This is a genomic window from Sphingomonas panaciterrae, assembly GCF_036890205.1.
Taxonomy (GTDB): domain Bacteria; phylum Pseudomonadota; class Alphaproteobacteria; order Sphingomonadales; family Sphingomonadaceae; genus Sphingomonas; species Sphingomonas panaciterrae.
Window position 1 is genome coordinate 1 of the sequence record NZ_JAKNQR010000007.1, and the last position, 113,760, is coordinate 113,760.

The window sequence follows — 113,760 nt, forward strand, 5'->3', positions numbered from 1 at the left end:
CGACAGGCCGCAAAAGGCACCCCAGCCGACAAGGTGCCAGATCGCCCCGTCGCGCCGCGACCGCCACGCCGCCCATAGCAGCAGCGCGGCGACCGCAAGCTCGTCCAGCGCCATCGGAACGAACCGCGCACTGCCCCCGAACCGCGCGACTTCCCCCGCGATCAGCAACGCCGCGACGCAGCAGGCCAAGATGTTCAGCATCATCATTGCCCGGCTGATAGGGGCGGCGAGCGGCGCTCGGCAACATCCGTTGGCGAAACCCGCTCGACGCCGCTGCCGACATGCGGCAGGTGATCTGCCATGAAGAGACTTGCTCCAGCGGTCCTCGCCGCATTGCTCCTCGCGCCGACCGCCGCCGTCGCTGCCGGTCAGACCACCCCCGCCGTCTCCCCGATCCTCACCACGCCGGACGCGCAGGACGTGCTGTCGTACGCCCGGCCAGAGATCGCGCGAGTGACCCATGTCGATCTCGATCTCGCGGCCGATTTCGCCAGCCAGACGATGAGCGGAACCGCCACGCTGGACGTGCTCGCCGCGCGCGGCGCGAAGGAGATCGTGCTCGATACCGACGGGCTGCAGATCGCCTCCGTGACTGACGCGAAGGGCCGCCCGCTGGCGTGGAAGGTGGGCGCTAGCGAGACGTACAAGGGGGCGCCGCTCACCATTCAGCTGAACGGCGCCAGCCGGATCGTCATCACCTATCGCTCCGCGCCCGGCGCACGCGCGCTGCAATGGCTGCCGCCGCAGCTGACCGCCGGCAAGAAGAAGCCGTATCTGTTCAGCCAGGGCCAGTCGATCAACAACCGCAGCTGGATCCCGACGCAGGACAGCCCCGGCATCCGCCAGACGTGGACGGCGAAGATCACCGTGCCGGCGGACCTCGTCGCGGTGATGAGTGGCGAGCGCCTGACCCCTGAGGGCGAACCCGCGGCAGGCGGCAAGCGCAGCTATCGCTTCGCAATGGACAAGCCGGTGCCGCCGTATCTGATCGCGGTGGCGGTGGGCGACCTCGTCTTCAAGCCCCTGGGCAAGCGTACCGGCGTCTGGACCGAGCCGTCGATGCTCGATCGCTCGGCCTATGAACTCGCCGATACCGAGAAGATGGTGGAGGCGGCGGAGGGCCTCTACGGCGCCTATCGCTGGGGACGCTACGACCTCCTCGTCCTGCCGCCGTCCTTCCCGTTCGGGGGGATGGAGAACCCGACGCTGACCTTCCTGACGCCGACGTTCCTGACCGGCGATCGCGCCAATGTCGGCCTGGTTGCGCATGAGCTGGCGCACAGTTGGTCGGGCAACCTGGTTACCAACGCTACCTGGTCGGACAGCTGGCTGAACGAGGGCTTCACCAGCTATTTCGAGAACCGGATCATGGAGCGGCTCTACGGCAAGGAGCGCGCCGATGTGGAAGCGGACCTGACCTGGGACGAGCTGGAGACGAACTTCCGCGCTGCGGGCGGCCGCACGACGCCGGGCACGCGTCTCCACGGCGATCCCGAGGGCGGGCAGGTCGATTATACCAAGGGCGCGATCTTCCTGAAGACGATCGAGGAGACGGTCGGCCGCGATCGGTGGGACGCGTATCTGCGCTCCTATTTCGATCGCCACGCCTTCCAGCCGCAAACCACGGCGGGTTTCCTCAAGGACCTGCGCGCGAACCTGATCCGCGGCGATCAGGCGCTGGAGGCGAAGCTGCAGCTCGATCGCTGGGCTTATGAGCCGGGGATGCCCGACAATGCGGTGCATGTGAAATCGCCGCAGCTGGCGGCAGTGGAGCGCGCCGCGGCGGCCTTTGCGGCGGGCGGGCCTGCCTCGGCGATCGATACGAAGGGCTGGTCGACGCAATTGTGGCAGCGCTTCATTGCCCGGCTGCCGCGCACCCTGGCGGCCGAGCGGCTCGCCGATCTCGACCGCACGTTCCACCTGTCGGAGCAGACGAACGGCTATATCCGCTCGGCTTGGCTCGAGCTGGCCATCGCCAACCGCTACGAGCCCGCGGTGCCCTCGATCGAGCAGTTCCTCACCAGCGTCGGCCGCACGTTGCTGGTCCGCCCGCTGTATCAGGGGCTGAAGGCGCAGGGTGACTGGGGGATGACGATCGCACGGCGCGTCTATGCCAAGGCGCGATCGACCTATCATCCGGTCACCGCCGGCGCGATCGACAAGGTGTTGGGCGAGTGACGGTCTGCCGCTGCGCACCCGCTTTGATATGACGGGTGTGCAGCGGCTCAATAAGGTGGCGTGGCGCGCGCGCGCTGTTCGCGGGCGGCAGCGGCCCACCAGGCGAGATCGTCGGCGAAACGCGGGAAGGCGCGTTCCAGCGAGGCGCCGCCATCGCCGGTCGGCCGGCCATCCGCATCCAGCGCACGGCCGATCGCGCCCACTGCCAAGGTGCTCGACACCACGACCATGCCCATTTCGCTGAGCGTTCCGTGCCAGGCGACGCTGGCGTGCGCGCCCGCGAGGCGCCCGGCCGAATAGCTGGCGATGGCGGCGGGGCGCCAATACCATTCCTCCAGAAAGTGATCGGTCAGGTTCTTGAGGCCGGGCTGCTGGCCCCAATTATATTCGCCCGTGACGAAGACGAAGGCATCGGCCGCGCGGATCTTGCCGGCGAGCTCTTCCATCGCCGCCGGTGCCTCGCCCGCGGGATATTCCTTGTACATGCGGTCGAGCATCGGGAGGCCGATTGCCTTGGCGTCGATCAGCTCGACGTCGGCCCCGCGCGCGGCAAAGGAGCGGACGAGATAGTCGGCGAGCCGGATGCCCTGCCGATCGGAACGGTAGGAGCCGTAGAAGATCAGAATGCGGTCAGCCAAGGCACGTCTCCCGTGAAGCGTGCACTGAATACCAGCGCTGCCCCGCGACGTCTCGATGTTTGCTTGTGACTATTGCAGCCAGGGGGCGATCAGCCCCGGATAGGGGTCGGTCGCGGTGACGCGGCCCATGGCGATCGCCTGGGCCTGCGCGCGCGACACGTCGCCGGTGAAGTTGGGCAGGACGTAAAGGTCCCGTGCCATGACCGCGGCATAGACCTGCTCGACCAGGTCGGCGACCGGCAGGCCGCTATCGACGCCGGCACGCATCACCGCCTCCAGCGCGGCGAGCACGGGATTGCCCTGGCGTGCCTTCAACTCGTCCTGAAGCGCGGCGTGGCCGGTTTTTTCAGGGAACATGATGTTGGACTGCACCACGCCCGGCATCACGATCGTCACCCCGATGTTGGGCACCCGCTGGGTCAGGAGATCAAGGTAGAGCGCCTCGGTCAAAGCGACGACGGCGTGCTTGGTCATCGAATAGGTGCAGAAGCCCGGATTGACCGTGATCCCGGCACCCGACGCGATCGTGACGACATGCGCGTCATGTCCGCCGGCGATCATCCGCGGCACGAACGCCTTGATGCCGTGGATCACCGACCGCTGATTGACGCCGATCACCCAGTCATATTGCTCCAGGCTGACCTCCCACGTCAGCCCGCTGGCGAAGACGCCGGCGTTGTTGATGAGGAGGTTGATCGCGCCAAAGCGGTCATGCGCAGCATCGGCAAGGGCAGAGACATGCGTCCAGTCCGACACGTCGGCCGGCACCACCAGCACCTCGCCATGCTGCCCGAGATCCGCCGCCGCCTCCGTCAACGCGTCGGCACGGATATCGGAGATGACGAGCCGCGCCCCGCGTGCCTGAGCGCCGCGGGCGAGCGCCAGGCCGATCCCACTGGCCGCGCCGGTGATGACCGCAACCTTGCCGTTCAGGTCGCGCATCATGCCGGCACGTCCGCGGCGTGGGCCATGAGCGTCTGGTGGATCGGCAGCAGCGCCTCTGGGTCCCAGCTGATCCGCTGCCCCACGGTGATGCCGCCATCGACCAGCTGATGCGTGCCGGTGACGAAGGCCGCATCGTCGCTGGCGAAATAGAGCGCGGCACCGGCGATATCCTCCGGCCGGCCGGGCCGGCGCAAAGGCTGCATCCGTTCGGCCGCGTCGACCAGTTCGCCCGCCATCTGGTCGGCGGCGGCGCGGCTGAGGCCGACCGACATGCCGAAGATCGGCGTGACGATGACGCCGGGGCAGATCGCATTGATGCGGATGTTGGCAGCGGCAAGTTGCGGCGCGCTGAGCTTGGTGAGGTGGATCACGCCGGCCTTGGCGACGCCATAAGCCAGCCCCCAGCCAGCCTCGAGCCCCGCAATCGAGGCGATGTTGATCACCGATCCCCCGCCGCGCGCCTGCATCAGCGGGGCGGCGTGTTTCGTGCCGAGCATGGGCGCGCGCAGCAGCAGCGCCATGGTGGAATCCCATCCCTCCACCGTCATGTCCATCGGGCCGAGCGGCGTGCCGCCGGCGCCGGCATTGTTGACCAATATGTCGAGCCCGCCGAACGCGGTGGCGGTGGCCGTCGCCGCAGCGGCAATGTCCTCCTCTCGCGTGACGTCGCAATGCTGGTAGGCCACGGCGTCGGGAAAGCGACGGGCGAGCATAGCGCCCTTTTCATCCTGGACGTCGGCGACGAGGACGCGCGCGCCCTCTGCGATGAACCGCTCGACGATCCCCAGACCGATGCCAGAACAGCCGCCGGTCACCAGCGCGACCTTTCCGGCGAGCCGCGCGGTGCCGGTAGCAACGCTCATCGGGCGGCGACTTCGGACAAGAGGGGACAGGCGGTCCCACCGCACAGCTCGAGCAGCGTCCTCATCGGCTTCCTCCCCTGCACGGCCCGGCCGGCAATTAAGTCATTCGACCTATTTTGCCGAGGGGTATGTCACGGCCCGGAGCCAAGTCAATGGCGTGCGGTGGCGAGCCATGCAGTGCCTGATCCAGTTTGGCGTCGGGAACGCGGCGGCGCCTGATGTATTCGAAAACCATGGCAGCAGCGCAAGGAAGCAGCAGCGCGGCGTTCCGGACGGGCGTCGACGATCGGGAAACAGGCGCGGGCGCGGCGGGCGATCGGCCGCTTCGGGTGGTCATTCTGGGCGGCGGGTTCGGCGGGCTGGAGGCGGCCAAGGCATTGGCAAGGGCGCCGGTGGAGGTCGTGCTGATCGACCGGCAGAACCATCATTGCTTCCAGCCGCTGCTCTACCAGGTGGCGACCGCCACGCTGACCCCGTCCGATATCGCCTGGCCGATCCGCGCGATCCTGACGGGGCAGCGCAACCTGACGGTGCTGATGGCGGAGGTGGAGGATGTGGATCCCGGCCACCGTGTCGTGCGCACCAGCGGTGGCGAATTTGCGTATGACCGGCTGATCGTCGCGACCGGCGCAACGCATGGCTATTTCGGCAACGAACATTGGGCGCCGCACGCCCCGGGGCTGAAGCGGATCGAGGATGCGACCGAAATCCGGCGCCGTATCCTGCTGGCGTTCGAACGCGCCGAACTGACGGGCGGGCGGACGGCAACGGCGGGAACCTGCACCTTCGTGGTGGTGGGTGGCGGCCCAACCGGCGTGGAGATGGCGGGAGCGATCGCCGACATGGCGCGCGAGGCCCTGCCGCGCGATTTCCGCCATGTCGACCCTGCCTTGTCGCGGGTCATCCTGGTCGAGGCGGGCGAGCGGCCGCTGGCGAGCCTGCCCGAGGAATTGAGCGAATATGCGCGCTGCGAGCTGGAGCGCCGCGGGGTCGAGGTGCTGACCGGCGAGCCCGTCAGTGACATCGGGCCGGATCATGTGACGGTGGGCGATCGGCGCATCGCGGTGGACGCGGTGATCTGGGCCGCAGGCGTGGCTGCGTCGGACGCGGCGGACTGGCTGGGAGCGGACAAGGACAAGGCGGGCCGGGTGAAGGTGGAAGCCGACCTGACCGTGCCGGGCCGGCCGGAGATCTTCGTCGTCGGCGATACCGCCGCAGCGATCACGCCGGATGGCGAGCCGGTGCCAGGGATCGCGCCCGCGGCCAAGCAGATGGGCCGCTATGCCGCGGAGGCGATCGCTGCTGAGGCGGCGGGGCGGCGCGCACCTGCGCCGTTCGCATACCGGCACCAGGGCGACCTGGCGACGATCGGGCGGAAGGCGGCGGTGGTGCATTTCCCGCGGCTGACGCTGAAGGGCTTCCCCGCCTGGGCCGTATGGGGGGTGGCGCACGTCTATTTCCTGATCGGGATGCGCAATCGGCTGGCCGTCGGGTTCAACTGGCTATGGGATTACCTGACCTTTGGCCGGCGCGCCCGGCTGATCACCGAACCCGCCGAAAGCGCGCGGCACTGGAAGGCCGAAGATCTGGACGGCGCAAGCGCGTCACCGCGCGCGGCTGTGGCGAGCCGTTAGTCGATCCAAAGCGTGTGCGCGTCGATGCGCAGCTTCAGGATCAGGCGGGCGGCGGCGGCGCGGGCGGTGAGTTCCTGCGCGCGTGCCTCGTTGGCCTGACGCTCCGCATAGAGCCGGTCGGCGAGGTCGATCGCGCCGAGCTGCTGCCCACGGGCCGCCAGCGCGGCACTGCGCTCGGCACGCTCCACCGCCGCGCCGGCCGCAAGCCAGGCGGTCTGCCGCGCGCGGAATTCGGCCACGTCGGCGGCGGCATTGCCGCTGACTTCGCGTTCCACCACCACGCGGTCGGCCTGCGCGGCCCCAGCCTCTGCTGCGGCCTGATCCGACAGCGCGCGGCGGTAGCCGCCGCCCAGCGGGAGCGAGGCGAAGAGGCCGGCCCCCTGTTCCTCGCCGCCGCGCTCGCTGAACAGGCGCACGCCGAGCGAGGGATCGGCAACGCGGTCGGCGCGGGCGCGGCGCGCCAAGATCGACTGGCGTTCGGCGGTGCCGGCGGCGGCGGCGATTTCGTGACTGCGCGCGACGATCAGCCGTTGCAGCTCCAGCAGCCCCTCCGGCGGGATGGTGGGGGCAGCCAAGGACGGGGCCTCGGTGGGCAGCGGCAGGTCGGGGAAGCGCGTTTCGAGCAACGCGCGGGCGCGATCGCGGACAGCGGCGGCCTCCGCCACTTGCGCTTCGGCCAGCGCGAGCGCGGCACTGGCCTGTTGCAGGTCAAGTTCGGCCGCGTCGCGCACCTGAACCCGGCGCTCGGTCGCTGCGACCAGCGCGCGCTGGTTCTCGACCAGTTTCGCCGCGTTGCGATGAAGGTCGGCGGCGAGCAGCCAATCGTACCAGAGCGTCGCGAGCGCCAGCGCGGCCTGATGCCGGGCATCCTCCATCCGGTTCTGCGCCACGTCGATGCCGAGCGCGCCGGCGCGGCGATCGAGCGCGGCCTTGCCGGGCAGGCGAAAGGCGCGGCTGATCGTCGCGTCATATTCGACGAAATTGCCCTCGCGATCGACGCGGCGGCGCGACAGGGTACCTTGCGCGGTGATTTCGTGCGGGCCGCGGCGAAGCGCATCGGCCTCCGCCTCCGCCGCGCCGACCCGCGCGGTCGCCGCCTCCACCCCAGGTGCATTGTCGAGCACGCGGATGACGAGATCGGAGGGCGGCAGATCGGTGGTTTGTGCGGTCGCAGGCAGCGCGGCGCCCGCCAGCAATAGCAATGCCCAATTCATGCGATCCGCCCCCCATCCAGGATAGCGACCGTATGCCAGCGGAACGGCAGGCGGCGGCGAGTGGTGGTGGCGATGTCCAGCGCCCGGGCTACCTGGTCCGCCGGGATATCGAGCGTGATGGCGACGCGCGCGAGCGCGCCGGCGACCCGCTCCACCGTGCCGGCGTCATCGAAGTCACGGCCGAGCACCGTTTCCGCGCGCTGGTGCACCGGCACATGAAGCGTATCGCGCAGGCCGGCGGCGATCGCCTCGGCATCCGCGACACCACAGGTCAGGGTAAGCAGCACCCGGCTCATGCGGACAGCTCCTGTTGGCGTTCGCCAAATCGTTCAAAGAGGATGGGAAGAAGGACGAGCGTCAGCAACGTCGAGGTGACGAGGCCGCCGATCACGACGATCGCCAGCGGGCGCTGGATCTCCGAGCCCGGCCCGGTCGCGAAGAGCAGGGGCACGAGGCCGAAGCCGGTGATGCTGGCGGTCATCATCACCGGGCGCAGCCGGCGTTCGGCGCCGGTCCGCACCGCCTGCGCCATCGGCATGCCATCGGCGCGCAGCTGGCGGAAATAGGCGACCAGGACGAGGCCGTTCAGCACCGCAATACCAAGCAGGGCGATGAAGCCAACCGAGGCGGGGACCGAGAGGTACTCGCCCGTCAGCCACAAAGCGACGATCCCTCCGACGGCGGCGAAGGGGATGTTGGCGAGGATCAGCAGCGACCCGCGCACCGATTTCAGCGTCACGAACAGGACGAGGAAGATCAGCAGCAGCGCGATCGGGATCACCGTCGCCAGCCGGGCGGAGGCGCGCTGCTGGTTTTCGAACTGCCCACCCCATTCGAGGCGATAGCCCTGCGGCAGCGGAACCTCCGCGGCGACGCGGGCACGGGCATCATCGACATAGCCGACGAGATCGCGGCCCGAGACGAACGCCTGCACCAAAGCATAGCGCGAGCCGCTTTCGTGATCGATGCGGATCGGCCCCTCGGTCTTCTCCACGCGCGCCAGATCGCTGAGCCGGGCAAGCTCGCCGCTCGGGGTCGTCACCTGCAGATCGGCGAAGCGGGTGGCGTCGTCGCGCGTGCCGTCGTTGCTGCGGATCATCACCGGAACGCGCTTCTGCCCCTCGGCGACGATGCCCGCGGGCAGCCCCTCGAGCTGAGCGCGAAGCGTGTCCTGCAGCTGGTCGATCGGCATGCCGGCGCGCCCCGCAGCGGTGCGATCGATATCGAGCTGGAGATAGTCGATATTCTCGTTGGCGACGGTCAGCACCTCGGCCGCGCCGGGGGTGGATTGCAGGACGTGCTGGATCCTTCCCGCCAGGCCGGCAAGCGTCTTCAGGTCCGGGCCGAAGATCTTGACCGCGAGGTCACCGCGCGCGCCGGTGAGCATTTCAGCGACGCGCATCTCGATCGGCTGGGTGAAGCTGGGGTCGAAGCCCGGCATCCCTTCCAGCGCGCGCCGCATTTCGGCGACGACGAACTCGCGATCGCCGCGCCATTCGCTGGCGGGCTTCAGCGTCACGAACAGGTCGGTTTCGTTGAGTCCCATCGGATCAAGGCCGATCTCGTCGGTGCCGGTGCGCGAGATGACGCCGGTGACTTCGGGTACCTTGCTGATCAGCTCACGCTCGACGCGCGAGGTGAGATCCAGCGAGCGGTCGAGGCCGACGGTCGGCAGCTTGGTGATCTGGATCACCACCGATCCTTCGTCCATCGTCGGCATGAACGTCTTGCCGACCGCGCCATAGGCAAGGCCCGCGATGACCAACCCGACGCCCGCCAAGGCATAGACCAGCTTCTTGCGCGCGAACGCGCCCGTCAGCAGGCGATGGTAGCGCGGCGCGAGCATCCGCATCACCCAAGGCTCGCCATGATGGCCGCTCTTCAGGCCGTAGGAAGCGAGCACGGGCACCAGCGTCAGCGCGAGCAGCAGCGAGCCGGCGAGCGCAAACATGATGGTGAGCGCGACGGGGGCGAAGAGCTTGCCCTCCAGCCCCTGGAGCGAGAGCAACGGGAGGAAGACGAGCGCGATGATGACGAGGCCGGCGGTCACCGGCACGACAACCTCCGCCGTCGCGCGATAGACGATGTTGAGCCGGGGGGCGTTTTCCTCGCCCCGGCGGTTCAGCCGCTCGACGATATTCTCGACCACCACGACCGCGCCATCGACCAACAGGCCGATCGCGATGGCGAGGCCGCCGAGGCTCATCAGATTGGCCGACAGCCCCATGCCGCGCATGAACAGGAAGGTGGTGAGCGCGGCCATCGGCAGCGTCGTCGCGACGATCGCCGCCGCGCGCCAGTCGCCCAGGAACAGGATGAGGAGCACGATGACCAGGATCGTCGCCTCGATCAGCGCCTTTTGCACGGTTTGCACCGCGCGACCGACAAGGTCGGAGCGATCGTAGAAGATCGTGATCTTCGTGCCCTTGGGGAAGCTGCGTTCCAGCTCCGCCAGCCGTTCGCGCGCGCCATCGACGACCTTGCGCGAATCGGCGCCGCGCAGTGCCATGACGAGGCCCTGCACCGCTTCGCCCTTGCCGTGCGCGGTCACGCCGCCGTAGCGGGTGAGCGATCCGGTGCCGACGGTGGCGACATCGCCGATCCGCACCACCCGGCCGTCGCGGGCGACGACCGCCATCTGCTCGACATCCTCGACACTCTGGATCGCGCCCACCGCGCGGACGATCAGCGCCTCCTCGCCCGCCGCGATCCGGCCGGCGCCGTCATTGCGGTTCCCGCGCATGATCGCGTTGCGCAGGTCGTCGACCGACAGGCGCGCGGCGGCGAGTGCGGCGGCATCGGGGCGGATCTCATAGGTGCGCACGAAGCCGCCGAGCGCGTTGACGTCGGCAACGCCCGGCACGGTGCGCAGCGCGGGACGGATCGTCCAGTCGAGCAGCTCCCGCTTCTCGGCCAGCGACAGCGGACCGTCGATGGTGAACATCAGCACGTCCGACAGCGGCGTGGAGATCGGCGCCATGCCGCCGGTCACGCCTTCTGGCATGTCGGCCATGACGTTGGCCAGCCGCTCGCCGACCTGCTGGCGCGCCCAATAGATGTCCGTGCCGTCGGTGAAGTCGATCGTGATGTCGGCGATGGCATATTTGGCGGTGGAGCGAAGCGTCGCCTGATTGGGCAGGCCGAGCGTTTCAAGCTCGATCGGGGCGATGACGCGGGTTTCCACCTCCTCGGGCGTCATGCCCGGCGCCTTCAGGATGATCTTGACCTGGGTCTGCGCGATATTGGGATAGGCGTCGACCGGCAGCGAGGCGTAGGCAAGCGCGCCGAGCACGCCGACCACCAGAGTCAGGCCGATGACGACCAGCCGATAGGACAGCGACCAGGCGACGAGCGATCGAAGCATCAGTTCTGCCCTGCGATCGACTTGAGCTCACTCACCCCGGCGACGGCGATCTGCTCCCCGGCGCGAAGGCCCGAGCGGACAACGATCATGCCATCGGCGCGATCGCCGGTCGCGACCGTGCGAACCACCGCGCCCTGCGGCGTGCGGACGAATACGCTGGGCTTGCCGTCGACATCGGTGACGGCAGCGGCGGGAACGGCGATCGCGCCGTCGGCCGCGGGCGCATAGAGGGTGGCGGAGACCGCACGGCCGGAAACCACCCCGGCGGTGGCGGGGACGCGCGCGCGCAACGTGGCGGAGCGGGTTTGCGGGTCGATCACGCTGCCGACGCTGGTCACCTCGCCGCGCACGTCATCGCCGCTCGCGGCGGGCACGCGCACCGACATGCCCGGGCGCACTTGGCCCAGCAGCCGTTCAGGCAGCTGCGCGGTCAACTCGTACCGCCCCTGCGCATCGATGACATAGGCGGAGGTCGCCTCGCTCACCGGGCTACCGGTGGTGATGCTGGCCGAGGTGATCTTGCCCGAGATCGGCGCGGTCAGCGTGTAGCTGCCGCGGTTGGGCGATCCGTTGACGAGGCGGACGATGCGGCGCTGTTCGTTCAGCTCCGCCTCTGCCTCGCGCAGCGCGGCGCGCGCCTCGTCAGCCCGCGATCCGGCGATGACGCCTTCACGGGCGAGCTGACCCAGGCGGCGGTCGTTGGCGCGGGCGACGGCGACGCGGGCCGACGCCTGGTCGATCCCGGCGGCAAGCGTGAACATCTCGCGCGCAGCGACGGTCGCCAGCGGCTGGCCGGCGCGCACGCTGTCGCCCTCCACCACCATCGTCCGGGTGACGACCCCCGGGATCACCGCAGCGACCGCGACGCGGGCGTTGGGCGGGGGGGCAAGCGTGGCGGGGACGGTGGCGACAGGCAGTTCGCTGACGCTTTCGACCGGGGCAAACGTGACACCAATCCGGGACAATTCGGCCGCCGACAGGGCGAGGGGGGACTTGCCAGCGGCCGCGGCGTTGCTGCTGGCGGCCTCATTGTCGCCGGCAGGTGCGGCGTCATTGCCGCCACACGCCGTAAGCGCGCCAAGCAATGCGAGAAGCAGCGGCTGTCGCCAGTTGCCGACCATGAATGACGCCCCGATGTTGTTAGCCTGGGGGCGCCGTTAGCTTCGCAACCTGACAGGAACCTGTCAGAATGGGCCATGCGAATCCTTCTGGTCGAAGATGAAGCCGCGCTGGCCGAGCGCGTCGTCGCGAACCTCGCGCGGCACGGCATGACGTGCGAATGGCTGGCCCAGGGCGAGGATGCGCTGGATTTCGCCAGCGACGGCTTCACCGTGCTGGTGGTCGACGTCGGTTTGCCCGGCATGTCGGGGATCGAGCTGGTGCGGGCGCTGCGGGGCAAGGGCATCGCCACGCCGATCCTGATCCTGACCGCACGCAGCGGGTGGGAGGAAAAGGTCGAGGGGCTGAACGCGGGCGCCGATGATTTTATCGTCAAGCCGGTGCGAACGGAGGAGCTGGTCGCCCGGATCCACGCGCTGGCGCGGCGTGCGGCGGGGCATAGCGCGACCCGGATCACCGCCGGGCGGATCGCGATCGACACCGCATCGGGCGAGGCATGGCTGGACGACCAGCCGGTGCCGCTGACCGCGCGCGAATTCCACCTGCTGCAGCTGCTGGTCTACAATGCCGGGCGCACGCTGACTCGGCAGAGCATCATCGACAGCCTGTATCCGCTGAGCGAGGAGCGGGACGAGAATGCGATCGAGGTGCTGGTCGGCCGATTGCGGCGCAAGATCGGCCGCGAGCATGTCGTGACGGTGCGCGGCCTCGGCTATCGGTTCGCGGCATGAGCCAGCCACTGCACAACAGCCTGCGGCTGCGGCTGATCGTCGGGTCGGCGCTGGGCGTGATTCTGGCGGTGCTGCTGGCCGGGCTGTTCATCGGATATTTGTATCGCAGCCACACCACCGACCGTTTCCAAACCGAGCTGGATCACCATCTGGGCGAGTTGGTGGCGCTGATCGACTTCGATCCGCAAGGGCGCCCGGTGGTGCGACAGCCGCTGTCGGATCCGCAGTTCAACGTCGGGCGATCGGGACTGTACTGGCAGGTTGACGGGCCGCGGGGGAGCGCGCTGTCGCCCTCGCTCTCCGACGGGCTGCGGCTGATCCCTGCCGCGGATGAGGCGTGGCATCGCGGGCGGGCGGGCGCGGAGGAGGAGGTGCTCCAGCGCAGCGCGCGCGTGTTGCGGGACGGGCAGCCATTGACCGTCACCATCGCCTCGGCGCAGCACCTGCTGGAGGAACAGGTGGACCATTTCCGGTTCGACCTGACGCTGTCGATGACGGTGGTCGGCCTGTTGCTGCTGGGCGGGGCGGCGCTGCTGGTGCGGTTCGGCCTGACGCCGGTTCGCCGGCTGGGTGAGGAGGTGGACCGGTTGCGCAACGGCGAGATTGAGCGGCTGGACCCGCACGTCCCGGCCGAGTTCGAGCCGGTCGTCACCCGCTTCAACGCGCTGCTGGAGGGACAGGCGCAGCTGATCGCGCGGGCAAGGACGGAATCGGGCAATCTCGCGCACAATCTGCGCACCCCGCTGGCGTTGATCACCGCGGAGGCCGAGCAACTGGAAAACGCCGGCCAGACGCAGAGCGCGGCGTTCCTGCTTGAACGCTGCCGCATGATGCAGCGGCAGATCGACTATCACCTTGCCCGTGCAGCCGCGGCGGGCACGCGCGGGGCGGGGACGCGGACCGCGGTCGCGCCGCTGCTGGTGCGGATCGTGGAGGCGATGCAGCGCCTCCATGCCGATCGCGGGATCAGGGTCGTGATCGACCTTCCCGACGGGCTGCGCCTGCCGTGCGACAGCGGTGATCTGGCCGAGATCCTGTCCAACCTGATCGACAATGCCTTCAAATGGGCGCGCAGCACGATCACCGTGGCGGGCGGGGATGACCGGATCACGATCAGCGATGACGGGCCCGGCATTCCCGCGGCGCAGCGCGCGCTGGTGACCAACATCGGTATCCGGCTGGACCCGGCGACGCCGGGGACCGGCCTTGGCCTGGCGGCGACGGCGGACCTGCTGCGTTTTTATGATGCGACGCTGACGCTGGACGATGCGCCGCACGGGGGGCTGAGCGTTACCGTCCGCTTTTGAACGTCTGCGTCGCGCGTCGGTGCTGCGCCGCGCTTCAGTGTTGCTCCTTTGTGACAGCAGGTAGCAAATCGCGTCGTGCCGCCGGAACCCATGCTCCCGCAATCGCGGTCGCGGCGTTTTCCCCGCCACACGGACAAAAGAAGCCAGAACGACAGAAAGCCAGCACGACAAAAGGGAGGAAGCCATGCAACGGTTCGCTCTTTTCGCAGGTAGTTCGACGGCGGCGCTCGGCGCCCTGATGCTTCCCGCCATCGCGGTAGCGCAGACCACCCCAGACACGACCCCCCAGACAGACCAAACGGCCACGGCCCAAGCGCCCACCCCCCGGACGGTCGCGGCGACAACCGAAGAAGACCCGGGCGACATCATCATCACCGGGTCGCGCATCGCGCGGCCCGCGGTGGACAATCCGCAACCGACCACCACCGTCGACGCCGCGACGATCAACAACCGCGGCTACCCGGACATCGCCCGCGCGCTGAACGAGCTTCCCGGCTTTGGCGTGCCCGACAGTTCGCTGGTCGGTGACCAGGGCAACGGCTTTGGCGTCGGGCAGAGCTTCGTCAACCTGTACGGGCTGGGATCGCAGCGGACACTGACGCTGGTCAACGCGCGGCGGTTCGTGGGTGCGAACCCGGCGACGATCTTCTCATCCGGCGGCGCGGGCACGCAGGTCGACCTCAACACCATCCCGACCAAGCTGATCCAGCGGATCGAGACGATCTCCATTGGTGGCGCGCCGATCTATGGCGCCGATGCCATCGCGGGCACGGTGAACATCATCCTGCGCAACGATTACGAAGGGTTGGATGTCGACGGGCAGGTCGGGATCAGCCAGCGCGGCGATCTGGGCAACCAGCGCGTGCGCCTGCTCGCGGGGAAGAACTTTGCCGACGGGCGCGGCAACATCACGGTCAATGTTGAATACAATCACGATGACGGCCTGTTAGGCAACAAGCGCGAGATCATCCGGCGGCAGCTGGGCTTTATTGCGCCTGCGCCGGGCACGTCGCCCTTCAACCAGATACTCGTGGAAAACACGCGCACCTATCTGGGCACGCCGGCGGGCATTCCGTTCATCCGCGATGCCGCGCGCCTGGTCCCGGCCACCGCGGGCGGCACGACGTCCGTTGTCCGCAATGCGGCGGGGCAGATCCTGGGTTTCGATCGCAACAGCAATCTGGTGCCGTTCAACATCGGAACTCCGACGCAGGACCCCACCACGTTTCTGGGTGGTGACAACCTGAACTTCGCCGACATCACCAACGCCCGCGTGAAGGATGACCGGTTCAACGCGGTGGCGCTGGCGAAATTTGACTTTTCGGACCGGATCACCGCCTTCGGCGAGGCGTGGTATTCCCGGAACAAGGCCACCAATCTCGCCGGTCAGCCGGTTTATAACACGGCCTTCTTCAGCGCGAGCGACCCAGGCGCCTTTGACGTCAACGGCAATTTCATCATCCCGCTGAACAATCCATTCCTGACGCCGCAGGCGCGGGCATTGATCGTCCAGAACCTGACCGCGGCGGGGCTGCCCGCGGGCGACACGGACGTTTTCTACCTTGGGCGCGCCAATACCGATCTCGTGTCGGGCGTGGCGCGGCTGGACCAGGAGATGTACCGCTTCGTCGGCGGGCTGCGCGGCGATTTCTCGCTCGGCGAGCGGGTGTTCAACTGGGAAGTGTCGGCCAATTACGGCCGTACCAACAGCCGGTCGAGCCAGCCCTCGCTGGTCGAGCCGAACCTGCGCCGCGCGTTGAACGCAGGCTTCGATGCCAATGGCAAATTCGTCTGCCTGCCGTTCAACCCGGACCCGACCAACCCGGCGTCGCCGCCCAATGTGCCGCAATATAACGGCACCATCTCCACCAGCTGCGCGCCGCTGAACCTGTTCGGTAGCGGCGCACCGAGCCAGGCGGCGCGCGATTATGTGACCACCAACGCGCGGACGGAGGCGATCACCTCGCAACGCGATTTCCTGGCGACGCTGACCGGGCCGGTGTTCAAGCTGCCGGGCGGCGATTTCGCGATTTCCGTCGGCTATGAGAACCGCCGCGAATTTTCCCGCTTCTCGCCCGATGAATTCTACACCGAGGCGCTGGGCCGCTCGATCCCGATCCTTCCGGTGCGCGGGTCGTACACCACCAACGAAGTGTTCGGGGAGTTCCGCGCCCCGCTGATCGGGCCTGATCAGAACATCCCGCTGATCTACCAGCTGGAGATCAACGCCGCAGGCCGGTATGTCGACAATTCGGTCGCTGGCGGTGATTTCACCTGGACGGCGGGCGGCCGCTGGGCCCCCGTTGACGGCTTTGCGGTGCGCGGCAATTACACCCGCGCGATCCGCGCGCCGGCGGTGACGGAATTGTTCGCCGCCGACCAGCCGGCGTTCGATGGCGGGTTCGATCCGTGCGATTCCCAGAACCTGACCAGCGGGCCCAACCCGGCGGTGCGCCAGGCCAATTGCGCGGCGGCCGGGCTGCCAACGGATTTCTCGTCGCTGATCAACTCGGTCACCGTGCCGATCACCGTGCTGGGCAATCGCGGACTGCAGAATGAGAAGGCCAATTCCTGGACCGTCGGCGGAGTCCTGACGCCCCGCTTCCTGCCCGGGTTTGCGCTGTCGGCCGATTATGTGAACATCAACCTCAAGAACACCATCGTATCGTCCAGTGCGACCGACGTGCTGAGCGGCTGCTACGACGCAACTGATTATCCGGACAATTTCTATTGCAGCCTGATCACCCGCGATACGACGCCGGGCGAGAGTTTCGGCCAGGTGCTGACGCTGGATGAGCCATTCATCAACCAGGGCGGGCGTCGGTTTGAGGCAGTGATTGTCGAGGCGAGCTATCGCCGCACATTTGGCGAGATCGGGGTCAATGCCACGGTCAATTACCAGCATCTGATAAAGCAGGAGAACCAGATCAACTCGGCGACCCCTTGGGTTAGCGATCGAGGGGAGATCGGCCAGAGCATCGACCGTTTCAACGTCAATCTGACGCTGGATCGCGGGCCGATCAGCTGGTTCAACCAGGTGCAATATACCGGCCCGGCGGTGTTTAACGCGACCGATACGCCAACCACGCGCGAGTTCCGCGGGATCGGCAGCTACGCGATCTGGAATACCGCGATCATCATCCGTGCGAGCGACAATTTCGATTTCCGCTTCAACATCGACAATGTGACCGACCGGGGCGTCCCTTTCCCGGCGACGGCAGGAGCGGGGACGCTCAACACCTATTACCAGGGGCTGGTGGGCCGGGCGTTCCTGATGGGGGCGAACGTCCATTTCTGATGGGACGGGAGAGGGGCGGGAAAGCCGCCGCTCTCCCCCGCCCTGTGCGTCAGAACAGCGGCGCTGCCATCGTCAGCAGATTATCGAAGAAGCGGCGCGGCAGCGATCGGGCGGTGACGCCGCCGGGGGAGATCTCGATCGCATCCGCCAGCCAGCGGCGCTGGTGCGCGCTGACCGCCTCGGCCAGTTCGGGCGACTGGATTAGCATGTTGTTCTCGAAATTGAGGTCCAGGCTGCGGCGATCCATGTTGGCGGACCCGACCAGCACCAATGCCCCGTCCACCACCAGTGTCTTCGCGTGGAGCAGCCCGCCGCGAAATTCGAAGATGCGGGCACCGGCCCGGGCAAGGACGGGGTAATAGGCCCGGCTGATCGCGCCGGTGATGAAGCTGTCGTTGCGATTGGGGAAGATGATGCTGAGGTCCACTCCGCGGCGCGCGGCGGCGACAATCGCGTCGAGCAGCGGGGGATCGGGCGCAAAATAGGGTGTGGTGATCACCACGTGATGCGCGGCGGCCGCGAGCACAGCGGCGAAAATGTTGGTCATGGTGGAGGCGGGGGACAGGGGGCCGGTGCCGACCGCGATGGCGGGATAGCCGTGACGCGGCGTGAGTGGCGGCTGGTCCGCGAACACGGCGGCCATGTCCTCCCCCTTTTCAACCATCCAGGCCGAAGCGAAGATCAGTTCCGCCTGGCGGACCACCGGTCCTTCGAAGCGGAAGAGGATATCGACCCAGGGAGCAAAGCGGCGCTTGGGCAGGAAGGCGGCGTCGGCGCAATTCTGACTGCCGCACCACCCAATGCGGCCGTCGATGACCGCGATCTTGCGATGGTTGCGAAGATCGGTGCGGTGGCCGGCGAGGAAGCCGATCCCCCAGGGGACCGTGAGCGAGGCGCATAGCCGCGCGCCCGCCGCGCGCATCGCCGCCCATTGGGGCGAGCGGATCAGCGAGCGCGAGCCGATCGCGTCCGCGACGATGCGGCAGGTGACGCCGCGCTGCGCCGCGCGGCAGATCGCATCGGCGACGCGCGAGCCGTTATGGTCGGTCAGCCAGATGTAGAAGGACAGATGCACGCTCGACCGGGCGGCATCGATATCGGCGACGACACGGTCGATCGCTCTGTCGGCATCAGGCGCGACCCAGGGCGCGGTGGCGGTCGACAATGGCCAGCCGCTCGCCGTCTCACAGGTGCGAAAAGCGTTGCGTGCCACCGCGGAGGGCGGGTCCGGGGCTGGCGGCGGGGCGTGCTCAACCAGCGCGCGGTGGACGAGCCGCGTACGGCGACGAAGGCGCGGCGACACCCATGGCTCGCCAAACAACAGGTAGAGTATGGTTCCGATCGTCGGCAACGCGACCAGCAGCAGCAGCCACGCGGCGCGGGCATAAGGCTCCCGCCGCTCCAGCAGCACGGCGCGCGCCACCACTGCGGTATAGACCGCGACCAGGATCAGCCATGGCGCCCAGCCGAGATGGTTCATCCGCCCTTCGCCGCGTCGGCCGAACGCCAACCGCGCCAGCCTACGCCTGTTTGCGAGGCGGGCGCCATCCCGTGTTGATGCGGATGGTCACTGTGCCGGGTCCGCCGAACGACCACGCCGGCGCCGCCAGCGCAACAGGCCGGTGACGAACAGCGCGGTGGGCGCCAGGCCGATCAGAACCGCGAGAATGCGGCCGACGACCCCGCCGGCTGATCCATCATGCAGCGGGCGCACCCAGGCATTGATCGCGGTGCCGAGACCGCCATCACGCACATTGTGCAACGCGACGATGCGCGCGCTGCGCTGATCGACGAAGACATAGCTGCCGGGAAAGCGGCGGTGCGGGTCGCCCGGCACCTGAATGCGGACGCGGTACGGCACGGCGGGATCGCCCGGCACGTCGATGAAGGCGAGCCGGGCATCGGGCACTGCCGAACGGACGCTGGCCAGCGCGCGGGTAATCGGCAGCGCCGGTCCGCTGCCGGCGATCGCTGGCGGCTCCGGCACCGTTGCGGGCGACAGCAGCGCCGCCTTAACCGCCGGCAGTGCGAGGATGACGCCAGACGCCACAAGGATCAGCAGCAAGCCGCCGCTTCCCACCCCGACGAGCCGGTGGATGTCGTTGAGCCGGCGGATCGGCGGTGCGTTGCGACGGAACGCCAGCGCCTTGCGCCAAGACCCGCGCGGCCACCAGGCGATCAAGCCGCTCAACAGCAGCACCAGCATGATGACGCCCGACCAACCCACGACCTGTGCGCCCACGTCCCCCGCGAGGAGATGCATGTGCAGTTCGTAGAGCCAGCTCATCAGATAGCCGCCCCACGGTGCGACGCGCAGGATGCGGCTGCCATCGGCGGAGAACCACACCATTAGCCGTGGTGGGTGGCGCACCGTACCGGAAGCAGGCGGATAGTAGCGCGCGGGGATCGCGCCGCCGATGTCCGTCACTTCGAACGACCATTTGCCCGCCGGATCAAACCGCGCGGCGCGCCCCGTCGCCAGCGCGCGGTCCCACACCGGCGACGTCCATCCCGGCGCGGGTGCCCGGTGCTCCACCTGCGTTTCGGGATGCAGTACCGCGTCGATGCCGACATAGAAGACCAGCGCCGATCCGGTGAGGCTGATCACGGCGAACAGCAATCCGATCGTCAGCCCCAGCCACAGGTGGATACGGCGCGCGGCCGACCGCCAGGGCTGCCGTCCCGCCGTTACGGTCTGCGTTCCTGTGCGGGACACGGTCAGAACCGCGCGCGGATCGCGCCGAACAGGCTGCGCGGATCGGCCGGCGCGTGCAGCCGCTGGGTGCCGTCGTACCAGACATATTCGTAGTGATCATTGGCGAGGTTGCGCACCTGCGCGGACAGCTCCAGCGCGTCGTTCAGCCGATAGGCGAGTTCCGCGGTAAGGTGGAAATAGCCGCCATAGCGCCCCTGGTCGTTGGCGGTGGTGAGTTCATAGGAGGATTGCCCATTGCCCCACAGCGAGGCGCGCCACGGCAGGCTCGTTGGGGCCCATTCAACGCCTGCGGTGACGACGTTCTGGGGAACGTGATCGATCGCATTGCCCGCGGTGAGCGGTGCGACGGGATCGGGCACGCGAATGACCGCCCTTTGATGCGACCAGCTGGCCCAGGCGGACAGGCCGGGCAGCGGGCGGACTTGTGCCTCCAGGTCTAGACCCCGGCGGCGGGTTGCGCCGAGATTGTCGAATTCACCGGAGGGATCGTTGAGCCGCCGGCGCAGCTCGCCACTTGCCGTCTGCTGCCAGATCGCGGCGCGCGCGGTCAGCCAGCGGCCGTGCGACAGCTTGATGCCGCCCTCCCACCCTTCGTTGATCGAAGGCGCCACATCGCGCACGCGCGGCGGCACGACAAAGGCACCGGAGCCCGCGCCGACCTGAAAGGTGCGACCGTAATTGGCGTAAGCGGTCAGCCCGCGGGTGGGCGTCACCGCGACCGACAGCTTCGGCTGGCTGATCGTGCCATAATCGTTGACCGGCGCGCGCGCGTCGTTCAGCCGGTTCAGGAAGTCACCGTCGACCCGGTCAATCCGCCACGCCGGGGTGATCGTCAGCCACGGCGCCGGGGTGACGATCGCCTGAACATAAGCGCCGCCCACCGTGAGGTCGAAATCCTGGTCGCGCGTCGGTGCGGTGATGATCCGCCGGTCGGTCGTCCAGCGCAGGCTGCGATTGTGTTGCCATTGCACGTCGCCCCCGGCCTCCGCCATCAGCCAGCCCGCGGCATGCCAGTGCACGCCGGCGACCACGCCATAATGCTGTTCCTGCGTCAGCCGGCGCTGCTGCGCGACATTGGCGGAGAAGCGCACGTAGCGATCGTCATCGTTGGTCGTCGCATAGCCGACCGCGGTCAGTGACAGGTCGCGCGCCAGATCGGCGTCGAGGTGCAGGCTGTACTGGCTGAGATTGCGGGTGCCGCCGTCGGTCTCAGACACGGCATAGGATCGCCGCCGGTCGGTATAGGCGTCGGCATCCGTGAGGTAGCCGGGCTCCTCGGCCGTGCTGCGGCTGTGCCGAGCGATCAGGCCGACCCGCGCGCCGCCCAGATCGTAGAACCACTTGCCCGCCAGCGTCAGCCGGTCGAGGTCGGCGTGATCCCGGTAACCGCCCGTCCGGCGATAGGAGAGCGCGACATTCTGGCTGAGGCGGCCGGTTTCGACGCCGGCGGCGAGCTGCGCGTCATAGGTGCCGAACGCGCCGGCGATGCCGCGCATGTCGAGGTAATTGCCGCCGGTGCGCGTCTTGATATTGGCGCTGCCGGCGATGGCATGGAGGCCCCAGCGCGGGTCGGACGTGCCACGCACCAGCTCCACCGCGGCGATATCGAGCGGGGCCACCAGGTCGATGAAGTCGATCCGGCCGGCATTGTCGTTGGACGGGACGCCGTCGATCAGCAGCTTGACGGCGTTGATCTCGCCCTCACCGTTGAAGCCGCGGATCGAGAAGCGGCCCGATGTCGTGCCCTGGTTGAAATCGGTCAGCACCACCCCGGGCAGGCGGGCGAACAATTCCCACGCGTTGTCGACATTCTGCCGCTGGGCAAGATCGCCGCCGAGGACATCGACCGAGGTGAGCACATTGGCGGTGGAGCGCGCCATATCGCGCGCGGTGACGACGATGGCATCGTCGCCGATCGCAATATGGGTGTCGCCGCGCTGGGCCGGAGCGGCATCGGGAAGGGCAAGGACGGGGGAGGGAGCGGCGACGCACAGGGCGGCGCCGCCGAGCAACAGGCTGCGGACCATGACAGGACTTTCTTGCTGACGAGGGCCTGCCGGGCACGCGACGCGGCAGGGACGCCGCCGCGCGAAAGCGAGGCGGCAGTGTCGCCGGCCGGTCGATCCGGTCGGCGCGTCAGATCAGCAGCGGTGGTCCGCGCAACGGAGGGCGCAGGTAGAGGGCGGCGCGCGGCAGGCGCCGCACCATCGGGCGAAGCGCCTGGCCCGCCACGATCGCCAGCGCGGCGACCAGCAGCACGGCATCGACCGCACCCAGGAACTGCGTCGAAAGCCCGGCAAAGGCGCAGGGCATGTCGCCCGCGCCACCATCCTTGGACGAGTCACTGCCGGGCGTGGCATGACCCATACCCGGGATGACGATCTCCATCGTCTGCGGGCCGAAGCCCGAACAGACCGCGACGGTGATGCGCCCGTCGTCGGGAACGATCATGTAGCCGCTGGGGACCAGCACCTTCAGCAGCAACGCCGCGGCACAGATCAGCACCGGAAATAGGCGTTGCGCCAACAGATTCCGGATCGCCCCCACGACACCGTGGGTATCGCTTGCGTGCGGCGGTGTCACTGGGACATTTTGTCGCGGGGGGATAATCAGGTTGGGAAACGGGCGTCGCCGGGTTCAGCCAGTGAGTTCCTGCCGGACGATCTGCGCGCCAGCGCCCAGCGCCTTCAGCTTGCCCTGCGCCACGGCACGCGGCAGCGGGGCCATGCCGCAATTTGTGGCCGGATAAAGCTTGTCCGCATCGACGAAGCGCAGCGCCTGGCGCAGCGTGTCGGCAACCTCCTGCGCGGTTTCGACCTGTTCGGTCGCGACGTCGATCGCACCGACCATCACCTTCTTGCCCCGGATCAGTTCCATCAGATCCATCGGTACCCGCGAATTGCGGCATTCGAGCGAGATGATGTCGATGCTCGATTGCTGCAGGCGAGGGAAGGTTTGCTCATATTGCCGCCATTCGGAGCCGAGCGTCTTTTTCCAGTCGGTATTGGCCTTGATGCCATAGCCGTAGCAGATATGCACCGCCGTCTCGGCGGTCAGCCCCTCGGCGGCGCGTTCCAGCGCAGCGATGCCCCAGTCGTTCGCCTCGTCGAAGAAGACGTTGAACGCCGGTTCGTCGAACTGGATGATGTCGACTCCAGCCGCCTCCAGCTCACGCGCCTCCTGGTTGAGGATGCCGGCAAATTCCCACGCCAGCTTCTCCCGGCTGCGGTAATGCGCGTCGTACAAGGTATCGATCATCGTCATCGGGCCGGGGAGGGTCCATTTGATCGGTTGATCGGTCTGCGCACGCAGATAGCGGGCATCATCGACGAACACAGGACGGGGGCGCGACACGGGACCGGTTACCGTGGGCACGCTGGCATCGTAGCGATCGCGGATGCGCACGGTCTCCCGACGATCGAAGTCGACGCCGTTCAGATGCTCGATGAAGGTGGTGACGAAATGCTGGCGGGTCTGCTCGCCGTCGCCGATGATGGTGATCCCGGCCTGGCGCTGGTCATCCACCGCAAGCCGAAGGGCGTCGCGCTGCGCGTCCGCCAGTTCGGCATTGGCGAGCTTCCACGGCGACCAGAGCGTCTCCGGCGTGGCGAGCCACGCGGGCTTGGGCAGACTGCCGGCGGTGGTGGTCGGCAACAGGGTCGTCATCATTGTGTTCCTTGGGTGAATGGGGGTCACAGGCCGCACGTCGCCGACCATTGTTCGAGCATCGCGCCATGCGGGCGGATGACATGTTCCTCGGCAAAGCGGCCCTGCGCGACGGCGAGGCGGCTGCGTTCCTCGCGGTCGTAGGCGATGCGCGTCAGCGAATAGTCCTGCCGCGTCAGGCTGGGCCGATAGTCATGCGCGGCGACCGAATTGGCGTTGTAGATTTCCGGCCGGTAGATCTTCTGGAAGGTCTCCATCGTCGCGACGGTGCTGGCCAGTTCGAGATGGGTATAATCGTCGAGCAGCCGGCCCTGATGGTAGAAGGCGAGCGGGGCGGCGGCGTGCGGCGGCATGAAATAGCGCACCGCGAGGCCCATCTTGGCGAAATAGCTGTCAGTCGCGGAGTGATGCTCGCAGCGATACTCCACGCCCAGGACTGGGTGGGAGTTGGTGGTGCGATGATAGACCTCGCGGCTGGAGACGCTGAGGCAGAACACCGGCGGCTTGCCGAACTGGTCGCGATAGGCGCTGGAGGCGAGGAAATGGCGGAACAGCTTGCCATGTAACTCGCCGAACCCCTCCGGCGCACCGCCGCACGAGCTGCGCCGCTGGTAATCGGGCAGGCGGATGCTGAAATCATAGTCGCGGATGTAGGAGGACAGGCTGTTGCCGGTCATGGCGTCGGTCCACGCGCCGCTCTGCCGGTCGAGCACCGTAGTCGCCAGCATCTCGATCAGCGGCAGGCCGACCGGGTCGCCATCGGTGATCGCCAGGTGTGCGGAGACGATGCGCAGCGCGAGGGCGTAGCGATCACCGCCGGAATTGTCCCAATGCATCAGTGCGTTGAAGCGATTGTCGATCATCCGCAGCGTGTTGCGCAGGTTCTCTGCCCGCGCCTCGCCCCGCGCCAGATTGGCGAAGTTGGTGGTCAGCCGCGTGCTGTCGCCGGGCTGATAATCCTCGTCAAAGGGGATGCTGCTGGTCGTGAACGTGAAACCGCTGTTCGTCATGACTCACCTGCTGTTGTACGAACAGGGGAGCCAGAGGGAGCGCGCACGTCATCGATGGTCCGGGATGGCAGTCACCATCCACGGTTCTCCGGCGCGATCCACCGGAGGAACCCCCGTCCGAGGAACGTTATCGCGTCGGAGGCAGGTCTCCTGGCTTGCGGGTCATCACGGCAGTTCCGGCCTTCCCGGGCCCGTTGCAGGGCCCAGTGACACAAGATGGAACTGCCGCTCTCCGCTCACAGTTGCGGGGGCAGCGCCGGAATCCGCCCTTCTGGAACGTCACCGGCTTCCCGTCTTAGCCCCATCGCCACGCCTGGGATGGGGAACCTCGACAGGGCCGGTTGAACATCATCCAACCAGCCCTGTCAATACCGATATAAAGATATCTTTATATCGTGATGTCTGTCGCAGGCTGAGCCCGCGGCTTCATCAGAAACGAAGGCCGATGCCCGCCACGAGCTGATGCCGCTGGGGACGGAATTTGGCATAGGTGATGCCGTCGTCGAACTTGTCGCTCGAATAATTGGTGAAGACGTATTCGAGCTTTCCATAGACGTTGTTGGTGACCATCACCTCGCCGCCGGCACCCAGATGGAAGCCGCCGTGATTGTCCTTAAACCGCACCCGTTCGTCATCTACGAAATCCTCGGCCTCGAACTTCAGCTGGCCGTTGGAATAGCCGCCCTTGAGATAGACGACGCCCTGGTCCGTGACGTAGCCGGCCCGTGCGCCGACGGTGAAATTGCGTCCGCCCTTCAGACAGTCACGCTCGCCGAACGGGGTGGTGGCGCAGTCCTTGATGGACGATCCCTCGACCCCGACATAGCCGCCAACCAGGAACCGGCTGTCAGTGACATAGTCATAGCCGGCTTCGATGCCGTAAGTGACACCGCTCTTTCCGTTCTTCTCGGAAATATCGATCAGAGGGTCGCGCAATCCGGTCTTGAACTCACCCCGGTCCCAGCCGAACCGGGCTTCGACGCGACCGCTGGATTGGATCGCCCCGGCGGATTGCGCCGCAGCGGGCGCAGCGATGAGGATCGCAAGCGCGGTCCCGATGAGATACTTCATATCGCCTCACTCTCTTTGGCCGGATCACTCTTTACCGACACCCGCGACATAAGCGCGGCCCAAGTCACGGGGTATCGGGAGAAGCACGTATCGCGCGGCGCAAGTTCGGCATCGCGCCGCCGAAACCGATCAGAAGCGAAAGCCGAGTGTCGCCATGACGTTGCGCGGCGCGGCCATGAAGCAGTCGCCACGCGCCAGGCAGGAGGCGAAGGCGCGTTCGTCGAACAGATTGGTCGCGTTGACCGCGAGACGCCACTGGTCCCAGCTGACCTCCGCCAGCGCGTCGACGGTAGTACGTGCGGGCGTCACGATCGTGTAGAGCGTGCCGGGCGCAATCGCGGGGTTGAGGGCATAAGGATCGAGCGGGCCGGTCGACTTGCTGTTGCCGCTGTAGACGATGCCGGCACCGAGCCGCAGCTGCGGACCGTCCGCGCTGGTCGCAAAGGTCTTCGTCGACCACAAGGATGCGGTGTGCCGCGGCATGTAATCGAGGCTGGTGTTCACTTCCGAATCCAGCTCGCTGTAGCCGTAGTTCAGCAGCAGTTCGAAATTGCCCGGCAGCGTGTGGCTGGCCTCGAATTCGAACCCCTTGGTCGTGAGCTCGCCGGACTGAGTGGTCACGTTGTTGGCGAGGTAGAGGACGCGGTTACGCTCCTTGATGTGGAATCCGGTGACGGTGACGAGCGTGGTGGGCGCGGGCTGCCACTTTACGCCGGCCTCATATTGCGTGCCGGTCTGCGGTCTGAACGGATTGCCCGGAACACCGCCCGGTCCGGACAGGCGGCCGGCGATCGGCAGGAAGCTTTCGGTATAGCTGAAGAAGGGCGAAATGCCGGCGCCGATCTCCCCGATGATGCCGGCACGGAAGGTGGTCGCGTTGTCCTCCTGCCCCGACGAATTGGTGACATGGTCCCGGCGGGCGCCGACGATCACGGAGACGCGGTCGAACAGGCGGATCTGGTCCTGCACGTACACGCCAAGCTGCTTTTGCGATTCATTGACGAACGGACCGGTCGGGTCGTAGGTCAGCAGTGCATCGTAATCGATGTCATAGAGGTCGACGACCTCCAGCGCAGGCGACAGCGCCACGCCCCGCTTCCCGACCTTGTTCCAGCTATAGTCCAGCCCGACAAGCAACGTGTGTTCGACATTGGCGCCGGTGTTGAAAGTGAACTGCAGATTGTTGTCGGTCGAGAAGACGTTCATCCGCGCGTCGCTGGCATCAGCGGTGAGGCCGATGTGGCGACCGTCGGTGCCATACACCGAAAAGGGATCGGTCGGGTTGGTGTAGCTGTCGGCATAATGGGTGAAATATTCGAGGTCGCTGTCGATGTAGCGCGCCTTGAGGCTGAGCCGGACATTGTCCGAGAAACGGTGCACCAGCTGCCCGCCGCCCTGCAGTGAGCGTCCGTTGTAGCGATCCCACCCCGCCTTGCCGACGAACGTATAGGGATCGAGCCGCGCGCCCGGATTGGCCGGATTGGGGCGGAAGGTGCCGACGATCGGCAGGAACTGCGAGGTCGAGCCGGTATCGTCCTCCTGGTACAGACCGGTCAGAATGATGTCGGTCGCGGCGGTCGGCTGCCAGCGGATCGATGGCGCGATCATCACGCGGTCATCGGGGACGTTGTCGACGTAGGTGTCGGCATCGCGCACGCGGCCCACCAGGCGCACCGCCAGCGTATCGGTGACGGCAAGGTTGACGTCGCCCAGCGCTTCCTTGCGGTTGTAATTGCCATAGACGAGGTTGAGTTCGCCGCCGGTGCGAAATTCCGGCACCTTGGACACCAGATTGACGAGGCCGCCGATCGACCCTTGGCCGAACAGCACCGAGGCAGGCCCGCGCACGATTTCCACACGGGAGAAATTATACGGGTCCGAGGTGATGCTGGCGTAATAAGAGAAGATGTCGCGCATGCCGTCGCGGAACTGCAGCGCATTGATGCCGCGCACGTTGAACCCGTCGACGCGGGTGTCACGGCCATAGGGGTTGGCGAGCACGCCGGCGGCGTATTTCACCGTGTCGCTGATGTTGATCGCGCCCTGCGACAGATAGGTGCCCGAATCGATGATCGTCAGCGGCTGGGGCACCTGCGTCAGCGGGGTTTCGGTCTTGGTACCGGCATTGCTGCCCACGACGACGATTTCGTCCTCCGGCGTCGTGGCCGCGTCGTTCGCCTGGGTAGCGGCGGGGGCGGGGGCGGCGGACGGGGTGAGCTCAGCCTCCTGCGCCAGAGCGGCCTGGCTCAGCAGCGCGCTTGCTACCCCCGCCGCTACGATCAGTTTCGCCATGTCCGCCCTTTCGAGAAATGTAATCATTCGTTGCCGGCGCCCTCTAAATGCGTGCGAAAGATTATCAATAGCATTTTTCTTGCCATCGGCGGATCGTGTTTCTATTCGCTGCGCCATGGCCGAGCCGACCCCTTCAGCGCAGCCGAGCGACCGCCAGCGATGGGCGCGAATCCTGCTCGCCGGGCCGGGCGCCATCATCGTGACGCTCGCGCTGCTGGCCGGCATGCCGCTGTGGCTGCCGGGCGGCGCAGCGGGGATCGACAACCTGGCGATTCCGCTGGTGATGGCGCCGCTGATCTGGGCGCTGCTGTTCTTTCACGCCTGCCTTGATCGTAACCTGACGCGAGTCGCGCTGGTCGCTGGCGCATTGCTGCTGGTCCATGGCGGACTGGTCGCCACCCGCATGATGGCCGGGCCCCCTGCCGCGGAGAGGAACCCATGATTCAACTGAGGAAGGATCAGACCAAGGCGATGGTCGCAGTCCACGGCTGGTCGGGCATCCTGCTCGGCCTGCTGTTGTATGCGGTGGTGCTGACCGGCACGGCGGCGGTGTTCGCGCACGAGATCGGCGCCTGGTCGGCGGGCCATGTGGCGACCAAATCCTCCTTCGCGCAGCCGGTTGACGCCACGCTGCGCCGCCTGACCGCGCAGACGCCGCGGCAGTATCAGGAAGCGGTCAACATCTGGGAGACCGGCGACCATGGCCTGGGCGTGTTCTTCCACCGGCATGAGACGGGCGCTGACGGAGTTCCGACCGAGGCCGGCGTCTTCTACCAGCTCGACCATCAGGGGCGGGTGCTGAACGCCACCACCGGCAATATCGACGACCTGTTCGGGCCGCGCAACGACGATGCGCTCAGCACCTTCCTGGTCGACACGCACGTCCGGTTGCATGTGCCCAACCCATGGGGGCTGGTGCTGACCGGCATCCTGGGGCTGGCGATGCTGGTCGCCGCCATTTCCGGCCTGCTGATCCACCGCCATTTGTTCAAGGACATCTTCACCCTGCGCCGCGGTGCCAAGCCGGTGCTGGCGACGCGCGACCGCCATAGCGTAGCGGGCACGTGGAGCCTGCCATTCGCCTTCGTGCTGGCGTTTACCGGCAGCTTCTTCTCCTTCTACGGCACGGTCGGGCTTCCGGTCGTCGCGACGGCGGCGTTCAGCGGCGATGTCGAGGCGCTGCAGCATGCCGTCTTCGGCAATCCGGGCACGCCCGATCCGCGCCCGGCGGCGAGCGGCAACCTCGACCGGATCACCAGCGATGCGATCCGGCGCACGGGCGAAGTGCCGACCTTTGTCGCGATCGAGAATTTCGGCCGCAGCGACGCCACGGTGACCAGCTATCACAATCCGCGGGAAGGCGACCTGGAGCCGGTCGCGCTGCTCTACAATGGTGCCACGGCCGAGTTCATCCGCGCCAAGCCGCAGGTCGGCGCGGGCCCCTCCGCCGGGGGGACTCTGGTCGGCATCATGGGGCCGCTCCATTTCGGCAATTTCGCGGGGCTGTTGTCCAAGGCGATCTGGTTCGGGCTGGGGTTTGCCATGTGCTACGTCACCTATACCGGGATGCGGCTGTGGGTGGTGCGGCGGCATGAGGATGCGCGGTCGCTTGCGTGGCTTGAACGGACGCTGACCGTGGTGGGATTTGGCCTGCCGCTGGGGCTGGCGGTGGCCGCGGCCGGCTTCCTCGTGACGATGCCGCACGGCGGCGCGGTCTATTGGACGACGACCGTCTTCCTGATCGCGTCGGCAGTGGCGATCATCGCTGGCGTGGTGGCGCGCAGCAACGATGCGTTGATGCTCATGCTGAAGGGTGCGACCGGCCTCGTGATGCTGATGCTGCCGCTGCTGCGGCTTGTCGCTGCGGGCGGGCCGGGCTGGACCGCGGCGATCGCATCGGGCCAGGCGGTGATCCCCGCACTTGACCTGGCCTTTGTCGTTGCTGGCGGCTGGCTGCTGCGGGGGTGCTGGCAGGCGCGCCCGCTGACGCTGCCCGAGCGGCCGCGGCGGATGGAGGCGGTGGAGGCGTGAGCACGCTGGCGCTTGCCCTCGTCGCACTGGCGCTGTCGGCGCCCGCCGTCCTTCTGTTGTGCCGCGACGATCCCAAGCGCCGCCGCGCCGCGGGGCAGGGCGGGGGCGCGACCCGGCGGGCACGATCATTGCTCGCGGCCTGGGCCTGTGCGCCGGCGCTTGGCTGTATCGCGCTGGGCAACAGCGCGGCGTTCATGCTGTGGCTTGGCGGCGCGGCGCTGCTCGGCTGGCTGGCGGCAGGGAGCTTTGCGCGGTCAGCAAGGTGAAGGCGCCGGGCACCTGCACTTAACGGCAGGTTAGCGGCAATACTCTCAAACAAGTCCATTGGTTTCCGTCACTTGCGGCACAGTTCTGCAGAGAACAGTGAAGTCAGGCCATGGAAACCACTGCGCATCTGCGGCACCAGGCACGTCGGCGCCGGCCCCTTTGCGGGGGTCTGCCCTGCGCTCCCTCGACCACCGGCCGCGGCATCAACGGTGCGGCCAATAACTGACGTAGCTTGAGCAACCTCCCTGTGTGTCCTCCTTACCTGCGACGGTGCCGCTGCCCCGGCACCAACGCAGCGCGCTGTTTTGGCGCGGCACGATACTGTCGTCGACACGGCCAGCCACTGGACCTTCCACCCGCCTGCCGGGTTCTCCTCGGGCCGAACAAGGGAGTGATTGATGAAAACGCGCAATGCCGTGATCGCCGCAGGGCTGCTGGCCGGGGTCGTGACGACGGCCGCGATGTTCGCCGGGCGAAAGACGGGCGTGCTGGACAAGACACTGGATCGTGACGCGGTCGACTGGATCGACGAGACAACCGGCGCGCGTGAGGCGATCGGCGACACGGGAACCAGCCTCGTCGAATTCACCAACCATCTTGGCGCGTCGGTGAGCTTTGCCGCGCTCTACCCACCGCTGCGCCGTGCCTTTCCGACGGTGCCGCCGGTGATCCTCGGAACACTGTATGGCACCGGGCTTTATGTGGTGAACATCGCCGGGATCGCGCCATTGCTCGGCATCACCGAGGGCGAATTCGCTGCCGGCCCGAAGAAGGCGGCGGAACGGTGGTCGCTGCATGTCCTCCAATCGGTCACCACCGCGCTGGCGATTGAACGGCTGGCCGACGATCTGCCCTGAGGCTGCCGTTCAGCTCCGGGCGCTTATGCCGCTGGGAACAACAGGTGACAGGTGGCGATGAAGATCATGATCTGCGCCGGGATCGCGGCGCTCGTATCGCTGGGCGGCTGCGCCTCCACACGTCCGGTGGAGGGGCCGGTGCGCCTGGGGCAAATGGCCTATGTCGACGGGCCGCGCGTCCGCGTGGACGAGGTGATTGAGGACAGTCGCTGCCCCAGCGACGTGCTGTGCGTATGGGCGGGGCGACTGATCGTGCGGGCGACCGTGTTCGGCGGCGGATGGGAGAAACAGATCAGGATGACGCTGGGCGAACCGGTCCAGGTGGCGGATGGCGCGCTGACGCTCGTCGCCGCCACGCCCGTGCCGACGCGGCGCAACCCCACCGAGAGCCCGGAGCCTTACCGCTTTACCTTCGCCTTTCAGGGCGGCTTCTGAGGCGAGTTGCCGGCCGCGACGTCATCTGGCGGGGAGCGGCTTAGCGGCGGCAAGCTTTTGGGTGCGATCGCGCAGCTGTGAATAGATCGGCTTTCCGCCGAGCCAGTACACGGCCAAATTCGCGGCGAGGCAGGTGGTGAGCAAGGGCAGCGTGAGCGTGTAGGCGTCCGTCAGTTCCAGCGTCAGCACCACGCCGACCAGCGGGAAGCGGACCGAGGCGGTGAACAATGCGCCCATCCCGCGCATCATCGCCGTCGAAGCACGGCGGCCAGGATGACGGCCATATAAGTGTCGGTCCGCCCGGCGAACTGGCGCCGCGTTTCCTCGATCACGAACAGCACGCCGGCGACCGGCGCGTCGAAGGCGCAGGTGAGGACTGCCGCCGCCCCGGCCGCGATTGTGTTGTTTGCCGACCAGCCCCAGTGTTGTAGGAGCGCCTGTCAGTAATCACATCAGCGGAGTCGTCCCGTCATGTCGCTGCGACTTCCCCAGGGACTTGGGCCTTCCGCGGCGCCGGACCGGCTGAACCAAGCGTTCCAGCACGAGATCGCAGCGGAAAAGGCAGCGTCGCTCGGTCGGTCGGGGAAAAAGCTGGCCGCCACGCTGGCGCAGCTACGCAGTGCCGCCGACGAGGGTGATCGCGCGACGCTGATCAAGAACGCTGCCGAGGCGCGCATCACTATTTCATCCAGCGCGAATTGTGTGGCTTGTTCGTCCACCAGTCCATCATCGACGACTACGATATCCCGCGAGAAGTATTGGCGCAGATGGGTGCTCGCTAAGGTCAGGCTATAACTTGCCGACGACCTTGGCAGCGGCATTTGACTCGACGGCGAGCGCCTGGGCGTAGCGCGCCGGTTGGGCGGGGGATTTCCAGCGCAGCGCCTGCATGATCCCGGCGAGGTCCTGGCCGCTGGCGAACAGGTCCTGCGTCAGCCCGACACGCGTTGAGTGCGCGGTGAGGCTCGCGCGCCAGATGTCGAAATCGGCGCTGTCGATCATCCCCAGCAGCCCCGCCGCATGGGCCGCGTCCAGCATCGCCCTATATATAAGAGTCACGGATTGCGCGGAGAGGGCGGCGCCGACGCTCCAGATATCGGCGCCGGACTTGTCACGCGTCCGATGGAGGCGGCGAAACAGCGCGCCGTCGCTGCGCCCGCCACATGCCGCGCGCCACTCTCTCAGCGCGGTCATCGTCCGGGCGGAGAGATAAGCATATGCGCCCGCGCCCTCCTGATCTGCCTTGGAGCGCGGCACGAACAAGCGGCCGCCGCCCGCGCCACCGCGCTCCACATGCGGCCAGCGGATCGCGACGATCTCCGAGCGCCGCAGGCCGGTGTCGAACGCAAGGCTGAGCAGCGCGCGATTACGCTGGCCCGGCAGATCGTCGCCGGTCGCCGCCAGCATCGCTTCGACGCAGACGCCGACTGGCCCGGCGGCCGCCAGCGGATCGGCAACCTCGCCGCGGAAACGCAGCCCGCGCGCCTGCCGCTGCCGCACCCCCAGCGCGCGCCGCTGCGCCTTCAGCTCAAGACGGACACGCTCGGTACGGGTGGGATCGGGTTGGTCGGCCAGCGCATGCAGCCGCGCGATCGACGCCGTATAGCGCGCCAGTGTGGCGGCCTTCTTTCCGTGATCGGCCTGATCGGCGAGGAACGTCGCGACGGTCGCCGGCAAGGCGGGCAATGTCATTAGTCCGCGTGCGGAACACCAGCTGGCGAACACGCGAATGTCGGCGCGCAGCGCGCGCCACGAATTGGGGCTCATCGCGCGGCGCGCCGCATCGATCACATCGGCGTCGATCGCAACGATGCCCGATCCGGTCACGTCATCGGCAAATGGCAGCAACGCGTTCATTGCGGTCGATCGTGCGCGACGATGCGCGTCCGGTCAACCGCACTAGCGATAGCGGACATTATCGCTAGTGCGCTGTTGCTGCTTCTCAGCGCTCTCGCACGCGTAACATTACGGATCAAAGATCGGCGACGATCACCCAAAGCTGCGGCGCGAAGGAATCGATCATCTTCCGGGCCGCCGGGCCGCTCGCTCGGGCTTTGTTATATAGGAGTGAAGTCCGTGCGCGCTTATGCCCTTGTCGCTGCCCCGATCCTGCTGTGGAGCGGCGCCGCCGAGGCGCAGCTTGCATCCAACGTGACCGGCGAGTTGCAGGTTAAGCTTCTCGTCACTGCATCGTGCGAGGTTTCGGGATCGTCCAGCGACGGCATCGGCAGTGCGCTTCTCGATTTCGGCTCAACCCAATTGCTGCTGGATGCAATCGATGAGGACGCCGGCACATCGGGCCCGAATGCATTGGAGGTGCTCTGCAACCCCGGCGTCACCTATTCGGTGACCTTTGACGCGGGGCGACATGCCACGGCGATCAGCGATCGCGCGATGCAGCTTGAAGGCGGGACCGAGCTCGTCCGATACCAGATCTATTCGGATGCCGCCCGGGCCAACATCCTGTCGACCCTGTCCGGAACAGGCACCGGGACGCCCGAAGCAATCCAGGTATTCGGCCGTGTGCCGGCACAGGCTGCGCCGACGCCCGGCACCTACCGGGACGTCGTCACGGTTACGGTCTCGTTTTGAAAGGTTGGACGATGCGCCTGCAATCGGCATCCCTGCTCCTTGCACTTGGCGCGACACCGGGGACAGCGCAGACCGCGCTTCGCGTTCAGCCGCTGACGGTGGAGGTGACATCGCCAGCGCAGGCGTCCGCCGTCAGCGTGCAGAATCGTGGCGCTCGTCCCATGAACCTGCAAGTCCGCGTGTTCGATTGGACCCAGGTGAACGGCCAGGATCAGATCGCCCCCACGACCGAGGTTGTCGCGAGCCCCCCGCCATGACGATCCCTCCGGGCGCCAGCTACACCGTCCGGATTGCGCGAACCGCCGGCCCGGTCGCCATGGGTGAAAGGAGCTACCGGCTCTGGATTGACGAGCTTCCGCCGCCTGCCGGGCAGATGCCGTCGGGCGGCGGTGAGGTGGATGTCAGATTGCGCTACGACCTGCCGGCGTTCTTCCGCGACGGTGATCCGCAGCCCGCACTCGCCTGGCGGGCATATCGCTCGGGCGGGCAGTTGGTGATCGAGGCGACCAACTCCGGCCGCAGTCACGCCCGCATCGATAATCTGCGGCTCGAGGGCGCCCAGGGACCGATCAGTTTCGGGAGCGGCCTCAACGGCTATGTTCTCCCCGGCGCCACGCGGCGCTGGGTCGCCCCCGCCGGGGCGGTGCTTCCGACTGCGGATAGCAATGTGACGCTGGTCGCAGGAGTCGGCGGTCGTGAGATCAGGCAAGCGACCACGATCGCCACCCGGTGAGCGGTTCTTTTGTGGGATCAAGGTTGCCGTTGCCACCTGTCTCATCGTGGTATCGGGCGGTGCCGCCGCCGCACAGGAGACCCCGGCGACGCAGGACGTCGAACTTGTTCTGGCGGTGAGGGTGAACGGCAGGGTCTCACCGTTCTTGTGGCAGGTGACCCGCCTTCCGGACGGAGCGCTGGCAATGACGGCGGAGCGTTTGCGACTGCTGGGGTTCGATCTGCGCCGCCTGGGTATCCCGCCGGGCGAGCAGTTGGTGAAGCTGGCCGACCTTCCGGGTGTCAACGTTCAGTACCGAGAGTCCACGCAGTCGCTGTCGTTCGAGGCGGGCGACAAGGCGCTGGTTCCGGTCGTTCTTGACGAGTCCGCGCTTCAGCCACCGCTCAATCCGGACAGCGTCGAGACGAGTACCGGCGCGGTCCTCAACTATAATCTCTTCGTCGATGGCTCGCGCGCGGGGCTCCATGCGACGGGCCAATACGACTTCCGCTTCATCAGCCGGTACGGCGTTGGTCAGACCACCGGCTTTGCCAATTGGCGCCCGCCCAGCAAGGGCGGCTTCGAACATGTCCGGCTCGACACGCAATGGCGCTATGTCGACGTGCGCCGCGTGCTGGCGATGACCGTGGGCGATACGATTGCCGATGGAGGGCAGCTCGCCACCGCCTATCGGATGGCGGGCGTGCAGATCCGCCGCAACTACAATGAGCGGCCCGATCTGGTCGCCACCGCGCTGCCGGTCCTGACCGCCTCCGCCGCTGTCCCCTCGAGCGTCGATTTGTACCTGAACGGCCTGCGCTATTTTTCAGGGCAGGTCGGACGGGGCCCGTTCGAGTTCCGGTCGCTTCCCAATCTGGGCGGCGGTGCGACCGCGACGGTGGTGCTGACCGATGCCAGCGGCCGCGAGACCAAAATTACCAAACCGCTGTTCTTCGTCCCCAACCTCCTGCCGAAGGGTCGGATCGGCTTCTCGCTCGAGGCGGGTTTTCCGCGGCGAAACTACGGGACACGGTCGTTCGATTATTATCCGGATTTCGCCGCGTCGGGCACGGTCGCTTACGGCGTTTCCGACCGGCTGACCGTGCTCGGCCATGTCGAGGGTACGCGCGACCTGTGGAATGCGAGCCTGGGGGGCATCACCCGGCTGGGGGACTGGGGCTCGCTTACCGCCGGGCTCGCCGTCAGCCGCTTCCAGGGCAGGATCGGCATCCGGCGTCGGATCGACGTTCAGGCTCGGGTGGCCGGGATCAACCTGTTCGGTGGCATCGAGGATGCCGGCAGCCGCTACCAGGACATCGCCAGCGCGACGCTGACGCGCGAACAACTGACCAATCGCTCGCCCGACCTGGTCGTCGCACCGGATCCGACGCTCCCGGCGCTTCTGTCATTTTCCCGGCGGGTGGAGCGGTTCGGCGCCAATTTCTCCATCCTGCGCACCGGGGTGAACCTCAACTACGCTCATGCCCGGCTGGGGGATGATGACCTGCGGATCGCGAGCCTGTCGCTGTCCCGCCCCGTGTTCAGGCGCTCGTCGATCTGGATCAACGGGTACAAGGATTTCGGGAGCGGTCGCGACTGGGGCGTCTTTGCCGGCATCACCTTTCCGCTGGGGCGCAGCGGATCAGCCTCCGCCTCCGTCTCGCGGACAGACCGTGGCGCGCGGCTTCAGACGCGGGCTTGGCGCTCCCCGGGGGTCAGGCGTGGATCGTTCGGCTGGACCGTGACCAGCAACCAGGCGCTGTCCGGGCCGAGCGACACCTATCGCGCCGCCAATGTCGCCTACCTTGCCCGCTTCGCCACGCTGGAGGCGGGGATCGAGCAATATGGCGGCGACGTCCACGCCACCGCTTATGCCGAAGGCTCGATCGTGGCCATGAACGGCATTTATGCCGCCCCGCGCATCGACACGAGCTTTGCCGTGGTCACCGGAGCCGGAGCCAACACGCCGGTGTTGTCGAATACCAAGCTGGTGACGCGGACGAACAAGCGCGGCGCGGCGCTGGTGACGGACCTTGATCCGCTGCAGCCCAACACCGTATCGATCGACCCCACCCTGCTGCCGGTGGATGTGCGGCCGGCCCGTACCGACGCGGTGGTGGTGCCCGCGCCACTTGGCGGGGTGGTGATCGATTTCGGCGTGGCGCGCGAAAATAGCGCGGTCGTGGTCCTCGTCGATGCGGCGGGGCGTGTTCTGCCGGTGGGCACAACCGTCACGGTGCGGGGCGGCGGCGAGCCGACGGTCGTCGGCTATGACGGGCGGGTGTATCTCACCGGACTGGGCAGCACAAACGAGCTCGACGTGCAGATCGACGGGGGCGGCACCTGCACCGCGCAGTTCGATTATCAACCCGCCGAGGGCCGGCAGGTAGAGATCGGGCCGGTCACATGCCGCTAGGGTCAGCGAAGCGGCGCCTGACTCCTGCGGCGTGCCGCTGTCTGTGGCTGGCGATCATCGGCGCTATCCTCGCGATCCTTCTCGTCCCGCAGGAAGCGAAGGCCAACGCCTTTTGCCAGGCCGATCAACCGACGCTCGATATCGGCTCGGCCCTTACGGCACGGGGGACGATCAACTGGACCTGCACCAACTTCGACCCCACCCCCGTCGCCTTTACCTTGTGCGCCGCGATCGGCACGCCAAGCTATCCGGGAACACCGCAGCAGCCCAAGATGATCGGCAGCTCTCCCATCTTCCTGGACTTCAACGTCTATGTCGACAGTGCCGGAAACGAGCTGTGGGACAGCAGCACGCTGCTGACGGCGAACGTGGCCATTGCCGCCAATGGCAGGACATCCGGCACCTTCACCTATTACGGGCGAATACCCCCCGGACAGGCCGCGCCCCCGGGCACCTATTCGGCCTTCTTCTACAATACGTTGATCGGCATTCTCACCACCGGCACAAGCATCTGCCAGCGTAACGCGCCCGATTTTTCAGGGATTGACGTGACGCTGAGCGTGCGCGCCACGTTGATCGAGGCATGCACGCTCGGCACGATCGGCGACATCGACTTCGGCGAGCTGGCGGGCTTTCGCGACCAGATCGATGCGGCGGGATCGGTGCAGCTGGTGTGCCCGCCGAACCGCGGCTGGACGCTCAGTTTCGATGGCGGGCGCCATGCCGCGGGGACCGAGCGACGCATGCAGGATGCGGACGGCAACCTTGTTCCCTATCGACTGTACCGTGATGCCGCGCGCACCGACACGATCGCGATCGACGGGTCGGTGACGGGTGCCGGCACGGGCGCGGCGCAGACCGTTCCGGTCTATGGCCGGGTGGAGATCGGCGCGCTGCCGCCGGTGGGGCAATATTCCGATTTCGTGGTGGTCACGCTAGGTTTCTAGCTGGTTGCGACGCCCTCGTGCGAACGCTCCAGCGCGCGGCCATAGGCATCGCGGCCGGTGGTGCGCGTGAGGTAATCCCTAGCCGTCGGGCTGAGCGTGAGGTCGCAATGACGCTGCCCGAGCATGAAGGCGTATGTCACGGAAATATCTGCCGCGGTGAACCTGTCCCCGGCCAGGTAAGGCGCCTCAGCGAGCCGCCGCTCGACCAGCGTCACGCGTTTCCGGAGGGATTGCAGGCACCATCGCGCGGCCCAATTGTCGCGCTCCGCCGGCGGCGCCATGAAGCGGCTGACGATGGCGGGCATCATCAGCGTCGCCAGCCCCGCCTCACCGAGGTGGAGGAACTGCTGATAGGCGGGAAAGCCGGGGTCATGCGGCGCGGGGGCGAGCGGCGTCGGGCCGTGGCGGGCGAGCAGATATTCCATGATCGCGATCGATTCGACCATCGTCACCGGACCGTCCTGCAGCACGGGGATATAGTCGGCCGGGTTGAGGGCCAGGAACCGGGGGTCGCGTTCTTCGGCCAGCATGTCGACCTGCCGCACCTCATAGGGCAGGCCCATTTCCTCCAGCAGCCAGACGACCCGGATCGAGCGCGAAATCTGTCCGCCCCAGATGGTGATCATGCGTCGTCCCTTCCGCCGTTGCTGCGTGCGACCCGATCGTGGCGGGGCGATCATAGGCGTATCCGGGGCGGCGCGGTACCGCTTTAGCTGGCGAGGCGGCGGATGTCGGGGACGTGGTGGCGGTACACACCGGGGGCGGTGCAGGTCGTCAGGTGGTCGATCGCTGCCGCCACGATCGCGGCATCGAGCGCGGCGTAGCGGCCGAGCGGGCCGGCGAGCAGCGGGTCGAGCAAGGGGGCGATACGCTGCGCGAGCCATTCCCCGGGGCGGCGCTCCGCGCGTGGGCCGAGGAGCAGGCTGGGGCGAAGGATGTCGACCCGGTCGAAGCCGAGCGCGGCGACGCCCGCCTCGGCCTCGCCCTTGGTGGCAAGATACAGGCCGCGGCCGCCGGCGCCGACCGAGCTGACCATGATGAAATGATGCGCCCCCGCATCACGGGCGAGGCGGGCGAAGGCGAGGACATAATCATGGTCGACGCGGCGGAAGGCGGCGGCTGATCCGGCGGCGCGGCGAGTGGTGCCGAGGCAGCAGATGGCGACGTCGGCGGGTGCCGTCGGGAGGGCGGCGAGCGCGGTGAAATCCACCTTGCGCTCGCCGGGCTGGCGGGGATTTCGCACGAGGCTGTCGAGCGTGACGTCGGGGTGGCGGCGGAGGCGGGCGGTGAGGAGGCCGCCGATCAGACCCGTGCCGCCGGCCATGATGATGCGGGTGACCATGCGTGCGAGGCTAGGCAATCGGACGCGCGCTGTCGACGGATTGGGCGGGTGCGCGGCGGCCGCCGGCGCAGCGCGAGCGGCCGGGGTGCGGCCTGTTGCCGGCGCAATTTGGCCACGGGGTGTGATGCGCCGGCCAGCACCCTTGCCGCCGGCGCTTCCATCCGGCACGACGCCCGCCCAGGGGGAAAAATGAACCGTACATCCATCGCCGTCAGCGTTCTGTTTGCCATGGTCGCGCCGGTCGCGGCGAGCGCGGCGGATCGCCCCGCCACCCAGCGCCTGCCGGCGGGCGATCCGCGCGGCGGGACCGAGCGGCTGGACGGGTTGCTGCCGGTGCATGTCGATCGCAAGGGCGGGCGCATCCTGCTGGCGCTGCCGGCACCGGGGCGCGACGGAGTGGCGACACGGCTGCTGTATATCAATGCGCTGCGCACCGGGCTTGGCTCCGCCCCGATCGGGCTCGATCGCGCGCAGCCGGGGCCGGCGCAGGAGCTGGTGATCCGGCGGCTGGGCAAGAAGATCGCGTTCGAGCTCGCCAACCCGCGGTTCCGCGCGACCAATGGCTCGGCCGCGGAGCAGGCAGCGGCGAGCGATGCCTTTGCCACCTCCACGCTTTGGCTGGGCGATGCGGTCGATGCCGCCGACGGCACATTGCTGGTCGACATCGCGCCGTTCCTGGCGCGCGACACCAAGGGGATCACCGCGCAGCTCAACAGCGGTGGCGAAAAGGGCTGGAAGCTGGTCGAGGCGCTGAGCGCGGCCGACACCAACAATGTCCGGGCCTTCCCGCTGAACCTCGAGTTCGAGGCGCGGCAGACCTATGCCAGCGAGACGCCGGGCGCGGAGGTGCGCAACATCGCGCCCGACCCGCGGCAAGTGACGATGGTGGTGCGGCACAGCTTCGTCGCGATGCCGACGCCGGGCTATGTCACCCGCGCGTTCGACCCACGCGGCGGCAGCTTCGCGACGCAAGTGCTTGATTTCGGTGCGCCGCTGGCCGGGCAGATCGTGCAGAACCTGTCCAACCGTTTCCGGCTGGAACGGATCGACCCCGCCGCGCCGCGATCGCGCGTGAAGACGCCGATCACCTTCTATATCGACAATGCCGCGCCCGAGCCGATCCGCACCGCGTTGCTGGAAGGGGCATCGTGGTGGAAGGCGGCGTTCGAGGCGGCGGGATATATCGATGCCTATCGCGTCGAGATCCTGCCCGACGGGGCCGACCCGCTCGACATGCGGTACAATGTCGTCAACTGGGTCAATCGCGCGACGCGGGGCTGGTCCTATGGCTATGCTGTGTCCGACCCGCGCACCGGCGAGATCCTGAAGGGATCGGTGCTGCTGGGGTCGCTGCGCGTGCGGCAGGACATGCTGATCTACGAAGGGCTGGTCGGGGCGGACAAGACCGGGACCGGCGGGCCGAACGATCCGGCGCAGGTCGCGCTGGCGCGCATCCGGCAGCTCGCCGCGCATGAGGTGGGCCATGCGCTGGGGTTGCAGCACAATTTCGCCGGCAGCACGCAGGATCGCGCATCGGTGATGGATTATCCCGCACCGCGCATCGGGCTGGTCGATGGTGCGCCGGACCTGAGCGATGCCTATGGCGTCGGGCTGGGCGCATGGGACCATCATGCGATCGACTGGCTGTACGGCGACCCCGCAGGCGGCAATCCCGACGCGGCGGCGCGGGCCAAGGCGGCGGCGGCGGAAGCCAAGGGCCTGCGGTTCGTTTCCGACGAGAATTCGCGCGTCGTGTCCGCGTCGCAGCCATGGGGCAGCCTGTGGGACGACGGCGCGGACCCGGTCGCCGAGCTGGAGCGGATGATGGCGGTGCGCGCCGCGGCGATCGCACGCTTCGGCCCGCGCGCGCTGGCGACGGGCGAGCCGGTCGCGGCGCTGCGGCGCAAGTTCGTGCCGATCTGGCTGCTCCACCGCTACCAGGTGGAAGCGGCGGGCAAGCTGCTGGGCGGCGCGACGTCGACCTATGCCGTGGCGGGGGGCGCGGGTGATCCGGCGGCGGCGACGCCGGTCGACGCCGCGGCGCAGCAGCGCGCGCTGGACGTGCTGCTCGCGACGCTTGATCCTGCCGCGCTCGACGTGCCCGAGCCGCTGATCGCGCCGCTGTCGGCCGGCTGGTCGGGCGATCGTGACCGCCAGACCGATATCGAGGTGATGCGCACGGCCGGCAGCGCGGTGTTCGATCCGCTGGTGGCGGCCGAGGTCGCCGCGGAAGTGAGCCTTGCCGCGCTGCTCGCGCCAGAGCGGCTGGCGCGGCTGACCGACCAGCATCGCCGCGACGCCGCGGTGCCGGGCGCGGGCGAGGTTGCGCGGCGGTTGCTGGCGCTGGCCGATGCGCCGGCGGCGAGCGCGCGGCTGGGCGCGGTGCGGCGCGCGATCGGCACGCGCATCATCCTGAACATGGCGCGCGCCGCGGCCGCGCCGGCGACCGGCAGCGAGGCGTCGGCGGTGATCGACCAGGCGCTGGCCGATTGGGCGGGCGCGCAGGGCAAGCGCCGCTTCGCCAGCGCCGAGGATCGCGCCTGGGCGCTGTCGACCGCGCGGCTGATCGGTGACCGCGAGGCGCTGGCGGCGGCGCTGCGCGACACGGGCAATGATGTGCCGGTGCCGCCGGGGATGCCGATCGGATAGGAGGCGGGACGACAGGCGGCGGGCGGACGGCGGGTGGCGGCCTCGGCCCCCCGCCCCGCCCCACCTGCGCTCAGGGCCGGTCGATCGCGCCGGCGTCGAGCAGCGGCGCGGCGTCGGGATCGCCGCCGCCGAGGAGATCGGCGAGCCGTTCGACCCCGGCGAGGATCATCGCCTGTTCCCATGACGGCAGCGCCGTGAAGCGCGCCGTGAAAACCTCCTGCAGCATGTCGGGCGCGCTGGCGAGGCAGTCATGCCCCTTGCCCGTGACGGCAAGCAGCATCCGCCGCTTGTCCTCCTCGCTGCGCGCGCGCGTCACCAGCCCCAGCGTCACCAGCCGGTCGACGATCGCGGTGATCGCGGCATGGCTGAACTGAAGCGTCTGCGCGATCTTGCCCGGGGTCACCCCCTCGCCGGCGTCGATTTCCCGCAGGACGAGCAATTGCGAGGGCGTGAGCCCGGTGGTGGTGGCCAGCTTTCGCGTGCCCCCTTCCGCCGCGCGAAGCACGCGGCGCAACGCTCTCAAGGTGGCGCTGGCGATCGGCGAATCCATGTCGCCGCGTAGCGCCCGGCGCGCGCGCTGCAAGCGGCATTTTTCACGATATTCATTGCGATATGTTTCACCCGATGAAACATATTTTGCTGAACGGGGTTGTGCTTGCGCCAAAGGGGCTTAGGTTTTTAGCGAGCAGCGCTGCATTGCCGTGCGCTTATAACTTCATGGAGTGAAACATTCTTGAGAGCGAAACGGTCGAAAAGGCAACGCCTTCGACCGCCAACGACCATCATGGCGGCGCCGCAGCCACGCTGCGCCTGCGCCGTCCCCGAGCCACCGACGGCCCTGCCGTCACCGCACTGATCGCGGCCTGCCCGCCGCTCGATCGCAACTCGCCCTATTGCAACCTGCTGCAGTGCGAGCATTTCGCGGACCATTGCGTTATTGCCGAGGAAGTGATCGCCGAGGAGGCGGGCCGGATGATCGGCTGGGTCTCCGGCTATCGCCCGCCGTCCGACCCGACCGCGTTTTTCGTGTGGCAGGTTGCCGTCGCGCCCGAGGGGCGGGGCAGGCAGCTGGCCAGCCGGATGATCAACCATTTGATGCAGCAGCCCGCACAGCAGGGCGTGACGCATCTGATCACCACCATCACCGCGGACAATGAAGCGTCCTGGGGGCTGTTCCAGCGGCTGGCGCGGACCTGGTCCGCGACGCTGGAGCGGCGGACGATGTTCGACCGCGAGACGCATTTCGCCGGCGCGCACGCGACCGAGTTCCTCGCCCGGATCGGGCCGATCGACCACCACAATCTGACAGAACAGAGGGGATAAGACCTTGTTCACGACACCACAGCCGTCCGGCATCCGCCCGGACACTCGCCTGTATGAGCGCCGCGAATCCGCCGTGCGCAGCTACGCCCGCGCGATGCCGCGCCAGTTCAACCGCGCCGAGGGCGTGTGGATGCACGACGACCAGGGCGGGCGGTACCTCGATTTCCTGTCGGGCTGTTCGACGCTGAATTACGGGCACAATCACCCGATCCTGAAACAGGCGCTGCTCGATTATGTCGCGGCCGACGGGATCGCCCACGGCCTCGACCTGCACACCGACGCCAAGCACGAGTTCCTCGACACGTTCGAGCGCGTGATCCTGAAGCCGCGCGGGATGGACCATCGCGTGATGTTCACCGGGCCGACCGGGACGAACGCGGTGGAGGCGGCGATCAAGCTGGCGCGCAAGGTGACCGGGCGGCAGATGGTGATCGCCTTCACCAACGGTTTCCACGGCATGACGCTGGGCGCGCTGGCGTGCACCGGCAATGCCACCAAGCGCGGCGGCGCGGGCGTGCCGCTGTCGCATGTCGCGCACGAGCCCTATGACGGCTATTACGGGCGAGACGTCGACACCGCGGACCTGCTGGAACAGCGGCTGTCCGACCCCTCGAGCGGGCTCGACGCGCCGGCCGCGATCCTGGTCGAGACGGTGCAGGGCGAAGGCGGGCTGAACGCCGCGTCGCCCGAATGGCTGCGGCGGATCGCGGGGATCGCCAGGGCGCATGGCGCGCTGCTGATCGTCGACGACATCCAGGCCGGCTGCGGGCGGACGGGCAGCTTCTTCAGCTTCGAGGACATGGGCTTCACGCCCGACATCGTCACGCTGGCGAAATCGCTGTCGGGCATGGGGCTGCCGTTCGCGCTGACACTGCTGCGCCCCGAGCTCGACCAGTGGCTGCCGGGCGAGCACAACGGCACGTTCCGCGGCAACAACCACGCCTTCGTCACCGCCACCGCGGCGCTGCGCCATTTCTGGCAGGACGACCGCTTTGCCGGTGACGTGCAGCGGCGCGGCGACCTGCTCGCCAGCCGCTTGCAGCGCATGGCCGACCGCCATGGTTTCGAGACGCGCGGGCGCGGCATGATGCGCGGCATCAACGTCGGGTCGGGCGAGCTCGCCAGCCAGGTGACCGCGGCCTGTTTCGACGCCGGGCTCATCATCGAGACGAGCGGCGCGCACGACGAGGTCATCAAGGTGCTGGCGCCGCTGGTGATCGACGACGCCGTGCTGAGCCACGGGCTCGACATGCTGGAGGCGCGGCTGGGCGAGGCCATGCGCGCCGACCACGCCATCGCGGCGGAATAAATACTTCAGACCTAAAGGAGATCATTCATGATCGTTCGCAAACTCGACGACATTCGCGCATCGGACCGCAACGTGGAATCGGACGGCTGGGTCAGTGCCCGGCTGCTGCTGAAGGACGATGGCATGGGCTTTTCCTTCCATGTCACCACCATGTTCGCCGGCAGCGAGCTGAAGATGCATTACCAGAACCACCTGGAGGCGGTGCTGGTGCTGAAGGGCACGGGCACGATCGAGGACCTGGGGACGGGCGAGATCCACCGGCTGGAGCCGGGCGTGATGTACGCGCTGAACAACAATGACCGGCATATCGTGCGGCCGGAGACCGACCTCGTCACCGCCTGCACCTTCAACCCGCCGGTGACCGGCAATGAAGTGCATGACGAGACGGGCGCCTATCCGGCCGATGTCGACGCGCGGGCGCCGGTGGCTGCGACCGGGTGATCCCCGGCGTGCGCGCCCTCGCCCCCATGACATGAACCAATAAAAGGGAGACGCCTGATGCAGGACCTCTACCCCTCTCGCTTTGCCGCGGAGGCCGAACTGCGGCCGCGGCAGGACCCCGTCGTCCGCAGCACCTGGAGCCCCGTCGCGCCGGTCAGCGCGGCACAGGCGGTACAGTTCGAACGCGACGGCTATCTCGTGCTCGAGGATCTGTTCTCGGCCGAGGAGGTCGACTTTCTCCAGCGCGCGGCGGGCGAGCTGCTCGGCAATCCGGCCGCGCTCGACCGCGAGACGATCGTCACCGAGCCGCAGAGCGACGAGATCCGGTCGATCTTCGAGATTCACCAGCAAAGCGCGGTGATGGCGCGGCTGGCGCGTGATGCGCGGCTGGCCGATGTCGCGCGGTTCCTGCTCGGCGACGAGGTGTACATCCACCAGTCGCGGCTGAACTACAAGCCAGGGTTCAAGGGGCGCGAATTCTACTGGCACAGCGATTTCGAGACCTGGCATGTCGAGGACGGGATGCCGCGGATGCGCGCCTTGTCGATGTCGATCCTGCTGGCCGAGAACACGCCGCACAACGGCCCGCTGATGGTGATCCCGGGATCGCACCGCACGTTCCTGACGTGCGTCGGGGAGACGCCCGAGGACCATTATCTCAGCTCGCTCAAGAAGCAGGAATATGGCGTGCCGGACGAGCAGAGCCTCGCCGAAATGGCGCAGCGGCACGGCATCGTCGCGCCGACCGGGAAGCCGGGCACGGTGATCCTGTTCGACTGCAACCTCATGCACGGGTCGAACGGCAACATCACGCCCTTTCCGCGCGCCAATGCGTTCCTGGTCTATAATGCGGTGAGCAACCAGCTGGAGAAGCCGTTCGGGGTCGAGAAGCCGCGCCCCTGGTTCCTGGCGCATCGCGGCAAGGCCGAGCCGCTGGCCGTCGAGCGCGGGCCCCTGTCCGAGCCGTTGGCAGAAATGGTGCCGGCATGAGCGCTGGCCACAGCGTGGAGAAGATCGGCGGCACGTCGATGGCGGCGACGGCGACGCTGTTCGACAATGTCCTGATCGCCGGCCGCTCGGGCGCGGACCTCTACAACCGCATCTTCGTCGTGTCGGCCTATGGCGGGATGACCGACCTGCTGCTGGAGAACAAGAAGACCGGCGAGCCGGGCGTCTATGGCCGGTTCGTCGCGGACGACGATGCCAATGGCTGGCGCGAGGCGATGGCGTGGGTGCAGGCGGCGATGCGCGAGCGCAATGCCGCGATGTTCGCGCGCGCCGAGAGCCGCGCCGAGGCCGACGCCTTTGTCGACCGGCGGATCGCATCGGTCGGTGCGTGCCTGGAGGATCTGGCGCGGCTGCGCAGCCATGGCCGCTTCTGCGTCAAGGAGCAGCTGGTGACGGTGCGCGAGCTGCTGGCCGGGATCGGCGAGGCGCATAGCGCGCACAGCACCGCGCTGCTGCTGCGCGACCGCGACGTGAATGCGCAGTTCGTGGACCTGACGCTCTGGGACCAGGACGACCTGCGCAGCCTGGACCAGAGGATCGGCGACGCCTTTGCGGCGATCGACCTTTCCCGCGTGCTGCCGATCGTCACCGGCTATGCCGGGTGCGAGGGCGGCATGGTGTCGCGCTATGCCCGCGGCTATACCGAGATGACCTTTTCGCGGCTGGCGGTGCTGACCGGCGCGCGCGAGGCGATCATCCACAAGGAATTTCACCTGTCGAGCGCCGACCCCCGGCTGGTCGGCGTCGTCAAGGCGCGCAAGATCGGGCGGACGAACTACGACGTCGCCGACCAGCTCGCGAACCTAGGGATGGAGGCGATCCACCCCGGCGCCGGGCGCGGGCTGCGCCAGAGCGGGATCCCGCTGCGCGTGCGCAACACGTTCGACCGCGAGGACGGCGGCACGCTCGTCACCGGCAATTATTTGTCGGAAAAGCCGCGGATCGAGATCGTCACCGGCATCCGCCAGCTGCAGGCGCTGCAATTCTTCGAACAGGATATGGTCGGGGTGAAGGGCTATGACACCGCGATCCTCGACCTGCTCGCGCGCCATCGTCTGTGGATCGTGAGCAAGGCGTCCAACGCCAATACGATCACCCATTATCTGAACGCCAGCGCCGAGGCGGTGGCGGGCGCGATCGCCGAGTTGCAGGCGATGTATCCCGACGCGGCGGTTTCCGCGCATCCGGTGGCGATGGTTGCCGCGATCGGCAGCGACATCTCGCGCCCCGGGCTGGTCCCGGACGCGCTCGCCGCGCTGGGCGAGGCGGGCGTGACGATGCTGGCGATGCAGCACCAGATCCGCAACGTCGACGTCCAGTTCGTCGTCGATTGCGGTGATTTCGACGTCGCGGTGCGCGCGCTGCACCATGCGCTGATCGAGCGCGAGGCGCCCATCAGCGAGGACCGCCGCGCCGCGTGATGCGGCGGGCGTGACACCGATGCTGGCGACCATCCTGCCCGTGCGAAGCCTGCTCGCCGCCATCTTCATGATGATGGCGGGCAGCGGTTTCCTGTCGACGCTGATCGCGCTCCGGCTGGAACGCGGCGGCAGCAGCACGATGGTCATCGGCCTTGTCGCCACCGCCTATTTCGGCGGGCTGGTGATCGGCGCGCTGCGCGCCGGCGCGATCGTCCGGCGCGTCGGGCATATCCGCGCCTTCGCCACCTTCGTCGCGCTGCTGTCGGTCAGCACGCTGACCTATGCCCTGGTCCAGCAGCCCGCGCTGTGGGCCGCGTTGCGGCTGGTCGACGGCGTCTGCGTGGCGGGCGTCTTCATCTGCATCGAAAGCTGGCTGAACGACCGCGCCGACAGCACGACGCGCGGGTCGGTGCTCGCCTCCTATATGGTGGCGCTCTATTCCGGGCAGGCGCTGGGGCAGCTGCTGCTCAGGTCAGGCAATACCGCGCCGCAGGTGCCCTTCGAGCTGGCGTCGATCCTGATCACGCTGGCGATCATCCCGGTCTGCCTGACGCGCACCCATGCGCCGGTGCTGGAGGATGCCGCCTCGTTGCCGCTGCGCCGGCTGTTCGCCGCCTCCCCGCTGGGCGTGGTCGGTGCCGGCATCACCGGGCTGATGCTGGGCGCCTTTTATGGCCTTGCCGCCATTTATGCCCGGCGCGTCGGGCTGGACCTGAAGGGCACCGCCAGCTTCATGACCATCGTGATCCTGGGCGGCGTGGCGCTGCAATGGCCGCTGGGGCGATTGTCCGACCGGTTCGACCGGCGGCTCGTCATCATCGGCTGCTTTGCCGCGACCCTGCTGGTGAGCCTGGCGCTGGCCACGGCGCCGGGCGGCATCCTGCTGTTCCTGCTGGGCGCAGCGTTCGGTGGCCTCGCCTTTGCACTCTACCCCTTGTGCGTTGCCTATGTGAACGATCGGCTGGCGTCGCACGAGCGGGTCGCGGCGAGCGGCCAGCTGGTGCTGCTGTATTCGGCGGGCGCGGCGCTGGGCCCGATGGGCGCGGCGACGGCGATGAGCCAGGCGGGGACGGGCGGCCTGTTCGGCTTCATCGGGCTAGCCGCGGCGGGAACGCTCGCCTTTGGCCTGTGCCGTCTCGCCATCAGCGCGCCCGTGCCCGCGCCCGAGCAGCAGGATTTCCAGATCTTGCCGCGCACCACGCCGGTCGCCGCGCTGCTCGACCCTGCAGGCCCCGAGCCTGCGCCCCACGACGATACAACAGGTGAACCATGGACACGCACGTGACGGCCGATACCGCCGCGCCGCCCCATCAGGGTGGCGACCGTTCGGAACTGAAGCGCGCGGTCGGCGCGTCGGCGCTGGGCAATGCGGTCGAATGGTTCGACTATGGCATTTACGCCTACGGCCTGACCTTCATCTCGGCCGCCCTGTTCCCCGGCGAGACCGAGGAGGCGGTGCTGTTCGCGCTCGCCACCTTTGCCATCTCCTTCCTGGTCCGGCCGCTCGGCGGGCTGTTCTGGGGGCCGCTCGGCGACCGGATCGGGCGCAAGTCGGTGCTGGCAATGACCATCCTGATGATGGCCGGCGCGACCTTTGCCGTCGGGCTGATCCCCGATTATTCGACGATCGGCGTCTGGGCGCCGACGCTGCTGATCGCGCTCAGGCTGGTGCAGGGATTTTCCACCGGCGGCGAATATGGCGGGGCAGCGACCTTCATGGCCGAATATGCCCCCGACGACCGGCGCGGCTTTTTCGGCAGCTTCCTGGAATTCGGCACGCTCGCCGGCTTTTCCTGCGGCGCGGCGCTGATGCTCGGCTTTTCGCTGTGGCTGGGCGACGCGCAGATGCAGGGCTGGGGCTGGCGCATCCCCTTCCTGATCGCCGGGCCGATCGGGCTGGTCGGCATGTATGTCCGCTCGAAGATGGAGGACACGCCGATCTTCCGCGAGGAAATGGCAGCAATGGAGGAGCGGCGGCCGCCCGGCATCGCCACGCTGGTGCGTGAGCATTGGCGGCCGTTGCTGGTGGTCGGCGGGCTGGTGATCGCGCTCAACGTCGTCAATTATACCCTGCTCAGCTACATGCCGACCTATCTGCAGCGCCGCATCGGCCTCAGCAGCGACGAGGCGTTACTGGTGCCGATCATCGGCATGCTGTTCATGATGGTCTTCATCCCCTTTGCCGGCGCGCTGTCCGACCGGATCGGGCGGCGGGTGATGTGGCGCTGGTCGCTGATCGGCCTCCTGGTGATGGTGGTGCCGCTCTACATGCTGATCGGCACCGGATTTGCCGGCGCGATCGTCGGGTTCATCGTGCTGGGGCTGCTGTACGTGCCGCAGCTGGCGACCATCTCCGCCACCTTCCCGGCGATGTTCCCGACCGCCGTGCGCTTTGCCGGCTTTGCCATCGCCTATAATATCTCTACCTCGATCTTTGGCGGGACGGCGCCGATGGTCGGCAGCGGGCTGATCAGCCTGACGGGCGATCCGATGATGCCGGCCTATTACATGATGCTGGCGTGCGTCGTGGGGCTTGTCGCGCTGCGCTTCATGCCCGAAACGGCGGGGCGATCGCTGCGCGAGGACCCCTTTGCGCGGCGTGACCAAGCGGCGGGCTGAGCCCGCTCACCCGCGCCTTCCCCCCCGCCCCAGCAGGACCCGGATCGTCCGGGCAGGATTGCCATGTATTCGATGACCGCCGCCCCTTCCCTCTCGCTGCGCGGGATACCCGTGCTGGCGCAGCTGCCCGCCTGGGCCGAGACGCTGATCGCGCTGGCGCTGCTGGGGGCGATTGCGTGGGCCGCGAACTTCGTCGTGAAAAGGATCGCGCTGCGCTACATCATGCGGCGGCTGCCGGTGGAGGGCGCGGCGCCGATCGCCGCGCGGCTGGCCAATATCGTGCCGGCGCTGATCGTCGCTTACGGCATCCGTGCGGTGCCCAATCTGCCCGCGCCGCTGGGGGTCGCGATCGGCAATGTCGTGGCGGCGTCGATCATCCTGTTCCTGGCGCTGGCGATCGGCGCGGCGCTGAGCCTTGCCAACCAGATCTACGAGCGGCGGCCGGAGGCGGCGCATCGCCCGATCAAGGGCTATGTCCAGGTGCTGAAGATCGTCCTGTACCTGGGCGCCGCGATCCTGATCGTCGCGGCGCTGATGGAGCAATCGCCGCTGCTGCTATTGTCCGGGCTGGGCGCGATGGCGGCGGTGCTGATGCTGGTGTTCAAGGACACGATCCTGTCGCTGGTCGCGTCGGTGCAGCTCACCTCCAACGACATGCTGCGCGTCGGCGACTGGATCGACATGCCGCAGCTCCATGCCGACGGCGCGGTGATCGACATCGCGCTGCACACGGTGAAGGTGCAGAACTGGGACAAGACGGTCACCACCATCCCGACCCACCGGCTGATCCAGGAAAGCTACAAGAACTGGCGCGGCATGGCGGAATCGGGCGGGCGGCGGATCAAGCGCGCGCTGCTCATCGACCAGAATTGCGTGCGGTTCCTGACCGAGGCGGAGCGCGACCGGATGGCCGACATCGCCCTGGTGCACGACCATATCGATCGCAAGCGCGGGGAGCTGGCCGAATGGAACGCGAGGCTTGGGCCGGCAGCGCAGATCCCCGCCAACCAGCGGCGCGTGACCAACATCGGCACGTTTCGCGCCTATGTGCTCCATTACCTGCGCGCCAACCCAAGGATCGCGCAGGACATGACGCTGATCGTCCGCCAGCTGTCCCCCACGCCGCAGGGGATCCCGATCGAGATCTATTGCTTCACCGCGACGACCATGTGGGTGGATTATGAGGATATCCAGGCGGATATCTTCGACCATCTGATCGCGATCCTGCCCGAATTCGGCCTGCGCGCCTTCCAGGAACCGAGCGGGGTGGATGTGCGGATGATCGGCGCGCGCGCGGAAGCGGCCTGACGAAAGGAGCGCATCCTTTGATACGCCGCTCCCCCGCCCCCATTTTGTCAGGCGGTCAGGCGCCGAAGCCGCCGTCGATCGTGTGCATGGCGCCGGTGACGAACCCGGCCTCCGGGCCGGCGAGCCAGGCGACCATCGCGGCGACCTCGTCCGGGCGGCCGTGGCGCTTGATCGCCATGAAGCTGTGCATCACATCCTTCATCGGGCCGTCGGCGGGATTGGCCTCCGTATCGACCGGGCCGGGCTGCACGATGTTGATCGTGATGCCGCGCGGGCCGAAATCACGCGCGAGGCCGCGGGCCATGCCCTGAAGCGCCGACTTGCTGAGCGCATAGGAGGCCATGCCGGGCATCGGCATGCGATCCCCGTTGACCGAGCCGATGACGATGATCCGCCCGCCGTCGGGCATCTGCCGCGCCGCCTCCACGGAGGCATGATAAGGCGCGTGGACGTTGACGCGCAGCAGATGGTCGATCGCATCGGGATCCTGCGCCAGCGCGTCGCCGAAGATCGCATAGCCGGCGTTCACCACCAACACGTCGAGCGGGCCGCTGTCGCGCACCCGGGCGATCACCGCGTCGCGGTCCGCACTGTCGGTCTGCACCGCGGTGGCGCCGGTTTCCGATGCCAGCCGCTCGGCCGCGTCGCGCGATCCGGCATAGGTGAAGGTCACCGCCGCGCCATCGTTCGCGAAGCGCCGCACGATCGCCGCGCCGATCCCGCGACTGCCACCGAGCACGAGAACCTTCTTTCCTGAAAACGCAGCCATGCGGCCTCTCCTTAAGGTATAATGTACGGGGCGGTACATAATGCGGCTACGGCGTCCGTCAATGTCACGGTATCGTTGCGAGTGCCCCTGTCATCGAACAAAGCGTTGGCAGGGGGAAATAAACATGACTGGTTTTGAAGCTCTTTTCGGATTCTATGGCCTGCTTCTCGGCCTCGCGATCACCACCGTAACATCGAGCTTCGCGGACACGTGGCGTCGCAGGGGCAATTGGAAGATAGGTATCGCCCCGCCGCTGCTTGGGCTGTTCATTCTGCTTGCAACAGCCCAGCAGTGGAGTTCGATGTGGCGCGCGCGTGATGTCCTGACGTTAGGCCCGTGGGAGATCCTGAGGTGCATGGGCATGGCGTTGCCGTATATCTTCGTCAGCCACGCCATGTTTCCTGCCGATTTGGCGAATGGCGGCTCTCTGGAAGATCATTACATGCAGCAAAGGCCCGTTGTTCTGGGCGCCCTGCTGATGCCGCCGCTCGTAAGCCTGGCCGCTAACTTGCCCTTTATACCGCCGGAGGCTGCACTTGGCGACGTGGTCGCGTTTGCCTTGGGGAACTATGGCCCGCCTGTAGCGGTCACGGTGGCGCTGCTGCTGTGGAAAAATCGATTGGCCCATGGGATCGGAATGGCGCTGCTATGCACCTGGATGCTGGTCGGACTTTTTGCCTAAGCTGACCCGACCGCGCTGGTCGGACGGCTGAGCGACTGATCGGGTCACTTGTCGCGGGGTTGTCGGGGCGGGGCTGGAGCGGGCATGATCCCGGCGCGGCAAATCGAGGTGCAGGGCGGCATGACGTTGCCCTGCCGGAACAAAGTCATTGCCCCGGCCCTTGGGGAAGGGTCGCGCGATGGCGACGGCAGGGAGACACAATGAATCATCTGGCCATCGTGCTGACGCTTGTCGGGTTGCTCGGCATCGGCGCACAGTGGATTGCATGGCGCACCGGGCTGCCAGCGATCGCGCTGATGCTGATCGCGGGGCTCATCGCCGGGCCCGCGACGGGGCTGATCCACCCGGAGGAAGATTTCGGCGCGCTGCTGGAACCCGCCATATCGCTGGCGGTGGCGGTGATCCTGTTCGAGGGCGGGCTGAGCCTCAATCTGCGCGAGTTGCGCCATGCCGAGGGCGCGGTGCACCGGCTGGTGCTGGTCGGCGTGCCGGTCGGCTGGGTGCTGGGCGCGCTGGCCTGTTATTATGTCGCGGGGCTGGTGTGGCCGGTCGCGATCCTGTTCGCCGGGATTCTGGTGGTCACCGGGCCCACCGTCGTGCTGCCGCTGCTGCGCCAGTCGAGCGTGGCGGCGCGGCCGCGCGCGATCCTGAAATGGGAAGCGATCGTCAACGACCCGATCGGCGCGCTGTGCGCCGTCGTCACCTATGAGGTGCTGCGCCAGGCCGGCAGCGGCGCGACGATCATCGACAGCCTGGCGAGCCTGGTGCTGGCGGCGATCGTGGCGGGCCTGATGGGCTATGGCGTCGCCCGGCTGCTCGGCTGGGCGCTGCCGCGCGGCTATGTCCCTGAATATCTGAAGGCGCCGGTGATCCTGGTCGCGGTGATCGGCACCTTCGTGGCGTCCAACGCGATCCAGCAGGAAACGGGGCTGCTGGCCGTCACGGTAATGGGCATTGCGCTGGCCAATATGAAGCTGGCGTCGCTGCGCGATTTCCTGAGCTTCAAGGAGAATATCACGATCATCCTCGTCTCGGGGGTGTTCGTGCTGCTGTCCGCGTCGCTCGACCTCAGCGTGCTCCGGCAATTCGAGTGGCGGTTCGGGCTGTTCCTGTTCGCGCTGCTGTTCCTCGTGCGGCCCGCGACGGTGCTGATCAGCCTGGCGTTCAGCCGCATCCCGTGGCGCGAGCGGCTGTTCATCGGCTGGATCGCGCCGCGCGGCGTGGTGGCGATCGCGATCACCGGCCTGTTCGCGCTCAGGCTGGACGAGCTGGGCTATGGCGACGGCAGCACGTTGGTCGCGCTGTCGTTCGCGGTGGTGGTGGCGACGATCGTCGCGCACGGCTTCACCATCGGTTTCTTCGCCCGCGCGCTGGGGCTGACCGCACCGAGCGGGCGCGGCGTGCTGATCGTCGGGTCGACGCGGTGGAGCCTGTCGCTGGCGCGCGCGCTGCGCGGGCTGGGCGTGGGCGTGACGATCAGCGACAACAGCTGGCAGCGGCTGACCGCCGCGCGCGCCGAGGGCGTGCCGACCTATCACGGCGAGATCCTGGCCGAGGCGACCGAGGAACGGCTCGACCTGCTGCAATTCGGGCTGCTCGCCGCGACGGCGGAGAATGAGGCGTATAATGCGCTGGTGTGCAGCGAGTTCGCGCCCGAGCTGGGCCGCGACAATGTGTACCAGCTGGGCGATGCGGCGGGCGACGATCCGCGTAGCCTGCCCGATGCGCTGCGCGGCCGGGCAATGTTCCGGTCGGGGCTGGGCGTCGAGGATGTCGCGTGGCGCGAGCGGATGGGCTGGACCTTCGCCGCCGCGACCGTCGAGGATGTCGCCGGCTTCACCGCCGCTGCCGCGACGCTGCCCGAAGAAGGAGGCCCGCTGCTGCTGCTGCGCAAGGACGGGTCGCTGCGCATGTTCTCGCACGCCTCCGCGCCGACGCCCACGGTCGGCGACACGGTGCTGCTCTACGTGCCGCCCGACCGGGTGGAGGACGATTTCTGGCATGCCATTCCGGCGCCCGAAGAGTCGACAGACGGGGCAACGGACAGCGCCGCAGACAGGGCCGGGCGACCGCAGGAGACCATCGCATGAACAAGACCGCCTTTCTGCTGCTGGGGGCGGTATCGCTCGCCGCCTGCGACAATCGCGCGCCGGCCCCTGCCCCCTCGCCCACGCCGAGCCCGGCCGAGGCGGCGACGGGCAATGAGCAGCGCGCGGCGCAGTCGATCATGCAGCCCAAGGTGATCGCCGAGAGCCAGGCGGTGGCCGAACCCGAGCCGACGCCGCCGGTGCCGACCGAGGCGACGATCCTGTTCGAGCGCGGCGCGGCGATTGACGATGCGGCGCGCGAAGCGCTGGACGCGCTGCTCGCCAACCCGTCGCTGCCGGGCGAGGCACGCTGGGTGCTGCGCGGGAGCAGCGACAATGACGGCAGCCGGGCGGCGAACCTGCGCGTGTCGCGGCTGCGCGCGGAGGCGGTGCGCGATTACCTGACCGACAAGAGGATCGCCGAGGAGCGGATCACCGTCATCGCGCTGGGCGACGGTCGGCCGGCGGCGCCCAACGTCACGCTCGACGGCAGCGACGATCCCGAGGGGCGGCGGCAGAATCGGCGCGTCGATATCGAGATCATCGTGCCGGAGGCAGCGGCGCCGGAGGGCGCGGACACGGCCGCACCGGAGGCGACACCGCCGGCGGCCAAGGCGACGGAATAACCCGCGCCCCGCCCGGCCGCGTCATTCCGGGGCGATCGGATAGCCCTGGAACACCTTGGGCTTGTCCATCACGACATGCGTCACGACGCGGGCGAGCCCGACCTCGCGCGTCATCCGTTCCTTCAGTGCATTCCAGTCGGCCATGCCGCGCACCACGACCTTCAGCATGTAATCCGTCTCACCGCTGACGTGCGATGCCTCGACGATCTGCGGCAAATCGTTGACGAGGCGTTCGAAATGCTGCCGCTCCTCCCGGTGGCGGCCCTCCAGCGTGACCTCGACCAGAAGGACGAGGCCGATGTCGACGCGGAACGGATCGAGGCGGGCGTGATAGCCCTGGATGACCCCGGCCTTTTCCAGGTTGCGGACGCGCGCCAGGCACGCGCTTTCCGACAGGCCGACCCGCTGCGCCAGCGCGGCGTTGCGCAGCCGCCCCTCGGCCTGAAGCGCGCGCAGGATTCGCCGGTCGATCCGGTCGAGCGTACGATCCGTCGTCATGGCGCCATCAAACCGCAGAATCTGCGGCGGCGGTCAAGGTGTTTCGCGCCACCTGCGGCGGCGGCGATGCTAATCCGCGCCGACAGCAACCAGTCCGCCCCCCTGCCCGGCCCCGCCCGGCCGCGGGAAGGGGCGGAGCGGTTGGGCCATGCGCTGGTGAAGAAGGATCGGGCGGTTGAGGAATTGGAAGCTTCGCAAACCGTTCGACCGCGCGTTCGGTGAGGGCAGCGGCGCGCTGGCCCGCACGCTGGGCTGGCCGCACCTGATCGCGATGGGCGTCGGCGCGATCGTCGGCACCGGCATCCTGACGCTGATCGGGGTCGGTGCGGCCAAGGCGGGGCCGGCGGTGCTGGTCGCCTTCGTCATCGCCGGCTTCGTGTGCGCCTGCGCCGCGCTCGCCTATGCCGAGATGGCGACGCTCGTCCCCACATCGGGCGGGGCCTATACCTACAGCTATGTCGCGGTGGGGCAGCTTGCCGCGTGGATGATCGGGTGGAGCCTGATCCTGGAATATAGCCTGGTGGTGAGCGCGGTGTCGGTCGGCTGGTCGGGCTATGCCGCGCCGCTGCTGCACGACTGGCTGGGCGTGCCCTGGGCGTTGATGAATGGGCCGCACGCGGGCGGCATCGTCAACCTGCCGGCGGTGGCGATCATCGGCGGGGTCGCGGCGATGCTGATCTATGGCATGCGCAGCAGCGCCAGCGTCAATGCGGTGCTGGTGCTGGTCAAGGTATCCGCGCTGGTCGCCTTCGTCTGGATGGCCGCGCCGCATTTCGACAGCGCCAACCTTTCCCCGTTCAACCCGTTCGGCTTTGCCAAGTCGACCGGCGCGGACGGGGTCGAGCGTGGCATCATGGCGGCGGCGGCGATCATCTTTTCCGCCTTCTACGGCTTTGACGCGATCGCCACCGCGGCAGAGGAAACGCGCAACCCGCGCCGCGACCTGGCGATCGGCATCATCGGGTCGATGCTGGCGTGCGCCGCAATCTATACCCTGGTGGCGGGCGCGGCACTGGGCGCGGTCGGCTTTCGCGACTTCGCCGACAGTCCCGAGCCGCTGGCGCTGGTGCTGCGCCGGCTGGGCGAGCCGGAGGCGGCGCGGTTCATGGCGCTGTCGGCGGTGGTGGCATTGCCGACGGTGATCCTTGCGTTCTTCTACGGGCAGAGCCGGATCTTCTTCGTGATGGCGCGCGACGGTCTGCTGCCGCGCGGGCTGGCGCGCGTGTCGTCGAGCGGGGCCCCGGTGCGCACCACCCTGTTCACGGTCCTGATCGTCGGAACCATCGCGGCGTTCTTTCCGCTGAACGAGATCGTCGCGCTGGCCAATGCCGGGACGCTGGTCGCCTTTGCCGCGGTGGCGGTCAGCATGCTCGTCCTGCGCCGCCGCGCGCCGGACGCACCGCGCGGCTATCGCGCGCCTGCCGCGTGGCTGGTCGGGCCGGTGGCGATCGCTGGCTGCGTCTATCTGTTCGTCAGCCTGCCGAGCACGACCCATTGGTGGTTCCTGGTTTGGAACGCGCTGGGCGTCGCGCTGTACTGCGCCTATGCCGGCCGGGCGCGGCCTGACACGGATCACGCGGGCGAGGTGCGTCATGGTTGAGGGCGCCGCCGCCGGCGAGCTGCTGGTGACGCTGGTCCGCGTGCTGGACCTTGGCGGAACGTTCGCCTTTGCGCTGAGCGGGGCGACCGCGGGGGTGCGCCGGCGGCTCGACATCTTCGGGATCCTGGTGCTGGCGTTCGCCGCCTCGACCGCCGGCGGGATCACGCGCGACGTGCTGATCGGCGCGACGCCGCCCGCCTCGCTGGTCGACTGGCGGTACCTGGGCGTATCGAGCCTGGCGGGCGTCATCTGTTTCTTCTGGTCGCCGTGGATCGAGCGGCTGAACGCGCCGGTCAGGATGCTCGACGCGGTCGGGCTGGCGTTGTTCGCGGTGGCGGGCGCGCAAAAGGCGCTGGCCTGTGGGTTGAGCCCGGTGATGGCCGCGCTGCTGGGCGTGCTGACCGGGATCGGCGGCGGCATCGCGCGCGACGTGCTGCTGGCCGAGGTGCCGGGCGTGCTGCGGTCGGAGCTTTATGCGGTCGCGGCGCTGGCCGGCGCCGGCGTGGTGGTGGCGGGCAACATGCTCGACCTGCCGATCGTGCCGACCGCGATCGCCGGGGGCGCGCTGTGCTTCGGGTTGCGGATGATGGCGATCCGGCGCGGCTGGCAGCTGCCGGTGGCGAACCGGCCGCCCGTGGCCTGACCGACTAGCGCCGCGCGCGCGCCGGCGCGGCGAGCCGGGCGTCGATCGCCTTGCGCAGTTCCTCCAGCGAGGCGACCTGCTGGATGCCGTAGCGCTCAGCGGTGATATCGACATTGCCCTTGCGCCAGAAACCGGGCGGGCACACCAGGATGACCTTGCCCGACCGCGCGTGCAGCCCGAGTTCGAGCAGGCTGACCGGGCTTTGCGAGCCGGGCGCGAGGTAGAGGACGATGATGTCCGCGCTCTCCAGCGCCTCCAGCTCCCATTCCACCTGGCGGCGGAATTCGGGCTCGCTCGCCTCCGGGCGCCAGGCAGGGTTCCAGTCGGGGCGGCGCGGGTTGAGGATCACCACGTCGCGGTCGGCGAGGGCGGCGATGAGCTGCTTCTGCCAGTCGGGCGCGTTGCCCATGTCGATGCTGCCGCCCAGGAAGATGCGCGGGCGATCGGGCGTCGTCGCGGGCCGTTCGGGCGCGGTGACCACCGTCGCGCGCCCGGTTGGCGCCGCCCGGGTCGTCGCCTGCGGGGTGGGCGCGGTGCTGGCGGCGTCGGGGGCGGCCGCGACGGCGAGCGCGAGCGCAAGGGGATAGAGCATGGCGCGCCCCCTAGCCGACCCGGCGGCGGACGGCCACCATCGACAGCGCGCGCGATTTCCTGCCGTTTGGTGCGCAATTAAGGAGCTTTACTGACTGCGCCCCCACCGCAAAGCGCAGATTACCTTGTCGTCGAGAACCATTCGGCGGGCGGGGACCGATCCATGGTGGAGGATGTGGCACACGCAAGGGACGGCGCGGGCCGGGCGCTGTGGACGAGCACGATCGCCTTCACCGTTTGCTTTGCGGTCTGGACCATCTTTTCCATCGTCGGGCTAGGCGTCAAAGAGGAACTGGGGCTTTCCGACACGCAATTCGGCCTGCTGACCGGCACGCCAATCCTGACCGGGTCGCTGGTGCGGGTGGTCCTGGGCGTGTGGTCGGACCAGATCGGCGGGCGGCGGGTGTTCGCGGCGGTGATGGTGCTGTCGGGCATCGCGACCTACCTGATGTCGTTCGCGCATACCTATACCCAGCTGCTGATCGCAGGGCTTGGCGTCGGGCTGGCGGGCGGGGCCTTTTCGGTCGGCGTCGCCTATGTCTCCAAATTCTATCCCGCCGAGCGGCAGGGCACCGCGCTCGGCATCTTTGGCGCGGGCAATATCGGCGCGGCGGTGACCAAGTTCCTCGCCCCCTTCGTGATGGTTGCGATGGGCTGGCAGGCGGTGGCGCAGATCTGGGCCGCGGCGATCATCGTGATGGGGGTGATCTTCCTGTTCGCGACGCCCGAGGATCCTGACCAGAAAACGCGCCAGCACGGCGGCCAGAAGGCCGAAAGCATGGCCAGCCAGCTTGCCGTGCTGCGCAACGTCCAGGTGTGGCGGTTCTCGCTATATTATTTCTTCGTGTTCGGCGGGTTCGTCGCGCTGGCGATGTGGCTGCCGCGCTACCTGATCGGGGTCTATGGCCTCGACATCCGCACCGCCGGGATGCTCGCGGCCTTTTATTCGGTGCCGGCCAGCCTGTTCCGCATCTATGGCGGCACGCTGTCGGACCGCTACGGCGCGCGCCGGGTTATGTACGCCACGTTCATCGTCTCGGTCGCGTGCACGTTCCTGCTGTCCTACCCGCCGACCAGCTACGTCATCGAGGGGGTGAACGGCCCGATCACCTTCAGCACCTCCATGGGGCTGGTGCCGTTCCTCATCATCATCTTCGTGCTCGGCTTCTTCATGAGCCTGGGCAAGGCGGCGGTCTACAAGCACATTCCGGTCTATTACCCCAATCATGTCGGCGCGGTCGGTGGCCTCGTCGGGATGATCGGCGGCCTCGGCGGCTTCGTCCTGCCGCTGGCCTTTGGCGCGCTGCTCGACCTGACCGGGATCTGGACGAGCAGCTTTGCCCTGCTGTTCCTGATCGTGCTCGTCTCGCTGCTCTGGATGCACGGCGCGATCCAGCACATGGAGCGCGAGGCGTCGGCGGCGGCGCATGTGCCGCAAAGCCCCGAACTGCCCGAGTTTCGCGGCATGGGGGAACCGGAGGCCCGCCGCGCGGCGATGCGCGCGGGGCCGATCGCCGAATGGCGGCCGGAGGACCCCGAATTCTGGGAGGCGACCGGCCGGCCAATCGCCAGGCGCAACCTGTGGATTTCGACCTACTGCCTGCTCCTGTCCTTTGCCGTCTGGATGGTGTGGAGCGTCGTCGTCACGCGGCTGCCCAGCATCGGTTACACCTTCACCACCGACCAATTGTTCTGGCTCGCCGCGGTGCCCGGCATTTCGGGCGCGACCCTGCGCATCTTCTACGCCTTCCTCGTGCCGATCTTCGGCGGGCGGCTGTGGACCACGCTGTCGACCGCGTCGCTGCTGATCCCCGCGTTCGGCATCGGCTATGCCGTGCAGAACCCCGGAACGCCGTTCTTCATCTTCCTCGTGCTGGCGCTGCTGTGCGGCTTTGGCGGCGGCAATTTCGCCTCCTCGGTCGCCAACATCAGTTTCTTCTACCCGGCGGCCGAGAAAGGCCGCGCGCTGGCGATCAATTCCGGCATCGGCAACCTTGGCGTCAGCGTGATGCAGCTCGTCGTCCCGGTGGCGATCACCATGGGGCTGTTCGGCGCGCTTGGCGGGCAGGCGCAGGTGGCGAACGACGGCACGTTGCTGTGGCTGCAGAATGCGGGCTTCATCTGGGTGCCGCCGGTGATGCTGGGCGCGGTGCTCGCCTGGTTCGGGATGAACGACATCCTCAGCGCCAAATCCTCCTTCGCCGACCAGGCCACGATCTTTGGCCGGCGCGACAATTGGATCATGTGCTGGCTCTACACCGGCACGTTCGGGACGTTCATCGGCATGTCGGCGGGCTTCCCGCTGCTGTCGAGGCTGGTGTTCCCGGAGGTCGAGGCGCTGCACTATGCGTTCCTCGGCCCGCTGGTCGGCGCGCTGGCGCGGGCGGGCAGCGGCGGCCTGTCGGACCGGATCGGCGGCGCGAAGGTCAGCTTCTGGGTCTTCCTGGTCCAGGCTGCCTCGATCATCGGCATGATCTGGTCGCTCGACGCGCGCAGCTTCGCCGGCTTTTTCGGCATGGTGCTGCTGCTGTTCTTCGTCAGCGGCGTCGGCAACGCCTCCACCTTCCAGATGGTGCCGGCGATCATGCGCCGCGTGTTCGACGCGGAACATGCCGACCTGCCCGTGGAGGAGCGGCGGCTTCACGCCGATCGTGAATCGGCGGCGATCGTCGGATTCATCTCGGCCATCGCGGCCTATGGCGCCTTCTACATCCCCAAGGGTTACGGCTGGTCGATCAGCAGCACCGGGTCGGCCAACGCCGCCTTGTGGGCGTTCTTCGCCTTTTACCTGAGCTGCGCGGCCCTGACCTGGGTCGCGTACAGCGGCCCGCGCGGCATGTTCGGGTCGCGCCCCCGCCTCGGCGCCCCCCCTTCCGGCGCTGGCAAGCGCGACCTGACCAGCGGAGCCTATTCATGAGCCATTTCCTCGATCGCCTGACGTTCTTCCGCCGCGAGCAGGGCAAGTTTTCCGATGGCCTATGCCTGGAGCGTGCGGACCATCTGGGGGATCAACGGCACCGGCGCGCGCCAGCCCAGCATCGGCGGCGACAATGTGTTCGCCAACCTGTCCTATGCGACGCCGGTCGGCACGCTCACCGGCTTTGCCTATCTGGTCGACCATGACGAGGCGGCGGTGCAGGATTACCGCCTGTCGAGCCAGACCTATGGCGCGCGGCTGGCCGGATCGACGGCCCTGACGTCCGCGGTGAAACTGGCCTGGCAGCTGAGCTATGCGCGGCAGCGCGACTGGCACCGCAACCCCAATCGCTATGGCGCCAATTACTATCTCGCCGATGCGACGCTGTCGGTATCGGGCTGGTCGCTCAACGCGGGCTATGAAGTGCTGGGCGCCGACGACGGCGTGGCGTTCACCAGCTTCCAGACGCCGCTCGGCACCAATTTCAAGTTCCAGGGCTGGGCCGACAAGTTCCTGACCACGCCGCCCAATGGCGTGCGCGACCTGTATGTCGGCGGTGGCTATGGCGTGAAGGACGTGCTGGGCGCGGATGCGATCTCGCTGTCGGGCACGTGGCACCGCTTTCGCAGTGACCGGCTGGGGCAGCGGTACGGGACGGAGATCGACCTCATCGCCAGCGTGAAGGTGCGCCGCGCGCTCTTCTCGCTGCGCCACGCACGCTACCGCGCCGATACGTTCGCGACCGACACCGACAAGACGTGGGTGCAACTCGACTGGACCTATTGAGCCGGCCGCGTTGCGGTGAGCGCCCTAGCGGCGACCGTCGGTGACGCCGCAGCGCAGCCGGTCGCCGGCGCGGCAGGCGGCGACATCCGCCTCCCACCGTTCGCGGTCGGCGCGGGCGGCGGCGAGCTGCGCCGCATAATCCGACATCGCCGCGGCGTGAGCAGCGGCCTCCGTGCGATACCGGGCCAGCCGCTCCTGCTGCGCGGCCTTGTCGGCGGCGATCCGGTCAAGCTGCGCCTGCGCAGCGGAGAGCTGCGCGCTGTTCACCTGGCGCAGCTTCTCCGCCTCGGCCGCAGCGATCGCCTCCATCGCGAGCTGTTCGGCGCTGGGGGCGGGCGGCGGCGGCACGCGCGTGTCCGAAGCACCGGGGCGCGGCAGGTCGAGCACCAGTCCGCCGGCGCGTGGTGTCTCGACCGCGGCGGACGGCGTCTCTGGGGAGGCTTCTGCTTCCAGCGGCGCGGCCTCCGGGGGCGCGATGCGCGAGGGCGGAATGTCGATGGTGCGGATCGCCGGTGGCGCGCCGATCACCTGCGCGGCAGCGGGCAGCGATCCGGCGACAAGAGCAGTGACGAGGCAGAGCGAGAGCGGGGAAAGGCGGATCGGCATGAGGGATCGTAACGCAGGCGTCATGTCGTTTCGCTGAACGACCCCCGTATGGCGAGTTACAGTGGAGGCGCGGGGCGATCTAAGGGCCGGGGAAAGATCGAATGAACACGACGCCCGTGCTCGAAACCGGTGCGCCAGGCTTCACCTCGGCCGCACGCAATTACCTTGCCGGTGCGCTCAGATCGTGATGGCGACGAACACCGCCCCGGTCTCCTCCTTGCGCTGTGCCGTGTCGAATGCCTCGTTGATGCGATCCAGCGGGAAACGGTGGGTGATCATCTTTTTCACGTCGATGCGCCCCTTGGCGATCAGATCCAGCACCATGCCCTGTTCGCGATAGATATCGTGCATGGCGAAGCTGGCGCTGAGGATCAGCTGAATCTCGCTCATCTGCAGCCGCTGCCATTCCAGCGGGATGCTCGTCTCGCCAGCGTCGAAGCCGCCGACGATCACCACCTTTCCCGCGCGGCGCACCATCTTCGTTGCCTGCGGCAAGGTCGTCGGCATCGCCCATCACCGTCTCGATGACGACGCGGTCGCCTGGCTTCACGTTGCTGACGTCCGCGCCCACCTCGACCACTTCACCCGCCAGCTCATGCCCCATGATATGGCATTCCAGCGCGGGATCGTGCTTCTTCCAGTGGCGCAGGTCCGTACCGCAAATTCCTGCCACGCGAACGCGGGCCAGTACGAAGTTGGGCGCCGGGATGATTGGGCGTTCCACCTGAGCTAAAGCAAACGTGCCCTCGGCGGTCTTCAGTGCAGCCTTCATGGCGCGGATGCCTCCCTTGCCCGGTGCGTCTTCTTAAGCCTGAACGCCGGCTTTCACCGCGGCATCTGTCCGGGGAACAAACATTATTGTCCGCGCAGGTTCCCGTATTGCAATCCAAGTTATCAGGTGCGTCTTGCTTGTTTTCCTGTCCCTTCGTTTACTTGGTCAGTCGCCAACCTAGTGCAACATACACTAGTCTCTATGATTTATGTTTCCCCGACCTGCCTGTCTTTCCGTCATGCTGATGGAGATCAGTGTTAATGTACCGGAACGAAGGCGCGCCCGTCCTGTTGGTCCCGAACAGGAAACTTCCGGCCTGAAAACATGAACTTGATCTATGTAAATGAGTCGGCGATCAATGACCAAAGCCACAGCGCGGGTGTTCTTGACGATGCGCCGCGCACCGCGTTGCTTGAACTTCTGGAGCATCTGCGCTCCATCCACTATGACTTCATCGCACCGACACCGGCATCGCAAGCCCGCGTCCTGTCACGGGCCGACCGACAGGTCGGCACCACCGTGGCGGACCTGCTCGGCTGGTCGCTGCCGTGCCGGCGGGACGACCTTCCGCACGCCATCGTCGATGCACTCGACGCGGCCGGGCTGCTGACACGTCGCCGCGACGGACTGCTGGTCGCCAAGGTGCGCGTGTCGAACGTGCTCGGCCGCCTGTTCGTGCATTCCAGCTACCCGACCAGCGAGCGGGATTCGGTCTTCCTCGGCCCCGACAGCTATCGCTTTGCCGACTATATCTCGCGCAACCTCGCCGGCCTGCCCAGCGACGCGCGGATCCTCGATTACGGCGCCGGCGCCGGCGTAGGCGGGATCATCGCCGCATCGCTGCACGGCAATGCCACGTTGACGCTGGCGGACATCAACCCGAAGGCGCTATCGCTCGCGTCGGTGAACGCCACCTTTGCCGCAATCGACCACCGCACCGCACTCGCCGGCACCCCGGCGGAAGTCGACGGCCGCTTCGACCTGATCGTCACCCACTCGCCCTTCATGATCGACCCCGATCGCCGCGCCTATCGCGACGGGGGCGACCTGTACGGCGGCAAACTCTCGCTCGACTGGACGCTGATGGCGATCGAGAAGCTGGCGCCCGGCGGCCGCTTCGTCATGCACACCGGCGTGTCGATCGTGGCCGGGCGCGACGTGGTGCGCGAGGCGCTGCGTGAGGCAATGCCGGCGACGGGCTATCGCTACGATTACCGCCTGCTCGATCCCGACATCTTCGGGGACGAACTCGAAAAGGAACCTTACGCCGGCGTTGATCGCATCGCGGCCATCGGCCTGTGCGTCCAGCGCGATGCCGCCGCCCATGAATGATCCCGCGCCCGCCATCCTCGCCGAGGTGAAGCGCCTCGTCGATGCCGGCCGCCTCGGACCGACGACGCAGGCGCTGGAAGGCCAGCAAGGCCGCCGCCCGCGGCCGGTGCGCTGACATGGCGCGCGCCGCCACCAGCCTGCCATGGTCCGGCTATCTGATCGGCTTCGCGCTGGGCGGGTTCTTCGACGGCATCCTGCTCCACCAGATCCTGCAATGGCATCATCTGCTCAGCCTGGTGGACGGCGTCACCGACCAGATATTGTTCGACGGCCTGTTTCATGCGCTGATGTATGCCGTCGCGGCGATCGGCCTCGTGGCGCTGTTCCGAACGCGCCGCAGCCTCGCTCGCCCGGGAAGCGGCAGGCGCCTGCTCGCGGCGGCGCTGATCGGCGCGGGCGTGTGGCACGTCGCTGACGGCATCGTATCGCACTGGGTTCTCGGCATTCACCGGATCAAGCTGGACAGTGCCAATCCGCTCGCCTGGGACCTGGGCTGGTTCGTCGCCTTCGGGATCATCCCGATCGTCGCGGGGCGGCTGCTGTATCGTGGCGGCGGCGGCAACGACGGTGGCAGCGGGCCGCGCGGCGGCATCGCAGCGCTTGGCCTTACCGCCACGGCGCTGATTTGCGGCGCCTGGGCGGCACGCGCACCGGCGGGCAGCGAGACCATGATCGTGCTGTTCGGACCGGGCACCAGCCAGGGCGCAGCGGTCAACGCCATCCGCGCCGCAAACGGCAGCGTGCTGTGGCAATCGCGCGGCGTGTGGGCGGTGCGTTGGAACGACCCTGCGCGCGTCGACACGCTCTATCCGCGGGGGGCGCTGTTCGTGAGCTCATCGCTGGTTGGTGCCGGCTGTCTCGCCTGGACCACAGCCGAATGAGCCCGGCGCGCAAGAACCGACGAGGCGCCAGGATGCTGTGCAGACAAGGCTGACGGCTGACCGGGCTTTCGCGCGCATGTTTCACCGGCCGCCGGCCGATCCCGTTCTCGTGAATCCGCCGTTTTCCTAACCCACTTCAATTCACTCCCCCTCCGTGTCGTGACAAGGTCGACACGATGTTGAGCCGGCGGATGAGGACACTGTCAGATCTGACGCCGGAGGAAATCGAGGCGGTCGACGCTGTCCACGTCGAACCGGTCACCACTGCGCACGGTGGCGTGATCCTGAAAGACGGCGTCGCGCCTAACCAGCTCTACCTTGTCCTCAACGGGTGGGCGGCCCGGGCGGCTGTACGGATGAACGGATCTCGCCGCATAACCGCTATTCTGCTCCCGGGTGACTTTTGCGGGCTCCACGCGGCTTGTGGATCAACGTTCGAGCATGATCTGATTGCGCTGACCGATTGCAAGATCGGCTGGATCCCGGGGGAAGTGATCGCGGACCTCGCCACGCGTCACCCTGGTATCAACGCGGCATTGTGGCGCGCGTCGCTGATCGAGGCGGCGACCCTGCGCAAGTGGCTTACCATTTCGGATGTCGCCTATCATGCGATGGCGCACCTTCTATGCGAACTGATCACACGCGGCAGGCAGATCGGGCTGGCGACCGACAATGACATGCCCCTGCCGATCACGCAGGAGCACATCGGAGACGCGCTCGGCCTGACCTCGGTACACGTCAACCGCGTGCTCAGGCGGCTGCGACACGAAGGGCTGATCGCGTTGACAAACAAGACTTTGTGGATCGTGGATGAAGGAGGACTGCGCCGGGCCGGACAGTTTGATCCACGCTATTTACGTCCGTGGGAGAAATAGGGCGATGCCCGGGGTAACCAAGCCGCTTGCCGGCCAGCTCATCGTTCAGATCGAGGACGATTCATTCCTTGCCAACTATGTTGGGGAGACCGTCGCAAGCGCAGGCGCGCAGATCATCGGGCCGGCGCGGAACGCTGACGAAGGTGCACGCTTGATCCAGCGGCTCAGGGTGAAACCGAACGCCATATTGGTGAGTGCGACGATATTTGGCGTTGCGGAAACATGCCTGGCGCGGGCGCTGGCCGATCTTGATGCTCCCGTGCTGCTGGTGAGGAAGGACCAGCGTCGTCGTGAGCCCCCATTTCCATATGCAGCCGTTCTGACCCTCCCCTTCGCCGCTCACCAGGTCGTCGACAGCCTGTCAAAGTTGCGGGTGGTCGCGGGCTCCAGACCCGCCTGCCCCAAGGCAATCGGTGGATCGCTCACGCCAGCCTAGTCTGAAGCAGCCTAATCTAAAGCAGCCTAGTCTGAAGCCAGGGCCTTCAGCCGGCTCAAACGATAGCCGCGATGCCAGCTATCCTGCTCCGCGGTTCCGTGTCCAAAAGGACAGGCGGTGAAAGCGCGCCGTCTGCATGGGCGGCGCAACCGGAGAGGAAGGCGTCCATGTTTTGCTGGGTCGTCAGGTCGTCGGCGCTAGCGCCATTTCGATCTGGCATTTCCATCGGCCGACATTCCCCTGCGCCTTTTGGCGCAGGGTCACATCCCTAAGCCCGATGGGATCGTACCACCAAAGCGCCCGGCTGCTTCATCATAAGTGACTGATCGAGGTCATGTATTCGGCAGCAGACTGCGGACTAGACGCGCGGGGAAAGGATCTCCAGCAGGCGCGGTCTGGCACCCTCGAGCGGCGTGAGGTGCGGATATCGCAGGCCCCCGGGGTAGTGGACCTCGACCTCCCTTTCGCAAGTCCCCGACGTCACGCGAAGCCGCACCCTGCCGTTCGATCGCCCTGCCTCCTGAACCGCCGCCCGCAGCGCCTCCACCGAGAAGGGCCGCTCACCCGCTTCCAGGATTTTCGTGCCCGCAGTGATCGCCGCTTCAAAGGCGGGGCCTTCCCAAAGGACCTCTTCCACCTTGCCGTCATGGTCCACGGTCAGGCCAAGCGAGAACATCAGGTTGAGGTTGTCAGCTAGTTTCTCGGTGTTGGTCCAAAACTCGCCTGGATCGTTCCGGAAGACCAGCTGATAGCCCGCTCGCTCAATGCCTTCGAGCGGCGCGCCGGTGTGCTTTCCGTCAATCCGCTCTCGCAGGAACCCGCCCCAGTCGAAGGGGGCGAGATCGGTCAGGGCGGCGATCACATCGTCCAGGGTGTACGTCAGCGTCTGCGCAGGTCCTTGCTGATCCGCCGCAAAGAAGGATCTGGCGAAATCGTCGAGCGAGCGCGTGTCACCCGAAAGCATGCGGATGCGCGTATCGATGTCGAGCCAGACGAGCGATCCTTCGGAATAATAGTCTTCGCTTCGCTGCCAGCTTGGCCAGGGCAGCGGCGCGCGGGCGGCGATGATCGGGTCTCGCGTGGTGTCGCTGATGGGCCGCCATCTACTGCCAGCCCGCACTTGGTGCGTCGCCGCGGTGACAGCGATCGCCTGCAGCGTCTGGTCTGCGGTCCACAGCCCGGAACGCGCGCATAATACCCGGTCCCAATATTGGGTCTGCCCCTCATAGACCCACATCAGGCTGTTCCGGATCGGCGTGTCGAAACTGGGCGTCCAGCTGTCAGCGCCGCGCCGGAACTTGCCGCTCCACGCATGGATGAACTCATGCGGCACGGTCTCGCGCAGAGAGAAGCACCCTTCCCAATCGGTGAAATAGTCGGGAACGGTAACGGCCTCGAAGGAGCGGTGATGCTCGACCCCTATACGGCCAAGCTCGCTGCTGAGCCCCAGGAGCATCTCGAAACGGTCGAAGGGAGCGGGCCCGAACAGCTTCCCCGCCTGTTCCACAACAGCCCGATGGGGCGCGATCTTCTTCTCGGAGATGTCGATCAGTTCTGCCTTGTCGGCAAAGATGCTCAGATGAACCTTCTCCTGGTCATCCAGCGGGACGCGGGCGGCGTACCGGCCGGCAAATACCGGTGAATCGACCAGCACGTCGAGGCTTACGGGCTCGAAACGGATGGTATCATCCTGCCGGTCGACAGCGGCGATTGCACATGAATGCTGCCAACCCGCCGGCACGGTCAAAAAGGCATGAAATTCGATCTGGCGCGCGTAATAGCCGGCCGGGTACAGAAGCACGCTGTTCCACTGAATGGTCAGGATTTCCTTGCCGACCACCACGCGGCCCTGCGACGGATCGGTTTGTGTCAGGAAGTGAAAAGACACCACGATCTGCTCCGCCTCGGCGGGCACCTCCACCTGAAAGGCGTGAACCTGAACCGGGTGCCGCCGCCAAGGCAGCTCCTTCTCACCCGCCTCGATGCGCAGGCCAGCGAACAGCGCAATCGATGCTCGCGGCGCATGATATCCCGGCAGCCACTCTGGAAACAGAAGCGTCAGAGGCCCGCCGGACCTGACAGGTATGACCTGGCGTACCTGCAGGATTCCGCGCAACACATCTTGCGCATCCACGTACAAACGGATGGGAGCGGGATAGGCAATGTCGCAGGGCGCCGGGACCGTGAAGTCCAGGTCCCGAAGGTTTTTGGTCATGAAGCGCCTTCACGTGATCCGCTGGAGGAGATCGGCCAGCAGCAAGCGCGCCACCGGCAGGTTGCTTTCGTCGCGAACATCAAGCCGGGAGCGCAGCTGACATGCCTTACGCCCAACCCGTGAGCGGACCATGGCGAACCCGATCCGGTTTGCCTCGGCCAGGGCCGAGAGACGATCGGGAAATTCAGAGCGCGATGTCTTGATCGGGCGACTTGTTGCGCCCGAACATAGATGGAAAGTATAAACGGGCATGTTGCAGGAATTCGCGGCGCTTTTCCCGGTTCCTGAAGACCAACACCGGTTAATACGATCGCCGCAGGCATCCAGTAACTATGCGTAATCATGCAACGCGCTCGATAACGACGCCTGCTGATATTCTATATTGATCTTTGTCTATATCGGGCAGTCGGCAGCAGTGCTTGGCCAAGCGATCCGGGCAGTCTGTCACGTGCCCGGGGGGTATGGGAGGGGATCACCCCTGCCGCAATGCGGGGACCTGCCGCCTGGCGCGGCACGCGCGCTGGTTGGTCTCCTGGCAACGGTGCGGACGATACCGCACCTTGCGCTCACGCGGCGAAAAAGCGTCATGCGCCGCATTCCGTACACCCGTTCCATCTCGATCAACCCCCGGGTCGCGGCCTCCCGGTGGTTGCTCGCATCACCGCATCACCTTGGTCCTGCCGGTGCGGAGCCGGTCGCGGGGTTGAATGCCGGGTTTGCGAAGTCCAGCGGCGCGGGGGTGATCTGCGCGGGCGGGCGGGCGCTTTCGGTCCACGCGCGCTGGAGCATGTCGCGCAGCATGGCGGCCCCGGCGGCGGTGCGTTCATAGACCAGCGCGCGCACCTCGCGATCGTTGCTGTCGGCAAAGCCGCTGCGTTTCTCCAGCGTGTAGACGTCGCGGACCTTGTCGCCGGATTCGTTCACGTAGCGCAGGACATGGTCGAACAGGTCGCCGCTCTGCCGCCCCGGCGCACCGATGCGGGGGCGGATGTCGGCGGGCGTCAGCGCCATGGCGTCGACGAACCGGCTTTCGAACCGGCCATGAACGCTGCGGGCGGTGGTGAAGCCATCGGGATTGTCGCCGCGCCAGCCATCCGAATGGATCGAATTGTGCATCGGATTGGCCGCGTCGCCGATATAATGGCCGAGCCGCGTCACGTCGAAGGCGCAATTCTGCTCGGCAAAGGTGGGGTCGCGGCGTTCGGCGGTGAGCCGACGAACGTGGCGCATGCACACCACGATCCGGTCATAGGCCTCCATCGCGGCATAGGGCAGCGTACCCGTCCAGCGGACGTTGGTGCGCGCGGCGCGTTCCGGATCGCTCGCCTTGATGCGCAGATGCTCGTCATACAGCGCCAGGACGAACTCGTAGCGGCTGCGCGGGATCGTCTTCATGAAGGTGAATTGTTCGCGGAACCAGCCGTGGTTGGGATCCTCGCTGATCTTGGAAAAGCCCTCGGCATTGCCGCGCCAGCCGTCGGGCTGCGACGCGGAGGCGGCGATATAGTCAACGTGCTTCTTGAGGAAGACGGGCCCGTCCGCCGGGATCGCCGCGATCGCAGCGGTATCGATGACGGCGTGTCCACGCTCGCCCCAGGCGAGGGCGGGCTGGGACGTGAAGGCGAAGAGGCCGAGCGCGGCCGCGAGCAGATGGCGCATGAGGATTTTTCCGTGTTCAGGGGTCGAGCGGGTCGCGCGGGTCGATCCGCGCCGCGGCGGCCGCGGGGCGCCATTCGATCGCGGTCGGGCTGAGCCGCTTACCGGCGGCGCCGGGCGCATAGCCAAGCTCGCGCCTGTTGCGGGCGACGAATTCGGGGCTGCCGATCACGGCGCTCTGGACCGGGTTGGAGATGACCAACGTATCCTGCGTCAGCGGCGCGCCCATCGCCATCAGCAGCCGGGCGGCGTTGCGCATGTTGGTGGTGGTGTGCCGCGCGTGCGGCTCGATCACGATCCGGTCGGCGGGGATGCCATAGCGCTCGATCAGCGCCTGGCGCATTTCGACCGCCTCGACGAACGGCGTATTGAACGGATGTGCGCGGCCACCGGAGACGATGATGAACGCAGCGTCGCCGCGCGCGAACTGCTGCGCTGCGAGCCGCAGATGATATTTGCCGCCGGGGCTGAGCGGCATGTCCTCGAGCTCCGGCCCGATGCCGGTGACGACCAGCGCGCTGTAGCGGAAGGCACGCCAGTCGGTCTGCCGGGCGCGCGCAAAGGCCGCCTCGTTCAGCCCGCTGCCGAGCGGCAGGAAGGCCGCGGCGTCGGTGCGGGTGCTGCCGTCAAGCAGCGCCAGCGCGAAGTCGAACGAGGTGTCGAAGCCCTGCAACGAGCCCGCGCGCGGCGTCTGCGCCATCCACTGCGCGGCGTGCAGCCACGTCCGCCGTTCTTGCGGACTGATGCTGCCGGCGCCGTCGATCGCGGGATAGGCCGCCACCTGGCCAAGGCCATAGGTGCCGAGGATCACGTTGACGCCCTGAAGCTCGCGGGTCGCCTGCGCCGCGATCCCGTCGTCGAACGCGGGCAAGCCGCCCGGCAAGGCCGCGGTGACCGCGGCGATCTCGTCCTCGCGCCACATCAACGCCTGCGCGATGCAGCCCGGCTCCTGCCGGCACGCCGCGACGCGCTCGGCGCGGGCAGCGATCAGCGATGACACCGCGGGCTGGCGCGACAATGCGGCCAGCGCCGTGCCGTCACCGCCAAGCGCGGTGAACAGCGGGAAGAGGCGCTGCGACAAGGCCTGGAGCGCCTTGTCTGCAACGGGCGCCTGCCCAGCGCCAGCCTGCGCACCAGCCGCAACGGTGGGCACGGCCGACGCCGCGCCCAGCGGCACCGCGCAGGCGGCGACGAGCGCCGCCGCCTGCATGGAGAACCGCCAGCGGCTCACCAGTTGAGCCCCACGACGAGGCGGACGTTGCGGCCGAAGATCGGGCGGCCATAGATCGCCTCCGTGCTCCCCTGCCCGGCCAGCGCATCGGTGCGGGTGTTGCCTTCGGTCAGGCCCTTCTGGTTGAACAGATTGTCGCCGACGACCTGCAGCTTCCACTGCCCGCGGACCATCGTCACGCCCGCACCGACCGTGCCGTACGCCGGCAGCGCGGTGTTGTTGTAGAGGTCGACGAACCGCTTCCCCATGTAGGTGTAGCGGCCGTAGATCGAGATGTCCGTCTCCCCGCTGGTGAAGTCGAACGACGGGCGGATGTTGCCGTACACCTTGGGCTGGCGGACGATCTGGTTGCCCTCGACCTGCTCCGGATCGGCGCCTGTCGCGCTGGCGAAGTTCTTGTACTTGGGGTCACTCACCGTCAGCGAGGCATTGAGCGTGAACCATGGGGTGAGCGAAAGCGCACCGTCCAGCTCGACGCCCAGGATCTTCGCCTCGCCGATGAAGGGCACGTTCACGTCGTTGCGGCCCGTCGTCGGGTCATAGGCCAGGAACGAGGCGTTCAGCGGGTCGAAGTTTGAATAGAAGCCGGTTGCGTACAGGTACGAACGGCCGCTCGCGAGCTTCAGCCCGACCTCATATTGGTCGGCGACGGTGGTGATGTAGACCGGGTTGGGGTTCACATCCATCGCCGCCTGGACGTTGGGCGGCGTTTCGAGGTGCGAGGCGCGCGCGTACACGCCGATGTTGCCGTTGAAATCGTAATTGGCGCCGACCGTCCAGTTGGTCGCCTCGGTCTTCAGCTTGCGGTTGAGGATGACGCCGGTGAACCCGCGCGTCGCATCATCGGCCAGCGTGGTCCCATCGCCGAGGTTGACCTGATCGGTGAGCGCGCCCCAGCCGCGATAATCATAGCGCTCGTGCCGGATGCCGGCATCGAGCCGCAGCCCCGGAACGATCTCCCACGTGTCGTTCGCATAGATGGCAAACATCGATGCGTCGGAATCGCCCTGGTTGAGCGTTGCGGCATAATTCAGCACGCCATTGTCGGTGACGCGGCCGATCTCCGTGCCGGTCGGGCCATAGGCCACCAGATCCAGCGTGCGCGGCGTGCCCGCCACTTCGATCAGGTAATTCTGATAGGCGTAGAAGCGATCCTGGCCATAGAGGCTGCCATAGAGACCGGCGGTCAGATCATGGCTGCCGAGCCCGGTTTCGAACCGCTTCGACACCGACAGATTGCCCTGCGCGGAATAGAAATCGGACGCGATGTCGCGATACTGGCCCTGCATAACGAGGCCCGACGCGGCCGACGGATCATAGACGGTATTGGTGCCCGCCAGCGTATAGCCGAACGAGCCGATCGGCCCGAATGCGGCGGTCGCGCGCGCCAGATAGTCGGCGGCGAAGCTGCCGGCATCGGCCGGATTGGTGGTCGAATAGAAAGCGGTGAAGCGGTTCTTCCCCTCGGTGTAGCCGAGCTTGGCGGATAGCAGCCAGCCGTCGAAATCGCCCTCATATTGCGCGCCGATGTTGAACATCCGCATGTGGCGGCCGTCCGACAGGTCGGTGGTGCGGCTTTCCGTCTGCCCCTGGCCGTTGCGGTAGGGGATGGTGACGTTGCGGAACGCCGGCGAGTTCATCGTGCCAGTGAAATAGTCGATATACGGATCAAGGCTGACCGAGGGGTCGCGCGGATCGGCGATCGGGATCGGCAGGTAGAAGACGTTCTTGTCGTTGACGTAATTGGCGCTCAGCTTGACGAAGCCATTGCTGAGATCGTGGCGGATGTTGGCGCGGATCTGGCCGCCGCGATCATTGGGGAAGCCGTTGTCGCGATAGCCGTCATGATGGCGGATGAACCCGCCGACCGCGTAATAAGTGTCCTTGCCGAGCGGTCCCGACTGGAAGGCGTCGAGCCGGTAGAGGCCGGTATCGCCCAGCGTGATCTGCGCCCCGCCCTCGGCGGTGGCGCTGCCCTCGCGGGTGATCGCGTTGATGATCGCGCCCGAATAGCTGGAGAACACCGGCGCCGGGCCGCCGCGCACCACTTCGACCCGCTTGGTCATCAGATCCTGCTTCAGGATCGCGTCGCCGCGGAAGAAGACGCCGTCATTCTCGTGGAACAGCGGCAGGCCGTCCTGCTGGAAGGAAACGAAGCCGCCGTCGTTCGGCAGGCCACGGATGCGATAGATGTTCTGCACTTCGCCGCCGGTGATCTCGGTCTGGAAACCGGGCAGCTGGCCGATCAGGTCGGCGAAATTGACCGGCGCGATCTTCTCGATCGCTGCCTGGTCGAGCGAGTTGATGGCGTAGGACGCATCGAAGCGGCGTTGTGCCCGCGACGTGCCGGTAACGATGATGTCCGACCCCGCGGTGTCATCGGCAGCCGCGGTCGCGGCGGTGCTGGCAACGGCAACCTGCGCCTGTGCAATGCCAGCCGAAAACGAACAAAGAGCGGCAACAGCGCCGCCCATCAAAAGAGCCTTACGCATTATTTCCCCTGTCAGGATCTTGTCTGATTTACCGCGACCGGTGCGCGTGCCTGTCGGGGGGGAAAATGACGCCGTGATGTAGGCTTTGTTTCACATCCGTTAAACGAAACAATGATTACGCGGCGCGGGCGATTTAGGCGGCGAGGAAAGCCAAATCTGTGGCTCGGGCTGCGCCTCCCTCTCAGAAGCCGAGTTGCACGCCGACCCGCACGAAACGCGGCGCGCCGGTTCCCACCGAGCTCAGGGAGTTGAAGGTGGAGGCGTAAACCGCGTCGAACAGGTTATCGACGTTGAGATAGGCGCGGGCGGGAACGCGCAGCCAGCGGTCGAGATCATAGGAGACACCTATGTCGACGATATCATAGGCCGGCGAGAAGAGCGTGTTGGCGGCATCCGCGGCGTAGCGGCCGACGTGGCGCGGACGCCTCCACGCCCGGCGGCGCGTCTTGCCGAAATTGACGGAAACGCCGGCGCCACCGTGCGCAACTGCGCGTCGTTGCGACGGATACTTGCTGCGCGTCGCGGCGCGCCGTACCGGTTGCGTGGAACTGGTTTTCGGAGCCTTCATGCGCGCCATCCTTCTCGCGACGACATTGTCCCTGCTGGCCACCACCGCCGGCGCGCAGACCGCAGCTCCGGCGGCCACCGCTGCTCCCACGATCGCCGCCGACCCGGCCGCGCCCAAGGGGCGGTTGTCGGACGCCGCCATGCCCAAGGCGTACCGGCTCGATTTCACGATCCAGCCGAGCAAGCCGGACTTTTCCGGCCATGGCGAGATCGACGTGATGGTGAAGGCGCCGACCAGCCGGCTCTACCTTCATGGCCGCGACCTGAAGGTAAAGGGGTCGGCGCGCGTCGGCGGGCGGACGATCCCGGCCACCTTCACGCAGGTCGACAAGACCGGCACTGCGCGGCTCGACTTCGCGCAGCCGGTGCCGGCCGGCGCCGTGACGCTGGTGTTCGACTGGACCGGCAGCTTCGGCGACAGCGCGTCGGGCCTCTACCGCGTCAAGGTCGGCGACCAATGGTATAGCTGGACGCAATTCCAGTCGATCGACGCGCGCGCCGCCTTCCCCGGCTTCGACGAGCCCGGGTTCAAGACGCCCTTCACCATCTCGATCACCACCGACCCCGGCTCCAAGGCGATCACCAATGCGCCCGCGCAAGGCGTGACGCGGGTCGGCGGGCTGGAGAAGCACCAGTTCGCCGCCACCCGCCCGCTGCCCACCTATCTGGTCGCGCTGGTCACCGGACCGTTCGCGCACCAGGTCGAGGCGATCGCGCCGACGCCGGAGCGTGCCGAGCCGCTGCCGCTCGGCATCGCGCTGACCCAGCCGCTGAAGGACAAGACGGCCTATGTGCAGGCGGAAACGCCGCGCATCGTGACGCTGCTGGAGCGCTATTTCGGCACCCCCTTCCCCTTCCCCAAGCTGGACCAGATCGGCTCGCCGATCATGCCGGGGGCGATGGAGAATGCCGGCGCCGACATTTACGGCGACGGGATCATCGCGCTCGCGCCCGATGCGCCGGTGTCGCAGAAGAAGGTGTTCGGCATGGTGGTGGCGCATGAGCTGGCCCACCAATGGTTCGGCGATCTCGTCTCCCCCGTCTGGTGGGACGATCTGTGGCTGAACGAAAGCTTCGCCAACTGGATGGGTTTCCGCATTGGTGGCGAATGGCGGCCGGAGCTGAACATCGGCGTCGGCGGGCTGGAGGATGGCTTCTCCGCGATGAACACGGATTCGCTCACCGTCGGGCGGCCGATCCATGAGCCGATCACCGAGAATGCGAACATCGATTCCGCCTTCGACAGCATCACTTATGGCAAGGGCGGCCATGTGATCGCGATGATCGCCGGCTATCTTGGCGACGAGAAGTTCCGCGATGGCGTGCGCCTGCACCTGAAGCGCCATGCCTATGGCAACGCCGCGACCGCCGACTTCTTCAAGAGCCTGGCCGATGCGGCGCAGGACCCGCGCGTGGTGACGGCGATGCAGAGCTTCGTCGACCAGCAGGGCGTGCCGCTGATCACGCTGAAGCGCGACGGCAACCGCCTGGTCGCCAGCCAGTCGCGCTACACCTTCATCGGTCAGGCGCCGCAACCGACCCGCTGGACGGTGCCGTTCTGCTACAGCGTCGCGGCGACGCGGACGTGCACGTTGATCGACGGGCCGTCGGCGGTGATCGACGCGCCGGCGGGCAATGCCGCGCTGAAGCCCAATGCCGGCGGCACCGGCTACTACCGCTTCGATCTGGAGCCTGCCGACTGGGATCGCCTGATCGCGACCTTCCCCACGATGTCGGGCGCGGAGGCGATCGCCGCCAGCGACAGCCTGTGGGCGGCGTTTCGCGCCGGACGGATGGATGCGCCTCGCTTGCTCGCGGGCACGGCGGCGCTGGCTGCCAATGCCGATTCCAACGCCGCGCTCGACGGGGCGCAGCGGCTTGCCGGGCTGAACCGCCGCGGCGTGATCCCTGCCGCCGCGGTGCCGGCGTATCGCGCCTATCTCGATCGTACCTTTGCGCCGCGCCTCGCCGCGCTCGGCTTCGATCCGGCGGCGGGCGCCTATGTCAAGGACGATCCCGACCGGCAGAAGCTGCGCGCCGACCTCGTCTCGCTGCTGGCGCATGAGGCGGAGGACAAGGCGGTGCTGGCGAAGCTGTCCGCCGCGGCGCAGCGCTACATCGCGGGCGACAAGGCCGCGCTCGACCCGACCTATCTTGCCGATGGCTTCGCCGCGATCGTCGGGCAGGGCGGCCTCCCCGCGGCCAAGAAGATCATGGATCTTGGCCTCACCAGCGAGGACCCGGTGGTGCGCAGCGCCGCGCTGAGCGCGGTCGCCGACAGCGGCCAGCCGGAAATCGCCACCTGGGCGCTCGGCTTCGGCGATGCGCGGCTTCGCTCGCTAGAGCGGGCGACGATGCTGCTGCGGCTGGCGCAGGCACGCGGCTCCAGCGCGATGACCGGCGACTGGATCGTCGAGAATATCGATACGCTGCTGGGCAATGCCAACGGCATCTTCGCCGGCCGCCTCGCGCAATCCTTCGCCACGCAATGCGGCGCCGATCGTGCGGCGCGCATCGATGCGGCAGTGGGCGGCAAGATCCGCGAGGCGGGAGCCGGCGTGCTCGATTACGAGCGCACGCTGGAGGGGATCCGCCTGTGCGGCGCGCTGCGCGATGCCAAATCGGCCGAGCTCGGCGCCGCGTTGACCGCGAAGAGCGGCGCGCTGCGCGATGCCAAGTCGGCCGAGCTCGGCGCCGCGTTGACCGCGAAGAAGTGAGCGCCGCCAGCGATCGACTGACCGACCCCAAGCCTTGCCACCCTTGATAGGAGCCATTGTGCAGCCCTTCCTCCTCGCCACTGCGATCGCCTCCCTCGCCACCAGCGGACTGGCCCTGCCGGCTGCCGCGCAGACCCCGGCGGCCACATCCGCCAACGCCGAGGACGCGCGGCTTACCGCCTTCCTCGACGCCGAATTCGCCGAGATGCTGAAGTTCCAGCCGCAGACCGCGACCCGGCTGGGGCTGAAGGACGGCGGGGACCGATGGAACGACATCAGCGATTCCGCCGCCGACGCCTTTGTCGCGTGGCGGCAGGCCAGCGCCGCGCGGCTGAAGGCAGGGTTCGACCGCGCCAAACTCTCCCCGCAGGCGCAGGTCAATTACGACATCTGGCTGCTCGAGGCCGAGCGGGCGGCGATGACCAACGCCAACCGGCGGTTCAAGCCGCCGCTCTACTCGCGCCTTTATTCGACGCACAGCCAGCTGCCCGATTTCCTGATCAACACTCATGCCGTCGCCGATGTGACCGACCTCCGGAACTACATCGCCCGGCTGCGCGGCCTGCCCGCCGTGCTCGATGTCGCGATCGAGCGGACCCGCGCGAGCGAGGCCGCCGGCATCCGCGTGCCGCGTTTCCAGATCGAGACGATCATCGCCGGCAGCGAGAAGCTGACTCAGGGCGCGCCCTTCGGCTCCGGGCCGGACGTCGCGCTATGGGCGGACGTCAAGGCCAAGACGGAAAAGCTGGTCACCGCCGGCAAGCTCGACCGCGCGCAGGCCGACACGCTGCTGGAAGAGGCGCGCACCGCGATCCTCGCGCTGCAGCCCGCCTATGGCCGCGTGATCGCCTGGGCGAAAAGCGCGCTGCCTACCGCGCCCAGCGGCCGCGTCGGCGCGGTCTCGCTGCCCGGTGGTGCGGCCTTCTACGCCGATGAGCTGAAGCTCAACACCACGACCGATTATACCGCCGACCAGATCCACGCGATCGGCCGGTCGGAAGTCGCGCGGATCGAGGCGGAGCAGGACGCGCTGGCGCGCAAGGCCGGGTTGAAGGATCGCCAGGCTTATTATGCCGAACGCGCGCGCCTCTTCCCCTCGCGCCCGTGGACCGACGCCTCGCGCGCGGAATATCTCGCCAACGCCAATGCGTTCGTCGCCCGCACCCGCACGCTGCTGCCCAATTATTTCGGTACCCTGCCGGAATATCGCATCGAGGTGGTGCGCGAGCCGTCGTTCAGCGAAGTACCGGGCGGCGCGGCACATGCCTCGGCGCCCAGCCCGGACGGGTCGCGCCCGGCGCGCACCTATGTGCACATGGTCGGCAACCAGGAAGATCCCGCCGCGATGTACACGCTGATGTGTCACGAGGCGATTCCCGGCCACAACATGCAGGGCGACATCCAGGTCCGGCAGAAGGGCGGGCCCAAGTTCCGCTCGGTCACCGGCTATGTCGCGTTCGGCGAAGGCTGGGGCCTGTATGCCGAGGCGATGTGCAAGGAAATGAACGCCTTCCCCGACATTGCGGCCGATTTCATGCGCCTCGATGCCGAGCTGTTCCGCGCCGCGCGGCTGGTGGTGGACACCGGCATCCACGCGCTCGGCTGGACCGAGGATCAGGCGGTCGACTATCTGCACAAGACGGGCCGGCAGCCGATCGAGAAGGCCCGCTCGGAAGTGCGCCGCTACATCACGCTGCCGGGGCAGGCGACCGGCTATAAGATCGGCATGCTCAAGATCGTCGAGCTGCGCCGCAAGGCGGAGGCCGCGCGGGGGCCGAAGTTCGACATCAAGGGCTTCCACGACCTGCTGATCGCGTCGGGATCGCAGCCTTTGTCGATCCTGGAACGCCGCGTGAACGACTGGATCAAGTCGCGCGCCTAGCCTGAATGCCGTCAGCGTCGTTCCGGGCGTCCACCCGGAACGACCGCGGCTCAGGCAATCGTGGCTGACACGGGCGGCAGCCATGAGATAGGTCGCGGCGGACGAGAGCTGCAAGGCATGACATGACCCGCACGACCAACACTGCCTTCGACACGCGATGGGCAACCAACGCCGACCTGCCGGCGCTCGAAAGGCTGATGAAGCGGGCGATTGACGCCTTGCAGACCGGCCTGCTCACCCCTGAGCAGGTCGCCGCCAGTCACGCTATCATGGGGCTGGACACCCAGCTGATCGAGGATGGCACCTATCTGATCGCAGTGCGTGACGGGATCATCGCGGGCTGCGGCGGGTGGAGCAACAGGGCGACGCTGTACGGTGGCGATCACAGCACCAGCCTGCGCAATCCCGCACTGCTCGATCCCGCGCGCGACCCCGCGAAGATCCGGGCGATGTACACCGACCCCGATTTCGCGCGGCAGGGAATAGGGCGGCTGATCCTGGACGGCTGCGAAAGGGCCGCTGCCCGCCACGGCTTCGCCAGCGTCGAGTTGATGGCGACGTTGAGCGGCGAGCGTCTCTATGCCACCGCCGGCTATGTCCCTGTCGAGAAGGTGGAGGCAGTCGTCGACGGGATCGCGATACCGCTGATCCGGATGCAGAAGCAGCTGTGACACCGGCGGAAAGCCTGTGCCCCGCAATCGGACGTCATTGAACGGTCGATAGGGGGCTGGATCGCAGCGCCGACCCGGTCATTGCGTGATCAGTCGGTCATTCCGTAATTAGGTTGACGACCGACGCCTGTTGCGGCGTGCGGATGCCGGCCCAGCTGCCCCTCCAGCGGCGCTGCGGCGTTTCGATCTCCATCGTCTGAATGGCACCCCCCGCCACGATCCTCGGGTTTCGCTGGAATGTTGGCGAGGCGTAGAGGCAGGGGTCCGCGAGGGCGCGGTCCAGCGCGCGGCCCTCGTCCACCGACAGGTCGCGCTCAAGCGTCAGAGGCGGACGTGGCGCGATCGCCAGAAGCCCCGGCCCCTGTTCACCGATACCGCTCGTCCGCCACCTGCCCTGCGCGTCGCGTACGGCAATGACGCTGAAGTCGAAGCTGGTGTGGTGCGTGCCCGACGACCAGAACAGGATGCGACTGGTGCCTTCCGGCAGCGGTATCTTCATGCGCGTGCGAAGCGCCCGATGCTCGGCGAGGCGGCTGGTCTGCGGCGCCCATGACACGTCCGTCGCGGTCGCCAGCGCGTCCGCGCCCGGACAGCTGGCGAATGTTCGCTTCGCATCGTCCGGCTCGCGAAGATCGCTGCCGCGCCGCACGTTCTCCCCTGCCAGGCAGCCGGTCAGCATGAGAGCAGCGAGCGGGATCAACCGTGCGATCATCCGCCTGTGATAGTTGAACAATTCGCCGTCCGCCATGGCGCGTTTTCAGCCGAAGCAGGCCGGCACGCAACAGGCCCAGCCACTTTCCTCCGGCTCGTGCGTTGTGGGCGCGCAGGAGACCGTTCATGACCACGCCGTCGACCAGACCTTCGCGCCGCCGCGCCGCTGCCCAGCCCCGCCACCCGGGTGCCGGCTCGGTCGGCCGCGACCGCAGTTGACGAGCGGGCGCCGCGGATGAAGGGACGAATGAAGGTCGGTCATATTTGTGATGTTCAGCCGGCGCGGCATAGGCGCGCTGCTGATGATTATTCGGGCGAGATGATGACGGTACGTGCGAACCTTGGCTGGGGATTGCTGGGCGGGATGGCGATCGCGCTGTCGGGCTGTGCGACGGCGCCCGCGCCCGTGCAGCCGCCGGCCGTGGTCCCCACGGTGACTCCGCCGCCCCCCGTCATGCCGGCGGGCGGCTATATCGGGATGAAGATCCCGCCCAAGCGCACCACCGACGGAAAGTATTTCACGCCCAACCTGGACAATACCGATCAGGCCGCGGTCTGGCATTTGCGCAATGCACTGAACGTCGCGGCGCTCGGCTGCGACCAGGCGGGCGGCGGGGTCGCGGAACTGTACAGCGCGTGGGTCACGACCCAGGCGGCCGCGATCGATCGCTATTACAAGGCCTATATCCGCGAATGGCAGGCGCCCGGCTGGTGGGACTGGCAGCGCGTCTATGACGACAACCAGACGCGCATCTACAATTTCTACGCCAGGCCGGCGGTCCGCCAGGCGTTCTGCGCGGTGGCCCGCGAGGAGGTGGCGAAGGTCGGTCAGGTCGCCGAGGCCGATCTGCCCGCCTTTGCGCGTGAATCCCTGCTGCGGCTGGACCGGCCGTTCGTCGAGTTCTTCGCCGCCTACGACAAGTGGCGCGATTATTATAAGGCGTCGCTGCCACCGGAGGAGCCACCCTCTACGGTGGCGGCGGTCGGCGTAGGCGCGCCGGCCGGCGGCGACATGCCGTCCGTCGGCACCGCAACGCCAGAGACCGTCATCGAGGCACCCGCCGGGGGCGCCGCCATGGCGGAAAGCGTGATCGAGGCACCGGCGGCGAGTGCTGTCACGTCGGAGACGGTCATCGAGGCACCCGCCGCGGGCGCGGTCATGCCGGAAACGGTCATCGAGGCACCGGCGGCGAGTGCTTCCACGCCGGAGACGGTCATCGAGGCACCGGCGGCAGGCGCCCCCACGCCGGAAACGGTCATCGAGGCACCGACGGCGGGTGCCGCCACGTCGGAAACCGTCGTCCAAGCGCCGCCGGCGGTCGCCACCGAGAACCCGCCGCCCGACGTTGAGGCGCTCCCGGCGCCTCCTCCCGGCGATGCCCCGGTCGCGGCACCCGCGCCGCCGCGGTGACGGGTCGCCGCCTGCAACCCGACGGGGGAACACCGGAAGACGGCAGGCGACACGGTCCTCGAGGCGCGCGGCGACCATCGCGCGACTCATGCGTCGCTGCAGACTTCGTTGCCGCATGAAGAGGTGCCGATGATCACGACCCTTGCCCTGATGCTCCTCGCCGCACCGGCTCCGCCGCCGCCGCGCTGCTCGTCCTTTGCCACGCTGCCGGCGGCGGATCAGAAGCAATATGGATCGCGCTACCGCTTCCGCGTGCGGACAAAGGGCAAGGCAGTCGCAGAGCAATGGGTCCGCACCCAGGTATGCCCGGAGGCGCGCGCCGCCTTGCGCGCAAAGCGCAATGCACCCCCCACCGACAAATATGGTCGCCCCTGCACCAGGACGCGCACCGAAATGCGCCCCATCACCAGCGATGGCAGCATGACGATGATCCCGCGGCAGGTCTGCGTCCGATAACGCCGGGCAGGCCGGGCGCGACGGCGCCCGGGCTGCCCGATCCGCCGCTTGGCGTCAGCCCCGCTTGGCGCGCGGCTTCGGCGCGGTCGCGCCCTCGGCCGTCTTGCCCGCCTTGCGGCCGAGCCCGATCTTCTTCGCCATCGCACGGCGCGCTTCCGAATAGCTGGCCGCGACCATCGGATAATCTGGCTTCAGCCCGTAACGTGCGCGATATTCCTCCGGCGTCAACCCGTGGCCAGCAAGATGGCGCCGCAGCGTCCGATAGGGTTTGCCGTCAATCATCGACAGGATGTGGTCCGGCGAGGCGAGCGACTTCCTGACCGACACGGCGGGAATATAGTCGAGCGTTGCTTCCGACGGCTCCTCGGTTTCCTTTGGCCCCGAAAGATCATCGACCGCGCGATGCATGTTCTGGAGAAAGGCCAGCACATCATCCTCCGACGCGCGCGTGCTGGGGTTCGACAGCCATGCGGTCGTCAGCTGAACCGCAAAGTCAATCGTGTCGAGCGTCCCGTCATAGGGGGAATTGTCCGTCATTATGTTGTAATCTTTCACAGGGGGAGAAGCAGAAGTGACACCCTAATATAGCCGGCGCAAGTTTAACATATCTTAAAGTATATGCACGCCGGTAATACCGTCACCTCTTCTTGTCGTTCCTGAGCGGCGGGATTTTCGGCGCTGATCCGCGCGGCGCCTTGCTGCCGGAGGTCATCAGATCGGGCCTGGGCGGCGGTTTCCATCCGGGCGGCGGCACGGGGCGCTGCCGGCTGGTGCCGAGGCCCATCGCGCCCGGCTGCTGCCGCGCGAGGCCGGAGGTGTCGGCCCGCGCGGCCTCGTCACCGCTCGCGCCGCCGCGGATCAGGTTGATGCGATCACGCAGACGACGCGCCTCCTCGAAATCGAGCGCGTGCGCTGCCTCCTCCATCCGGCGTTGAAGATCCTCGATCGTCTCGGTCATGCCGGCTCAACGCGCATATGCGCCTTCGGGTGGCACCCTCCCCCCATTCCCCGGCGCCGCCGCACGCGCTGGCTGGCGCCGGGCCGGCGAAGCACCTAGCATCACGCGCGACAACACCGTCCGCAAAGGACGGGTATCGGGAGAGATGCCATGAAGGACCTGCGTGGAAAGACCGCGTTCATCACCGGGGGCGCGAGCGGGCTGGGCTTCGCCATGGCCGAGGCGCTCGGGCGCGACGGCATGAACATCATGATCGCCGACATCGAGGCCGAGGCCGCGCAGCGGAAGGTGGAGGAACTGCGCACACGCCAAATCCGCGCCGAATGGGTGCAGGTCGACGTCACGAGCCGCGATTCGGTGCGCAAGGGCGCGATCGAGACGATCGCCCGCTTCGGCAAGGTCCACCTCGTGGCCAACAACGCCGGCGTCGGCGCGGGCGGCGCGCTGGGCAGCGTGCCGGAGGGCGACTGGGACTGGGTGATCGACGTCAATTTGAAGGGTGTGGTCTATGGCGTCGAGGTGTTCGTGCCGCTGATCGAAAGCCACGGTGAGGGCGGGCACATCGTCAACACCGCCTCGATGGCGGGGCTGATCAGCCCGGCGGGGATGGAGCCCTATTGCGCCAGCAAGTTCGCCGTGGTGGCGATGAGCGAGGGCTGGCGCCAGCAGCTTGCCCCCCGCAACATCGGCGTCTCGGTGCTGTGCCCCGGGCTGGTGAGCACCAACATCTATGCCGGCCGACGCAATCGCCAGCATGCGGTCTATGGCGAGCGGGACAAGGATTACGGCCAGGCGGACATCGAGCGGCAGCGCGAGTGGATGGCGGGCGGCATCGACCCGCTGATCGTCGGCCAGCGCGTGGTCGAGGGGGTCCGCGACAATGACCTCTATATCCTCAGCCACGTCGAATATGAGCGCGTGGTGCGCGACCGGTTCGACCAGATCATGGCCGGGTTCGACAAATCGAAACAAAGCCCCGCGCTGAACACCCTCCCCCGCGACCGCCGGCTGGACGTGGTGAGCATCGACGGCTGAGCGGGTCGGGGCGGTCATCAGGGCGGTCGGGGCGGGCACCATCCTCCGTGCGCCGCGTTGCAGTCGCAGCGAAACGACAGGAGTGAGGTCATGAGTATCTTCGGCTCGATCAAGAAGGCGATCTTTGGCGATCGCGGGCCGCTTGGTGGCCAGTTCTCGGGCAAGCCCGCCCCTGCCCCGCAAGCCGCTCCGGCGCCGCGGGCCGCCCCGGCGCCGCAGACCTCCCCGCAATCCTCCGCGCCGGGCGGTGCGCCGGCCGCTGCCGCCCCCGCGCCTGCCGCCGCCCCGGTCGACGTTGAAAAGGTGCTGAGCGATCTCGCGGCGAAGCACGGCGGCCCCGCGCTCAACTGGCGCACCTCGATCGTCGACCTGATGAAGCTGCTGGGGATCGATTCCAGCCTCGCCAACCGCAAGGAACTGGCGACCGAGCTTGGCTATACCGGCGCGAAGGACGGGTCGGCGGTAATGAACATCTGGCTGCACAAGGCCGTGATGCGCGAGCTGGAGAAGAACGGCGGGATCGTGCCCGCCAGCCTCAAGGACTGAGCCGGAACGGCGGCGGGCGGGGGCCCGCGCCCCGCCCTGCCGCGCCGTTACCGGATCCAGCCAAGGGCGTAGAGTGCCAGCCCCGCCGCGGCGGTTGCAAGCAGCGTCGTGATGACCCCCGCCCGCAGCACGAAGATCGCCGCAGCGGCACCCAGCGATAGCGCCAGCGCCGCGGGGTCGATGCTGGATAGCACCGGCGCGTCGAAGCGCAGCGGGCCCGCCGAAATACTGGCCGTCTCGCGAAACAGCGTGTGGAGCGCGAACCAGATCGCCAGGTTGAGCACGACGCCGACCACCGCGGCGGTGATCGCGGAAAGCGCGCCCGCCACCGCCACATTGCCGCGCAGCCGCTCGATGAACGGTGCGCCGAGGAAGATCCACAGGAAGCACGGCACGAACGTCACCCAGGTCGCGAGCAGCCCGCCGAGCGTACCCGCGAGGAGCGGCGACAGCACGCCGGGATCCCGATAGGCGCCAAGAAAACCGACGAACTGGAGCACCATGATGAGCGGCCCGGGCGTCGTTTCGGCCAGTCCCAACCCGTCCAGCATCTCGCCCGGGGCCAGCCAGCCATAGCTCTCCACCGCCTGCTGCGCGACATAGGCAAGCACCGCATAGGCGCCGCCGAACGTCACCATCGCCATGGTGGAGAAGAAGGTCGCGATGCGGCTGAACACATTGTCGGGGCCAAGCGCCGCGATCAGCGCGGCGACCGGCACCAGCCACAAGGCCAGCCAGAGGATCGCGGTGCGCGCCGCCGCGCGCCAGCCGGGCCGGGCATGGTCGGGCAGCTCCTCGCCCAGCACGGTGTCGGCGTCGACAACGATCGTCCCCGTCGTGCTGCCATGGCCGCCCGCCTGGAACGCCGCGCTGCCGCGTCGCGCCGACCACCATCCGATGATGCCGGCACCCAGAACGATCAGCGGAAAGGGCACGCCGGCGAAGAAGATGAGCGCAAAGGCCGCCGCCGCCAGTGCGCGCGCGGCGCCGCTGCGCAGCGCGCGGCTGCCGATCCGCACCACCGCCTGCACCACCACCGCCAGCACCGCCGCCTTCAACCCGAAGAACAAGGCCGAGACGATGCCGAGCCGGCCGTAGAGGACATAGATCCAGCTCAGCGCCATGATCGAGATCGCGCCGGGCAGGATGAACAGCACGCCGGCGATGATCCCGCCCCTCGTCCGGTGCAGGAGCCAGCCGATATAGGTCGCCAGCTGCTGCGCCTCGGGGCCGGGCAGCATCATGCAGTAATTGAGCGCGTGCAGGAACCGATGCTCGCCGATCCAGCGCTTCTCGTCGACGAGGATGCGGTGCATTACCGCGATCTGCCCGGCCGGCCCGCCAAAGGACAAAAGGGCGATGCGCAGCCACACGCGGGAGGCCTCACCCAGGGTCACCGGCGGCGGCGCTGTCACGATGCGACCGCGGCGCTGCACGACGGAGGCGATGGCCGGTCACGGACAGCAGACATGGCGCCCCCTCCCTCGCATGATCATGCCGGAACGAGCGCGGCCCTGTCCCGAAAGGACGAATGAGCCACGCCGCCCGGCCCGTGTCAATCGGCGGCGCGGCTGCGTGCACGAGGGTTGGCAGGGCGGTGCGCCTGGCGCATGATCGCGGCATGAAGATCACGCCGAGTAGCCGCTGAATCGCGCCCTTCCGTCGATGACGGGAGCGGCCGCGGCAGGGTATCCATGCGATCCCCTGCCCCGTTGCTCTGCCAATTTCCTACGGATCTTCACCCATGCAGCAGGTTTTCGAAAGCCCGTTCAAGGGCATCACGCTCGACCAGCAGGTCACCAATCCCAACATCTCGGTCGGGCGCTACAGCTATTATTCGGGCTATTATCACGGCCACGGCTTCGACGATTGCGCCCGCTATCTCCTGCCCGATCCGGGCGTCGACCGGCTGATCATCGGCTCCTTCTGCTCGATCGGATCGGGCGCGGCGTTCATCATGGCCGGCAACCAGGGGCATCGCAGCGACTGGATCAGCACCTTTCCCTTCTATTGGATGCCCGACGTCCCCAGCTTTGCCGGCGCGGCGAACGGGTTCCGGCCGGCGGGCGACACGGTCATCGGCAATGACGTGTGGATCGGGTCGGAGGCGGTGATCATGCCCGGCATCACCATCGGCGACGGCGCAGTCATCGGCACGCGCAGCCTCGTGACCAGGGACGTCGCGCCCTATGCGATCGTCGGCGGCAACCCGGCGCGCGTGCTGCGCCACCGCTTCGAGCCGGCGGACATCGCGCGCCTCCTGGACATGCGCTGGTGGGACTGGACCGACGAAGCCTTGCAGGAGGCGATGCCGATCCTGACCAGCGGCGACATTGCCGCGCTGTACGACCATTGGCACGCGAGAGTGCGCGGGGCGCCTAGCGGCTGTTGAGCGTCGCCAGCGCCTCGTCGAACCGCCCCTCGCGCTCGGCATTGCGCAGGAAGCCGACCCGCTCGACCAGGATCTCGGGCGGGGTCGGGTCCTGCGCGAACAGCGTCATGACCTCATCGATGAACGCGTCCAGCGGCAGATATCCCTCGCGCGTTTCCTGCCCCGGCGTCAGCCCGGTCTGCACCGCCGGGGGCACAAGCTCGATCACCTCGACGCGGCCGGCAAGCGCATGGCGCAGCGCGACGGTGTAGGAATGGATCGCCGCCTTGGTCGCGTCATAGGTGGGCGTCGCGACCAGCGGGACGAAGGCGAGGCCGGAGCTGACGTTGACGATCGCGGCATCGGGCTGGCCGACCAGATGGTCGATCAGCGCATCGATCAGCCGGATCGGGCCCAGCAGGTTGGTGGTGATCGTCGCCTCCGCATCGCTGAGGTCGCGTGCCCGGTCGAGCGGCTCCATCCGCATGATGCCGGCATTGTTGACGAGAACGTTGACGTCCGGATGCTCGGCCAGCAGGCGCCGCGCGAAATCGGCGATGGCTGGCGCGCTCGTCACGTCGAGCTCGATCGCATGCATGTTGGCGCGGCCAGCGATCGACGCCTCCAGGGCGGGGCGCCGCCGCCCGGCGACGATCACCGTATTGCCGGCATCGTTGAACCGATGCGCCAGAGCCTCCCCGATCCCCGATCCGCCGCCGGTGATGAGGATCGTGTTGCCGCTGTTCTTCATCGTCGCTCCTGTGCGCTGAGGGACAAGGCGTCAGTCCGGCAGGCCGGGCAGCAGCTTGTCGAGCGTCACGGGAAACTCCCGGACGCGAACACCCGTTGCATTGTAGATCGCTTTGGCCACCGCCGCGCCCGATCCGCAGGTGCCAAGCTCCCCCACCCCCTTCAGCAGCAGCGGATTGGCGATGGAATCGCGCTCGTCGAGGAACAGGACGTCGATCGCGGGAATGTCGGCATGCGCGGGGACATGATATTCGCCGAGGTCGCGATTGACGACCTTGCCGGTCCGCGCGTCGTGCACCAGTTCCTCGGTGAGCGCCGCGCCAATGCCGAAGACAATGCCGCCGATCGCCTGCGACGTGGCGGTGCGCGGGTTCAAGATACGGCCCGCAGCGAAGACGCTGTTCCAGCGGGACACTCGCGTCTCGCCGGTCACCGCATTGACGCGCACCTCGCAGAAATGCGCGCCATAGGCCGCCTGGCTGTAGCGCGCATTGTTCTCGCCCGGCTCGGTCGCCCCCTCGACGCTCATCCCCTCACCGGCGAGCCGCGCCAGCGGATGCCGCGCGCCGCGCGCGATCAGCGCATTGTCGGCAAAGCGCGCCTCTGCCAGCGGCACACCGGCCGCCGCCGCCAGCTGCGCACGCAGCGCCTCGCACGCGGCATAGACCGCCGACCCGGCCGTGGCGGCGCCCCAGCTGCCGCCCGACCCGGCGCTGCGCGGGCTGTCGGTATCGCCCAGCCGCACCTCCACCCGGTCGGCCGACACGCCGAGCAGATCGGCGACGATCTGCGTCAGGATCGTATAGGTGCCGGTGCCGATGTCGGTCATCTCGCTGTCGATCGTCACCTGGCCGTTGCCGCCGATCGACACGCGCGCCGCGCTCGGCCCGTACAGATTGCCGCGCACCGATGCGGCCATGCCGTGCCCGATCAGCCATTCGCCATCGCGCATCGCGCCCGGCGTGCGGTTGCGTTTCGACCAGCCAAACCGCTCCGCCCCGCGCTGCAGGCAATCGACCAGCGCGCGGCTGGAAAAGGGCATGCCGTCCTCCGGGTGCCGATCCGGCTCGTTACGCAGGCGCAGATCGACCGGGTCGATACCGAGCTGCTCGGCCAGCTCGTCCATCGCGCATTCCAGCCCAAGCTGCCCCGCTGCCTCGCCGGGCGCGCGCATCGACACCGCCAGCAGCTTGTTCACCCGCACCACCTTGTGATCGATCAGGCGATTGGCTCCGGCATACAGAAGGTGCGTGGCGATGCCGGCGGGCTCGAAGAAGCTCTCGCCGGCCAGCTGGTCGGTGATCGTCTCATGCGCGATCGCGGTAAGACGGCCGTCGGCATCAGCGCCCAGCCGCAGCCGCTGGTGCGTGGCGGGGCGGCGGCCGGTCGTCTCATAGACGTTCTGCCGGGTCATCGCGACCTTGACCGGCCGGCCCAGCTGCTGCGCCGCGATCGCTGCCGCCGCGGCCTCCGGCATCAGGCCCAGCTTGCCGCCGAAACCGCCACCGACGAAGGGCGACCGGACGCGCACGTTCTCGGGCGAGATGCCGAGCACGGTGGCAAGCTGGTCGCGCGAGGTGACGGGCGACTGATAGGATGCGTCCAGCGCCAGACGGTCGCCCTCCCAGGTGGCGACTGCGGCATGCGGCTCCATCGCCGAATGGCTGTGGCTGGGCGTGGTCCAGACCGCGTCGACGCGATGCGCCGCGGCCTCCATCGCCGCCTCCACATCGCCCTGTTCGGTGTGGATCAGAAACAGGCCGAAAATGTCGTCGGTCGGCGGCGCGGCGCGGTCCAGCGCGGCTTCCATGTCGAACACGCCGTCATCGTCGGCGGCGCAGTTGATCGTCACCATGAGCGCGGCGGCGCGCGCCTGCTCGAACGTCTCGGCCACCACCACGCCGACCGGCTGGCCGAAATAGACGACCTCCTCCACCCCCTGCACCGGCGCGGCCGATCCGGCGAAGTCGCCGCCGTTGCGGATCAGCCGCGGGTCGGTGACGACCGCCAATACCCCGGGCATCGCCCGCGCCGCCGTCGCCTCCAGCCGGGTGATCCGCCCCTTGCCGACGGGCGCGCGCAGCAGCACGCCATGCACGAGGCCGTCAGGGAAATGCTCGGCGGCATAGCGCGCCTGCCCGGCGACCTTGCGCGGGCCATCGACGCGCGGCAGCGGCCGCCCCACCTGCTGATCGGCAGCGTCGTCGACCAGGCTGTGGCTGAACGGCGCGTCGAGCTTGATCGTCGCGCTCATCGGGCGTTCTCCTGGACAAGGGACGCAAGGCAGGCGACGAGCGTGCGCCTGAACAGCGGCAGCTTGAAATCGTTCGCGCCGCCGCCCCGCGCCTCGGCGAGCACGGCGTCGGCGACGCGGGCGAACAGCGCGCGATCGGGTGCCTCGCCCACCAGCATCGCCTCGGCTGCGCGATCGCGCCACGGCATCGTCCCGACCCCGCCAAAGGCGAGCGCGGCATGGCTGATCCGCCCCTCAGCAACCGCGACGATCCCCGCCACCGACACCAGCGCAAAGGCATAGGACGCCCGGTCGCGCACCTTGCGATAGCTCTGGCGTCCGGGCGGCGGCGGCGGCAGCGTCACCGCGGTGATGAGCTCACCCGGTGCCAGCGTCGTCTCGCGCTCCGGCGTATCGCCGGGCAGGCGGTACAGCGTTTCGAGGGTCAGCGTGCGCGGGCCATCGTCATGCCCGATCGTCTCCACCCCCGCGTCGAGCGCGCGCATCGCCACGGCCATGTCCGACGGATGCGAGGCGATGCAGGCCGGCGAGGTGCCGAGGGTCGCCATGATCCGGTTGAACCCGCCGATCGCGCTGCACCCGCTGCCTGGCTCGCGCTTGTTGCAGGGCGTCGCCGGGTCATAGAAATAGAAGCAGCGCGTGCGCTGGAGCAGATTGCCCGCGGTCGTCGCCTTGTTGCGCAGCTGCGCCGACGCCCCCGCGAGGATCGCGCGCGACAGCACGGGATAGCGCGCCCGCACGCGGGGGTGCGCGGCAAGATCGGCATTGGTGACGAGCGCGCCGATGCGCAGCCCGCCCTCCGCCGTTTCCTCGATCGCCTTCAGATCAAGGCCGTTGATATCGACCAGCTGGCGCGGACGCTCGATGCCAAGCTTCATCAGGTCGAGGAGGTTGGTCCCCCCTGCGATGAAGCGGCCCTCCCCCCGCGCACCCTGCGCCGCCAGCGCCGCGTCGACGGAGGCGGGGCGGATATAGTCGAACGCGATCATGCCGCCGCCTCCGCCGCCTGCTGGTCGGCAACCTGCGCGATTGCCTCCACGATGCGCGGATAGGCGGCGCAGCGACACAGGTTGCCGCTCATCCGCTCGCGGATCTGCGCGGCGTCGAGCGTCACGGGTGCCTCAAGGTCGTCGCTGACATGGCTCGGCCAGTTCTCCGCCACCTCGCCCAGCATGCCGATCGCGGAGCAGATCTGGCCCGGCGTGCAATAGCCGCACTGGAATCCGTCGGTCGCGACAAACGCCGCCTGCAGCGGGTGAAGCGCCTCGGGCGTGCCGATGCCTTCGATCGTGGTGATCGCATCGCCCTGATGCATCACCGCCAGCGTCAGGCAGCTGTTGATGCGGCGGCCGTCGACCAGCACGGTACAGGCGCCGCACTGGCCATGATCGCAGCCCTTCTTGGTGCCCGTCAGGTGCAGATGCTCGCGCAGCGCATCGAGCAAGGTCACGCGCGCGTCGATCGCCAGCCGGTGCATCGTGCCGTTGATCGTCAGGTCGATATTGGTGGTCGCTTCCGCGTCGATCCAATCCACAGTCACTCCCTCGGCGCCCGCGTTTCCGGGCTCCATTCCTCTGTGCGATGCGATCGTATCGCATGGCCGACGCCCGCCGTTCCGCGCCGATTTGTCGACGCAGCGGGGACAGAATCGTCAGTCGCGGGCGTCGCGCCGCGGCGCTTTGGCGAGCGCGGCCTTGAACGCTGCATTGTCGAGAAAGGCGGTGACGGCCGTCACCCGATCGCCGCGCACGGTCATGATCCACAGATAGGTGTTGCGATAGGTGGAGCCGTCGGCGAGCGGCGCACTCCCATCCCAATGGACCAGCACGTCGTCGCCGTCGGCCCAGATGCGCCGCACCGCCGGGGTAAGCGGCGCGGTGAGCCGCGTGGCGAGCGGCCGCGCCGCTCCCGCGAGCAGAGCCTCACGCGACCGGTAGGTGGTGGCGACCGCGGGATCCTGGCCCGTAATATGCCAGACCACGTCATCGGTGAGCAGGTCGAAGACGTCCGCCTCGCCGCGCGCCCACTGCGCAAAGGCCCGCTCGATCAGCGCGCGGTTGGCGGGTTCGCGGCTGACCGGTTCGCGATTGGCCGGTTCGCGGCTGGGCGCCGCCACCGGATCCTGACGCGGCGAAGCGGCAACGGGGGCGGCAAGCAGAACCGCCGCGAGCGCGGCAGGAATGATGGATGATGGCAACGAGTTGTTCTCCCGGATGATCCTGCAAGAACGGCGCAGCGGGCGCGCGAGTTCGTCGCCGAAATGTCCCCCCTGGCGGGACGGGCCGCGGCGCGGCCAGATCGGGCTAGGCCTGCGCCGCGACGGGATCAGGCGGACAGGCGCCTGCGCACGAACCCCATGAACGCCTCCAGCGCGGGGGAGCGATGCGCGTCGTCGGGGGTGTAGAGATAGGCCGGCCAGCGCAGGCAGTTCCACTCCGGCAGGATCTCGACCAGTTCGCCGGTCCGCAAGGGACCCTCGGCCACCACGTCGAGCAGCCGGACGATGCCATGGTCGCAGCGCGCCGCGGCGATCAGCGAGGCAGCGTCGTTGACGGTCAGGCCGCATTCGGGCGCGATCGTGCGCGTCTCCCCAGCAGCGTCGATGAAATGCCACGCATGCGGGCGCCCGGTCACATCGTCGATCAGGCGGACGCAGCGATGCTCCTCGCCAATATCCTCCGGCACCATCGGCGTGCCATGCCGGGCGAGATAGCCCGGGCTGGCGCAGGTCAGCACCCGGCTCTTCATCAGCAATTGCTTGTCGAGCCCGCGCGCATCGGGATCGCCAAAGCGCAGCGCGACGTCGAACCCGTCGGTCAGAAGATTGTCGATCCGGTCGCGCACCAGCACGTCCAGCCGGACGCGCGGATGCTCAGCCAGGAAATCGGGCAGGATCGGGATCAGCACATCGGGCCCGAACGCCCCGTCGGTCGACACGCGCAGCCGCCCGCGGATCTCGGCCGGCGCCGCTGGCGTGGCGATGCGGCCCAGCGCCTCCAGCATCGGCGTCGCCTCGTCGAGGAACAGGCGTCCCTGGTCGGTAAGCTTCAGCGCGCGGGCATTGCGATCGAACAGCCGCAGCCCGGTACGCTCCTCCAGCCGGCCGATCGCCTTCCCCACCCCCGATCGCGACAGGCCGAGCAACTCGCTGGCGCGCGCATAACTGCCCGTGCGCGCCACGGCGACGAACACGGTGATCCCCGCGATGATCCGGCCGTCGAACAGCAATGGCGCTCCCTTCCGGTGCGAAGGCTATCATAGATGCACCGCGCGCGGCACGGCGCCTTTGCGTCGCGCGAAGCGCGACGGATCGGGCACGATCTCCCCTGACCGCAACGCTAACCACGGGAGCCTAACCTGTGTTCGGGCGTATAACATGGATAGACAAGGGGCAGGGGCGATGATCGAGATGCGATCGACAGGATGTCGTGACCGGCGCTGAGGTCGCGATTGCGGTCCCGGTGCGTGACGAGGCGGACCGGCTTCCCCGGCTTCTCGATGCGCTGGCGCGGCAGGTCGGCGCGCCCCCCTTCACGCTGGCGCTGTTCTTCGACAATTGCGCCGACGACAGCCTTGCCATCGCCCGGCGGCTGGCCCCGACGCTGCCCTATCGCATCATCACCGACTGTTGCGACGCAGGTCGCCCGTCCAATGCCGGGCTCGCGCGCGGGCGGGCGATGGCGCTTGCACTGTCGGTCGCGCCTGACGGACTGCTGCTGACCACCGATGCCGACAGTTGCCCAGCGCACGACTGGGTCGCGGCGACCCTGGCGGGGCTGGCTGAGGCCGATGTGGTCGCCGGGCGGATCGTGCAGCAACCCGGCCACGCCGCCCCACTGCAGGCGCGGCTGGAGGTCTATTACGATCGCCTTCACGCCCTGCGCCGCCGGCTCGATCCCGTCCCGTGGGAGGCGGGCGACACGCATCACTGGACCAGCGCCGCCAGCCTGGCGATGACGAGCGCGGTGTATCGCGCGGCCGGCGGCTTCCCGCCGCTGGGGAATGGCGAGGATGCAACCTTTGCCGATGCCGCGGCGCGGCTGGGCTTCGCGCTGCGCCGCGATGGCGCGGTGCGGGTGGCAACATCGACCCGGCGCGATGGCCGCGCCGGCGGCGGCTTTGCCGCGCATCTCGCGACGCTCGACACCGCGGAGCAGCCGCCGCTGGTGGCGCATCCGGCGGACGAGGCTTGGCGCTATGCGATGCAGGCGGAGGCACGCCAGCGCCACGGCGGCGACCGGCGTTTCCATGCCCGGCTCGCCGCCCCGCTGCGCCTGCCGCTGGCGGAGATCGTCGCGGTGGCCGCCGAATGCGCCAATGGCGAGGCGTTCGCCGCCCGGATCGTCGGCGCCCCGCCGGGCGGGATGCGCACGGTCACCCTCCCCGATGCCGAGCGGCTGATCGCGGGGCTGGAGCAGCACCGGCTGGAGGGCGCGGCATGATCGCCCCGCTGGACCGCGCCGACATTGCCGCGCTCACCCCCCGGCTGGATGGCCTCGCCGACCCTGCTGATCCCGACGCGCTGCTGCGCCTGCTGCGGCTGCTCTACGCGGTCGGCCGCAGCGACCTTCCGCTCGGCCGGTTGTTCGAAGGGCATGTCGATGCGCTGCAGATCATCGCCCGCTACGGCAACGCCGCGCAGCGCGAGGCGGCACAGGCGGCCGCGCAGGCGGGCGGCGCCTTCGGCGTGTGGAACGCCGATCAGCCCGGCGACCCCGCGACGCTCAGCGACGGCCGCATGTCGGGCGCCAAGGCCTTTGCCTCTGGCGCCGGGCTGCTCAGCCACGCGCTGGTCCCGGTCGATGTCGACGGCGGCCGCCAGCTGCTGCTTGTCGACCTGACGGAGACGCCGCCGGCGATCGACCGCTCCTGGTGGCGGGTCAGCGGGATGCAGCGGTCGGAGACGCATCTTGCCCGCTGGGACGGCGCAGTGCTCCCGCCCGAGGCGCTGATCGGCCAGTCGGGCGATTACGTGCGCGAACCATGGTTCAGCGGCGGCGCGATCCGTTTTGCCGCGGTGCAGGCGGGCGGGATCGCGGGCGTGGTCGATCGCACGCGCGACCATCTCGTCACCGCCGGGCGGGACGGCGATCCGCACCAGCGCGCCCGGCTCGCCGATCTCTATCGCGCGGCACAGGGCGCCGCCCACGCGGTCGCGCGCGCGGCCGCCAACTGGCGCGTCAACCGCCCCGACGACACGCTGGCGCATGTCGCCGCGGCGCGCGCGGCGGTCTATGCCGCGGGCGAGGCCGTGCTGACGCTGGCGCAGGCGGCGGTTGGCGTGCAGGCGATGTTCCTCGATCACCCGCTCAATGCCGCGCTCGCCGACCTCACCGTCTATCTGCGCCAGCCCGCCCCCGATCTGCAGCGCGACCGGGCCGGCGCGGCGGTCGCCGCCGGGCTGCTGACCCCGACACTGTGACAAACCTAGGGAAACGCGGCTTCGGCCACGTGCGCCGCCTGCTGGTGATCGCGCCGCACCCCGATGACGAGGCGGTCGCCGCCTGGGCGCTGATGCGGCGGCTTCGCGCGCGCGCCGCGACGGTGGAGGTGCTGGTGGTCAGCGACGGTGGTGCCTCGCATCCCGGCAGCCGGCGCTGGCCCCGCCCCCGGCTGGTGGCGGAGCGGCGGCGCGAAACGCGGCGCGTGCTGCGCCCGATCGGCATCACGCCGCCGGCGATCCGCTTCCTCGGCCTGCCCGACGGTGGGCTCGGCGCGCCGGCATCGCGCCTGCCCCACGCGCTGCGCCGCGCCTTGCTGTCGCGCCGCGCACCCGATCTGATCGTCGCCCCGGTCGCCGATGACGCGCATGAAGATCACGCCGCGGTCGCCCGCGCCCTGCGCGCCGTCCCCCGCCGCGGGGAGGCACGCGCGGTGTATCACGTCTGGCCGGCAGGCGCGGGGCGCCGGCTGCGCGGGCCGCACCTGCCGCTTACCGCCTCGCACGTGCCGATGAAGCGCGCCGCGATCCGCCGCTACCGCACCCAGGCGGGGCTGATCACCGATGCCACCGCGGGCTTCACCATCACCCACCGCCACCTCGCCGCCTTCGCGGCCCCGCGCGAACGGTTCGGATGGGACGCATGAAACCGATCGACCTCGCCGGGTTCGAGGCAAAATTTGCCCAGAGCGATGATCCCTGGTCGACGTGGGACAAGCCCGACGAGGTGGTGAAGCGCCACGCCATTCTCCACGCGCTCGGCCCCGGCCCGCTTGGCCGCGTGCTGGAACTTGGCGCGGGCAATGGCTCCAACAGCCGCTCGCTCGCCGCGCGCGCCCTCCGCCTCGACGCGACGGAGGCAACCGCGCACGGCACCCGGCTGGTCGCCCGCGCGATCGCCGGCCACGCCCCGCGCGCCCGTGCCCGCCAGCTCGCCGTGCCCGCGCCGTCGCCGCGCCCCTGTTATGACGCGGTGGTCATCGCTGAATTGCTCTATTATCTCGATCCCGCCGCGATGAACGCGCTGGCGCGGCAGGTGGCCGGCGTGCTGCGTCCCGGCGGGCGGCTCGTCCTCGCCCATCACCGCATCACCTTTTACGATTTCGCGCAGCAGGCGGCCGGCATCCACGATCGCTTCGCCGCCGCAAGCGGTCGCCGCTGGTCATCCCGCCTTGTCCGCCAGACGGGCCGCTGGAGCGTCCTCGCCCTCACCTGACCCACCGGCTGAAGTTGAGGCGACGCTCACGACCGGCAGGACCGAAGCCGCGCGCGATGTCGCGGCATACGGCAGCGGGACGCAGTGATCCTGCCATGTCGCAGACCTGTTCTAACCCACGTTGTGGCGGGCGATCCGACTCACATCTATCGACTAGCGAGGAGGTTGCCATGTCGATCTACGATAAGGAATACTTCTGCGTCCGGGCCGAAAGTGAGCTGCAGATGGCGAAGGCAGCACAGAACCCCGCCGCGAAGCGCGCGCACTACACGCTGGCCGGTCACTATCTCAATCGTGCGCATGGTGGTCAGCTACGCAACCTGCCTGCCTCTGCGGCCAAATGAGCTGCGGAAAGGACGATCCTGAGTTATTCTCTCTGACGGAAAGCTGATGTGCCCGGCGGGGCGGGCCGATCGGTGTGACAGAGGCAAGTGAGCAGAGGCGGCCCGCCGCTGTGTCTATTAACCGGCGTTTCCGGTCACATCGAAATAGGCGCTTCGATACACGCGGCGCCATGCGTCAGATTCAGCCGTGTTCCGGATGAAAGGGCATGCGGAGATCGGATCGCCCTTCGCACACGCATCCCGCCCGCCAACAAAGCTTCTGTGACTCGCTGCGACGAGCCAGATTATCAGTCCCTTGTTCCAGATTTGCGCCTTGCCAACTTGGCGCGGTCCGCCTCAAACCCGGCGCTGCATTGGCGCATTAGGGCGAGAAAACGATGCACCTCCTGATCGTACAGGACCAGGTAACCTTGGTCGACAGCGATGTCATTGTACCGCCGTTAACCATGGCCTTGCGCAAGAACGGTTGAAGGAGCAAGGAATGGATCGGACGTGACCGTGTAGAATGCGCAACGCGATGCCATACTCTCCCCTGATTGCGAAACTGCGCGCAGTGACAAGAATACGGGACGAAGACGCCGCGAAGGTAAATAGCACTTGGATCAACGAATATAGAACCATCGCGGGAAGCGACATTGTTTCCGCAGGGACCAGGATCGAGAGCCTCCGTGTCGTCCTGGATGGTTGGGCCGCCCGCTACCGGATGACGGCCGACGGCAATCGTCAGCTGACCGAATTGCTGATCCCGGGGGACTTCTGCAACGTCCACGCTACGATCCTTCCTGCCATGGACCATGGTGTGACGGCGCTGACGGACTGTCGTGTCGGCAAGATCGATGTCGCGGCACTCGACAATGTCATCATCGAGGTGCCTGTCCTTGCACGCGCAATCTGGAGGAGCGTGCTGATCGATCTGACCATCCTGCGCGAATGGGTCGCCAACGCCGATCAACATGACCCGCTGAAAACCGTCGCGCATCTGCTGTGCCAGCTACATGCGCGATTGGGGATCATCGGGCGCGTGCGCGCCAATCGCTTTGCGCTTCCGCTCACGGATGACGACGTCGCCTCGGTGTGCGGCCTTCCGGCAATGCCCGCGACAAATTACCTCGATGAACTGAAGGATTGCGGCCTCATCAGCCGCAAGGGCGATGAGATCACCCTGAACGATCTGCGCGCGATCCACCGGTTTGCCGGCTATAACGCAAGGCACTTGCAATTCCGCAAGCCGGCCGAACGCGCGACGGCCTGACCGACGATCCGGGGCCGCGATCACGCGGACAGCCGTCCCTCAGCGGCTCGCGGCGTTCCTGCCCGCCCCCGGCTTCCACGCGGCCGGCTTGGTCGACGGGTCCTCCGCTGCGCCCGCGCCGCTGCCGCGCGCCTCGCCGGTGACCGGATCGACCGAGGCGCGCGCCCCTGCCCCTTCCCCGCCCCCGGCCGGATCGGCATTGACGGCGCCAGACGGATCCTCACGGCGCAGCGCCTCCTCCCGCGCAGGCGAATAGGATTGGCCGTACAGCCCCTCGCCGTGATCGAAGGGGTTCTTCGGCGTCTGCCGCTCGGGGTCGGCGGCGGGATGGTCGGTGCGTTCCATGGCAAGGCTCCTCATCTGCAAGGCCGGGCCGCCGCGGGCGGCGCATAGCCTTTCCGCATCAACGGCCCAGCCGGCGCTAAGTCGTTACCGCCGCGGAACGTACGCGCCGTTTTCTGCGTAACCTGGATCAGATCGCACCTCCCATGTTGCCCCTGGAGGGCCCCGATTGCGCTTGGCGCAGCGCGCTCTAGGGTGCGGCGCGGGCTGATCGGCGGCATCCCCCCCGCGCGCCGCATTGGAGGGCAGCGATGCTGCGATATGGCCGAAACCTGCGCATCCTGGCGATGGGCTACGCCATGCTTGCCGGCGCGGTCGATGCGATCGGCTTCCTTAGATCCGGCGGGCTGTTCGTCTCGTTCATGAGCGGCAATTCCACCCGCCTGTCGATCGGCGTCACTCAATCGCTGACGATCGCCGTCGCGGCCGCCACGCTCGTCGCGCTGTTCGTCGCCGGCGTTATCTTCAACGTCCTGATCGGCGAAAGCGCGCCAGCGCACCACCGCAAGTTCGCCGCCACCCTTACGGTCACCCTGCTGCTGGTCGTGGCCGCCGCGATCGACAGCGCCGGGCGCCACCGCGTCGCGGTCGGCTTCCTGTGCGTCGCCATGGGCAGCGCGAATGCGATCTTCCGCCGCGATGGGGAGGTGGGGATCGGCGTCACCTACATGACCGGCACGCTGGTGAAGCTCGGACACCGGCTCGCCGACCTCCTGCGCGGTACGTGCGACCGGGAGTGGCTGTCCTATTTCCTGTTGTGGCTATCGCTGGTGCTGGGCGGCATCGCGGGGGCGAGCGCCTTTATCTGGTCCCCCAACGCCGCCCTCTGGTGCGCCGCCGCCACCGCCGCGATCCTCTCCGCGCTGACCTTCTGGCTGATGGGCGACGAGACCCGCGCCGCACGCTGAGCACCGCCGCCCGGGTGTGTTGACCGAATAATACAGTGCCACTAGCATCGGCTCCGGGACACAGGACAGGGAGGGGATGATGCGACGCCTGCTACCGGGCACGCTGGCTGCCGCGATGGCGCTGACCGGCGCCACCACCACGTCCGCCGCCGCGCCGGGCGACTACCGCCCGGCCTTCCGCCCCGATCAGCTGAAGGGCCCGCCTGCCGGCGCGCCCAACGAGGTACTGGTGCTCGGCACCGTGCATCTGTCGGGTCTTGGCGACGGCTTCCGCCCGGCCCAGCTGTCGCCCTTGCTCGACCGGCTGGCCCGCTGGCAGCCGACCGCCATCGCCACGGAATCGCTCTCCGGCCTGCAATGCGACAGCCTGCGCCGCCATCCTGCGCGCTATGCCGATACGGTGGAGAGCTATTGCCCCGACACCGACACCGACACCGACACCGACACCGCCCCGCCGCCTGGCCGGCCAAGCCGACCGCCGGACAGCGCCGCCACCTCGCGGCCATCCTGCTCGCCGCGGGGGAGCCAGCCTCCGCGCTGGTCCAGTGGCTCCGCCTGCCCACCGCGGAACAGCGCGCCGGCGACGGGCTGACGGCGGACCTCGCAACAACGCTCGCCGCGCTGAAGGGCCGGCGCGACGAGAATTACTGGATCGCCGCGGTGCTGGCCGCGCGGCTCGGCCATGAACGTTTATGGAGCATCGACGATCATTCCGCCGACACGCCGGAGCCCACCGATCGCGCGGCAGCAGAGGCAGCGATCATGCGCGCGTGGGACAATCCCGCCGCCAGGGCGCAGCGCGCGCAGGATCAGCAGCATGAGGCCCGGCTGACGCAGCCCGACGGCTTGCTGGCGATGTACCGGGCGCTCAACGATCCGCAGACCCCGACGCTCGCTTATGAGGCCGATTTCGGCGCCGCCCTGGTCGAACCCTCGCCGCAGGGCTTTGGCCGCCGCTATGTCGGCTATTGGGAAACGCGCAACCTGCGCATGGTGGCCAACATCCGCGACGTGCTCGCGCGCCAGCCCGGCACCCGCCTCCTCACCATCGTCGGCGCCTCGCACAAGGGCTATGTCGACGCCTATCTGAACCTGATGCACGACGTGCGGCTGGCCGACGCGGCGGCGGTGCTGCGCTGATCGACGGGGGGGCGCCTATCCCTTGAACCTCGGCGCTCGGGCAAAATCATCAGCATCGAACGGGCGATCGTTGAACAGATAGTCGTAGTAGAATTCGCGCAATTGCCGGTGAAAGCTGCGGATCCGGTCCTGATACGCCAGTTGCGCGGTCAGATCCGTCGCTGCCAGCCGCGTCAGCAGCGTTTGCACACCGGCAGGGGGCATGATCCAGCCGAGCGTTCGCGCGGCAGCATCGCGCTGCTCCAGCCCTTCGCGATAGGCGCGCACCTGATCGGCGACGTCCTCATCGCCGTTCTGATGAAAGGCGAAATACCATTTGTAGTGGAACGGCGCGCCCAGCGGCGCCGACATGGCCCATTGCGGATGTCGCGCATAGAAGCGGCGCATCGTCTCCTCGCGGGGGATATCCCAGGCATGGTTCACCCGTTCGCGCTGGGCCAGCGCGATCTCCGCACCCTGGCTGATCGGCAGCGCGCGGTTGATCGCGACATGCGCCAGCGTGGGCGCGACCAGCACCAGCACCAGCCAGCTAGCGGCCAGCGTCGCGGCATTGACGGCCGAGCTCCATCGAAGCCGCCCCACCAGCGCGGCAAGACCGATCCAGAACAAGAGATAGGCGGCAATGACCACCAGGATCAGCAGGATCGTCCCGCCGCCCACGCCCGATAGCAGCGCGCCGATCGTAAAGGGTATGGCCAGCGCAGCCCAGAGCAGCACCAGCCGCAGCACCCTTCGCCGCCGCATCAGCCCGGCACCGCCGCGCGGCAACGCCGCCAGCGTGCGCCAGCGCCCGCTCTCCCGCTCCGCGGACGTCAGATCGTGGAACAGCGCGATGACGAACAGCGGCGCCAGAAACACCAGCACGAAGGAGAAATCGAACCGGCCGGGCAGCGCCAGCTCGGGGTTGAAGACATCGCCGTCGTAAATTTGCGCTTCCAGCCCCAGCGCCCTGACGCGCAGGATAAAAGGGGACACATCGCGCATCCCCAACGCGGCGAAGGCGAGCGGCGACGGCGAATCCCAGGTCGGATGGAAACTGTAATAAGCCGCACTTCCGGCATCCCGGCTGCGCCCGACATAGTCGACGACGGCAGCGATGTCCTCCGCCTGCGCCGCGGGCACAGCGGCAATCGCAGCGCGCTGACGCTCCACCTCCGCCATGCCCGCAGCCACCGCCGCCACCGACAGTGCGGCCAGCAACGCCAGGGTGACGAGGATCAGCCGCGCACGGACCAGCAGGCGAAGTTCCTGCATCCAAAGGTTCATCGCGCCGCTCCCGGCCGCACTACGCCCAGGCGGCTCGCCCTTCTTGAGAGCAACAGAGCGGCGATGATGAGCCAGGCCAAAATCACGATCACTCCCGGCACCGCCCCGGCGGCGAGCGCGCCGCCACGGGGCGGTCGATAGGCGAAGTCGGGTATTTGGCCCCAGTTGCTCGCCGCCACGCGCTTGCGCTGGTCAGCACCCGGGTCTGTTGCCGTGTCGTCGCCGTAGCTGACCCCCTGCGCCTGCATCCGGTTCAGCCGCTGGACGAGCGCGTAGCGATAGTCCTCCGCCTGTTCGAGAAAGCGGCGATGCCCCGCGAAATCGGTGCCGGCCGCCGCCATCGAGAGTGAGCGGAGCGCGATCGCCGGGCTGACCATGCCGATCGCGCGGACCAATTGGTTCTGCCGCTGCTGCGCGTCATGGTTCTCGTCGGCATACAGGTCGAAAAGGCCGGCGGTCAGCCGCTCCCCCTCCAGCGCCAGCAATCCCTTGTAATTGACCGGCAGCTCCTCGACCCGCTCAACGCCGTATCGCTTCAGCACATCGGCTTTGAACGCGGCGAAATGGGGGTCGTCAGGATTATGGCTGTCCCCCATCCGCCGCAGGTCGCGCGCGATCGCCACGTCGGTCTGGAGGCGGTTCTGTAGAGGGATGGCGGCCGTGGCGACATCGGGCGCGAGGCGCGGCAGCAGGACAACGGTGACAGCCCATAAAGCAATCAGCACAAGCAAGGCTTCGCGGCTGCGTCGCACCAGCGTCGATACCAGCACGATCATCACCACCCACAGCGCGAGATACGCGGCATAGCCAAGCGCGATGGCGGCGATCGGCAGCATCAGCGCACCAGGCTGCCCGGCGATCGCGAGGAAGCCGATCATCGCCGGCGCACCGGCGAGGATGGCGACCGCGCCCAGTGCCAGCAGCTTGCCGCCGACGATCTGTGCGCCGGACACGCCTTGCAGCATCAACAGCCGGATGGTCCCGCGCTCCGTCTCACGCGCGACAGCGCCAAAGCCGAGGAAGATCAGCAGCAACGGCGCGACGACCTGAAGCACGAAGGCGGGGGTCAGCTGCCCGAAGCGGATCAGCATCGAGCTCTGCCGCACATCACCGAAATTGGCGGTGTTCTGGCGGTGCCCCTCCAGAAACATGCTGCTCCCGGTAAAGGCATCGACGCCCGGATCGAAGGCGGCGAGCGGGCCGAGCGGGCGGAAGATGAAATGGCCATAATGCACCACGCGGTGCGGGTGACGGTCGGGCTGCGCGTCGAACGCATGTTCCGCCTGATGCTGGTGACGCGCGCGAAGCTCCGCGTTGGCGCGCTGGTGCGACCAGGCGCTGAGCACCGCCACGATCGTCAGCAGAACGAACAGGCCGACGGCGATGATGGCGACGCGGTTGCGCGCCATGAGGCGCAGTTCGTCGGTCGCAATCAGCCGGATGTGCTTCATGCCGCCTGCCCCTTCGTTCCCGCAGCGAAACGCGCATGCAGCGCGCGCACGTCGAAGCGCTGCGGGCCGCGGGCCTCCGCGTCGTCGGTGATCCGCCCCGCCTCCAGGAAGCCGATCCGATCGGCCACGTCGGCTGCGGAGAGCAGATCGTGCGTCACCATCAGCACGGCCGTTCCCCGGTCGCGCACTGCCTGCACCAGTGCGTTGAAATCAGCCGTCGCGCGCGGATCCAGACCCGACGTCGGCTCGTCCAGCAGCAGCACCGGCACGTCCCGCAGCAGCGCGACCGCAATTGCCACCTTCTGGCGCATCCCCTTGGAAAAGCCGCTCAGCCGCTGGTCCCAGGCGCGCTGCTGCAGCCCCGCCGCGGCCAGCGCCTCGGTAATCGCGCCACGCTCCTTGCGCTCATCCGACAGGGCGAGAAGATAGTCCGCATTCTCGACCGCGCTGAGATGCTCGTAGAGCGCGACATTCTCCGGCAGATAGGCCATCCGCCGCCGCGCAGCGTCCGGGTTCGTCCCCGGGTCGATGCCGGCGACCAGCACCGTCCCCGACTGGGCACGCACGAAGCCGAGCAATGTCGCCAGCGTCGTCGACTTGCCCGCGCCATTGCCACCCAGCAGCGCGGTAATGCTGCCCGCGGGCACCCGCAGCGACAGCCGGTCGAGCACGCGTTGCTCGCCATAGCCGACGGTCAGGTCGTCGATGAGGATTGGCGGGGTGCCGCTCCGGTCCATGGGGTTCTTCCTCAGATGTCGAGGCGCAGCGAGGCGCGCACGGTTCGCGGCGCACCGGGATAGATCCAGAGCGCGCTGTAGGAGCTGGCGGCGTACCGCGTGTCGAAGAGGTTGTCGGCCTCCACCCGAAGGCGCAATTTTTGGGTCAGCGGCGCCTCGACGGCCGCTTTCGCCTTCACATAACCGGGCAAGATGACGGGATCTTGCGTCACCGCGCCGGTGCGATCGCCGACATAGGCAACGCCGCCGCTCACCTGCCACTCGCCGCGTCGCGACGGGATGCGATGGACGACCAGCAAGGTGCCCGAATGCGCCGCCACGTTGAGCACCTCGGGCGTGGGGAAAGCGGCATCGTCCGCCTTGGCGTCGAGCCAGGCATAATTGGCGACGATCTGCCAGCCTCGACCGAGCCGTGCCGAGGCATCCAGTTCGATCCCGCGGCTGACGATACTGCCGACCGGCGCCAGGAAGTTCGCGTTGTTCGGATCGGTCGTCAGGATGTCGGTCTTGCGAATGTCGAACCATGTGGCGGCCACGTCGATGCCGGGCAGCTTGGCCGCGACCCCCAGTTCATAGCCGCGCCCCGATTCCGGCCCGAACCCGGCCCCGCTGCTGTCGGTGCCGGTGTTGAGCGAGAAGCTCTCGCCCCAGTTCGCATGAACCGCGATCGCCTCGCTGACCTGATACCGGCCGCCCAGCCGGAAATTCACCGGCTCGTCGATGGTGCGGCCGGTGATCCCGGTGTTGTTGTTGACGATCTTCTGCCGGTACGGATCGATCCGCGCGCCGCCGACCAGCGTCAGCCGGTCGGTGACGTCCCACATGTCCTGGACGTAGAACGTGCCGACCCAGCGGCTTTCGTCGTTGTTGGTGAACGGGCGCAGCGGCGCCGCGACCGCGCCATACACCGGGTTGAACAGGTCCACGGCATAAGGCGCAGCCGCCGACGGATTGATCCGCAGCCAGCGCTCGCCATAGTCGAATGTATAGCCCTTGATGCCGATGCTGACCCGATGCCGGCCAATCGTTCCGGCCAGTTCCAGACGGGCGGACACGTCCTTCACGCTGAAGTCGCGCGACCGCCGCTGGCGCCACAGCGCACTTCCCTCGATACGCGACTGATCGGCCGACAGGCCCTTCAATGTCCCGGTGCGCCACACCACGCCGCCGTTCAGCGTCCACTGGTCACTCAGTTGCGCAAGTCCGGTGAACTCATGCTGGTCGTTCCTCGATCGGGTGAGGCCGTTCGATGGCTCGCCATACCAGTTCGATCGCGGCAGCGCGTTGGCGTCACCGCCGATCGCCGGAATGCCCCGATCGAATGGCGTGTCGAAACGGCTGAACTCGCCGATATAGGTCAGGCGCACCGCATCGCTTGGCTGCCACGTCAGCGATGGCGAGACGATGCGGCGATTGATCGTGACGTGATCGCGCCACCCGTCGCTATCCTCCGCCGCCACGACGATGCGGCCCGCCAGCGTATCGGTCAGCGGCCCGGTGGCATCCACCTCGATCCGGCGCGTGTCGAACGAGCCATAGCTGATCGAGGCATTGGCGTGCGGCGTGAAGCGCGGTGCCTTGGTCACGATGTTCACCCGCCCGCCCGGATCAACATCGCCGAACAGCGCACCGGCCGGCCCCTTCAGCACTTCGATCCGTTCGGTCGTCGCCGGGTCACGCGGAGGGGCCATGCCGCGATTGGCGAGAAAGCCGTTCACATAATATTCGGCGCCCCCATCCGGCGTTCCGAGAAAGCCGCGCACCGCGAAATTGTCGATCACACCGCCGCGGTTGTTCTGCTGGCTGAACCCGCTCACCAGCTCGAGTGCGTCGCTGAGCCGATAGGTGCCCGCCGCGTCCAGAATGTCGCGCTCGACCGATCGGCTCGATTGCGACATCCGCTCCGTCACCGTGTCGGACGACCGCGTCCGGTCGACGCTGGTTCGCGTGCCCAGCACCACGATGTCGGACTCGCCCGTTTCGGCCCGGGCAACCCCCACCCCCACTGCCGCCCCTATGCCGGCAGCGGCCAGCATGAACGCTCCGGCCCTTGCCCGATCCGTCCGGCACGGCACGATCGTCGAAATTCCCCACACACCGATCACGAACCACCGCTTGGTTGAGTTATGTTGCAACATTCCATAGAGGCTCTGGCATAAGGCGCAACTGGAATGTTGCAACATCACATCACAAGGATCGTTTGTGCTTCCGCTCCTTCTCGCCGCAGCAACGGCATTGACCGCTTCGCACTCGCCAACCCCTACTCCGGTCCCAACCTCGGCCCCGGCCACTCCAACCGCACCGGCCGCCGCCACCGTCCCCGCCGCCCCCTCGCCCTCTCCCGCCCGACCGGTCCTGCCGCCGGCGCTGCCGTGGACTGGCGCAAGCGAGCGGCTGGTCGTCGCGGCCGACCATCCGTGGATCACCCCCGCCGAACGCGCGGGCTTTGCCACCACCGCGGGCTATGCGGAGGTCCGCGCGTGGCTCGACCGGCTCGCCGCCGCCTCGCCACTGATCTCGGTCGAGACGTTCGGCACGACGAGCGAAGGCCGCGATCTGGTGTTCGTCCGCGCCAGCAAGGGCGGGACGCGGCGCCCCGTCGTCCTCGTGCAAGCGGGCATCCACGCCGGCGAGATCGACGGCAAGGATGCCGGGCTGATGCTGCTCCGGGACATAGCGATGGGGGGAAAGGCCCACCTGCTCGATCGGGTGGACCTCGTCTTCGTGCCGATCCTCAATATCGATGGTCACGAACGGACCAGCGCGTGGAACTTCCCCGCGCTGCGCGGCCCGGATCAGAAGGGCTATCAGCGCAACGCCCGCAACATCAATCTGAACCGCGATTATGCCAAGGCGGACGCCCCCGAAACGCGCGCCATCATCACGTTGCTGCGGCGCTTCGATCCGATCCTCTACGTCGATTGCCACGTCAGCGACGGCTTCGACATGCAATATGACATCACCTTCACTTATGCCGGCTGGGGTCGCTACGCGCGCCATCGCGCCACCGCTGACTGGCTGGAGGATCGCTTCGGCCCGGCGGTGACCGCGGCGCTGGAACGGGCCGGTCACGTCCCCGCCATCTACCCCAGTCCGATCGACACGCGCGATCCGGCGAAGGGCATCCGCTATGCTCCCGAGGGACCACGCTATTCGACTGGCTATGGCGACTTCATTGGCGTGCCGACGGTGCTCGTCGAAAACCACATGCTGAAGCCATATCGTCAGCGCGTGCTGGGCACGTATGTGCTGCTGGAAGAAGCGATCCGCCTCGCCGACGCAGAGGCGCCGCGGATCGTGGCCGCCAAGGCGCGCGACCGTGCCAGCCGCCCCCGCACCCTCCTGACGAAGTGGCAGCCCGCCGCTGCGCCGATCGGCTGGGTCGACCAGTTCAAGGGGGTCGCCTTCGACACCTACCGGTCGCCGGTGACGGGCCGCGACGAACAACGCTGGCTGGCGCGCCCGATCACCTTTCGCATGCCGATCATCGGGCAAGAGGCAACGCAGCGCGTCACGCTGCCCCGCGCCTGGTGGATCCCGCCCGCGCAGGCCGAGGTGATCGACCGGCTGCAGCTCCATGGCATCCGCTACGAGGTGCTTGATGAACCGCGGACACTGACCCTCGATCGCGTGGGGCTCGTCTCGCCGCACAGCAAGCCGGCCACCGACGGCCGCATCCCGCTCGCCGCCCCCGACCTGGTGCATGAGCAGATCCGTGAGACTATGCCGTCCGGCAGCATCCGCGTACCCGTCGATCAGCCGCTCGGCCTGCTCGCCGCCGCCCTGCTCGAACCCGAAAGCCAGGACTCCTTTCTTGCCTGGGGCTTCTTCCCGGAATTGCTCTCCACCGCGCCAGGCGGCGAGGCGTTCGTCTTGGTGCCAAGCGCCGAAGCGCTGCTCGCCAACGATCGCCCCTTGCGCGACCGCTTCTCCGCGAAGCTGCGAACAGATCCCATGTTCGCGAACGATCCCGATGCCCGGCTCGCCTGGGTGCTGGACCAGGGGTCTCCGCGCGACCCCTTCCACGCGCTCTATCCGATCCGCCGCGAACCGTGATCCGCCGCGGACACCGCTCAGAAATTGATCACCACATTGGCAAAGGCGCCGGTCCAGGTCGGCGCCTTGCCCGGGATCGCCGCCTTGATCCCCGCGCCCGGGAAGGACGCGGCCAGCCCGATCGTCAGGAACATGTTGCTGGTCAGGATCTGGTTATATTCCAGGAAAAAATCGTCCGAGAGGTGCGACCTGGTCACCCCGTCGACCAGATTATACCCGCTCGGCGTCCGCACGAAGCGCGTTGCCTGTCCGAACTGCAGCGGGCTGTCGAGCTGCGCGGCGGCGATATAGGAATAGCGCAGCGTGACGGTGATCTTCTGCGACGGCTGCACCGCGCCGCTGAACTCCAGCGCCTTCACATTGGTGTTGATGAACACCATCGACGATTCCGCCCCCGTCGCCCAGATGCCGGGTGATCCTTCGTAGTAAAGCGGGTCGAACCGCTCCAGCTTGGGCGTATCGGGATTGTCGCCAGAGAAATATTTGGCGGTGTAGATCAGCGTCGGCGTCCACGGCGTGTCGGCGAACTTGTAGCCGATCTGCCCGCGCGCGGCCCAGGCGGACATGTTGATCCGGTTGTTCCACTGATAGGCGGCGTCGCCGGTGATGAACCAGTTGCGCAGCGGCCCCGTGTCGCGGCTGCCGCGGAAATACAGGTTCACCACATTGGTCTGGTCGCGCCCGTCGGGGATGATCGTCGGCTCCCCGACCCCGCCGGGCGCGGCGCGGATGTACGGCGATTCCGATCGCAACACGTTGATATAGGTGAAGCCGAGGAAATCCTCGTTCGGCGCATCATAGCGGAAATCGACCCCGGCCAGCTGGTTGCGCCCATTGTTCGACGGCAATTCGCGCGGCTCGATGAAATAGCCGGTGATCGTCTGGCGCCCGTTGATGATCCGCCCGATCGCCGCCTTTTTCCAAGCCTTGCGCGGCCCGAATTTCAGCGCCCCGCGCTCGAACCCGTTCACCCCGCCATTGGCGATCAGCATCCCGCTGCCCAGCGTCAGCTCGCGCGGGCCGACCGACAGGTCGAACTTCGCCCCCGCCCCCCCGGTGCGGAACCCCAGATAGCCTTCCTCCAGCGTGATCGCGCCCTGGTTGCGTGAATCGAACGCATCGGTCCCCCAGGTACGCGAGGCAACGGCGGAAATCTTGCCATAGAATATCGCGCCATCGGCAAAGGTCTTGTCGAACCCGACGCCCGGCTTGGCATAGCCCTCCAGCCAGTTCTCGTCCGAATTGAACCGCGACTGCGGCGAGAAGACCGAGGCGAGGTTCCAGAACAGGTTGTTCTCGATATCGTAATTGAGCCCGCTCTGCAGGTACCAGCGCACATGCAGCCCATCGCGGTCATAGATATCGGTGATCGGCCTCTGCTGCGCGGCGGAGGTGGCGATCTGGCCGCTGCGCAGCCCCGACGGTCCCGCCTGCGGCAACGTCGTCGTACCCGACCGGCGCACCGAGCCTTCGATCACCTGGATGCCGTCGGCCCGGGCCGCAGGCACGTCGTGGCCCAGGGTGCGCTCGGGCCTGGGTTCCGCTGCCTGGGATGTGGGTGGTTGGGATGTGGGTGGTTGGGAGGCGGCTGGCTGGGAGGCGGCCGGCGCCTCCTGCACCGCTGGCACCAAGACGGGAGGTGGTGGCAAATCCAACGCTCGGTCCCCCATGCCCAAGTGAGTAGTCCGACAGCTGTGCCCAATTGCTCCGGCAGCAGATCGATAAATCCCCCTCTTCCGGCGCCCTATCGTGACAATTACCTACCCGGCGCGCTCCCCCCCCGACGAGCCGCGCCTCCGTCGTTGCCGTCCAGCCATTGCAGGGGTGAAAGTGCGACCCGGAATGCCGCCATGAACTTCATGAAGTGGCGCAACGCGCTCGAGGCGCTTCGTTACGAAGTGATGAGCCGGCTCCTGCTCTTTCCGCTCACGCTCTGGGCCGAGCAGCAGCAGATACGGCGCCAGCGGTCGCGACATTCATCACCATCACCGCCCTCTAGGACGGCCCCGCGATGACGCCACGCAAAAGCGTGCCCCCCGCAGCCTCACGCCGCCGCCAGCGCCGCGGGCTCGAGCCGGTGTAGCCGGAAGCCGCCCTCGCCCAGCGCGCTGCGCGCCACGTCGATCAGGTGCGCATGGTGTGTGAACAGCAGCACCTGGTTACGCCGCGCCGCCACCGCCAGCACGCGAAGCATCGCCGCCGCGCGTTCGTCATCGGCGGTGATCAGCAGATCGTCGCACACGATCGGAAGCGCGTGCTGCCCGGTCTCGATCGCGCCCAGCCGCAGCGCCAGGTACAATTGGTCGCGCGTCCCCTCCGACAGCGCCTCGACGCCGACCGCCGTGCCCCCGGCCCGGATCGCGCGGATCGCGGGCCGGTCCTGGTCGTCATAGTCGACGCCAAGCCCCGCGAACGCCCCCGCCGTCACCGTCGCGAACAGCGTGCCCGCGCGGTCGATCAGCGGCGCCTGGTTCTGCTGGCGATGGCGGTCGAGCACCCAGCGAAGCAGCGCCGCGGCCGCCACCGCCTCGACATGCGCCTCCGCCGCCGCGCCCATCGCCGCCGCGCTGTCGGCGACGATCTGCTGCGCGTCCGCCGCGCTGCTGTCCTGCGCCGCGCGCGCGAACGCCGCCTCCGCCTCGGCCAGCGCGCGGCCCACTTCCTCGCGCGCGGCGGCGACGTCGGCGCGCCGCTCGGTCAGGCTGGCCTGTGCAATCGCCTCCTCCTCGGGGGACAGCGCCGCCACCTCGGCGGCCAGCGCGTCGAGCCCGTCCGGCCCGGCGAGGCCGGCAAGCTCCGCCTCCGCCTCGCGGATCGTGGCGATCAGCCGCGCCCGCTCGCCCGCCGCCGCCACGGCCGCATCCAGCGCCGCCTCGTCATCGGCGCCGATCCGTTCGCGCAAGCCATCAATCACCCGCGCCGCCGCCAGCCACTGCGCCGCCGCCTTGTCCTTTTCGCTGCTCAGCCGATCGCGTTCGGCGGTAAGCCCGGCAAGCCGCTCGCGCGCGCCCTCCGCGCGGCGCCATTCCGCCGCCAGCGCCGCAACGATCCGCGTTGCCGGCTCCGCGCTGCTCCGCCCCAACGCCGCCAGCACCGCCGCCGTTTCCTCGGCGAAGGCGCGCGCGTCCGCTTCCATCCCGGCGATCTGCCGCACCACATCGGCGCGGCTGGTCAGCTCTTCCGCCACCCCCTCGATCGCGGCCAGCGCATCGGCCAGCGCCTCCACGCCAGCGGCTGGCTGTTGATCCCCGCGAAGCAAGCCGGCCTCGCGCAGCAAGTCGCCAAGCCGCCCCCCATCACGCCCTGCGCCCTGAACCGCACCGGCATCGGATTGAGTCTCCGTGTCCGACGCCGTCGCGGCATCGTCCCGCTCCGCCGCCGCCAGTTCCGCGGTCGCCCGCGCCAACGCCTTCTCCAGCTCGGCCCGCGCCGATGCCGCCGCGATCGCCTCGCGCACCCGCGCCTGCGCGCTCGCCGCCAGCATCGCCGGGTCGGCCGGCGGCTCGGCCCCGATCGCGCGCAGCGCCGCGACCACGGCATCCGCCGCCGCCTGCGCCTGCGCCTCCAGCGCGGCCAACGCCTCGCCCGCCTCGTCCGCCTCGCGCCGCGCCACTAGCGCCTGCGCGCGCCGCTCCACCCAGGCTGGCCAGTCGGCCGCCGGCACCGGCACGGCAAAGCCCAGCGGCTCCAGCAGCGCGGCCCATTCCGCTTCCTGAGCCGCACGATCCTGCTCCGCCCGCGCGATCCGCGCCAGCGCCGCATCGCGCAGCGCCACCGCCAGGTCGCGCGCCGCCACCGCCGCGGCATGATCCGCCATTCGCGCGGCCTGCGCATTGCGCCGGTCGGCCAGCGCATCGGCCT

The 113,760-nt window shown here is 68.0% G+C and carries 104 protein-coding genes, 2 pseudogenes and 1 riboswitch (1 of these 107 only partly in view); of the genes and pseudogenes, 55 read left to right on the top strand and 51 right to left on the bottom strand.

Annotated elements, in window-relative coordinates:
* A partial coding sequence (locus L8F96_RS14565) for a hypothetical protein (RefSeq protein ID WP_334656385.1) occupies window positions 1-201 on the bottom strand: 201 nt, incomplete at its 3' end.
* Window positions 202-300: 99 nt separating this feature from the next.
* On the opposite strand from L8F96_RS14565, the gene L8F96_RS14570 reads away from it, so the two are divergent.
* Window positions 301-2,178, top strand: a complete 1,878-nt coding sequence (locus L8F96_RS14570; RefSeq protein ID WP_334656386.1) for a M1 family metallopeptidase — start codon at window positions 301-303, stop codon at window positions 2,176-2,178.
* A 47-nt stretch (window positions 2,179-2,225) separates the two neighbouring features.
* Here the strand turns inward: L8F96_RS14570 and L8F96_RS14575 are convergent, their stop codons facing one another.
* From L8F96_RS14575 to L8F96_RS14585, 3 genes are all read right to left on the bottom strand, one after another.
* Entirely contained in the window at window positions 2,226-2,816 is a 591-nt protein-coding gene (locus L8F96_RS14575) for an NADPH-dependent FMN reductase (protein WP_334656387.1), read from the bottom strand.
* 69 nt (window positions 2,817-2,885) lie between these two features.
* Complete coding sequence (locus tag L8F96_RS14580) at window positions 2,886-3,761, bottom strand: SDR family NAD(P)-dependent oxidoreductase (RefSeq protein ID WP_334656388.1); 876 nt, start codon at window positions 3,759-3,761, stop codon at window positions 2,886-2,888.
* Complete coding sequence (locus L8F96_RS14585) at window positions 3,758-4,624, bottom strand: SDR family NAD(P)-dependent oxidoreductase (protein WP_334656389.1); 867 nt, start codon at window positions 4,622-4,624, stop codon at window positions 3,758-3,760. The genes L8F96_RS14580 and L8F96_RS14585 overlap by 4 nt, the downstream gene beginning before the upstream one ends.
* A 218-nt stretch (window positions 4,625-4,842) precedes the next feature.
* Here L8F96_RS14585 and L8F96_RS14590 point away from each other — a divergent pair, with 218 nt between their 5' ends.
* A complete protein-coding gene (locus tag L8F96_RS14590; protein WP_334656390.1) occupies window positions 4,843-6,258 on the top strand; it encodes an NAD(P)/FAD-dependent oxidoreductase in 1,416 nt (471 codons plus the stop codon).
* Here L8F96_RS14590 and L8F96_RS14595 read toward each other — a convergent pair.
* From L8F96_RS14595 to L8F96_RS14610, 4 genes are read right to left on the bottom strand one after another with little or no spacing between them, the layout of a single operon-like run.
* Window positions 6,255-7,472: a TolC family protein gene (locus L8F96_RS14595; RefSeq protein WP_334656391.1), complete on the bottom strand. Its 1,218-nt coding sequence runs from the start codon at window positions 7,470-7,472 to the stop codon at window positions 6,255-6,257. The two genes, L8F96_RS14590 and L8F96_RS14595, sit on opposite strands and share 4 nt — an antisense overlap.
* Window positions 7,469-7,768 (bottom strand): DUF3240 domain-containing protein, encoded by a 300-nt coding sequence (locus tag L8F96_RS14600; RefSeq protein WP_334656392.1) that lies wholly within the window; start codon window positions 7,766-7,768, stop codon window positions 7,469-7,471. Before L8F96_RS14600 ends, L8F96_RS14595 begins: the two co-directional genes overlap by 4 nt.
* Window positions 7,765-10,836 (bottom strand): efflux RND transporter permease subunit, encoded by a 3,072-nt coding sequence (locus L8F96_RS14605; protein ID WP_334656393.1) that lies wholly within the window; start codon window positions 10,834-10,836, stop codon window positions 7,765-7,767. Before L8F96_RS14605 ends, L8F96_RS14600 begins: the two co-directional genes overlap by 4 nt.
* Window positions 10,836-11,957: an efflux RND transporter periplasmic adaptor subunit gene (locus tag L8F96_RS14610; RefSeq protein ID WP_334656395.1), complete on the bottom strand. Its 1,122-nt coding sequence runs from the start codon at window positions 11,955-11,957 to the stop codon at window positions 10,836-10,838. Before L8F96_RS14610 ends, L8F96_RS14605 begins: the two co-directional genes overlap by 1 nt.
* Window positions 11,958-12,032: 75 nt before the next feature.
* Here L8F96_RS14610 and L8F96_RS14615 point away from each other — a divergent pair, with 75 nt between their 5' ends.
* The 3 genes from L8F96_RS14615 to L8F96_RS14625 all read left to right on the top strand — a co-directional run bounded on the left by L8F96_RS14615 (window position 12,033) and on the right by L8F96_RS14625 (window position 17,291).
* Window positions 12,033-12,686, top strand: a complete 654-nt coding sequence (locus L8F96_RS14615) for a response regulator transcription factor (RefSeq protein WP_334656397.1) — start codon at window positions 12,033-12,035, stop codon at window positions 12,684-12,686.
* The gene (locus L8F96_RS14620; protein ID WP_334656398.1) at window positions 12,683-13,993 is read left to right on the top strand and encodes a sensor histidine kinase; all 1,311 of its coding nucleotides are present in this window, start codon (window positions 12,683-12,685) and stop codon (window positions 13,991-13,993) included. Before L8F96_RS14615 ends, L8F96_RS14620 begins: the two co-directional genes overlap by 4 nt.
* Window positions 13,994-14,177: 184 nt before the next feature.
* Entirely contained in the window at window positions 14,178-17,291 is a 3,114-nt protein-coding gene (locus L8F96_RS14625) for a TonB-dependent receptor domain-containing protein (RefSeq protein ID WP_334656399.1), read from the top strand.
* Window positions 17,292-17,340: 49 nt separating this feature from the next.
* Here L8F96_RS14625 and cls read toward each other — a convergent pair whose 3' ends face one another.
* The 8 genes from cls to L8F96_RS14665 all read right to left on the bottom strand — a co-directional run bounded on the left by cls (window position 17,341) and on the right by L8F96_RS14665 (window position 28,046).
* Window positions 17,341-18,801, bottom strand: coding sequence for a cardiolipin synthase (gene cls / locus L8F96_RS14630; RefSeq protein WP_334656400.1), 1,461 nt, complete (start codon window positions 18,799-18,801; stop codon window positions 17,341-17,343).
* A 57-nt stretch (window positions 18,802-18,858) separates the two neighbouring features.
* Window positions 18,859-20,007, bottom strand: coding sequence for a PepSY-associated TM helix domain-containing protein (locus tag L8F96_RS14635; protein WP_334656401.1), 1,149 nt, complete (start codon window positions 20,005-20,007; stop codon window positions 18,859-18,861).
* Window positions 20,008-20,009: 2 nt separating this feature from the next.
* On the bottom strand, window positions 20,010-22,034 hold the full coding sequence (locus L8F96_RS14640) for a TonB-dependent receptor (protein WP_334656402.1): 2,025 nt from the start codon (window positions 22,032-22,034) through the stop codon (window positions 20,010-20,012).
* 109 nt (window positions 22,035-22,143) lie between these two features.
* On the bottom strand, window positions 22,144-22,533 hold the full coding sequence (locus tag L8F96_RS14645; RefSeq protein ID WP_334656404.1) for a DUF2946 family protein: 390 nt from the start codon (window positions 22,531-22,533) through the stop codon (window positions 22,144-22,146).
* Window positions 22,534-22,644: 111 nt separating this feature from the next.
* Complete coding sequence (locus tag L8F96_RS14650) at window positions 22,645-23,673, bottom strand: methionine synthase (protein ID WP_334656405.1); 1,029 nt, start codon at window positions 23,671-23,673, stop codon at window positions 22,645-22,647.
* A gap of 26 nt (window positions 23,674-23,699) precedes the next feature.
* Window positions 23,700-24,683, bottom strand: coding sequence for a putative oxygenase MesX (locus L8F96_RS14655; RefSeq protein WP_334656406.1), 984 nt, complete (start codon window positions 24,681-24,683; stop codon window positions 23,700-23,702).
* 123 nt (window positions 24,684-24,806) lie between these two features.
* Window positions 24,807-25,029: riboswitch (cobalamin riboswitch) on the bottom strand.
* An 83-nt stretch (window positions 25,030-25,112) separates the two neighbouring features.
* Window positions 25,113-25,754: an outer membrane protein gene (locus L8F96_RS14660; RefSeq protein ID WP_334656407.1), complete on the bottom strand. Its 642-nt coding sequence runs from the start codon at window positions 25,752-25,754 to the stop codon at window positions 25,113-25,115.
* Between the two features lie 129 nt (window positions 25,755-25,883).
* Window positions 25,884-28,046 (bottom strand): TonB-dependent siderophore receptor, encoded by a 2,163-nt coding sequence (locus L8F96_RS14665; protein ID WP_334656409.1) that lies wholly within the window; start codon window positions 28,044-28,046, stop codon window positions 25,884-25,886.
* 115 nt (window positions 28,047-28,161) lie between these two features.
* On the opposite strand from L8F96_RS14665, the gene L8F96_RS14670 reads away from it, so the two are divergent.
* From L8F96_RS14670 to L8F96_RS14690, 5 genes are all read left to right on the top strand, one after another.
* Window positions 28,162-28,488, top strand: coding sequence for a hypothetical protein (locus tag L8F96_RS14670; protein WP_301091987.1), 327 nt, complete (start codon window positions 28,162-28,164; stop codon window positions 28,486-28,488).
* Window positions 28,485-30,077 carry a PepSY-associated TM helix domain-containing protein gene (locus L8F96_RS14675; protein WP_334656410.1) on the top strand — a complete coding sequence of 531 codons (1,593 nt, stop codon included), beginning with the start codon at window positions 28,485-28,487 and terminating at the stop codon, window positions 30,075-30,077. The genes L8F96_RS14670 and L8F96_RS14675 overlap by 4 nt, the downstream gene beginning before the upstream one ends.
* On the top strand, window positions 30,074-30,343 hold the full coding sequence (locus tag L8F96_RS14680; RefSeq protein ID WP_334656411.1) for a hypothetical protein: 270 nt from the start codon (window positions 30,074-30,076) through the stop codon (window positions 30,341-30,343). Before L8F96_RS14675 ends, L8F96_RS14680 begins: the two co-directional genes overlap by 4 nt.
* Window positions 30,344-30,742: 399 nt before the next feature.
* The gene (locus L8F96_RS14685; RefSeq protein WP_334656413.1) at window positions 30,743-31,201 is read left to right on the top strand and encodes a hypothetical protein; all 459 of its coding nucleotides are present in this window, start codon (window positions 30,743-30,745) and stop codon (window positions 31,199-31,201) included.
* Window positions 31,202-31,252: 51 nt separating this feature from the next.
* A complete protein-coding gene (locus tag L8F96_RS14690; RefSeq protein WP_334656414.1) occupies window positions 31,253-31,636 on the top strand; it encodes a hypothetical protein in 384 nt (127 codons plus the stop codon).
* A gap of 21 nt (window positions 31,637-31,657) precedes the next feature.
* Here the strand turns inward: L8F96_RS14690 and L8F96_RS14695 are convergent, their stop codons facing one another.
* On the bottom strand, window positions 31,658-31,873 hold the full coding sequence (locus tag L8F96_RS14695) for a chloride channel protein (RefSeq protein ID WP_334656415.1): 216 nt from the start codon (window positions 31,871-31,873) through the stop codon (window positions 31,658-31,660).
* 8 nt (window positions 31,874-31,881) lie between these two features.
* Window positions 31,882-32,034: a chloride channel protein gene (locus tag L8F96_RS18620; protein ID WP_417158993.1), complete on the bottom strand. Its 153-nt coding sequence runs from the start codon at window positions 32,032-32,034 to the stop codon at window positions 31,882-31,884.
* 73 nt (window positions 32,035-32,107) lie between these two features.
* Here L8F96_RS18620 and L8F96_RS18665 point away from each other — a divergent pair, with 73 nt between their 5' ends.
* Entirely contained in the window at window positions 32,108-32,431 is a 324-nt protein-coding gene (locus L8F96_RS18665; RefSeq protein ID WP_334656416.1) for a hypothetical protein, read from the top strand.
* Here L8F96_RS18665 and L8F96_RS14705 read toward each other — a convergent pair.
* Entirely contained in the window at window positions 32,426-33,493 is a 1,068-nt protein-coding gene (locus tag L8F96_RS14705) for a tyrosine-type recombinase/integrase (protein WP_334656417.1), read from the bottom strand. The two genes, L8F96_RS18665 and L8F96_RS14705, sit on opposite strands and share 6 nt — an antisense overlap.
* A 219-nt stretch (window positions 33,494-33,712) precedes the next feature.
* On the opposite strand from L8F96_RS14705, the gene L8F96_RS14710 reads away from it, so the two are divergent.
* The 5 genes from L8F96_RS14710 (at window position 33,713) to L8F96_RS14730 (ending at window position 38,303) form a co-directional block, all read left to right on the top strand.
* Window positions 33,713-34,228, top strand: coding sequence for a Csu type fimbrial protein (locus tag L8F96_RS14710; RefSeq protein WP_334656418.1), 516 nt, complete (start codon window positions 33,713-33,715; stop codon window positions 34,226-34,228).
* A gap of 11 nt (window positions 34,229-34,239) precedes the next feature.
* Window positions 34,240-34,485 carry a fimbria/pilus periplasmic chaperone gene (locus L8F96_RS14715; protein WP_334656419.1) on the top strand — a complete coding sequence of 82 codons (246 nt, stop codon included), beginning with the start codon at window positions 34,240-34,242 and terminating at the stop codon, window positions 34,483-34,485.
* Complete coding sequence (locus tag L8F96_RS14720) at window positions 34,482-34,961, top strand: fimbrial biogenesis chaperone (RefSeq protein WP_334656420.1); 480 nt, start codon at window positions 34,482-34,484, stop codon at window positions 34,959-34,961. Before L8F96_RS14715 ends, L8F96_RS14720 begins: the two co-directional genes overlap by 4 nt.
* Before the next feature lie 184 nt (window positions 34,962-35,145).
* Window positions 35,146-37,356 carry a fimbria/pilus outer membrane usher protein gene (locus L8F96_RS14725; protein ID WP_334656421.1) on the top strand — a complete coding sequence of 737 codons (2,211 nt, stop codon included), beginning with the start codon at window positions 35,146-35,148 and terminating at the stop codon, window positions 37,354-37,356.
* Window positions 37,347-38,303 (top strand): Csu type fimbrial protein, encoded by a 957-nt coding sequence (locus L8F96_RS14730; protein WP_334656423.1) that lies wholly within the window; start codon window positions 37,347-37,349, stop codon window positions 38,301-38,303. The genes L8F96_RS14725 and L8F96_RS14730 overlap by 10 nt, the downstream gene beginning before the upstream one ends.
* Here L8F96_RS14730 and L8F96_RS14735 read toward each other — a convergent pair.
* Window positions 38,300-38,929, bottom strand: a complete 630-nt coding sequence (locus L8F96_RS14735) for a glutathione S-transferase family protein (RefSeq protein WP_334656424.1) — start codon at window positions 38,927-38,929, stop codon at window positions 38,300-38,302. The two genes, L8F96_RS14730 and L8F96_RS14735, sit on opposite strands and share 4 nt — an antisense overlap.
* Window positions 38,930-39,012: 83 nt before the next feature.
* Window positions 39,013-39,645, bottom strand: a complete 633-nt coding sequence (locus L8F96_RS14740) for an NAD(P)H-binding protein (RefSeq protein WP_334656425.1) — start codon at window positions 39,643-39,645, stop codon at window positions 39,013-39,015.
* Between the two features lie 189 nt (window positions 39,646-39,834).
* Between L8F96_RS14740 and L8F96_RS14745 the strand changes: the two genes are divergently transcribed.
* The gene (locus L8F96_RS14745) at window positions 39,835-42,294 is read left to right on the top strand and encodes a zinc-dependent metalloprotease (protein WP_334656426.1); all 2,460 of its coding nucleotides are present in this window, start codon (window positions 39,835-39,837) and stop codon (window positions 42,292-42,294) included.
* 70 nt (window positions 42,295-42,364) lie between these two features.
* Here the strand turns inward: L8F96_RS14745 and L8F96_RS14750 are convergent, their stop codons facing one another.
* Window positions 42,365-42,844: a MarR family winged helix-turn-helix transcriptional regulator gene (locus tag L8F96_RS14750; protein ID WP_046407745.1), complete on the bottom strand. Its 480-nt coding sequence runs from the start codon at window positions 42,842-42,844 to the stop codon at window positions 42,365-42,367.
* A 260-nt stretch (window positions 42,845-43,104) separates the two neighbouring features.
* On the opposite strand from L8F96_RS14750, the gene ectA reads away from it, so the two are divergent.
* The 8 genes from ectA to L8F96_RS14790 all read left to right on the top strand — a co-directional run bounded on the left by ectA (window position 43,105) and on the right by L8F96_RS14790 (window position 51,723).
* Window positions 43,105-43,617 carry a diaminobutyrate acetyltransferase gene (gene ectA, locus L8F96_RS14755; protein ID WP_296219952.1) on the top strand — a complete coding sequence of 171 codons (513 nt, stop codon included), beginning with the start codon at window positions 43,105-43,107 and terminating at the stop codon, window positions 43,615-43,617.
* Between the two features lie 4 nt (window positions 43,618-43,621).
* On the top strand, window positions 43,622-44,926 hold the full coding sequence (gene ectB / locus L8F96_RS14760) for a diaminobutyrate--2-oxoglutarate transaminase (protein ID WP_334656428.1): 1,305 nt from the start codon (window positions 43,622-43,624) through the stop codon (window positions 44,924-44,926).
* 27 nt (window positions 44,927-44,953) lie between these two features.
* Window positions 44,954-45,367, top strand: a complete 414-nt coding sequence (locus tag L8F96_RS14765; protein WP_046407715.1) for an ectoine synthase — start codon at window positions 44,954-44,956, stop codon at window positions 45,365-45,367.
* A 57-nt stretch (window positions 45,368-45,424) separates the two neighbouring features.
* The gene (thpD, locus tag L8F96_RS14770; RefSeq protein WP_136451929.1) at window positions 45,425-46,357 is read left to right on the top strand and encodes an ectoine hydroxylase; all 933 of its coding nucleotides are present in this window, start codon (window positions 45,425-45,427) and stop codon (window positions 46,355-46,357) included.
* Window positions 46,354-47,796: an aspartate kinase gene (locus L8F96_RS14775; protein ID WP_334656429.1), complete on the top strand. Its 1,443-nt coding sequence runs from the start codon at window positions 46,354-46,356 to the stop codon at window positions 47,794-47,796. Before thpD ends, L8F96_RS14775 begins: the two co-directional genes overlap by 4 nt.
* A 19-nt stretch (window positions 47,797-47,815) precedes the next feature.
* Window positions 47,816-49,081: an MFS transporter gene (locus L8F96_RS14780; RefSeq protein ID WP_334656505.1), complete on the top strand. Its 1,266-nt coding sequence runs from the start codon at window positions 47,816-47,818 to the stop codon at window positions 49,079-49,081.
* Window positions 49,066-50,415 carry an MFS transporter gene (locus L8F96_RS14785; RefSeq protein ID WP_334656431.1) on the top strand — a complete coding sequence of 450 codons (1,350 nt, stop codon included), beginning with the start codon at window positions 49,066-49,068 and terminating at the stop codon, window positions 50,413-50,415. The genes L8F96_RS14780 and L8F96_RS14785 overlap by 16 nt, the downstream gene beginning before the upstream one ends.
* A gap of 72 nt (window positions 50,416-50,487) precedes the next feature.
* Window positions 50,488-51,723, top strand: a complete 1,236-nt coding sequence (locus L8F96_RS14790; protein WP_334656507.1) for a mechanosensitive ion channel family protein — start codon at window positions 50,488-50,490, stop codon at window positions 51,721-51,723.
* Between the two features lie 55 nt (window positions 51,724-51,778).
* Here the strand turns inward: L8F96_RS14790 and bdcA are convergent, their stop codons facing one another.
* Window positions 51,779-52,492 (bottom strand): SDR family oxidoreductase, encoded by a 714-nt coding sequence (bdcA, locus tag L8F96_RS14795; protein ID WP_125946015.1) that lies wholly within the window; start codon window positions 52,490-52,492, stop codon window positions 51,779-51,781.
* 124 nt (window positions 52,493-52,616) lie between these two features.
* On the opposite strand from bdcA, the gene L8F96_RS14800 reads away from it, so the two are divergent.
* The 3 genes from L8F96_RS14800 to L8F96_RS14810 all read left to right on the top strand — a co-directional run bounded on the left by L8F96_RS14800 (window position 52,617) and on the right by L8F96_RS14810 (window position 55,887).
* Window positions 52,617-53,174: a hypothetical protein gene (locus tag L8F96_RS14800; RefSeq protein WP_334656433.1), complete on the top strand. Its 558-nt coding sequence runs from the start codon at window positions 52,617-52,619 to the stop codon at window positions 53,172-53,174.
* Between the two features lie 200 nt (window positions 53,175-53,374).
* A complete protein-coding gene (locus L8F96_RS14805) occupies window positions 53,375-55,264 on the top strand; it encodes a cation:proton antiporter (protein ID WP_334656434.1) in 1,890 nt (629 codons plus the stop codon).
* The gene (locus L8F96_RS14810; RefSeq protein WP_334656435.1) at window positions 55,261-55,887 is read left to right on the top strand and encodes an OmpA family protein; all 627 of its coding nucleotides are present in this window, start codon (window positions 55,261-55,263) and stop codon (window positions 55,885-55,887) included. The genes L8F96_RS14805 and L8F96_RS14810 overlap by 4 nt, the downstream gene beginning before the upstream one ends.
* Before the next feature lie 21 nt (window positions 55,888-55,908).
* Here the strand turns inward: L8F96_RS14810 and L8F96_RS14815 are convergent, their stop codons facing one another.
* Window positions 55,909-56,385, bottom strand: coding sequence for an Lrp/AsnC family transcriptional regulator (locus L8F96_RS14815; RefSeq protein WP_125946012.1), 477 nt, complete (start codon window positions 56,383-56,385; stop codon window positions 55,909-55,911).
* Between the two features lie 175 nt (window positions 56,386-56,560).
* Here L8F96_RS14815 and L8F96_RS14820 point away from each other — a divergent pair, with 175 nt between their 5' ends.
* Complete coding sequence (locus tag L8F96_RS14820; protein WP_334656436.1) at window positions 56,561-57,985, top strand: amino acid permease; 1,425 nt, start codon at window positions 56,561-56,563, stop codon at window positions 57,983-57,985.
* A complete protein-coding gene (locus L8F96_RS14825; protein ID WP_334656437.1) occupies window positions 57,978-58,628 on the top strand; it encodes a trimeric intracellular cation channel family protein in 651 nt (216 codons plus the stop codon). The genes L8F96_RS14820 and L8F96_RS14825 overlap by 8 nt, the downstream gene beginning before the upstream one ends.
* A gap of 4 nt (window positions 58,629-58,632) precedes the next feature.
* On the opposite strand, the gene L8F96_RS14830 is transcribed toward L8F96_RS14825, so the two are convergent.
* The gene (locus tag L8F96_RS14830) at window positions 58,633-59,220 is read right to left on the bottom strand and encodes a nucleoside 2-deoxyribosyltransferase domain-containing protein (protein WP_334656438.1); all 588 of its coding nucleotides are present in this window, start codon (window positions 59,218-59,220) and stop codon (window positions 58,633-58,635) included.
* A gap of 174 nt (window positions 59,221-59,394) precedes the next feature.
* Between L8F96_RS14830 and L8F96_RS14835 the strand changes: the two genes are divergently transcribed.
* Complete coding sequence (locus L8F96_RS14835) at window positions 59,395-62,136, top strand: nitrate/nitrite transporter (RefSeq protein ID WP_334656439.1); 2,742 nt, start codon at window positions 59,395-59,397, stop codon at window positions 62,134-62,136.
* Window positions 62,137-62,190: 54 nt separating this feature from the next.
* Window positions 62,191-62,922 (top strand): annotated as a pseudogene (locus tag L8F96_RS14840) (hypothetical protein); the annotation flags it as partial.
* A gap of 24 nt (window positions 62,923-62,946) precedes the next feature.
* Here the strand turns inward: L8F96_RS14840 and L8F96_RS14845 are convergent.
* The 3 genes and pseudogenes from L8F96_RS14845 to L8F96_RS14855 form a co-directional block, all read right to left on the bottom strand.
* On the bottom strand, window positions 62,947-63,528 hold the full coding sequence (locus tag L8F96_RS14845) for a hypothetical protein (protein ID WP_334656440.1): 582 nt from the start codon (window positions 63,526-63,528) through the stop codon (window positions 62,947-62,949).
* Window positions 63,529-63,705: 177 nt separating this feature from the next.
* Complete coding sequence (locus L8F96_RS14850; RefSeq protein WP_334656513.1) at window positions 63,706-64,035, bottom strand: hypothetical protein; 330 nt, start codon at window positions 64,033-64,035, stop codon at window positions 63,706-63,708.
* 22 nt (window positions 64,036-64,057) lie between these two features.
* Window positions 64,058-64,300, bottom strand: a pseudogene (locus tag L8F96_RS14855) (alcohol dehydrogenase catalytic domain-containing protein); the annotation flags it as partial.
* A 324-nt stretch (window positions 64,301-64,624) separates the two neighbouring features.
* Between L8F96_RS14855 and L8F96_RS14860 the strand changes: the two are divergent.
* The 5 genes from L8F96_RS14860 to L8F96_RS14880 all read left to right on the top strand — a co-directional run bounded on the left by L8F96_RS14860 (window position 64,625) and on the right by L8F96_RS14880 (window position 67,824).
* Complete coding sequence (locus L8F96_RS14860) at window positions 64,625-65,632, top strand: methyltransferase (RefSeq protein ID WP_334656441.1); 1,008 nt, start codon at window positions 64,625-64,627, stop codon at window positions 65,630-65,632.
* A complete protein-coding gene (locus tag L8F96_RS14865) occupies window positions 65,625-65,747 on the top strand; it encodes a hypothetical protein (protein WP_269430557.1) in 123 nt (40 codons plus the stop codon). The genes L8F96_RS14860 and L8F96_RS14865 overlap by 8 nt, the downstream gene beginning before the upstream one ends.
* A 1-nt stretch (window position 65,748) precedes the next feature.
* Entirely contained in the window at window positions 65,749-66,513 is a 765-nt protein-coding gene (locus L8F96_RS14870) for a DUF2243 domain-containing protein (RefSeq protein ID WP_334656442.1), read from the top strand.
* A 176-nt stretch (window positions 66,514-66,689) separates the two neighbouring features.
* On the top strand, window positions 66,690-67,388 hold the full coding sequence (locus L8F96_RS14875; protein ID WP_334656443.1) for a Crp/Fnr family transcriptional regulator: 699 nt from the start codon (window positions 66,690-66,692) through the stop codon (window positions 67,386-67,388).
* Window positions 67,389-67,392: 4 nt separating this feature from the next.
* Window positions 67,393-67,824: a hypothetical protein gene (locus L8F96_RS14880; protein WP_046407670.1), complete on the top strand. Its 432-nt coding sequence runs from the start codon at window positions 67,393-67,395 to the stop codon at window positions 67,822-67,824.
* A 358-nt stretch (window positions 67,825-68,182) separates the two neighbouring features.
* On the opposite strand, the gene L8F96_RS14885 is transcribed toward L8F96_RS14880, so the two are convergent.
* The 6 genes from L8F96_RS14885 to L8F96_RS14905 form a co-directional block, all read right to left on the bottom strand.
* The gene (locus tag L8F96_RS14885; protein ID WP_334656444.1) at window positions 68,183-70,039 is read right to left on the bottom strand and encodes a M61 family metallopeptidase; all 1,857 of its coding nucleotides are present in this window, start codon (window positions 70,037-70,039) and stop codon (window positions 68,183-68,185) included.
* A 9-nt stretch (window positions 70,040-70,048) separates the two neighbouring features.
* Complete coding sequence (locus L8F96_RS18630) at window positions 70,049-70,291, bottom strand: DUF6894 family protein (protein ID WP_417158991.1); 243 nt, start codon at window positions 70,289-70,291, stop codon at window positions 70,049-70,051.
* Between the two features lie 414 nt (window positions 70,292-70,705).
* Entirely contained in the window at window positions 70,706-71,698 is a 993-nt protein-coding gene (locus L8F96_RS14890) for a phospholipase C/P1 nuclease family protein (RefSeq protein ID WP_334656445.1), read from the bottom strand.
* A 16-nt stretch (window positions 71,699-71,714) separates the two neighbouring features.
* Window positions 71,715-72,926, bottom strand: a complete 1,212-nt coding sequence (locus L8F96_RS14895; RefSeq protein ID WP_334656446.1) for a YdcF family protein — start codon at window positions 72,924-72,926, stop codon at window positions 71,715-71,717.
* Window positions 72,923-75,418 (bottom strand): TonB-dependent receptor, encoded by a 2,496-nt coding sequence (locus L8F96_RS14900; RefSeq protein WP_417158992.1) that lies wholly within the window; start codon window positions 75,416-75,418, stop codon window positions 72,923-72,925. Before L8F96_RS14900 ends, L8F96_RS14895 begins: the two co-directional genes overlap by 4 nt.
* Before the next feature lie 181 nt (window positions 75,419-75,599).
* A complete protein-coding gene (locus tag L8F96_RS14905) occupies window positions 75,600-75,995 on the bottom strand; it encodes a hypothetical protein (protein WP_334656447.1) in 396 nt (131 codons plus the stop codon).
* Between L8F96_RS14905 and L8F96_RS14910 the strand changes: the two genes are divergently transcribed.
* The 3 genes from L8F96_RS14910 (at window position 75,985) to L8F96_RS14920 (ending at window position 81,255) form a co-directional block, all read left to right on the top strand.
* Complete coding sequence (locus L8F96_RS14910; RefSeq protein ID WP_334656448.1) at window positions 75,985-78,702, top strand: M1 family metallopeptidase; 2,718 nt, start codon at window positions 75,985-75,987, stop codon at window positions 78,700-78,702. The genes L8F96_RS14905 and L8F96_RS14910 overlap by 11 nt on opposite strands.
* Window positions 78,703-78,760: 58 nt before the next feature.
* Window positions 78,761-80,584: a DUF885 domain-containing protein gene (locus tag L8F96_RS14915; protein WP_334656449.1), complete on the top strand. Its 1,824-nt coding sequence runs from the start codon at window positions 78,761-78,763 to the stop codon at window positions 80,582-80,584.
* 122 nt (window positions 80,585-80,706) lie between these two features.
* Window positions 80,707-81,255, top strand: a complete 549-nt coding sequence (locus tag L8F96_RS14920; RefSeq protein WP_136451899.1) for a GNAT family N-acetyltransferase — start codon at window positions 80,707-80,709, stop codon at window positions 81,253-81,255.
* 97 nt (window positions 81,256-81,352) lie between these two features.
* Here L8F96_RS14920 and L8F96_RS14925 read toward each other — a convergent pair whose 3' ends face one another.
* Entirely contained in the window at window positions 81,353-82,003 is a 651-nt protein-coding gene (locus tag L8F96_RS14925) for a hypothetical protein (protein WP_334656450.1), read from the bottom strand.
* A gap of 210 nt (window positions 82,004-82,213) precedes the next feature.
* Between L8F96_RS14925 and L8F96_RS14930 the strand changes: the two genes are divergently transcribed.
* Window positions 82,214-83,377 (top strand): hypothetical protein, encoded by a 1,164-nt coding sequence (locus L8F96_RS14930; protein ID WP_334656451.1) that lies wholly within the window; start codon window positions 82,214-82,216, stop codon window positions 83,375-83,377.
* A 129-nt stretch (window positions 83,378-83,506) separates the two neighbouring features.
* Window positions 83,507-83,833, top strand: a complete 327-nt coding sequence (locus tag L8F96_RS14935; RefSeq protein ID WP_334656452.1) for a hypothetical protein — start codon at window positions 83,507-83,509, stop codon at window positions 83,831-83,833.
* Window positions 83,834-83,887: 54 nt separating this feature from the next.
* Here L8F96_RS14935 and L8F96_RS14940 read toward each other — a convergent pair whose 3' ends face one another.
* Together L8F96_RS14940 and L8F96_RS14945 are read right to left on the bottom strand one after the other, a co-directional pair.
* The gene (locus L8F96_RS14940) at window positions 83,888-84,370 is read right to left on the bottom strand and encodes a Ros/MucR family transcriptional regulator (RefSeq protein ID WP_125946234.1); all 483 of its coding nucleotides are present in this window, start codon (window positions 84,368-84,370) and stop codon (window positions 83,888-83,890) included.
* A gap of 100 nt (window positions 84,371-84,470) precedes the next feature.
* Window positions 84,471-84,791 (bottom strand): UvrB/UvrC motif-containing protein, encoded by a 321-nt coding sequence (locus L8F96_RS14945; RefSeq protein ID WP_334656453.1) that lies wholly within the window; start codon window positions 84,789-84,791, stop codon window positions 84,471-84,473.
* Window positions 84,792-84,941: 150 nt separating this feature from the next.
* Between L8F96_RS14945 and L8F96_RS14950 the strand changes: the two genes are divergently transcribed.
* Window positions 84,942-85,826 carry an SDR family NAD(P)-dependent oxidoreductase gene (locus tag L8F96_RS14950; protein WP_334656455.1) on the top strand — a complete coding sequence of 295 codons (885 nt, stop codon included), beginning with the start codon at window positions 84,942-84,944 and terminating at the stop codon, window positions 85,824-85,826.
* A 90-nt stretch (window positions 85,827-85,916) separates the two neighbouring features.
* On the top strand, window positions 85,917-86,372 hold the full coding sequence (locus L8F96_RS14955; RefSeq protein WP_334656456.1) for a DUF3597 domain-containing protein: 456 nt from the start codon (window positions 85,917-85,919) through the stop codon (window positions 86,370-86,372).
* Between the two features lie 47 nt (window positions 86,373-86,419).
* Here the strand turns inward: L8F96_RS14955 and chrA are convergent, their stop codons facing one another.
* On the bottom strand, window positions 86,420-87,787 hold the full coding sequence (gene chrA, locus L8F96_RS14960) for a chromate efflux transporter (RefSeq protein WP_334656457.1): 1,368 nt from the start codon (window positions 87,785-87,787) through the stop codon (window positions 86,420-86,422).
* A 329-nt stretch (window positions 87,788-88,116) separates the two neighbouring features.
* Between chrA and catB the strand changes: the two genes are divergently transcribed.
* The gene (gene catB / locus L8F96_RS14965; RefSeq protein WP_334656458.1) at window positions 88,117-88,764 is read left to right on the top strand and encodes a type B chloramphenicol O-acetyltransferase; all 648 of its coding nucleotides are present in this window, start codon (window positions 88,117-88,119) and stop codon (window positions 88,762-88,764) included.
* On the opposite strand, the gene L8F96_RS14970 is transcribed toward catB, so the two are convergent.
* The 6 genes from L8F96_RS14970 to L8F96_RS14995 all read right to left on the bottom strand — a co-directional run bounded on the left by L8F96_RS14970 (window position 88,751) and on the right by L8F96_RS14995 (window position 94,975).
* Complete coding sequence (locus L8F96_RS14970) at window positions 88,751-89,494, bottom strand: SDR family oxidoreductase (protein ID WP_334656459.1); 744 nt, start codon at window positions 89,492-89,494, stop codon at window positions 88,751-88,753. The two genes, catB and L8F96_RS14970, sit on opposite strands and share 14 nt — an antisense overlap.
* Before the next feature lie 30 nt (window positions 89,495-89,524).
* Window positions 89,525-91,747 carry a xanthine dehydrogenase family protein molybdopterin-binding subunit gene (locus L8F96_RS14975; protein WP_334656460.1) on the bottom strand — a complete coding sequence of 741 codons (2,223 nt, stop codon included), beginning with the start codon at window positions 91,745-91,747 and terminating at the stop codon, window positions 89,525-89,527.
* Window positions 91,744-92,736 (bottom strand): FAD binding domain-containing protein, encoded by a 993-nt coding sequence (locus L8F96_RS14980; protein ID WP_334656461.1) that lies wholly within the window; start codon window positions 92,734-92,736, stop codon window positions 91,744-91,746. The genes L8F96_RS14975 and L8F96_RS14980 overlap by 4 nt, the downstream gene beginning before the upstream one ends.
* Window positions 92,733-93,317 carry a 2Fe-2S iron-sulfur cluster-binding protein gene (locus L8F96_RS14985; protein WP_145120933.1) on the bottom strand — a complete coding sequence of 195 codons (585 nt, stop codon included), beginning with the start codon at window positions 93,315-93,317 and terminating at the stop codon, window positions 92,733-92,735. Before L8F96_RS14985 ends, L8F96_RS14980 begins: the two co-directional genes overlap by 4 nt.
* 81 nt (window positions 93,318-93,398) lie before the next feature.
* Window positions 93,399-93,944: a nuclear transport factor 2 family protein gene (locus L8F96_RS14990; RefSeq protein WP_334656462.1), complete on the bottom strand. Its 546-nt coding sequence runs from the start codon at window positions 93,942-93,944 to the stop codon at window positions 93,399-93,401.
* Window positions 93,945-94,072: 128 nt separating this feature from the next.
* A complete protein-coding gene (locus L8F96_RS14995) occupies window positions 94,073-94,975 on the bottom strand; it encodes a LysR family transcriptional regulator (protein ID WP_046407635.1) in 903 nt (300 codons plus the stop codon).
* Window positions 94,976-95,175: 200 nt separating this feature from the next.
* Between L8F96_RS14995 and L8F96_RS15000 the strand changes: the two genes are divergently transcribed.
* From L8F96_RS15000 to L8F96_RS15025, 6 genes are all read left to right on the top strand, one after another.
* The gene (locus L8F96_RS15000) at window positions 95,176-96,189 is read left to right on the top strand and encodes a glycosyltransferase family 2 protein (protein WP_334656463.1); all 1,014 of its coding nucleotides are present in this window, start codon (window positions 95,176-95,178) and stop codon (window positions 96,187-96,189) included.
* Entirely contained in the window at window positions 96,186-97,169 is a 984-nt protein-coding gene (locus tag L8F96_RS15005) for an acyl-CoA dehydrogenase family protein (RefSeq protein WP_334656464.1), read from the top strand. The genes L8F96_RS15000 and L8F96_RS15005 overlap by 4 nt, the downstream gene beginning before the upstream one ends.
* Before the next feature lie 29 nt (window positions 97,170-97,198).
* Window positions 97,199-97,834 (top strand): PIG-L deacetylase family protein, encoded by a 636-nt coding sequence (locus L8F96_RS15010; RefSeq protein WP_334656465.1) that lies wholly within the window; start codon window positions 97,199-97,201, stop codon window positions 97,832-97,834.
* Complete coding sequence (locus tag L8F96_RS15015) at window positions 97,831-98,403, top strand: SAM-dependent methyltransferase (protein WP_334656467.1); 573 nt, start codon at window positions 97,831-97,833, stop codon at window positions 98,401-98,403. The genes L8F96_RS15010 and L8F96_RS15015 overlap by 4 nt, the downstream gene beginning before the upstream one ends.
* Window positions 98,404-98,573: 170 nt before the next feature.
* Window positions 98,574-98,747, top strand: coding sequence for a hypothetical protein (locus L8F96_RS15020; RefSeq protein ID WP_301091915.1), 174 nt, complete (start codon window positions 98,574-98,576; stop codon window positions 98,745-98,747).
* 517 nt (window positions 98,748-99,264) lie between these two features.
* Window positions 99,265-99,999 (top strand): Crp/Fnr family transcriptional regulator, encoded by a 735-nt coding sequence (locus tag L8F96_RS15025; protein WP_334656468.1) that lies wholly within the window; start codon window positions 99,265-99,267, stop codon window positions 99,997-99,999.
* Between the two features lie 39 nt (window positions 100,000-100,038).
* On the opposite strand, the gene L8F96_RS15030 is transcribed toward L8F96_RS15025, so the two are convergent.
* A complete protein-coding gene (locus L8F96_RS15030; RefSeq protein WP_334656469.1) occupies window positions 100,039-100,344 on the bottom strand; it encodes a hypothetical protein in 306 nt (101 codons plus the stop codon).
* Window positions 100,345-100,592: 248 nt separating this feature from the next.
* On the opposite strand from L8F96_RS15030, the gene L8F96_RS15035 reads away from it, so the two are divergent.
* The 3 genes from L8F96_RS15035 (at window position 100,593) to L8F96_RS15045 (ending at window position 102,389) form a co-directional block, all read left to right on the top strand.
* Entirely contained in the window at window positions 100,593-101,249 is a 657-nt protein-coding gene (locus L8F96_RS15035) for a YoaK family protein (protein WP_334656470.1), read from the top strand.
* Between the two features lie 79 nt (window positions 101,250-101,328).
* Complete coding sequence (locus L8F96_RS15040) at window positions 101,329-101,841, top strand: hypothetical protein (RefSeq protein WP_334656471.1); 513 nt, start codon at window positions 101,329-101,331, stop codon at window positions 101,839-101,841.
* Window positions 101,842-101,909: 68 nt separating this feature from the next.
* Window positions 101,910-102,389, top strand: a complete 480-nt coding sequence (locus L8F96_RS15045) for a DUF5694 domain-containing protein (RefSeq protein ID WP_334656472.1) — start codon at window positions 101,910-101,912, stop codon at window positions 102,387-102,389.
* A gap of 15 nt (window positions 102,390-102,404) precedes the next feature.
* On the opposite strand, the gene L8F96_RS15050 is transcribed toward L8F96_RS15045, so the two are convergent.
* From L8F96_RS15050 to L8F96_RS15065, 4 genes are read right to left on the bottom strand one after another with little or no spacing between them, the layout of a single operon-like run.
* Complete coding sequence (locus L8F96_RS15050) at window positions 102,405-103,655, bottom strand: DUF3526 domain-containing protein (protein WP_334656473.1); 1,251 nt, start codon at window positions 103,653-103,655, stop codon at window positions 102,405-102,407.
* A complete protein-coding gene (locus L8F96_RS15055; RefSeq protein ID WP_334656474.1) occupies window positions 103,652-105,106 on the bottom strand; it encodes an ABC transporter permease in 1,455 nt (484 codons plus the stop codon). The genes L8F96_RS15050 and L8F96_RS15055 overlap by 4 nt, the downstream gene beginning before the upstream one ends.
* Window positions 105,103-105,843, bottom strand: coding sequence for an ABC transporter ATP-binding protein (locus tag L8F96_RS15060; protein ID WP_334656475.1), 741 nt, complete (start codon window positions 105,841-105,843; stop codon window positions 105,103-105,105). The genes L8F96_RS15055 and L8F96_RS15060 overlap by 4 nt, the downstream gene beginning before the upstream one ends.
* An 11-nt stretch (window positions 105,844-105,854) precedes the next feature.
* Complete coding sequence (locus L8F96_RS15065; RefSeq protein WP_334656476.1) at window positions 105,855-107,879, bottom strand: TonB-dependent siderophore receptor; 2,025 nt, start codon at window positions 107,877-107,879, stop codon at window positions 105,855-105,857.
* Window positions 107,880-108,045: 166 nt separating this feature from the next.
* On the opposite strand from L8F96_RS15065, the gene L8F96_RS15070 reads away from it, so the two are divergent.
* Window positions 108,046-109,899 carry a M14 family metallopeptidase gene (locus tag L8F96_RS15070; RefSeq protein ID WP_334656477.1) on the top strand — a complete coding sequence of 618 codons (1,854 nt, stop codon included), beginning with the start codon at window positions 108,046-108,048 and terminating at the stop codon, window positions 109,897-109,899.
* A 17-nt stretch (window positions 109,900-109,916) separates the two neighbouring features.
* On the opposite strand, the gene L8F96_RS15075 is transcribed toward L8F96_RS15070, so the two are convergent.
* Window positions 109,917-111,407: an alginate export family protein gene (locus tag L8F96_RS15075; protein ID WP_334656478.1), complete on the bottom strand. Its 1,491-nt coding sequence runs from the start codon at window positions 111,405-111,407 to the stop codon at window positions 109,917-109,919.
* 536 nt (window positions 111,408-111,943) lie between these two features.
* On the bottom strand, window positions 111,944-113,760 hold the 3' portion of the coding sequence (locus L8F96_RS15080) for an AAA family ATPase (RefSeq protein WP_334656479.1). It continues 1,678 nt past the right edge of the window; the window shows 1,817 of its 3,495 coding nt (coding positions 1,679-3,495); its start codon lies off the right edge, out of view; the stop codon is at window positions 111,944-111,946.

Excerpts from the sequence above, each read along its gene's own strand:
- L8F96_RS14570 (WP_334656386.1), top strand. The coding sequence starts at position 301 with ATGAAGAGACTTGCTCCAGCGGTCCTCGCCGCATTGCTCCTCGCGCCG.
- L8F96_RS14580 (WP_334656388.1), bottom strand. The coding sequence starts at position 3,761 with ATGATGCGCGACCTGAACGGCAAGGTTGCGGTCATCACCGGCGCGGCC.
- L8F96_RS14585 (WP_334656389.1), bottom strand. The coding sequence starts at position 4,624 with ATGAGCGTTGCTACCGGCACCGCGCGGCTCGCCGGAAAGGTCGCGCTG.
- L8F96_RS14590 (WP_334656390.1), top strand. The coding sequence starts at position 4,843 with ATGTATTCGAAAACCATGGCAGCAGCGCAAGGAAGCAGCAGCGCGGCG.
- L8F96_RS14595 (WP_334656391.1), bottom strand. The coding sequence starts at position 7,472 with ATGAATTGGGCATTGCTATTGCTGGCGGGCGCCGCGCTGCCTGCGACC.
- L8F96_RS14600 (WP_334656392.1), bottom strand. The coding sequence starts at position 7,768 with ATGAGCCGGGTGCTGCTTACCCTGACCTGTGGTGTCGCGGATGCCGAG.
- L8F96_RS14605 (WP_334656393.1), bottom strand. The coding sequence starts at position 10,836 with ATGCTTCGATCGCTCGTCGCCTGGTCGCTGTCCTATCGGCTGGTCGTC.
- L8F96_RS14610 (WP_334656395.1), bottom strand. The coding sequence starts at position 11,957 with ATGGTCGGCAACTGGCGACAGCCGCTGCTTCTCGCATTGCTTGGCGCG.
- L8F96_RS14615 (WP_334656397.1), top strand. The coding sequence starts at position 12,033 with ATGCGAATCCTTCTGGTCGAAGATGAAGCCGCGCTGGCCGAGCGCGTC.
- L8F96_RS14620 (WP_334656398.1), top strand. The coding sequence starts at position 12,683 with ATGAGCCAGCCACTGCACAACAGCCTGCGGCTGCGGCTGATCGTCGGG.
- L8F96_RS14625 (WP_334656399.1), top strand. The coding sequence starts at position 14,178 with ATGCAACGGTTCGCTCTTTTCGCAGGTAGTTCGACGGCGGCGCTCGGC.
- L8F96_RS14640 (WP_334656402.1), bottom strand. The coding sequence starts at position 22,034 with ATGGTCCGCAGCCTGTTGCTCGGCGGCGCCGCCCTGTGCGTCGCCGCT.
- L8F96_RS14650 (WP_334656405.1), bottom strand. The coding sequence starts at position 23,673 with ATGACGACCCTGTTGCCGACCACCACCGCCGGCAGTCTGCCCAAGCCC.
- L8F96_RS14655 (WP_334656406.1), bottom strand. The coding sequence starts at position 24,683 with ATGACGAACAGCGGTTTCACGTTCACGACCAGCAGCATCCCCTTTGAC.
- L8F96_RS14660 (WP_334656407.1), bottom strand. The coding sequence starts at position 25,754 with ATGAAGTATCTCATCGGGACCGCGCTTGCGATCCTCATCGCTGCGCCC.
- L8F96_RS14665 (WP_334656409.1), bottom strand. The coding sequence starts at position 28,046 with ATGGCGAAACTGATCGTAGCGGCGGGGGTAGCAAGCGCGCTGCTGAGC.
- L8F96_RS14670 (WP_301091987.1), top strand. The coding sequence starts at position 28,162 with ATGGCCGAGCCGACCCCTTCAGCGCAGCCGAGCGACCGCCAGCGATGG.
- L8F96_RS14675 (WP_334656410.1), top strand. The coding sequence starts at position 28,485 with ATGATTCAACTGAGGAAGGATCAGACCAAGGCGATGGTCGCAGTCCAC.
- L8F96_RS14685 (WP_334656413.1), top strand. The coding sequence starts at position 30,743 with ATGAAAACGCGCAATGCCGTGATCGCCGCAGGGCTGCTGGCCGGGGTC.
- L8F96_RS14695 (WP_334656415.1), bottom strand. The coding sequence starts at position 31,873 with ATGGGCGCATTGTTCACCGCCTCGGTCCGCTTCCCGCTGGTCGGCGTG.
- L8F96_RS18665 (WP_334656416.1), top strand. The coding sequence starts at position 32,108 with ATGTCGCTGCGACTTCCCCAGGGACTTGGGCCTTCCGCGGCGCCGGAC.
- L8F96_RS14705 (WP_334656417.1), bottom strand. The coding sequence starts at position 33,493 with ATGAACGCGTTGCTGCCATTTGCCGATGACGTGACCGGATCGGGCATC.
- L8F96_RS14715 (WP_334656419.1), top strand. The coding sequence starts at position 34,240 with ATGCGCCTGCAATCGGCATCCCTGCTCCTTGCACTTGGCGCGACACCG.
- L8F96_RS14720 (WP_334656420.1), top strand. The coding sequence starts at position 34,482 with ATGACGATCCCTCCGGGCGCCAGCTACACCGTCCGGATTGCGCGAACC.
- L8F96_RS14725 (WP_334656421.1), top strand. The coding sequence starts at position 35,146 with ATGACGGCGGAGCGTTTGCGACTGCTGGGGTTCGATCTGCGCCGCCTG.
- L8F96_RS14730 (WP_334656423.1), top strand. The coding sequence starts at position 37,347 with ATGCCGCTAGGGTCAGCGAAGCGGCGCCTGACTCCTGCGGCGTGCCGC.
- L8F96_RS14735 (WP_334656424.1), bottom strand. The coding sequence starts at position 38,929 with ATGATCACCATCTGGGGCGGACAGATTTCGCGCTCGATCCGGGTCGTC.
- L8F96_RS14740 (WP_334656425.1), bottom strand. The coding sequence starts at position 39,645 with ATGGTCACCCGCATCATCATGGCCGGCGGCACGGGTCTGATCGGCGGC.
- L8F96_RS14745 (WP_334656426.1), top strand. The coding sequence starts at position 39,835 with ATGAACCGTACATCCATCGCCGTCAGCGTTCTGTTTGCCATGGTCGCG.
- L8F96_RS14750 (WP_046407745.1), bottom strand. The coding sequence starts at position 42,844 with ATGGATTCGCCGATCGCCAGCGCCACCTTGAGAGCGTTGCGCCGCGTG.
- L8F96_RS14765 (WP_046407715.1), top strand. The coding sequence starts at position 44,954 with ATGATCGTTCGCAAACTCGACGACATTCGCGCATCGGACCGCAACGTG.
- thpD (WP_136451929.1), top strand. The coding sequence starts at position 45,425 with ATGCAGGACCTCTACCCCTCTCGCTTTGCCGCGGAGGCCGAACTGCGG.
- L8F96_RS14775 (WP_334656429.1), top strand. The coding sequence starts at position 46,354 with ATGAGCGCTGGCCACAGCGTGGAGAAGATCGGCGGCACGTCGATGGCG.
- L8F96_RS14780 (WP_334656505.1), top strand. The coding sequence starts at position 47,816 with ATGCTGGCGACCATCCTGCCCGTGCGAAGCCTGCTCGCCGCCATCTTC.
- L8F96_RS14785 (WP_334656431.1), top strand. The coding sequence starts at position 49,066 with ATGGACACGCACGTGACGGCCGATACCGCCGCGCCGCCCCATCAGGGT.
- L8F96_RS14790 (WP_334656507.1), top strand. The coding sequence starts at position 50,488 with ATGACCGCCGCCCCTTCCCTCTCGCTGCGCGGGATACCCGTGCTGGCG.
- bdcA (WP_125946015.1), bottom strand. The coding sequence starts at position 52,492 with ATGGCTGCGTTTTCAGGAAAGAAGGTTCTCGTGCTCGGTGGCAGTCGC.
- L8F96_RS14800 (WP_334656433.1), top strand. The coding sequence starts at position 52,617 with ATGACTGGTTTTGAAGCTCTTTTCGGATTCTATGGCCTGCTTCTCGGC.
- L8F96_RS14805 (WP_334656434.1), top strand. The coding sequence starts at position 53,375 with ATGAATCATCTGGCCATCGTGCTGACGCTTGTCGGGTTGCTCGGCATC.
- L8F96_RS14810 (WP_334656435.1), top strand. The coding sequence starts at position 55,261 with ATGAACAAGACCGCCTTTCTGCTGCTGGGGGCGGTATCGCTCGCCGCC.
- L8F96_RS14815 (WP_125946012.1), bottom strand. The coding sequence starts at position 56,385 with ATGACGACGGATCGTACGCTCGACCGGATCGACCGGCGAATCCTGCGC.
- L8F96_RS14825 (WP_334656437.1), top strand. The coding sequence starts at position 57,978 with ATGGTTGAGGGCGCCGCCGCCGGCGAGCTGCTGGTGACGCTGGTCCGC.
- L8F96_RS14830 (WP_334656438.1), bottom strand. The coding sequence starts at position 59,220 with ATGCTCTATCCCCTTGCGCTCGCGCTCGCCGTCGCGGCCGCCCCCGAC.
- L8F96_RS14845 (WP_334656440.1), bottom strand. The coding sequence starts at position 63,528 with ATGCCGATCCGCCTTTCCCCGCTCTCGCTCTGCCTCGTCACTGCTCTT.
- L8F96_RS14850 (WP_334656513.1), bottom strand. The coding sequence starts at position 64,035 with ATGCCGACGACCTTGCCGCAGGCAACGAAGATGGTGCGCCGCGCGGGA.
- L8F96_RS14860 (WP_334656441.1), top strand. The coding sequence starts at position 64,625 with ATGAACTTGATCTATGTAAATGAGTCGGCGATCAATGACCAAAGCCAC.
- L8F96_RS14865 (WP_269430557.1), top strand. The coding sequence starts at position 65,625 with ATGAATGATCCCGCGCCCGCCATCCTCGCCGAGGTGAAGCGCCTCGTC.
- L8F96_RS14870 (WP_334656442.1), top strand. The coding sequence starts at position 65,749 with ATGGCGCGCGCCGCCACCAGCCTGCCATGGTCCGGCTATCTGATCGGC.
- L8F96_RS14875 (WP_334656443.1), top strand. The coding sequence starts at position 66,690 with ATGTTGAGCCGGCGGATGAGGACACTGTCAGATCTGACGCCGGAGGAA.
- L8F96_RS14880 (WP_046407670.1), top strand. The coding sequence starts at position 67,393 with ATGCCCGGGGTAACCAAGCCGCTTGCCGGCCAGCTCATCGTTCAGATC.
- L8F96_RS14885 (WP_334656444.1), bottom strand. The coding sequence starts at position 70,039 with ATGACCAAAAACCTTCGGGACCTGGACTTCACGGTCCCGGCGCCCTGC.
- L8F96_RS18630 (WP_417158991.1), bottom strand. The coding sequence starts at position 70,291 with ATGCCCGTTTATACTTTCCATCTATGTTCGGGCGCAACAAGTCGCCCG.
- L8F96_RS14890 (WP_334656445.1), bottom strand. The coding sequence starts at position 71,698 with ATGCGCCATCTGCTCGCGGCCGCGCTCGGCCTCTTCGCCTTCACGTCC.
- L8F96_RS14900 (WP_417158992.1), bottom strand. The coding sequence starts at position 75,418 with ATGCGTAAGGCTCTTTTGATGGGCGGCGCTGTTGCCGCTCTTTGTTCG.
- L8F96_RS14910 (WP_334656448.1), top strand. The coding sequence starts at position 75,985 with ATGCGCGCCATCCTTCTCGCGACGACATTGTCCCTGCTGGCCACCACC.
- L8F96_RS14905 (WP_334656447.1), bottom strand. The coding sequence starts at position 75,995 with ATGGCGCGCATGAAGGCTCCGAAAACCAGTTCCACGCAACCGGTACGG.
- L8F96_RS14920 (WP_136451899.1), top strand. The coding sequence starts at position 80,707 with ATGACCCGCACGACCAACACTGCCTTCGACACGCGATGGGCAACCAAC.
- L8F96_RS14925 (WP_334656450.1), bottom strand. The coding sequence starts at position 82,003 with ATGGCGGACGGCGAATTGTTCAACTATCACAGGCGGATGATCGCACGG.
- L8F96_RS14930 (WP_334656451.1), top strand. The coding sequence starts at position 82,214 with ATGAAGGTCGGTCATATTTGTGATGTTCAGCCGGCGCGGCATAGGCGC.
- L8F96_RS14935 (WP_334656452.1), top strand. The coding sequence starts at position 83,507 with ATGATCACGACCCTTGCCCTGATGCTCCTCGCCGCACCGGCTCCGCCG.
- L8F96_RS14940 (WP_125946234.1), bottom strand. The coding sequence starts at position 84,370 with ATGACGGACAATTCCCCCTATGACGGGACGCTCGACACGATTGACTTT.
- L8F96_RS14945 (WP_334656453.1), bottom strand. The coding sequence starts at position 84,791 with ATGACCGAGACGATCGAGGATCTTCAACGCCGGATGGAGGAGGCAGCG.
- L8F96_RS14950 (WP_334656455.1), top strand. The coding sequence starts at position 84,942 with ATGAAGGACCTGCGTGGAAAGACCGCGTTCATCACCGGGGGCGCGAGC.
- L8F96_RS14955 (WP_334656456.1), top strand. The coding sequence starts at position 85,917 with ATGAGTATCTTCGGCTCGATCAAGAAGGCGATCTTTGGCGATCGCGGG.
- catB (WP_334656458.1), top strand. The coding sequence starts at position 88,117 with ATGCAGCAGGTTTTCGAAAGCCCGTTCAAGGGCATCACGCTCGACCAG.
- L8F96_RS14970 (WP_334656459.1), bottom strand. The coding sequence starts at position 89,494 with ATGAAGAACAGCGGCAACACGATCCTCATCACCGGCGGCGGATCGGGG.
- L8F96_RS14975 (WP_334656460.1), bottom strand. The coding sequence starts at position 91,747 with ATGAGCGCGACGATCAAGCTCGACGCGCCGTTCAGCCACAGCCTGGTC.
- L8F96_RS14980 (WP_334656461.1), bottom strand. The coding sequence starts at position 92,736 with ATGATCGCGTTCGACTATATCCGCCCCGCCTCCGTCGACGCGGCGCTG.
- L8F96_RS14985 (WP_145120933.1), bottom strand. The coding sequence starts at position 93,317 with ATGGAGCCCGGAAACGCGGGCGCCGAGGGAGTGACTGTGGATTGGATC.
- L8F96_RS15005 (WP_334656464.1), top strand. The coding sequence starts at position 96,186 with ATGATCGCCCCGCTGGACCGCGCCGACATTGCCGCGCTCACCCCCCGG.
- L8F96_RS15015 (WP_334656467.1), top strand. The coding sequence starts at position 97,831 with ATGAAACCGATCGACCTCGCCGGGTTCGAGGCAAAATTTGCCCAGAGC.
- L8F96_RS15020 (WP_301091915.1), top strand. The coding sequence starts at position 98,574 with ATGTCGATCTACGATAAGGAATACTTCTGCGTCCGGGCCGAAAGTGAG.
- L8F96_RS15025 (WP_334656468.1), top strand. The coding sequence starts at position 99,265 with ATGCCATACTCTCCCCTGATTGCGAAACTGCGCGCAGTGACAAGAATA.
- L8F96_RS15030 (WP_334656469.1), bottom strand. The coding sequence starts at position 100,344 with ATGGAACGCACCGACCATCCCGCCGCCGACCCCGAGCGGCAGACGCCG.
- L8F96_RS15035 (WP_334656470.1), top strand. The coding sequence starts at position 100,593 with ATGCTGCGATATGGCCGAAACCTGCGCATCCTGGCGATGGGCTACGCC.
- L8F96_RS15040 (WP_334656471.1), top strand. The coding sequence starts at position 101,329 with ATGCGACGCCTGCTACCGGGCACGCTGGCTGCCGCGATGGCGCTGACC.
- L8F96_RS15050 (WP_334656473.1), bottom strand. The coding sequence starts at position 103,655 with ATGAACCTTTGGATGCAGGAACTTCGCCTGCTGGTCCGTGCGCGGCTG.
- L8F96_RS15055 (WP_334656474.1), bottom strand. The coding sequence starts at position 105,106 with ATGAAGCACATCCGGCTGATTGCGACCGACGAACTGCGCCTCATGGCG.
- L8F96_RS15060 (WP_334656475.1), bottom strand. The coding sequence starts at position 105,843 with ATGGACCGGAGCGGCACCCCGCCAATCCTCATCGACGACCTGACCGTC.
- L8F96_RS15065 (WP_334656476.1), bottom strand. The coding sequence starts at position 107,879 with ATGCTGGCCGCTGCCGGCATAGGGGCGGCAGTGGGGGTGGGGGTTGCC.